Consider the following 91969-nt stretch of genomic DNA (forward strand, 5'->3'; position numbering starts at 1 on the left):
CCAACCCCAGGCCATACGTCTGGACGAAGACCGCCGACGAGATCCTCGAACGCCTCGCCGGCTATCTGAAACGAATTCCTAACTCAGAACACTAGCGTCCAGATTCGGTTCCGTTTCTCCGGAAGGGCTGACCAGCCATCCGCCATGGCCCGGAGCCTGGAGCGCGTGGACCGTCACGGTGCCGTCCGGCGGCAGCTCCGTGCTGAACAGCGGGCTGGGGGTGTCGTTCCATTCGCCGACATGCACCGCCTCAGCGTGGACCGACGCAGATGCCAACTGGCCGGCCGAGGTCGCTGCGTTGCCGTGGTTGCCCTTGGAGGCGATGGGGATGACGAGGGACGGCTCGCCGGTGCGCCAGACCTCCGCGAAGTACTGCGGCCGGTAGCGGTATTTGACCTTGTGGCCCTTGTCCCTGCTGGTGAGGGCCCAACCTGCGCGCAGTGCCGTGTCCGCAGGGACGATCGTCACGGAGTGCTCGGGGAACCGCTGGCCCAGCATGTGCTTGGCGAGCGTGAGGGCGAAGCCGACGCCGAGCTCGCTGGACTGTAGGTTCTTGTACTGCTCTGCGATCTGCCGACCTTCGTCGGTCAGGCCCAGGAAGGCATTGTCACCGCCTTCCAGAGCTTGGTTGTACTTGAGGGATCCCCAGCGCTCGGCCAGTCCCCGTCCCGCACCCCGCCACGACAGTGCCGTCGCCCGGCCGAGCGTGTGCAGGACGTCCCAAAGGTTCACTTGCATCTGGCGGCTGAGTTCTGCGCGCGGGATCGTGGCGAGGTGCGGTTTGCGGCGAAGGAGTTCGTCCCCGTTCTCCTTTCTCGTCTTGTCGTCCGCCACGATGGCTGTCTCCACCTTCCCGATCAGCTCGTCGTTGGAGCGGACGGAGATGTTCGACGACTCGAGCAGATCCAGAAGTACTTTGTTGGCAGGCTTCAATGAGTCCCCCACGATTCGTACGGGTGCTTCGCGAACGCCGTGAAGGTATGGGCGAGGCGCAAGGAGCATGCAAGTGCGCAGAGGCGCACACAGGTGGGACGGACGACGTTGCCGACCCGGAGCCGTCAAGTTCCTCGCCGGATCGGTGTTCTGCCGGGTCTGGCGCAAGGCCCGAAAGGCCGTCCTCATCGAGCACGAGTACAGCTCGCCCGTCGGCAAGCGTGCGTACGACCTTCGCCACACCTGCCTGACGACGTGGCTCAACAACGGCATCCCGCCGGCCCAGGTCGCCGCCTGGGCGGGCAACAGCGTCCCCGTCCTCCTGGCCACCTACACGCGCTGCATCACCGGACAGCTGACCGAACTCCAGGGGCGGATCGAAGAGCCTCAGCGGCTGCCCACCGTGCCCGCAGCTGTGAAGGGACCGTCGAAAAACTTCGGGAAGTTTTCGGGAAAACCAGCCGCGGAGAGCCGTTCAAAACCCGCGTCAGCCGGACTGACGCCCTCGCCGCCGGGAGCCGTTCCGGCCCTGCCGAAGCTGCCACGACGCGTCCGCTAAACCGCCCCTGACCAGCAAAAAAGCCCTCCACAAGGGAGGGCTGGGCACAGTACGGGCGATGGCGCCCCCGGCAGGACTCGAACCTGCGGCCAAGTGCTTAGAAGGCACCTGCTCTATCCACTGAGCTACGGGGGCCGGATGTGGACGTGGATCACGGACCGCGGTCAAGGATAGAGGTCCGGGTGCCTCGTCCCGGTTGCTTCACCTCCGTGGCACGTTGTGGAGGTTCGGTGAAGCGGTCCCGATAATCGCAGGCAGGTACGAATCCTGCACCGTTTTTGGCGCCTCGTGCGGCGGGTGTTGTGCACTCGTTATGCCTGCGCCTCACTTGTCGCGGACGTCTCGCGCGTCACTTATCCCGATCTGTGGGGGTTCTCGCGGCGCGCACGAGGGGTTATACGCTTCAAAAACCTAACGAAATTGGGCATTCTGCACATGTGGCGACCTTGGACGTACGACCCCGGCTGATCGACGCACTGTCCGTTCTGCGCGACCGCGTCGACACCGCCCGCTTCCCACTGCCACTCCGGGGCGCTGCCCGCGCCCGGCGCAACCGGGCCGAGCTGCTCGCCCAGCTCGATGACTATGTGATTCCCCGGCTGCGCTCTCCTCAGGCCCCGCTGCTCGCAGTGATCGGCGGATCGACTGGTGCGGGCAAGTCCACGCTGGTCAATTCGCTGGTGGGGCGCCGGGTCTCGGAGGCCGGGGTGCTGCGGCCGACGACGCGTACGCCGGTGCTGGTCTGCCACCCCGACGATCTCCACTGGTTCGCCGGACCACGCGTCCTGCCGCAGCTGGCCCGGGTGTGGGTCCCTGAGCAGGATGACGGCGGCGAGGGCGAGTATGCGGCCGGCGGTGGCCTGGACCGGGGGGACTACGGGGTCGGGGGCCATGGCATGGCCGGGCCGGCGGCCGGCGGGGGGCATGGGGAGGTCGGCGGGCAGGGTGCCCATATGGCCCACGGGACCAGTGCGGATCGTGGGCCTCATGGGGGGCAGCGTGAGCCCGATGGGGGGCACGGGCTGGGGGCGTACGACGGTGTGGGTGCGGGGAGCGGCGTAGGTCTCGGGAGGGACGCGGGCCCGGGCGCGGTGGGCGCCGGGGCCGAGACGGGGATGCTGACGGTGCGGATCGAGACCGATCCGGCGTTGCCCAGCGGACTGGCGTTGCTCGACGCGCCGGACATCGATTCCCTGGTCGCGCGGAACCGGGAGCTGGCCGCCGAACTGATCTGCGCGGCGGATGTATGGGTGCTGGTCACCACGGCCGCCCGGTACGCGGACGCGGTGCCGTGGCATCTGCTGCGTACGGCCAAGGAGTACGACGTCACGCTGGTGACCGTGCTGGACCGGGTGCCGCATCAGATCGCCACCGACATCTCCGGGCGCTATGCCGAACTGCTCCAGCGGGCGGGTCTCGGCCATGTCCCCCGGTTCACCATTCCCGAGCTGCCCGAGTCGGCCGGCGGGGGGAGCGGGCTGTTGCCCGCCACGGCCGTCGCGGCGCTGCGGGGCTGGCTGGAGCGGCATGCCCAGGACCCCGTCGCCCGAGCCGCCGCGGCGGAGCGTACGGCCGCCGGGGTGATCGCTTCGCTGCGCAGCCGGCTGCCGGCGCTGGCCGGGGCCGCCGCCGCCCAGCACGCCGCGGCCCTGCGGCTGGCCGGCCGGGTCGAGGAGGCGTACGAGCGGGCCGCGGTGCGGGTACGGCAGGAGGTCGCGGCCGGTGAGGTGCTGTCCGGGGACGCGCGCGCCCACTGGCGTGACCATGGGCTCGACGGCCGGTCGGACGAGCTGCTCGACGCGCTGACCGACGGGCTGACCTCGCTGCTGACCTGCGCCGTGGACGAGGCCGACGAGCGGGCCGCGGAGGCCTGGCGGCGGGATCCCGCGGCGGCCGAGGTCTCGCTGACGGCCGCCGTGGGTGCCTCGGGGGCGGGCGGCCGGCTCGGTGTGATCGTCCGGCGCTGGCGGCGCTGTCTGGAGGAGCTGGCCGAGGAGGAGACCCGTGAGGCGCGCGCCGGACAGGCCGGGGAGCGCGCGGGGTCGGTGGAGCCGGAGGAATCGGCCGCGCTGTTGGCCACCGCTCTCCTCGGCGGCCGGCGCGCCCGTACGGCGGGCGAGAACCTCGCCGAGTTGTTGGGCGCCCAGACCGCGTTGCGGCTCTGCGAGCGCGGCGGTCGGCTCCTGGCCACGTATCTGGAGCGCGCGCTGGACGGTGAGCGCGAGCGGCGGCTGGCACCGCTGGACCAGCTGACCGTGCCACTGGACCAGCAGGCGGAGTTGATCGCCGCGCTGTCCGTATTGCAGAAGGAAAAGCAGAAGGAGACGGGGCAGGAAGCGCGGCCGGAGCCGCGGCAGGCGGAGGAGCGGGCGAGGGCGATGGAGAAGGAGGAGGTGTCGGGGTGAGCGATTCCGAGGTGGCTGGTTCCGGGGAGGGCTCGGGGAACAACGGGCGGGGGACGGGGGAGGGGGAGACCGGCGAGGCGGCGGGGGCGGGCGTGATGTCGGTTGAGGGGGTGGCGTCGATGAGGGGCGTGATGTCGGTGAGGGGCGTGATGTCGGTGGTCGGTAAGGCGCCCGTGGATGGCAAGGCGCCGGTGGTGGGTGAGGTGTCCGGGGGAGGTGGGAGGCCGGGGGAGTCGGTGGGGACGGTGGGGACGGTGGCGTCTGCCGTGGAGGGGGAGCCTGTGGTGGGTGCAGAGTCTGCGGTGCTTGTGGTGCCTGTGACTTCTGGGGAGTTTGTGGGGGCTGCGGAGGCTCGGGAGGCTCAGGGGGCTGCGGTGTCGATGGTGGAGCAGGAGCCTGGAGCGGCTGTGGGTTCGGCTGTGGAATCGGCTGTGCCAGGGGTGGGCGTGGACGTGGGTGTGGACGTGGGTGTGGATGTGGGTGTGGGCGGGGCGTGGGATGACGGGTTGATTGCGCGGCGGGCGCGGGATGCGGGTGTGCCCAGGCCGGGGACGCGGGGGGAGCCGCCCGTTGGGGCGGGTGTTGCGGCAGGGGCAGCCGCGTCGGTCGGGGCCCGTGCCGAGTCCGGTGTGCGGGCGGGAGGCGGGTCCCTGGCCGAAGGGGCTCGTGCCAGGGAAACCCGAGCCCCGGAATCCCGTGGCGCGGAAGGTCATGGCGCGGAATCCCGTATGGAGAGGGCGCGTGTTGAGGGAGCACGTGGCGGGGCGCGTGCCGATGCGCGCATGGAGGCGATGGTGCAGCCGCGTTCGCCGGCCGATGTGGAGACCGGTGGCGGAGGCGCGTACCGGTGGGTCGCGGACGGTGGGCGGCGCGCCGCGGGGGGTGGGCTGCGCGGGCGGCTGGATGCGTTGCGGGAGTTGATCGCGCTGTCCCGGACCCGGCTGGACGGGCGGACGCTGGAGGGCGCGGGCCGGGTACTGGAGACGGCGGACGAGCGGTACCGGCTGTCCGGTGAGCACACCGTCGTCGCCATCGCGGGGGCGACCGGCAGCGGTAAGTCGTCGCTGTTCAACGCGCTGGCCGGAGCGAATCGTTCGCAGGTCGGGCCGCGTCGGCCGACGACCGCGGAGCCGGTGGCCTGTGTCTGGCCGGGCAGCCGGCCGGGCGCGGACGGGCTGCTGCACCGGCTGGGCGTGCCCACCCACCGTCGGCACGCCCCGGCGGACGGCAGCTCCGAGCTGCGCGGACTCATCCTGATCGATCTGCCCGACCACGACTCCTCGGCCACCGAGCACCGCGCTCAGGTGGACCGGATGCTGGAGCTGGTGGACGCGGTGATCTGGGTGGTGGACCCGGAGAAGTACGCGGACGCGGTGCTGCACGAGCGGTATCTGCGGCCGTTGGCGGGCTACGCCGAGGTCATGTTCGTCGTCCTCAACCAGGTGGACCGGCTGCCCGGAGACGCCGCCGACCAGGTGGTGGACGATCTGCGCCGGCTGCTGGACGAGGACGGGCTGGCGCTCGGCGAGCACGGGGAGCCCGGGGCGGCGGTGCTCGCGCTGTCCGCCGCGACCGGCAGGGGCGTGGGGGAACTGCGGGAGGCGCTCGGCCAGTTCGTCGCGGAACGGGGTGCGGCGGACCGGCGGCTGGCAGCGGATGTGGATGCGGCGACCGAGCGGTTGCGGTCGGTGTACGTGGCGCAGAGCCGGGTCGGGCTGACCGAACGGGCCCGTGCGGAGTTCGACGACCGGTTGGCGGAGGCAGTGGGGGCGGTGGCCACCGGGCGGGCGGCGGAACGCGATTGGCTGCGGTACGCGGAGCGTGCCTGTGGGTCTCCGTGGTCGCGGATGCGGATGCGGGGGCGGCGGGGGAGCCGGTGGGGGGCCCGTGGCTTCGGGGTGGGGATGACCGATGTGGGGATGACGGGGGCGGGGACTGCGGGAGCGGGGACGGCGGGGGTGGGGGCTTCCCGGGGAGGGTGTACGGGCGCCGGGTTGGGAGGTGCCGGGCGGACCGATGCGGGGCTGGTCGGCGTGGGGCGGGGCCGTACCAGGCGGGCGGGAGTGGGGCGGAACCGTAGAGAGTGGAACGGCGAGGAGGCCGAGGGACTGACCGATTCCGGGCGGACCGGCATGCGGCAGGGCCTGGTGGGGCGGCAGTGGGAGACCGGGCTGCCGCGTGCTGACGGGGTTGCGGCCGGTGAGGGGGGGGCGCCGGCGGCGGACGGCCGGGCGGCGGCCCGGCCGGTGGTGGAGCACGCCGTCCGCACGGTGGCTGCCGAGGCGGCGCACGGGTTGCCGGCGCCCTGGGCCCACGCGGTGCGCGACGCGGCGGACCGCGGTGCCTATGGGCTGCCGGAGGCGCTGGACAAGGTGGCGGCGGATGCCGAGGAGTCGCTACAGGGCGGACCGGCCGTGAAGCCCCGATGGTGGACGGTTGCCGCCTCGCTCCAGGGAATGCTGTCCGTGCTCCAAGTTGTCGGTGTCCTGTGGCTGCTGGGTGCGGTCACGGGCGTGGGCGACGCGGCGGCCTGGATCTCCGGGCTGCTGCCCGCGGTGCTCGGGTCGGTGGGCGGGCCGGCGCTGGCGTGGATGTGCCGGGTGGTGGCGCGCGGTCCGGCCCGGCGTTACGGGCAGGACGCCGAGCGGCGGCTGCGGAGTGCGGCGGCGGCGTGCGGGCGGGCGCGGGTGCTGGAGCCGGTCGCCGCCGAGCTGTTGCGCTATCGCGAGGTGCGGGAGCAGTACGCGGTGGCATCGGGCGCGTGACGGCGGAACGGAAGCAACGGGCGGGCGGATGCGGGAGTTGGTGACCGGCGGGGCGGGCGGGGCGGGTGGGGCGGTCGCCGGTGACCGGGGAGGGGCGGGGAATGGCGGGGAGGGGCGGGGAAGGCCCGGCCCGACGGCTACCGGCAGGCGGTGGGGAGGGACGACGGTGATCCGCGGGCTGTGAACACCGTCGTGCTCCCCCTTCCGGGTGGCCGAGTTGTCCACAGCCGGTCACCCATCCACAGGCCGCCGCGGCGCTCGCCGAATCCGTGCAGCATGAGATCAACGCAGCGCGAGCGGTACGTGACGACAGCGGTCCGCGACAAGAGCGGTACGTGACGCGAGCCGTACGTGAGGAGAGCGAGCGCAGGACACGGGGGAGGCGTATCAGGTGAACGACACGATGGTGACGCTGGTGGGGAACGCGGCGACGGCGGTGGAGCACCGGCTGACGGCGGTGGGGGTGACGGTCGCGAGGTTCCGGCTGGCGGCGACGTCCCGCAGGTGGGACAAGGCGCAGGAACGCTGGACCGACGGGGAGACGAGTTTCTATACGGTCCGGTCGTGGCGTGGGCTCGCCGACAATGTGGCGGCCTCGGTGGCGGTGGGGGAACCACTCATCGTCCAGGGACGGTTACGGCTGCGGGAGGGGGAGCAGCCACCCGAGAAGGGCGGCCAGCGCTGGTTCTCGGCGGAGGTCGACGCCGTGGCGATCGGCCACGACCTCACGCGTGGCACCGCCGCATTCCGGAGAGTCCTCCGGGCGGTGCGTACGGGAGCGGACGGCCCGCCGTCCCCGGCTCAGCGATCCTCCCCGGCACCGGAACCGTCCTCGGGCCCAGCGCCGGCCCCGGCACCGCAATCGTCCCCGGCACCGCAATCGTCCCCGGCGCCGCAATCCTCCCCGGCACCGGAAGCTTTCCCGGCGCGGGAGGCCTCTCCGGCACTGCAATCGTCCCCGGCGGCCCCGGACTCGTCCTCACCACCGCAACCGCAACCGCATCCATCGCAATCGCCCCCGTCCCCGCCTCCGCCTCCGCTTCCATTTCCGCCTCCGCCCCCGTCCCTGCCTCCGCAGCCATCGCCACCACGGCGCCCCTCTCCACCGTCGCAACAAGATTTATGGGAGGGCCCGTTGCCGGAGGCCCACACCCGGACGGCCGCCAACACACCGACGGCCGCCAACGCACCAGAGGCCGCCAAGACGCAGACGGCCGCCAAGGCGCAGACGGCTGCCAACGCACAGTCGGCCTCCCGAACACGGAGGGGCGCCAGAGCCCGCCCAGTTCCCAAGCAACAGTCGGTCGCCAAGGCATCCACGGTCGCCAAAACGCCTGCGACCAGCGGGATTGCAGCCGTCGCCGAGCCTCCGGGGGGCTCCATCGCACCGCCTCCACCGATGACCCATACACCCGAGAAGGCGGCTGTGCCCTGAAAAGTTCCGGAGATTTGTCGATAATGCCAAGTCAGGGTGCCCGTTGTCGGTAACGATTGCGATTCGGATCGCTTATGGGATGCCATTACTGGGGACCCTGATGCACCTGCTCCATAAGATCCGACAAGTACTCACGGGGGCTGACGTGTTCGGCTGTTGAGTTCTTTGGGATCTTTCCGGCGAGGCAACCTCTCCCACTCGACCGCCTCGCCCAGAGGGGAATTTCATGCTTTCGATGAAGAGGCGGGGCGCAGCCCGCCTTGCTGCCGCGGTCGTGGCCTCCGGCCTGGTCGCGGCGGGTGCGATAGCCACCGCGGGGCCTGCCGCGGCGGACGAGGCCACCCCCGCCCACGGGGGTGCCACCGCCACGCTCGGCGGTCTGAAGACCTTCGATCAGGCGGTCGTGCACAACGACGGAGGGGACCAGCGCGTAGGCGCCGGCCTCTTCGAGATGGCGGTCGACAACGGCGGCACGCTCCAGACGTACTGCATCGACATCCACAACCCGACGCAGCAGCAGGCGAAGTACCAGGAAGTGCCCTGGAGCGCCTCGTCGCTGCACAACAACGGGGACGCGGGCAAGATCCGCTGGATTCTGCAGAACTCGTACCCGCAGGTGAACGACCTGGCCGCGCTCGCCACGAAGGCCGGTGCCGGGAACCTCACCGAGAAGACCGCCGCGGCCGGCACCCAGGTCGCGATCTGGCGCTTCTCCGACCACGCCAAGGTGGACGCGGTCGACCCGGCAGCCGAGAAGCTCGCCGACTACCTCGAGAAGAGCGCGCAGAACGTCGCCGAGCCCAAGGCCTCGCTCACGCTCGACCCGCCGGCCGTCTCCGGCAAGTCCGGCAGCAAGCTCGGCCCGGTCACCGTGCACACCAACGCCGACAGCGTCACGATCTCCCCGGCCGCCGGTGTGCCTGCCGGTGCCAAGGTCGTCGGCAAGGACGGCAAGCCGGTCACCAGCGCGACCGACGGCACCCAGCTGTTCTTCGACGTGCCTGCGGGTGCCGCGGACGGCAGCAGCTCGCTGACCGCGCAGGCCGCCACCAAGGTCCCGGTCGGCCGCGCCTTCACCGGTATCGGTGAGCACGCCAAGAGCCAGACCCAGATCCTGGCCGGCTCCAGCGAGTCCACGGTCTCCGCGGCCGCCACGTTCTCCTGGAAGAAGCAGGGCGCCATCCCGGCGATCACCGCCGAGAAGAACTGCGCCAAGGGCGGTGTGGACGTCACGGCGAGCAACAAGGGCGATGAGGCGTTCCGCTTCCAGCTCTCCGGCAAGGAATACGAGATCGCCCCGGGCAAGTCGCAGACCGTGACCGTTCCGGTGGCCGAGGACCAGCCGTACAACATCACGATCAAGGGTGAGGGCGGCTTCAAGAAGTCGTTCTCCGGGGTCCTGGACTGCAAGACAGCCGGCAGTGGCGGCGGCAAGCCCTCCAGCCAGCCCAGCCCGGCCTCGGTCGGCGGCAGCACCGGTGGGGACACCGGAGGGGACAAGGGCGGCGACCTCGCCGAGACCGGCTCCAGCAATGCCACCCCGATGATCGCGGGCATCGCGGTCGTCCTCGTGGTGGTCGGCGGCGCCGCGGTGTTCTTCCTCCGTAAGAAGAAGGCCGGCACCCCCGCCCAGTGACACCCGGCGGCCGGTGACCCCCGGCGTCCGGCCGTACGTGGCGACCACTCGATGACCCGAGGGTGAGTGGGCGGTCGCCGGTGAAGTACCCCAAGGCCCCGGAGCGCATCAGCACTCCGGGGCCTTCGGCGTTCTCCGGCCTTCGGTGTTCTCCGGCAGAGGCCCGCCCGGAAGTGATCAACGCTGACAGAGGGCAATGAAGTGGACACCGAGTCGTAGCAGGTCGGTGCTGAGCAGGGGCGCTCTGACCTACTCGTTTCCGCCTGAGCGCAGGCGTACGGCAAGATGGGGTGTATCTGCCCTCCCATGGTCGCCACGCACGATGGCCCTGGGGCGGTGCCGCACAGACCCTGATCGATCCAATCTGCCGGACGGTTTCTCTTGGCTGAGTACATCTACACGATGCGCAAGGCGCGCAAGGCGCACGGCGACAAGGTCATCCTCGATGACGTGTCGCTGAGCTTCCTGCCGGGCGCAAAGATCGGTGTCGTGGGTCCCAACGGCGCCGGTAAGTCCACGGTGCTGAAGATCATGGCCGGTCTCGAGCAGCCGTCGAACGGTGACGCGTTTCTCTCCCCGGGCTACACCGTCGGCATGCTCCTGCAGGAGCCGCCGCTGGACGAGTCGAAGACCGTGCTGCAGAACGTGCAGGACGGCGCCGCCGAGATCATGGGCAAGCTCCACCGCTTCAACGAGGTCGCCGAGCTGATGGCGACCGACTACTCCGACGAGCTCATGGAGGAGATGGGCAAGCTCCAGGAGGACCTCGACCACGCCAACGCGTGGGACCTGGACACCCAGCTCGAGCAGGCCATGGACGCGCTGGGCTGCCCGCCCGGAGACTGGCAGGTCACCAACCTCTCCGGTGGTGAGCGCCGCCGCGTCGCGCTGTGCAAGCTGCTGCTGGAGTCCCCCGACCTGCTGCTCCTCGACGAGCCCACCAACCACCTGGACGCCGAGTCCGTGCAGTGGCTGGAGCAGCACCTCGCCAAGTACCCCGGCACCGTCGTCGCCGTCACCCACGACCGGTACTTCCTCGACCACGTCGCCCAGTGGATCTGCGAGGTCGACCGCGGCCGCCTGCACCCCTACGAGGGCAACTACTCCACGTACCTCGACAAGAAGGCCTCCCGCCTCAAGGTCGAGGGCCAGAAGGACGCCAAGCGCGCCAAGCGTCTGAAGGAAGAGCTGGAGTGGGTCCGCTCCAACGCCAAGGGGCGGCAGGCCAAGTCCAAGTCGCGCCTGGCGCGTTACGAGGAGATGGCTGCCGAGGCCGACAAGATGCGGAAGCTGGACTTCGAGGAGATCCAGATCCCGCCGGGCCCGCGTCTGGGCAATGTCGTCGTCGAGGTCGAGAAGCTCAACAAGGCCTTCGGCGAGAAGGTCCTCATCGACGACCTGAGCTTCACCCTGCCCCGTAACGGCATCGTCGGCGTCATCGGCCCGAACGGCGCCGGCAAGACCACGCTGTTCAAGATGCTCCAGGGTCTGGAGACCCCGGACTCCGGCGACATCAAGGTCGGCGACACCGTCAAGATCTCCTACGTCGACCAGAGCCGCGAGAACATCGACCCCAAGAAGACCCTGTGGGCCGTGGTCTCCGACGAGCTCGACTACATCAACGTCGGCCAGGTCGAGATGCCCTCGCGGGCGTATGTCTCCGCGTTCGGCTTCAAGGGCCCGGACCAGCAGAAGCCGGCCGGTGTGCTCTCCGGCGGTGAGCGCAACCGCCTCAACCTGGCGCTCACCCTCAAGCAGGGCGGCAACCTGCTGCTCCTCGACGAGCCCACCAACGACCTCGACGTCGAGACCCTGTCCTCGCTGGAGAACGCGCTCCTGGAGTTCCCGGGCTGCGCCGTGGTCGTCTCCCACGACCGCTGGTTCCTCGACCGCGTCGCCACGCACATCCTGGCGTACGAGGGCGAGTCCCGGTGGTTCTGGTTCGAGGGCAACTTCGAATCGTACGAGAAGAACAAGGTCGAGCGCCTCGGTGCGGATGCGGCCCGCCCGCACCGCGCCACGTACAAGAAGCTCACCCGGGGCTGACCGGCGTGCGACACCTCTACTCCTGCCCCCTGCGCTGGTCGGACATGGACGCGTTCGGCCATGTCAACAACGCGGTGTTCGTCCGCTACCTCGAAGAGGCGCGGATCGACTTCATGCGCCGGCTGGCGCCGGGGGGCGGCAGCCCGTCGTTCACGGGCGGCTCGGTCGTCGCCCGGCACGAGATCGACTATGTGCGGCCGCTGGTCCACCGGCACGCCCCGGTGACCGTCGAGTTGTGGGTGAAGAAGATCAGCGCCGCGTCGATGACCGTCGGCTATGAGGTCAAGGACGAGGACACCCTCTACCTGCGGGCCTCGACCGTCGTCGTGCCGTACAACTTCACCGAGGAGCGTCCCCGCCGCCTCACCGCGGAGGAGAAGGGCATCCTCAAGGAGTATCTGGACGACGCCGCGCATCAGGGGGGATCCGTCGCGGTATGACGGCGCTGCACCTGGCAGATGCAGGGGAGGCGGCGGATCTCGCCGCCTTCCTCGCCCGCCTGATCCACTACGACCGGGCCGCTGCGGTACGGCTCCAGGCCGGCGACGGGGTGCTCGCCGTCTTCGGCCGCCCGCCGTCCTTCGAGGTGCTGGCGATCCGCACCGCCCGGCTCGCCGACGACACCACCCTGGACCGGACGGTGTCCGCCGGTGAACTGCTCGAAGGCGTGGACGGTTCGACGGATGCGCTGACCGTGCCCGCTGCCGTCACCGGTCCGCCGTGGACCGGGCTGCTGCCGCCGCGCGGCGGCTGGCAGCGGGTGCCGGGGCTGCCCGCGCCCGAGGCCCTGGTGCGTGCGGTGGCCGCCGCGGTCGCCGAATTCCGCGCCCGTGACGAGGCACTGCCGCCGCAGCACCGCACCCGCACCGAACGGGACCGCATCGGCCGGGAAATCTGGTCGCGCACCCTCGGCGACACCCATCTCCCGCTGCGCGCCGCCCATGCCGCGCAGTCGCTGGGCTTTCTGCGCCCGATACGGGCCGACGCGCTCGCGGCCGGCGCCGCCGCTCCCGGCGCCAGGCCCCCGCAGCCCGAACACCGGCCGCTGAGCCTGCTGTCCGCGGCCGGCTGGCTGCGGCTGAGCACCCCGTACGGGTCGATCGCCGTACGGACCGGCGGCCCGGCGGGGCTGACCGGGCTGTCGGGTCTCACGGTGACACCGGTCTGATCTGATCAGACCGGGACGGCCGGCTGGGAGGCCGGAGGGCACTGCCCGGTGAGGCGGCGGAACGGCGGAACCGGAGACGGCTCGCGTTGAGTCCGGTCAGCCGCTCTCGCCCGCGCCCCCGTCCGTCTGTTCGCTGCTGCCCCCGCCCCCGCCCTCGACCCCGTCCCGGGACCGTGCCGCGCCGTCTGCCGTGTGGTCCGGCCACACGCCGATGTGATCGCTCTCCAGCTCCAGCAGGACGCGGTGTGCCATGCCCAGACTGCTGGTGTACTCGGCCGGCAGCTGGAGCCGGCCCGCCCGGTCGAGCATCGCGTACTCGCGTGCCACCAGGGACTCCTGGCCGGTCGCGGCGTCCCGTTCGGTGCGCCGCAGAACCTCTGAGGACGTACGGCCGTCGCGGATCGCGACCGTGCGCCGGACCTCGCCGGCCACCGCCTGGTCGTGGGTGACGATCACGATCGTGGTGCCGAGCTCCTCGTTGGCGGTGCGGAAGGCCGTGAAGACCTGCTCGGCGGTGTGCGAGTCGAGCTCACCGGTCGGCTCGTCGGCCAGCAGGACGGACGGGGTGTTGGCCAGCGCCACCGCGATGGCGGTGCGCTGCTGCTCGCCGCCGGAGAGCTGGTGCGGACGCCGGTCCCGGCAGTGGTCGAGCGAGAGCATCGACAACAGCTCCTCGGCCGCCTTCGTACGGGCCGCCCGCCGCCGGCCGCCCCGCAACTGCATGGGCAGCATCACGTTCTGCAGGGCCGTCAGGTACGGCAGCAGATTGCGGGCGGTCTGCTGCCAGACGAAACCGACCACATCGCGGCGGTAGCCGAGCCGGGCCTTGGCGTCCATCGTCAGCAGATCGCGGCCGGCGACCGTGGCGGCGCCCGCGGTCGGCACGTCCAGGCCGGCCAGAATGTTCATCAGGGTCGATTTGCCGCTGCCGGACGCCCCGACCAGCGCCATCAACTCGCCCTCCGCGACCAGAAGATCGAGCCCTTGGAGGGCCTGCACCTCCACCCCGTCGGTGGCGAAGACCCGTACCAGCCGGTCGCAGGCGATCAGCGCGTCGTGCCCGTAGGCGGGCCGCCCGCGCCGGGAGGCCGCGCGCCGCTCCAGCTCGGCCAGGCTGGTGGGCGCGGCGGGCCGGGGCGGGGAGGCCGGGGCCGCCCCGGGGACGGGTGCGCCGGGCGGTGTGTCGTCGGGCCGTGTGGTCATCGGGTGTCCCCCGCTCTCAACTCGGTGCTCTCGCGCCGCCGCCCGCTCAGCCAGGCCTGGGCCAGGGCGACCGCCAGGGCCAGGGCGACCACGCCCGCCGACGGCAGCAGCAGGGACGCGGGATCGGTGTGCAGTCGTACGGTGCCCGGTGCACCGCCGCCCGAGGTACCGGGGAGGGCGAGCGCGGTGAGGTCCGTACCGGGGCCCAGCAGCCGGATCGTGACGGCGCCGGCCAGCGCGCCGCCGAGGGCCGCGAGCAGTGCCTGCGGCAGCGCCTCCAGAATCAGCAGACGCTGCCCCTGGGCCCGGGGCAGCCCCATCGTGCGCAGCCTGGCCAGGAGTTGGGTGCGCTGCGGGGCGGCCTGGAGAAGGGACAGCAGCAGGGCGAGCAGGGCGAAGCCGGCGCCGGCCGCGACCGCCGCGGTGTAGAGGCGCACCGCGCCCTGCTGGAGGGGCGAGTCGGCGAACTCGGCGCGTACGGCGGAGCGCAGCGCCAGACGGACGGGCGCCGACGCCGGGGTGTGGGCGCGTACGGCGGAGCGCAGCGCACCGGTGTCCAGGGAGCGGCCGGACAGCAGGAGGGTGGAGGGCCCGGTGGCGGGGTCGCGGTAGGTGTCCGGGTGGCGGCGGGCGACGCTCCCGGCGTCGATGACGACGAAGTCGCCGCCGGGCTGCGCCGGGGTGTCGGCGCGTACGGTCCGCGGGCGGATGACGAGCTGGCCGAACTCCGGCTGCAGGGCCATCGGCGCGCGCCCGAAGCGGGTGAGGAAACGGGGGGACACCAGCGCGGGCAGCGGCCGGTCGCCGCCCGGGTCGGCCAGCTCCTGCGCGGCGAACGCGCCCAGGCCGGTGGCCCGCGAGAGCCGGGAGTAGGCCTCGGCGTCGGCGATGACCAGGTAGAGGGGCGGCCCGTTGTCGTCGGCGGCCTGGACGTCGATGCGCAGCGGTACCGCGTCCACGACGCCGGGCACCTTGCCGACCGCCCGCCGCAGCTCCTCGGGGAGCGGTTTGCCGGCCGAGATCCGGGCCTCGGCGCCGACCGCGGTCAGCGCCGCATGGTCCCGTGCGGCGGCGACCCCGGCCAGCACCGAGCCGCCGAAGGACGCCGTGGTCAGCGCCACCACCAGGGCCAGCAGCGGCAGCCCGGCGGTGGCCGGGGCGCGGCCCGCGCGGGCCAGCGTCAGAAAACCGGTCAGCCCGGCGGTGCGGGCGGCGGGACGGGCCGCCAGCCGCAGCGGGAGCGGCCAGAGGCGCATCAGGACCAGCGCGGCGATCACCCCGATCAGCACCGGGGCGATGCTGACCAGGGCGTCCACCCCGCCCGTCGCCATGCTGCGGCCACGCAGCGCGAGCACCGCGCCCACCGCCAGTACCAGCACGGTCAGTTCGGCGACCATGCGGCGCCGGGAGGGACGGGCACCCGCCGCATCGGCGCGCTCCGCGGGGCACGGACGGCGGTGTGCGGCGGCCGCCCGCAACGGCAGCGCGAGCGTCCCCAGCAGCCCGGCCCCGGGCGCCGCCAGCAGTACGGGCAGCACCGCCTCCCCGGGCACCAGCAGCAGCGCCAGACCGCCCCCGGCCGCGGCCGCGGGCAGCGCCACCACCCCGGTCTCCGCCGCCAGCCGCCCGGCCAGCCCGGCCAGTGACGCACCACGGGCCCGCAGCAGGGCCAGTTCGTCACGCCGCCGCGCCGCGGTCAGCCCGGCGGTCATCAGCAGTACCACCCCCGCGACGGTGCCGATGCCGTACGCGGCCACCGCGATGACCGGGGCGACCGCCGTCCGCGTCCGCGCGAAGGCCTCCAGCAGACCGTCCACCGCGCTGTCGGCCAGCGCACCGCTGCCCGCCACTCCGCGCAACCGGGCGAGTGCCGCGCCGTGTTCGAGGGAGAGCAGCCGGTCCCGCAGCAGCGGGGCGTCCCCGCCGGTCAGCGCGCGGGTGTCGACCGGGTAGCGCCAGAACTTCTCCGGCTCGCCCCCGGTGGCCAGCAGCGCCGGGCCGTCCTGCGGCGACAGCAGCAGACCGGCGCGCCAGAACCTGTGCGGCGGAAGGCCTGGCGTCACATCCTGGCGGGCGGCCGTCATCAGCGGGTCCACGGCCCAGTACGCACTGTCCGGGGCGCGCGGCGTCAGCAGCCCGGAGATCCGTACCGTCAGGCCCTCCAGATGCAGTTGGCTGCCGACGTGCAGGGCGAGGGCCCGTGCGGTGGCGACGGTGACCGCCGCCTCCAGGGTGCGCTTCCCGGGGGCCGCGCCGTGCGGCAGCCGGCCCTCGGTGAGCGTGGCATGTGCGCCGAGCCCGGCGGCCGCGTACAGCGAGAGGCCGGGATCGACGCCGTCGGGCCGGGGCAGCCAGGAGTCCTGTGCGCTCAACGGCTTGGTGGTGCGTACGCCGTGCAGGGACTCGCCCCCGACGATCCGCAGCGGGGCGCGGAACTGGCCCCGGATCGCCCGGTCCTGGCGGGTCAGCTCTCCCGCGGCGTAGGCGGCCGCGGGGTCGCCCTCGGTCACGTCCGTACGCGAGACGGTGATCTCCACCGTCCGCTGGCCGGCCGGCACCGAGCCGAGCGCATGGCGCACGCCCCGCGTCTCGTACGCCGCCACCCCTCGCGGGAACGCCGCCGCGAGAAACGCGGTGACCAGCACCAGCGCGCCCAGCGCCAGCGCCGCCGCGCGCGCCGGACGCGGCCGGTCCCTCCCGTTCCGTGCCGTCACCGGCGCTCACCCCGCCGGACCGGCCCCACACCATGCCTCGTCATCTCACAGCACTCCTTGGCCGCGCAGGGCCCGTACCGGATCGCCGCGGCGCAGCGCGATCGCCGCGACGACCAGCAGCGGCACCGCCGCGACCGCCGCGAGCAGCGCGGCCACCGGGCCCGGCGGCAGCTCCACCAGCACCGGCGGCACCGGGCGGCCCGCCTGCTCGGTCAGCACGATCAGCGGGACGACCGCCCGGGTCAGCACCGTCCCCAGCGCCGCACCGACACCCAGCGCCAGCGCGATCAGGACGCCCTGCTCGGCGACGATCATCCCGGCCAGCTGCGGGCGGGGCGCCCCCAGGGCCCGCAACACGGCGAATTCCCGGGCCCGTTCACGGACCGACCCCGCGGCGCTGACCGCGAAGCCGACGGCCGCCAGGGCCACCGCGACCGCGGCCGCCGCGGTCAGCGCGGTCTGCGGGCCGAGCCCCAGCGGATCGTCGTGCAGCTGCCCGGCGATCTCGTCGCGGACCAGCACCTGGCCCGGGTCGGTGTCGGGGCGGGCCCGCAGCGCCTCGACGACCTCGGCCGCCGTGCCCGGCCGGGGGCGCAGCCACCACTCGGTGGCGGTCAGCGGCAGCGCCCCGTGGTCGGACAGCGCCTCGTTGACCGCACCGAGGTCGACCAGCAGCCCGCCGGTGGCCGGTGCGTCCGCCGGACCCGGCAGCGCCCGCACCGCCCGTACGATCCGTGCCTTCAGCGGCCGGCCGTTGACCGGCACCTCGACGAGGGAGCCGGTCCGCGATCCGCTGGCACGCAGATACGCCTCGGTGGCGACGGCGGCGAGCGGCGGGCGCGCGGGGTGCGCGGCGGTGATCCGCACCGTGGTCACCGCGGCCCCCCAGTCCTCCACCCGGGCGCCGGTGTCGTACGTCTGGGACAGCAGCACGCCCCCGGGGACAGCGGCCCGGCCCGCCCTGGGGCCGGACGGCTCACCCACGGAGCTGCTCTCGTCGGCGATCCGCGCCTTCCAGGCGAGGCCGGCGGGCGCGGTGAGGGGCCGGGACGGGCCGTGGCCGGTGGCGGCCTCCACGGCGGTGACGGTGAGCCGCTGACGGTGCGAGACCCGCGACTGGTCCACGTCGACGAGCAGACCGGTCAGCCGCAGGGGGCCGGCCGGGCGGCCCGCCGGGGCGCCGGCCGCGGCGCCGAGGTCGGCGCTCAGGGTGTGCGGTGCGCCGTCGGCAGCGAGCGGGCCGAGCGGCAGGGTGTACGGGATGCCGTGGCGGTCGGTGACGAGCGCGGAGAGGGTCGCCGGCACCGGCCCGGTGTCGCGGCCGGCCGCCTCCTGGCCGGCGGGCGGCGGCAGCGCCCGCAGCGAGCGCAGCGCGGCGGTCAGCCGTAACCGGTCGCTGTCCGGCGGCAGTTGCACCCCCGCCGGGGGACCGGCGTCCGGCGTCACCGCGCGCAGCACACCGTCCGCCGCCCGGCCCCTCGGGGCGTCCGCGCCGCCGCCCACCAGATCGCCGCGCAGCAGCAGCGACCCCGCCGACCGCCGGGCGTCCAGCGCGAGCAGCGAGGAGGACTCGCCGTCCGACAGCTCCAGGCCGGCCAGCCCGGCGGGCAGTGCCGCGGCCACCCCCGGCACCTGCTGGTACGCGCCGCCCTGGCCCAACGGCGGTGTCCGGCCCGCCAGTACGCGCACCGCCGCGCCCGCGCGGAAGTCGGCCTGGTCGTCCTGCGAACGGTCCCAGGACGCGCCCTGGCCGATCGCCAGCATGCCCAGGGCGGTGGCCAGCACCAGCAGCAGCACGGGGCCGGCGCCGCGGACGGGCTCTCCCCTGCGCGAACGAAGGTGAGAGCTCGGGGAAGAGCGGCGGCTGATCTGCCAGCCGGCCATCGCCGCCGCCAGCCCCCGGCCGCCGGCCGCGCCCCGCTCGGCGATCCGGGCGGCGAGCGGCAGCAGCCGCAGCGTCAGCACCGTACCGGCGAGCAGCGCCAGTGCCGGGGCGGCCACCAGCACCGGGTCGATGCCCAGTTGGCCGGCGGTGTCCCCGGTCAGCACCCCGCTGCCGGTGCCGTCGCCGCCCGCCGTCTGGCGCTGGAGCTGCCAGTAGGCGACACCGGCGATCACCAGCAGTCCGAGGTCGGCCCCGGTCTTTCCCCAGGTCTTCAGCCCTGCGCGCGCAGGGGAGACCCCCGGGGCACCGGGCAGCGCCCGCCGTCGCGGCGGGCCGTCCGCCCCGGTCCGCAGCAGCGCGGGCGCGGCCACCGCGAGGGCGCAGCCCAGCGCCACACCGAGGCCGGTCAGCCAGGCCGGCGCGGTCAGCCGGGTGTCCAGCGGCAGCCCGATACGGGCCAGGGCGCCCTGGCCGGCCAGCAGTTGCATCAGCGGTCCGGCCAGCAGCGGCGCACCGACCGCGGCCGGCGCGGCCAGCAGCAGCGACTCCGCCAGGGCCAGTCCCGCGATCCGCCGCCGGGACCCGCCGCGGGCCCGCAGCAGCGCCGTCTCGCCGGTCCGCTCGGTGCTCAGCATCCGGGCGACCAGCAGCAGGGCATAGCCCGCCAGCAGGATCAGCTGCAGCGCGACGATCAGGATCGTCGAACGGTTCACCAGCAGCGCCCGCTGCAACTGCCCCAGCGCGGCGGGCAGATCGGTGGTGGCGGTGGCCCGGCCCGCGAACGCCGGATCGGCCATCAGCGCCTTGGGCGCCGGACCGGCGGCGGCGGTCAGCGCGGCCAGCCGGTCCGCGGTCAGGGAGCGGAAGTCGGCGGTGGCGAGCCAGCCCACCGAGTCCTGGGCCGGCGAGCCGCCGCGGAACGCCCCCGGATCGGTGAGCAGCGGCCCGTACGTGGTGAAGCCGGCGGTGCGCACCCCTCGCCCGCCGAGGTCGTCGAGCTTCCAGTACGGGTCGGTGCGGTCCTTGGGCCGGTAGACGCCGGTGACCTCGACCGCAAGACGGGCGGGGCCGGACAGCCGGTTGCCGAGGGTGAACCGCCGGCCGGGCGCGACCCTCAGCCGGGCCGCCGCGGACTCCGGCAGCGCGACGGGCAGCCGGCCGTGCGAGGCCGGGCCGGGCCAGTGGCCGGCCGTGAGGGTCAGGCGGGAGCGGTCCAGGGCCGCGAGGTGGGTGAGATCCGGCTCACCCGTGCGCGTGTCCGGCGACCGCAGCGTGCGGGGCAGTGCATACGGCCCGGAGCGGACCAGGGTGTGCACCGTGAACGGCAGTCCGTCGAAGGCCCGCCGGGCGCCCCGGGTGACCGCCCGGTCCGCCGGTTTCCTTGCCCCGGGGGGAAGCTGGGCCTTCACCTGCAGTGCGGCGGCCACCGCGGCGCGGGTCCGCAGCGCCTGCCGCAGTCCCGCGTCCCCGATCGCGCCGGAGAAGGCCGCGAGCGTCGTCAGCACGGTCGTGGTGAGCAGCACCGAGAGCAGGGCAGCGGCCAGCAGCAGACGGTGCGCACGCACCCGCAGGAAGACAAAGCCGGACACGGACCCCCCTTACCGCGCTCAGCACCACACAGATGAACGAATAGTGGCAGACGAGCGGTGCGGGCGGAGGGGGCTGTGGACAACCCTGGCCGGATCATGACGGCGAAGGCGGGGTGCGGGGCCGGTGTGCGGCGTGCCTCAGTCCGCGGCGTTGACCATCGAGGCGGCGGCGTAGGTGAGGTAGTCCCACAGCTGCGTCTCGTGCTTCTCGGACAGGCCGAGGGAGTCCACCGCGTCCCGCATGTGCCGCAGCCAGGCGTCATGGGCGGCCCGGTCGACGGTGAACGGGGCGTGCCGCATCCGCAGCCGGGGGTGCCCGCGGCCGTCGCTGTACGTGCGGGGGCCGCCCCAGTACTGCATGAGGAAGAGCGCAAGCCGCTCCTCGGCCGGGCCCAGGTCCTCCTCCGGGTACATCGGCCGCAGCAGCGGGTCCTCGGCGACTCCCTGGTAGAAGCGGTGAACCAGGCGCCGGAAGGTCTCCTCGCCTCCGACCTGTTCGTAGAAGGTCTGCTCCTCGAGCGTGCCGCGTGGAATCTTGTTCACCCGTCCATGGTGGCAGACGTCCCGGCGGAGGACTTCGGTCGTAGGCCCGGGGCCGGTGGCGCGGCCGGAAATGCGGCCGGGGCGTGATCGGTTGATCACGCCCCGGGGTCGCGCCCGGCCGGTGACGGCTCAGCCGCGGCGCACGGTCAGCGTCGTCCAGGCGCCGACATGCACCCGGTCGCCCTCGTGGAGCGGCACCGGCACGTAGGGCTGGATCGGGTCCTCGGCGAGGTTGATCGTCGTGCCGTTGGTGGAGTTCTGGTCCACCACCGCCCAGCTGCCGTCCTGCTGCTGCACCAGCAGCGCGTGCTGGTGCGAGACGCCCGGGTCCTCCGGCGCACTGCCCAGATCGATGTCCGGGGACTCGCCGGTGCTGTTGCGGCGGCGGCCGACCGCGATCTGGCCGTTGGCGAGCGGGAGCACCTGCTCGGGGGAGTACGAGGGCAGGTTGAGCCCCGCCGCCTCCGGGCCGCTGCGGCCCATCATCGCCATGAAGTACTCGCGGTCCGGTGCGACCGCGACCACCCAGCCGGCACCGACGACCGGCGGCGGACCCTGCGGCGGCGCCGCGGTGCCCTGGCCGGGGCCGCCGTTCCACTGCTGGTCCGGGCCGGGCTGCTGCTGCGGCGGCATCTGCTGCTGCTCGTACGGGCCGGGCTGCTGCTCGTACGGGGGCTGCTGTTGCTGCTGCTCGTAAGGCGGCTGCTGCTGCTCGAACGGAGCCTGCTGCTCGTACGGTCCCGGCTGCTGCTGTGGCGGGAACGGCGCGGGCGGCGGCTGCTGCTCGTACGGGGCCTGCGGGCCGGGGCCGGGCGGCGCGGGCGCCATCGGCGGGGGAGCCGCCTGGGCGCTCGGCGGGTTCAGCGTCCAGTCGTCGCCGCCCTGCTGCGGCGGCGGGCCGCCCTGCGGGCCGGGGCCGGGCATGCCGGGGGGCGGGCCGGGCTGGAATCCGCCGGGTCCGGGCTGGTCGGGGAAGCCGCCGGGTCCGGGGCCGCCGGGTCCGGGCTGGTCCGGGAACCCAACGGGTCCCGGCTGGTCAGGGAACCCACCGGGGCCGGGGCCGCCGGGGGGCATGCCCTGCTGCTGCGGGGGCTGAGGCTGCTGGGGCTGCGGGGGCGGGAAGCCGTAACCGCCCTGCTGCTGCGGGCCGCCCTGCGGGCCGGGTGCGGGCGGCGGGAAGCCGTAGCCGCCCTGGCCTCCCTGGGTGCCGGGGCCGGGGCCGGGGGCGCCGGGCGGCGGGCCCGGCTGCTGGCCGGGCGGCGGGGCGTAGGACGTCGGGGAGTTGGTGAGGAAGTTGTAGCGGCACCCCTCACAGAACGGTGCCATCGCCTCACGCGGTGTACCGCACTGCGGGCAGGTCTCGGGCTGTCCGGAGGGGCCGGGGCCGCCCTGCTGGGGCTGCGGCGCCGGGAAGCCGTAACCGCCCTGGCCGCCCTGCGTGCCGGGGCCGGGCTGCGGCGGGGGGAAGCCGTATCCGTCCTGGCCGCCCTGGGGGCCGGGGCCGGGCGCGGCGGGACCGGGCTGCGGCGGCGGGAAGCCATAGCCGCCCTGGCCGCCCTGGGAGTCAGGACCACCGGGGCCACCGAAGCCGGGACCGGGGCCACCGGGCGGCGGACCGGGCTGGCCCTGCGGCGGACCCTGCGGCGGACCGGGCTGTCCGGGCGGCGGGCCGGGCTGGCCGGTGGGCTGGCTGGGCGGCGTGTTCAGGAATCCTGCAGGCAGGGAGGGCGGCGGGGGGACAGCGCCCGCCATCCGCTGGCCGCACACCTCGCACCAGTCTTCGGCCACCGACTGGTGGCCGCTCGGGCAGGTCGGCATGTCGGTTCTTCCCCCTCCGTACCGAATTCTCTCGGTTGTGCTGCTCGGTACTGATCGTGGCTATTTCTTCACGCGAACGGTTTTCGTCGAGCGCGTTTCGAGAGTCATCTCGTCCGCCTCGGCGACCTTCGCCTTCAGTCGCACAGTACCGGTCGCCGTATCGACGACGTCCACCACCTTCGCAAGGAGTTTCGCAGTGCCCTCGTTCCCCGAGGCGCCGGCCAGTTGTACCGCGCGGCCCAGTTTCGCCGTGGCACCGTCGGTATCGCCCGACTTGCGGGCATCGAGCCCCTGTTGGATGACTTGCGCCAGTTCGGCCTGGCCTGTGTAGTGCGCCACCTGTGGATTGATCGACGTGGAAGCGGCCACGTCGTCCGTCCACAGGGCCCGTACGAGGCCCTGCGACAGGGGCTGTGGCGGGCTCTGCGCGGGGTCGCCGTCCGGGGCGGAAATGATCAACGAGACCCGTCCTGCCAGCATTTCCTGCCCGATCCCGGCGGCCGGGACCCGCAGGCAGAGGTGGTAGTCGCGGGACTCGTCGCCCCAGGAGCCGGTCGGATAGTCCGCCGACCGCGGACCGGACTCCCGGCGCCGGGCGGTCAAGTCCTGCACGGTGGGCGCCACTTGTTTGACGAAGACGGTCTCGGCGCCCAGCGGCGTCCACAGCCGCAGGCCGACATCGGCGACCTCCTTGCCCATCGCCGTCTCCATCATCAGCCTGAAGTCGGCGGTCAGATTGGCCGGATCGGCGACGATGTCGGCGGTGCCCAGCAGCGCCGAGGCGATACCGGTGACCTCCTTGACCTCCCAGTCCGTGCCGACACCGCGGGCATCGCAGGTGAAGGACCCGGAGCAGGCGTCCAGGGCGGCCCGCAGCTCCTGCGGCGACTCGTGCTCATTGCGGCCGTCGGTGAGCAGGATGGCGTGCCGGATGCCGGCCCCGGCGGACGACAGCAGCCGGCCGGTCAGCCGCAGCCAGCTGCCAATGGCCGTGCCGCCGCCCGCGGTCAGCGTGCGCAGCGCCTCCTTCGCCTGCGCACGGGTGGCCGCCCCGGCCACGGCCAGCCGGCCGCCGCCGGGGTAGACCTCGACGGCCCGTCGGGTGCCGGCCACCACCGCGAAGCCGGCACCGTCGCGCACGGCGTCGAGGGCGGCGGCCGTCGCCTCCCGGGCGCCGCGCAGCTTCGCCGGCGGATGGTCCATCGACCCGGAGCAGTCCACCATGATCACCACTGCGGCATCCGGCCCCCCGGTACCCCCGCCCGGCACCGGCCGGCCCCCGGTCGTGCCGCCGCCCGTCGCGGTGACCGTCACGATGGCGTGGACCTCCCGACCGCCCTCGGGGAGGTAGGGGTTCTGGTACACCTCGGCGGAGAAACGCGGCACCCGGGACTTGGCGAAGTTGGCCATCCGTTTCCGCTCCTTGGGACGCCGTAACCGGTCGGTCGGTACACGTGGTGCGTCGTACATGGCGCATGCGCGTGGCGGGGCGTACGGGCGGGGGTGCGCCGTGCCGCGCACCCCCGCCCCCGCTCGTCGTCGGTGCGCCGGTCAGGCCGGTGCCACCTGCCCCGCCGGCGCGGGGAACGGCACCAGCGCCACGGTGACGTTGTCGTGCCCGCCGCCGTCGAGGGCGTGGGTGACCAGGGTGCGGGCGCCGTTCAGCGGCCGGGCGGGGGCGTCGTGCGGCAGCACCGCGGCCATCTGCTCCGCGGTCTCGGCGTAGTTCCACAGCCCGTCGGTGCACACCACCACGACACCGGGCCCGTCCGGCTTGAACGTCGCGGTGTGCGGCTCGACCTCGTACGCGTCCGCGCCGAGCCAGCCCGTGATGGCGTGCGCACGCTCATCGGCGTTCGCCTCGGCTTCGGACATCAGGTTGTTGGCGACCATCTGGGCGGCCCAGGAGTCGTCCTCGGTGAGCCGGACGGGCGGCGCCGTACGGTCGTTGGGGATCCAGTAGGCGCGGCTGTCGCCGACCCAGCCGACGGTCAGCAGGCCGCCGCCCACCACCGCACCGACGAAGGTGCAGGCCGGGGCGTTCTGCTGGCGGTGCTCGTCATGAACCAGGGACGGGTCGGTGGCGAGTGCGTCGACCGCCGAGGAGGCCGCCAGGATGGCCTCGTGCATGGCCTGCGCGGGGTGTGTACCGCGCGGCAGGGACGCCCGCAGCGCCTCCCCGGCGGCCTCGGACGCCGCCGTGGACGCCTCGTCCGGACGGGTCGCCGAGGAGACACCGTCGCAGACCACGGCGACCACGACGGGGGTGCCGTCCGGCAGCGCGGCGGCACGGAGCGCGAAGAAGTCCTCGTTGCGGTGGTGCCGGTGGCCCCGGTCACTGACCGCGGCGATACCCCCCACCTCGCATTCCATGTGGTCGCGTGGGCGGGGCCGGGTGTGACCGCAGTGCGTGCAGTGGCCGTCGGCGTCCACGGACCCGGACCGGCAGGCGGCGCAGACCTGGGTGCCCTGGGCGGGCGTGCCGTCGGCAACGGCGGTGCCGGACGGGCCTTCTGCCGCGGCGGGCGCCACGGGCTCGGCGGCGGGTGCCACGGGCTCCGGGGCGGGCGTCCCGGGTTCCGCGCCCGACGCCACGGGCTCGGCGGGCACCCCCGGCACCCCGGCCGCGGCCTCGGCGGCCGCGTCGGCGACCGCCTCGTATCCGGCGACGCGCGGATCGGCGGGCGGCGCGTCGGCCACCGGCGCGTGACCCGGCACCGGCGGCGCGCCGGCGTCCCCGTACGGCAGCCGGGCCTGCGGGTCCGGCGGCGGCGGTCCGGCCGGGCCGGGCCGGCCGGCCGGTGCGGGTGCCGGCGGCGGACCGGGAGGCATCGGCGGCGGGGGCGGCGGGGGCGGTACGGCGGCAGCGCCGGTCGCGGCCGGCGCGCCGTACGCCGGCGGTGCGGCGGGCGCCAGGAGATCGGCGCCGCACCGCCCGCAGAATTTGTCCCCCGCGTCGAGCGGTTCGTCACAGCCCGGACACCGGGACGGCCCAGTCACACCCATGTCACACCCACGTCCTGGGGCGGAAGCGGTTGGCCCGTTCCACCAGTTCGATCCTTTTCTCACCACGCTGTGCCAGCCGCGCCAGCAGACGGTACGACCGCTCCAGGCCGAACCGCAGACCGCGCTCGTCGAGCGGGCTGCCGAGCAGCGCCGGCCGCTCGGGTGCGGTCGCCGCGCCGTCCGGCCCGGCACCGTGGCTACCGGAGAGTACCCAGTCCAGGGCGCTGCCCAGTACCTCGGTGGCGAGTTGTTCCCGGCGCTCGGCATCCAGACCGAAGTCCGCGAGCGCCTCGATCTGTTCGGCGGCCGCCCGCAGATCCGCCAGCAGCGGATCGCGGGGCGGCCGCTCCCGCAGCCGGGCGCGGATCGCCGCGATCCGCGCCGCGATGTAGTGGATGGACGACTCCGGCACCGACTCCAGCGTCTCGACCGCGCCGCCGCGGTCGCCCGTCGCCAGCCGCACCCGGGCCAGCCCGAACGCGGCGCCGACATAGCTGCGGTCGGTCGCCCACACCAGGCGGTAGTACTCCATCGCGTTGTCCCACTGGCCCAGCAGCTCCGCGCAGATCCCCAGGGCCAGCTTCGGCGCCGGTTCACCGGGGAAGGCGTCGTAGACCGCGTCGAAGGCCAGCGCGGCGCTCTCGCGGTCGTCGGCCGTCAGCGACACCAGGCCGCGATGCCACACCACCCGCCAGTCCGCGCCCCACGTGGTGGGTTCCGCGCCGCCCCGCTCCGCGGCGGGCCACGGCCCGGCGGGCTCCGCCGCGATCGTCTCCAGCACCTCCCGTGCCGCCGCGCCGTCCCCCGACTCCAGACGGGCGCGCAGCTCCCGCAGCCGGAGCTCCAGGGAGTCGGCGGGCGCCGCGCGCAGCGCACCCAGCAGCTCGGCGGGCCCGGCGGCCGGCAGCCCGGCCAGCAGCCGGGCGTTGGGGTCGCCCGGCTCCACCCGCGGCACCGGCAGCGCGAGGGCGGCGCCGGCGACGTCCAGGGGGCGCAGCAGCGGAGCGCCGGAGGTCCGTTCCGCCGTGCGGGCCGGGGCCGCGCCCCGTGCGCCCAGCAGGGAACTGTCGCCGTCCGCCGCGGGCATCAACTCCGTGTCCGTCACCCGGAGTTCGGGCCCGAACAGGGTCGACAGCGCGGGCCGCGGCCCGCCCGACTGGAGCGCCACCACCTCCCGCAGGACCCCCGTCAGCTGCTCGGCCATCTCCTCCGCGGAGGCGAACCGGCGCGCCCGGTCCGGGTCCGTGGCGCGCACCAGCAGCCGGTAGAAGGACTCGTAGGTGCGGAACACCTCGATGTTGTCCGGATCGGGCAGGGAGTCCGCGAAGATGTTCGTATAGCCCTGGAAGTCGAAGGTGAGGACGGCCAGGGTGCGCGCGACGGTGTAGAGGTCGGAGGAGACCGACGGGCCCAGCGCGGCGATCTCGGGCGCCTGATAGCCGATCGTGCCGTAGATCGGGCTCACCTGGTCGTCCATCCTGCGCACCGCGCCCATGTCGATCAGCTTGAGCTGGTCGTGCTGCTGGATGGCGTTGTCGACCTTGAAGTCGCAGTAGAGGAAGCCGCGGCTGTGCAGATGGCCGAGTGCCTCCAGCGCCTCGATACCGTACGCGCAGGCCTGCTCGACGGGCAGCGGATCACGCCTGCCCTGGGCAGTGCGCCGGTCGTTGGCGAGGTCCTTGAGCGACTTGCCGCCGACGTACTCCATGACGATGTACCCGTCGATGCTGCCCGTCGCCCGGTCGAGATGCTCCACGAAGTTGTAGATCCGCACGATGTTGGCGTGCTCGATCTCGGCGAGGAAGCGCCGCTCGGACACCGCCACCGACAGCGCCTCCTCATCGCCGGTGTCCAGCAGCCCCTTGAGCACCACCCACCGGTCGGAGACCGCATGGTCCGTCGCCAGATAGATCCAGCCGAGCCCGCCGTGCGCCAGACAGCCCACGACCTCGTACTGGTCGTGCACCATGTCACCGGGCCGCAGCTTGGGAACGAAGCTGTACGGATGGCCGCACTTGGTGCAGAACCCTTCCGTACGGTCCGGCTGCTCACCGCGCGCCCGGCCCACCGGCGCCGCGCAGTCCGCACGGCTGCAGAACCGCTTGCGCTCCGGGACCTCCGGATGCTCCAGCACCGCCGTCCGCGGATCGGGCCGCGGCACCTCCGGCACCGCCACCAGGCCCGCGCCCAGCCGCCCGCGCGACGGTCCGGAGGACGCACCGCTGCCCGGGCCGTGCACCGACACCGCCGCCACCTCGCGCGCCCGGCCCCCGCCGGACCCCGTGCGGGGCAGCCGCCCGGACACCGACCGCCGCGACGCCGACGCGCGGGCCGACGGCCCACTGCCGCCGGGACCGGGGCCGGACGGCCCACTGCCGCCCGAACCGGGCGCGGGGGAGGGGACCGTGAGCAACGCCCCGGCCGCCTCCCGCGCGGCCATGACGCCCGCCGGCTCCCGGCCCGTCAGGCCCGTGGGCGGCGACGACAGCAGACCGCCCGGCGAGACCACCGGCGCCAGACCGCACAGATCGCAGTACCGCGCACCGCCGCCGACATCCTCGTAACTGCCCGCACAGTCCCGCCGCTGGCAGCGCTCGTCGGCCCGCTCCGTCACGACTCCCCCCGCCCCTCCAGCTGCGGCGGAACCAACGCCTCCGCCGCCACCTGCTGATAGCGCCACACCGCCTGCTCCGCCGCCCGCAGATCACACGGTGCGCTCCACAGCATCCGGCGCGCCAGGTCATATCGCTCCGTCAGCAGCGGATCCTCCGCCATGCCGTGGCGCGCGACCTTCGCCCGGTACGCGTCCAGCCTGCCCCGCAGCTCGGCACGCACCGCGAGCGGCGCGGTCACCGCCGTCAACGACTCACGGGCCCGGTGGAGTTCGTCCTCCGCCCGCTCCTCCAGACTGTCCAGCAGCGGCGAGAGCCGGTGCCACTGCGCCCGCCGGCGGTAATCGGCCGCCGCCGCCAACTGCTCGTGCAGCGCCGTCGACGGGCCGCTGACCGCGGGCACCTCCGACGCGGCGATCTTCGCCAGCACCTCGCCACGGGCCTGCCGTGCCTCGGTCAGCGTACGGTCCGCCCGCGACAGCACGTCCCGCAGCTGCATCAGCCGCCGCTCCGCGTCCTGCCGCACATCCAGCACCGCCGCCACCTCCCGCCGGATGTCCTCCAGCGCACGCGCCGCACGGTCATAGCGCCCGGTGTCCGGCCGGCCCCCGCCCGGCGCCGAACTCCCCGTCGACGACGACACCCAGAACGCCAGCGGATCCGCGATCACCCGCTCCCGCAGCCGCAACAGCTCCTGGGTGATCCGCTCCAGATCGTCACCCGCCGGATGCTCCCCGGGCCGCACCCCCACCGAATGCGCCAGCGAACGCGTCCGCTGCAACTCGGCCGACAGCAGATCTATCCGGGCCGGCAGCGCCGACCAGACCGCATCGGCGGCCACGATGACATCCAGCGAGCGCGCGTACAGCCCGTTCATCCGCTCGACGAGCCCCTCCAGACTGAACCGCTCGCTCGGCCGGGCCGGGCCGCCCTCCTGACCACCGCCCTCCGCGGCCGCACCCGGTACCGTCACCCCCGCGCCGTGCAGCAGCTCCGTCAGCTCCGCCAGCTCCTCCACGGACGGCCAGCGACGCCGCTCCCGCAGCTCACGCGCCGTCTCCAGCGCGGCCGTGTACGCATCGAACAGCGACCACAGGACCGTGATCGACCGCTCCGCGGCGGCCCAGCGTTCCTTGGTGGTGCCGGACAGCTCGGCGCCCTCCAGCAGCCGGCGCCCCGCGTGGTCCTGCAACGCGAGCAGCGACGTCTCGATCGCCTCGTACTCGGCGCCGAGCCGCGCCAGGGCGCGATCCACCTCCTCCCGGTCCAGCACCGGGGCATCGGGCCTCCCCGGAGAGCCGGGGAAGGGTCCAGGGACGCCCATCGATCACCTCTCCAATACACGTACGATGCACGGCGGTTGCGGCGACCCCGTAGCCGCTGCGGTCTGTTCGTCCCGCTTCCTCCTCCATAGTGACCTCATCCGGCCGCTCCATGGGGCGATCGGCCGCGCACACCGCTCCTTGGGGCGATCAGTCGCTGTACTCCGGCGACGGCGGCCCCGATATGCCCGGCAGGTCGGCCTGCAGCCACGTGCGGTACGCCCGCATCCAGGGGCTGTCCGGGCCCCCGTCGCCCCGGTAGTCCTCCAGGACCTTGTTGACCCGCCGCACCAGATCCGTGTCGTCCTTGTTCATCGCCACGCCGTACGGCTCGTCCGTGAACGGCCTGCCCTTCAGCTCCACCGCCGGATCCTGCGCCGCCTGCGCCGCGGCCAGCGCATTGTCCGTGACCACCGCATCCGCCTCACCCAGCTGCAGCCGCACCAGACAGTCGAGTTGATTGGGCACCGTCAGCACCTTCGCACCGTGCCGCTGCGCCGACAGCTCGCTCTCGCCCGTCGAACCCGCCGCCGTGCACACCCGCTTGCCCCGCAGGGAATCGTCGAACGCCCTGACCTTCGACGCCTTCGGGGCCAGCACCTGCTGCCCCGCCTGGAAATACGCCGTGGAGAACGCCACCTGTTCCTTCCGCGCACAGTTGATCGTCATCGTCCGCACCACCATGTCGACCGTGCGCCTCTGCAGCGCCGGAATCCGCTGACTGGTCGGCACCGCCTTGAAGACCACCTTGGGGTGCGGACCCAGGATGTCCTCGGCGACCGCCCGCGCCAGAGCGATGTCGAAGCCCTCCAGCTTGCCGGTCACCGGATCGCGGTACCCCCACCGGTAGGTGTTCTGGTCCACCCCGACGACCAACTGGCCCTTCTCCTTGATCCGCGACACCGCCGCACCGTCGTCCGGCGACGGCCGCAGACTCTCCGCGGCGTTCTGCGCCGTGCACTTCGCGACGGCCGGCGCGGCCCCCGGCCCGTACGCCCGGTGCGTCACCGCCGGCGGCGACGCACCCTCACGACCGGCCCCGCCCTCCCCGGCGCCACCGCCCAGCGCCGGCACCAGCACCGCCGCGGCCGCCGCCATCACACACATCCCCGCCGTGACCGGCGCCAGGACGGCACGCAGATTCCTCAGCCCTCGCGCGCGCATCCTCATGTCCCCCTCACCAGGCTCCCTCACCGGTACTCCGCCAGCCTGCGCCCGATCCCCAGCACCGCGCCCACCGCCGCCAGCCCCGCCAGCACCCCGGCCCCCACCGGCAGCCCGCCCAGCGCCGCCCGCCCGCCGTCCGCCGCCGACCGGAACTCCGCCTGCTCATGCACCAGCGCCCGCTGCAGCCCGGCGGCCACCCGGTCGAAGGACTCCCCGGTGGACCCCTTCGCGCCGATCACCCCGTCCAGCGCCCGGTCGTAATCACCCCGGTCGTCCGCCGCCCGCGCCTGCGCATGCCGCACCTGCCACTGCCGGACCTGCGTCAGCGCCGCCCGCACCGGACGCCGCCCCGCCTCGTCGTCCGCCAGCGCCAGCGCCGCCCCCAGCCTGCTCCCCGCCGGCGCCGCACCGTGCTCACCCGCACCCACCAGATCCGTCATCCCCGAGCGGAAACCGGCCTCGTAGAAATCCTGCCGGCTGCCGGTCAGCACCGCGCCCCGCGCCACCAGCGTCAGATTCTCGTCCCCGCGCGCCCGCAGCGCATCGATCCGCGCCTCGTTGAGCACCCGCAGCGACCGCGCCCCGTGCTCATACGACCCGGTCATCCCCCCACGTGCCACCGCATGCCCCGCCACCAGCCACATCAACACCGCCACGGACGCGGCCGTCGCGGCCAACAGGCCCCGGTTGAACACCCGGTTGGTCCGCCGGTAGTGCCGCCGCTGCGCCCACCCCAGCGCGCCGAGCGCCACCACCCCGGCCGCCAGCGCCCACCACGGCCACGCCTTCGCCGTGGCGTAGTCGGCGGCCAGCCGGTCCGTCTCCGCGTCGTACAACGCCCGTGCGGCCGGGAGAAGTTCCTTCCGCATCTGCTCATGCGCATAGCGCAGATACGCACCGCCCAGCGGCAGCCCCTGCCGGTTGTTGGCCCGCGCCGTCTCCACCAGCCCCGTATAGCGCGGCAGCCCGCCGTTGAGCTTCGCGATCTGCGCGCCCGCCCCGTCCGAACCCGCGCTGTTCGACGACGCCTTGACCAGCAGCGCGGACGCCGTCGCGATATCGGCGGTATACCGGTCACGCGTCGCCCGGCTCTCCTCGCCACCGGCCAGAAAGCCCGCCGCGGCGGTCGTGTCGGCGTCCGCCAGCGAACGGTAGATGCTCGCCGCGTCCGCGGTCAGCGGCTGGCTGTGCTCCACCACATCGTCCGCGGCCGCCGCCCGGTCCGACACCTGCCAGGCCGTCACCGCACCGAACAGCACGACCAGCAGCGCCAGTACGGCACCGATCACCCGCAGCCGGCCAGGCTCCGTCACCGCCGCGGCCCGCAGCTCGTCCAGCCCCTCGGCCCAGGCCGTCCGGCGCTCCGCGGCGGGCGGTGACACGCGGCTGGTCGACACGGAACCTCCCCCTGGGGCGCTGACGGCGGGACCGGCCCCCGCGCACAGCGCCCGGGAGCGCTCACGAGAAGGACTGGTGCATGGGCAGCAGTATGTCCGCAGCCACTGACCCCCACACCGCTATTGCCCCGATCTTGTTCGGATCGCGATCCACGGACGGGCCCGCCGCACCACCGCGCTCCGCATTACAGTGGGCGGAGAGTCATCAGACATCAGGTGACACCGGGCCCCGGATGTCGCGCCGAAGGGGGAGTGATCTCGTGCAGTCGGTCCGCAAGGGCAGGGTGTCGCTCGTGGAGACCGCGACCGACGAGATCCGCGGCCAGATCGTGAACGGCACCTGGCCGGTGGGCAGCCGCATCCCGCCCGAGAGCGCACTCTCCGAAACCCTCGGGGTCAGCCGCGCCTCGGTCCGCGAAGCCGTCCGCTCCCTGGTGCACTCCGGCCTCCTGGAGCCCCGGCAGGGCGACGGTACGTTCGTGATCTCCGACGACGACAGCGCGGTCGCCCTCCGCCGCCGCCTCGAACGCGCCGAGCTCAGCCATGTCACCCAGATCCGCCAGGGCCTCGACGTGGTCGCCGCCCGCCAGGCCGCCAAACACCGCACGGACGCCCAACTCGCGGGCATCGAGGCCGCACTGGCCCGCCGCAAGGCCGCCCTCGCCGCGCACGACAGTGAGGCGTTCACCGCCGCCGACGCCGCGTTCCACGTCCTGGTCGCCGAGGCGAGCGACAACCCCGTCCTGGCCGACATCTACCGCTCCCTCAGCGCCGCCCTGCGCGAGGAACTCCGCCGCGCCGCCTGCCTGGACACCGCCACCGCGGCCCCCGCCGACCCGCACTCCCGCCTCACCGACGCCATCCGCGCCCAGGACCCCCAGGCCGCCGTGGACGCGGCCGTCCTCCTCCTGGCCGGCCACGTACGGGACCTCGCCCTCCCGCTGGACGACTGACCCCGGCCCGCATCCCGCGCGCGCCCGCCTCCCCACGCCCCCCACTTCACTCCCACGCGCCGCTGCCCCACCCACCCACCTCCGACTACGCTGAGTGACGAAGCTCGATCCCCGTCCCAGCAACAGGCACGGCCCCACCCGCGCCCGACGAATCGGAGGCAACGCCATGCGCCGGATCAAAAAACTCCTGGGCCCCCTCGCCGCCGCCCTGGCCACCGGCGGCCCCGCCGCGCACCAACCCCCGCTGGCCAGAGGTTTCCTGACCATCGGCGGCACGACATACATCGACCCCCACGGCAGCTACCCCCTCGCCCACCACCTGGACGGCTCCGCGACCCTCATCATCAACGACACCGACCACTACCTCACCATCGTCACAGAGCGCGACTGTTGCGACCCGCCCAGACCCACGCCCCGCCACGCCCCCGCACCGGCCCACACCCCCGGCCGGGACCTCGTCCTGGCCCCCGGCGAGCGCGCGGAGACCTGGCGGGGGGACAGCGTGCGGGTGGGGTGAGGTGCCTCCCCCCTCAGCCCCCGCCCCCTCTCCAAGCCCTCCTCACCCGCCCATAAGCCCCCGCCTTCGCCCCCGCCCGGTCCAAGGTGTCGAGGGCCGCGCCCAGTACCGGCGGGGCGGTCACCACATGCGGGACCGCCTTGGGGGCGCGGTCCGCGAGGAGGGGGGTGAGCTGGTCGTGGAGGAGGGGGTGGCGGGCGGCCAGTACGCCGCCGCCCAGGACGACGGGGGTGGGTTCGCCGAGGAGGCCGAGGCGTTCCAGGGCGACGCCGGCCAGCAGAACGATCTCCTCCGCCTGGCGGGTCACGAGGGCGCGGGCGAGCCGGTCGCCGGAGGCCGCGACGGCGAAGAGGACGGGAGGCAGTTCGTGGCGGCGGTGGTCGGGGATGTTGCGCAGATGGAGTGCCTCGATCAGTTCCCGCATGGTGGTCAGGCCGAAGTGGGCGGGCAGCGCGCGGGCCAGCTCGGTCGGTGCGCCGCGGCCGTCCTCGGCGCGGGCCGCGCACCACAGCGCCTCGTCGGCGAGGCACGAACCGCCGCCCCAGTCACCGGAGATCCGGCCGATGGACGGGAAGCGGGCGGTGGCACCGTCGCGTCCGAGGCCGGCGCAGTTGATGCCGGCCCCGCACACCACGGCGACGCCCACCGGCTCCCCGTCGTCCGGCAGTCCGGCCCGCAGCAGGGCGAAGGTGTCATTGCGGACGGTCACCGTGCGCGCCCACCCCCGGCCCGCGATCTCGGCGGTCAGTCGCGCCTCCTCGACGGGGAGGTCGGCGTTGGCGAGAAACGCGGAGAGCTGGTCGACGGGGCCGGCCGCCGCTCCGGCCTGCGCCAGGACGGATTCCACCAGCGGCGCCAGGACGTCGACCGCCCGCCCGGCGCCCACTGCCGGCGGCCGGAAGCCGCCGCCCCGGGCCGTCGCGAGCACGCTGCCGTCCGCCGTCACCAGCGCCACATCGGTCTTGCTGTTGCCCGCGTCGAGGGCGAGCGCCGTGCCGGTCAGGCCCACGTGAGGTGCTCCCGGTTGTGCGCGATCAGCGCGTCGGTGAGCCGGTCCGCGTGGTCGAGCTGGCCGATGAGGGGGTGGGCGAGGAGGGCGGAGAAGACGGCGCTGCGCCCGTCGGCCCGGGCGGTGGTGCGGCCGTTGCTGCCCAGCAGTGCCGCCTCCAGGGCGAGCTGTTCGTAGGCGGTGACATGGGCGATCAGCCCGGCGTACTGCGGTTCCAGGGGGCGCACGGGGAGGGGTGCGGCGCCCGTCGCGTCCACGGTCGCGGGGACCTCGATCACCGCGTCGTCGGGGAGGAAGGGGAGAGCGCCGTCGTTGCGGGCGTTGACGACCTGGACGTCGCCGGTGTCGCCCAGCAGCGACGAGGTCAGCGCCACCGCCGCCTCCGAGTAGAAGGCCCCGCCGCGCCGGGACAGCAGCTCCGGCTTCTCGTCGAGCGCCGGATCGCCGTACAGGGTGAGCAGCTGCCGCTCGATGGCGGCGACCTCCGCGGCGCGGGACGGTTTGCTGCACAACTCCCGTACGACCGCGTCGTGTTGGTAGTAGTAGCGCAGATAGTAGGAGGGGACGGCACCGAGGTGGTCGAGGAGGGCGCGGGGCATCCGCAGTGTGCCGGCGAGGGCGTCGCCGTGTGCCGCCAGCAGCTCGGGGAGGACGTCCTCGCCCGCAACGCGTACGGACCGCTCCCAGGTGAGGTGGTTGAGGCCGATGTGCTCCAGCGCGACCTGCTCGGGGGCGACGCCCAGCAGAGCGGCGAAGGTGCGCTGGAAGCCGATGGCGACGTTGCAGAGTCCGACGGCCCGGTGGCCGTGGGCGAGCAGGGCCCGGGTGACGATGCCGACGGGGTTGGTGAAGTCGACGATCCACGCGGCGGGGTTGCGGCGGCGTACCCGTTCGGCGATGTCGAGGACGACGGGGACGGTGCGCAGCGCCTTGGCGAGGCCGCCGGCGCCGGTGGTTTCCTGGCCGACGCAGCCGCACTCCAGCGGCCAGGTCTCGTCCTGGTTGCGGGCGGCCTGGCCGCCGATGCGCAGTTGCAGCAGCACGGCGTCGGCGCCGTCGGTACCGGCGTCCAGGTCGCCGGTCCAGGAGATCCGGCCCGGGTGCCCCTGTCGGGCGAAGATGCGCCGGGCCAGCCTGCCGACCAGCTCCAGTCGCTCCGAGTCCGGGTCGATGAGGACGAGTTCGTCCAGCGGCAGCAGGTCACGCAGCCGCGCGAAGCCGTCGATGAGTTCGGGGGTGTAGGTGGAGCCGCCGCCGACCACGGCGAGCTTGATGCGGGGGCGCGGGGTGCGTTCCTGGGGAGACGGCATGCTGGATCAGCCCTTCACTCCGGTGAGCGTGGCGCCTTCGACGAAGGCCTTCGGAACGAGCAGCCCGGCGCCGGCCGGCACTGCGGACAGCCGGACGGGTATGCGCGGAAGCGACATGGCGGACTTCCCTCCCGGCGTGGGGAGTTGGGGTTGGGGCAGTGGCGCTGGTCTTCCTTGACGCGGTCGGCGGTCGGCGGTCGGCGGTCGGCGGTCGGCGTTGGGGTGGTTGTTGGCTCGGCTGTGGCAGCTGTGGCAGCTGTGGCAGTCAAGGCAGCTGTGGCAGTCAAGGCAGCTGTGGCAGCCATGGCAGCCGTGGCAGCCATGGCAGCCGTGACAGCCGGGGTAGTCGGGGCAGCCATGGCAGCCACGGCGCCGTGCCCCGTGCCGTCCGTCACCCGGTGTGGAAGACCGCATCGCGCGCATCGGCGAGCGCCGTCCGCAGTGCGCCGAGGAGGATCGGATTGCCGTCCATCCGGCTGAGGCGCAAGACGGGGCGGGGCAGTGCGAGCCCGGTGCATTCCTCTTCGACCAGGGCGCGCAGCGCCTCCCCGCCGGCCTGGGCGACCTCGCCGGAGAGCACGATCAGCTGTGGGTCGACGACCGCCACCACGGCGGCGAGCCCGGTCGCCAGCCGCCGTGCGACCTCGGCCCGCACCGCGTCGTGCGCCAGCGCTTCGGTGACCGTACGGACGTCAGGGACCCCGTATTCCCGGGCCAGTTCGATGACGCTCGACGAGCCGACCAGCCGCTGGAAGCCGCCACCGGCGTCCGCCCGGGCGGCGCTGCGTTCGCCGCCCCGGGCCAGCGGGGCGCCGGGCAGCGGCATATAGCCGATCTCACCCGCGCCGCCGGTCGCGCCGCGCAGTAGCCGGCCGCCCAGCACGAGGGCGGCGCCGACCCCTTTGTCCGCCCACACGAGCACGAAGTCGTCGAAGTCCTGGGCGGCCCCGTCGTGCTGCTCGGCGACCGCCGCCAGATTCACATCGTTCTCGACGGTGACCGGCGTGCCCAGCACCTCGGCCAGCTCGTCCTTCAGCGCCCGCGAGTGCCGGTCCGGCAGATGGGGTGCGTAGCGCAGCCGCCCGGTCTGCGGGTCCAGTGCGCCGGGCGTGCCGATCACCGCCCCGTGCAGCTGCCCGCGCCCCATCCCGGCCTTGGCAAGCGCCCCGTCGACGGCCTGCGCGACCAGCTGCGCGGTCCGGTTCGGTGCGCCCTCGGCGATTGCGTCGGTCCCGACCCGTTCCTCGCCGAGCACCTGCCCGGTGATGTCGGCGACCGCGGCGGTGATCCCCAGCTGATCGACGGCCAGCGCGGCGAGATGCGCGGCCGTCGGATTGATCTCGTACAGCTGCGCCTGGGGCCCCGGCCGTCCGGTCACATTGCCGGTGGTCCGCACCAGCCCCGCGGCCTCCAGCCGGGCCAGCAGTTGCGAGGCGGTGGGCTTTGACAGCCCGGTCAGCTCCCCGATCCGGGTACGGGTCAGCGGGCCCTGCGACACCAGCAGATCCAGCGCGGCCCGGTCGTTCATGGCCCGCAGCACCCGCGGCGTCCCGGGGATTCGCTGCACCGACCGCCCACCGGCCATGACCGTCACCCCGTTCACCACCGTCACCCCGTTCACCGGCGGCCGGGACGACTGGCGAGAATCTGTTAGGAAACTCTCCCATCGATGGAAGGGAAAGTAGGCCGTGGGCAGGGCGGCGTCAATGGGCCGAGCGGGGGGAGCAGTTCAAGGGGGCCGGGGCGAAAGAGCCGATGGCCACTCGGAACGGCAAGGACTCACTCACCGTACGAAGCCGGAACGCCAAAGCACCTCACTCACCGTACGAAGCGGGATCGCCAAGCACCTCACTCACCGTACGAAGCGGGATCGCCAAGCACCTCACTCACCGTACGAAGTGGGATCGCCAAGCACCTCACCCACCGCACGCAGCCGGAACGGCAAGAACTCACCCACCGTACGAAGCAGGGGCGCACCGGCGCTCGGTCGGTACGCCCCTCCGTTGCGGGAGCCGTCAGGCCGTTGCCGCCGGCCTACTTCCCCAGCTTGGACGGCGATGCGATCGGGTTCGTCGCCAGGGACTGGGGGGACAGCGGGTTGTTGAGGGCCGAGGGGGCGGCCATGCCGGCGGCGGGGTCGGTGGCCTCCGCCGCCTGGTCACCGGGGAGCGGGCGGGGGGCCAGATGGACGCCGGCGGCGTCCAGGGCGTGCTTGATGCGCCAGCGCAGTTCGCGCTCCACACCGAGGGCCTTGCCGGGCATGGTCTTGGCCGAGACGCTGATGGTGACCGTGTCCAGGTGCACCTCGCTCAGGCCGAGGACCTCCACCGGCTCCCACAGCTGCTCGTTCCAGGGCTCGGCCTTGGACATCTCCTGGCCGGCGGTGGTGATGGTGTCGCGGGCCCGCTGCAGGTCCTGGTTGGCGGCGATCATCACATCGACGGCGGCCGTGGACCAGCCCTGGCTGAGGTTGCCGATCCGCTTGACCTCGCCGTTGCGGATGTACCAGATCGCGCCGTTGGCGCCGCGCAGCTTGGTGACCCGCAGGCCGACCTCGATGACCGTGCCGGAGGCGACCCCGGCGTCGATCTCGTCGCCGACGCCGTACTGGTCCTCCAGGATCATGAAGACGCCGGAGAGGAAGTCGGTGACGAGGTTGCGGGCGCCGAAACCGATGGCGACACCGGCCACACCGGCGCTCGCCAGCAGCGGTGCCAGGTTGATCTTCAGGACGGAGAGCACCGTCAGGGCGGCCGTGCCCATGATCACGAAGGAGGCGACGCTGCGCAGCACCGAGCCGATGGCCTCGGAGCGCTGCCGGCGTCTCTCGGCGTTGACGAGCAGTCCGCCCAGCGCGGTGCCCTGGGCGGCGGCCGCGGTGCGGTTCATCCGCTCGATGAGCTTGGTGAGGGTGCGGCGGATCACATGCCGCAGCACCACCGCGATCACGATGATGAGCAAGATCTGCAGGCCGGACGTGAGCCACGTCCCCCAGTTCTCCTGCACCCAGCCGGCGGCGCTGGTGGCCCTCTCCGTGGCGTCGTCGAGGGACGTCGGGCCGGATGAGCCGGGTGTGGCGGCGCTCAGGTGCGCGGCAGCGACCGGCGAAGCGGACCAGAACACAGTCGAACCTTCCGTGTGGGACAGCAGACCCGGGCCTCGGTGGGACCCCAGGGACCGGGCAGACCAACCACACTAACGGGGCAATGAGAACGGTCCGCGCTCTTGTTCGAACAGGCAGGTTTTGCGCGGGCCGGAAAGAGCGGGATCCGGACAGCGGTGCCGAGGGTGTGGTGGAAAACACCTCCGGCCCGTTACTCGGTCATGGTGGCGCTCCGACCAGGCAGCGGGGGACACTGTGGGGAGATCGTCCCGGCGCGAGCCACGCGCCGCCGGCGTACAAGGAGGCACCCGTGCCGCATGTCCTGGTCCTCAACGCGTCGTACGAGCCGCTCGGCGTCGTACCGCTCCGCCGTGCGCTCATCCTCGTCCTCAATGAGAAGGCCGTGAGCCTTGAGGAGTCCGGCGCCCTGATGCACAGCGCGACCCATGTCATCCCCGCTCCGAGCGTGGTCCGCTTGAAGCGGTTTGTGCGGGTGCCCTTTCGAGGCCCCGTGCCCCTGACCCGCCGGGCGCTGTTCGCCCGTGACGGCGGGCGCTGTATGTACTGCGGTGGCGTCGCAACCAGCGTCGACCACGTCATCCCGCGCAGCCGCGGAGGTCAGCACACCTGGGAGAACGTCGTCGCCGCCTGCCGGCGCTGCAATCACGTCAAGGCCGACCGCCATGTCGCCGAGATCGGCTGGCGGCTCCGCCATCAGCCCGCCCCGCCGTCAGGACTGGCGTGGCGGATCATCGGTACGGGCCATCGTGACCCGCGCTGGCTGCCGTATTTGCAGCCGTACGGCGCGGATGACGCCCTGGCCCGGATCGACGCCGTATCGGCGTAGGTCCGGGTTTTTCCGTCCGGGGGCCGTGGGGGGCCGCGCCGTGTGCGCGGCTTCCGACGGCCCCCGGACGACGTTCAGCGGCGGTCCTTGCCGTCCGGCTCCGTCACCGCATACGCCTCCACCGACCACAGTGAGTAGCCGAAGCGGGTGGCCCGCTTGTCGCCCTGGATGCGGACGAACCGCGCGTCCTTGGCGTCCATCCTGACGGACTCCCGGCCGCCCTTGCCGTCCCGGACCGTGGCCGCCGTGCGCCAGGTGCGGCCGTCCGGTGAGACCTGGACGCGGTAGCCGGTGGCGTAGGCGTCCTGCCAGTTCAGGACGAGCCGGCCGAGGCGGGTGGGGTGGGCCAGGGCGAACTGCAGCCAGGCGCCGTCCTCGGCGGTGGACGACCAGCGGGTCCCGGGATTGCCGTCGGTGGCCGCCGACGCCGGGAACTCGGGGGTCTCGTCCCCGGAGGAGGTGGCGACGGTGCCGCGCGCCAGGTCCTTGTCGCCGGTGCGCGGATAGGTCCGCACCGTCAGCGTCTGCTCCGCACCGCCGAAGGCCACCGGGATCTCGTACGTCCCGGAGGGGGCGCCTTCGGGGACGTCGACCGTGATGCGGACCGTGGCGGTGCCGCCACGCGGTGCGGTGACCTCCTCCGGGGCATGCACGGTGAACCCCTTGGGGGCCTTGACCTTCAGCTTCTCGCGGATGTCGCCGGGGCGGCGGGAGAAGATCAGGGCGTCCACCGTCGCACTGCCGCCGTTCTGTGCGTCCGCCTCCTTGCGGGACAGTTCGAGCCCGGCCGGCGGGGTGTCCTCGAACCAGGGGGTCAGCGCCTTCACGGACGGGGCCTTCGTGCCGTTCGCCCAGGTCAGCCGTACCGCGTCGGCGCGCAGTCGCGGCGTTCGGGACTCCGTCCAGCCGGTGGCGGAGAGCCGGCCGAGGCGGCGCCAGCCCTCTCCGGGGACATGCGCCTCCAGGGACACGCCGCCCGCGGCGGGGCCCGGCGCGGTCAGCGCGGTGACCGCCGCCAGCCGGCGGGCCCGCTCGAAGGGCACGGTCAGGGACGCCGGGCCGGTGTCCTCGGTGGGCCGGGGCGTCTCGTGGCGGGCGCCGGTCCAGGCGTCGGCCTCGGTCATCGCCCGCTCCAGGAACGGTGCGAGCACCCCCTTGCCGACCGTCGCCGGGCTGTGCCCGATCTCCTTGCGCAGCCGCTGCGCCGTGCGCTGGGCGGACCAGGCGGTGTCGCCGTCGCCGTGGGCCTGCGCCATCAGCGTGTCCACGGCGTGCACACCGGCGCTGCCGTAGCGGGCCAACTGCTCGGCCCAGGGGCGGATTTCGGCGGCCAGATCCGCATGCAGGTTGCCGGGTGCGCTGCTCATGGTCCGGAACGCGTTCCGCAGCGTCCGGGCCGCCTTGGCGAGGGCAACGTCCCTGCCGGGCCGGCCGTGGTTGGTCGCCGCCTCGCGGGCCGCCCAGAAGCGGTTGATCAGCACCCGCAGATACCCCGACTCGGTCCGGTCCAGCACCGAGGAGGAGTCGTTGCCGGCCAGCGCCCGCAGCGCGGCACGGGCCCGCGGATCGCGGCCCGCCAGATCGTCGACGGCCGCCTCCCAGGACTCCGCGGGGCGGTAGGCGCGGGGGTTCCACGCATAGTCGGCGGCCGTGAACAGCGGGATACGGGAGGCCAGCGGCTGCTCCATGGCGTTGGCGAGCAGCGCCGAGGAGCCGGTGGCGACGGCCGGTTCACGGCCCCGGTAGGGGCCGAGGAAGATCCGGTCCTGGGCGTAGTCGTTGACCGGGTAGTTGTCCATGGTCACCAGCGGGTGGCCGAACGCCTGGCGGGCGGTGGACAGTTCCCCGCCGGTGATGGTCCGCGGGACCACACCGACCCCGGTCCAGGCCACCTCGACCCGGTCGCCGAGCGCATCGGAGAGCGCGCTGCGGTACGTCGTCGAGCCGTCCTGGTAGTACTCGGTCGGCATCAGCGACAGCGGCGCGGCCTCCGGATGGCGCTCCGCCAGGTGCGCGGCGAGGGCGTTGGCGACCCGGGCCTGGGCCCTGGCCGCGGCCTGCGGGCCGGCGCCGAAGGTGTCCTCGTCGGCGCCGCAGTGCCATTCGCTGTAGCTGACGTCCTGGAACTGCAGCTGGAAGGAGCGCACACCCAGCGCCCACATCGCCTCCACCTTGCGCCGCAGCGCCCGCAGATCGTCCTCGGACGAGTAGCACAGCGCCTGGCCGGGGGAGAGAGCCCAGCCCAGCGTGACGTGGTTGGCGCGGGCCCGCTCGGCCAGCGCCCGGAAGCCGGCGCGCTCCGCGGCCGGGTAGGGGTCGCGCCACCGGGCCTGGCGGTACGGGTCGTCGCCGGGCGCGTACAGATAGTGGTTCTGCTTGGTGCGCCCCATGAAGTCCAGCTGGGCGAGCCGCTGCGGCCGGCTCCACGGCTGCCCGAAGAACCCTTCGGTGGTGCCGCGCACGGCCGTACCGGGCCAGTCCCGTACGGCCACCGAGGCCAGCTGGCGCCTGCCGCCCGCCCCCTCGGTGACCAGCTGCCGCAGTGTCTGCGCGGCGTGGAAGAGACCGTCCGGGCCGACCCCGTCCAGGGCGACCGTGTCCCGGCCCGCGATCTGGCCCACCGCCAGCCGGTAGCCGCCGGAGGGCAGGTCCCCGCGGGCCGGTGCCCGCAGCGCCCGCAGGGCGTCCGCGGCCTGCGCGCCGCCGGCCCGGATCACCGGCCCGGCCGCGGGCAGCCGGTCGCCGGGCGCCAGCATCCGGACGGTGTGCACCCCGGCGTCGCGCAGCAGCCCGCGCAGCACGTCCAGCGTGTACGGATCGGTGTCCGGCGCCGCCACCAGCGCCGCCTCGCCGGAGAGGGGGACGGCCGTGCCGAGCTCCTGCATCGACTGGGGGCGCGGCCAGACGGCGGGCGGGTGCCCCGCCCCCGTCGGCCGGTCCGGCTGGTCGGGCGTGCCGATCGCGGGTTCCGCGGGCGCGGCCTGGGCGCCGGGCGCCCCGCCGAGCATGCCGGTGATGACCGCGGCGGCCAGTGCGGTGGTCCCCGCCACCCGCGCGCGGGCACCCGCCCCGCTTCCCCTGCCGCCCCTACCGATTTTTCCGACGCTCCATACGCCCCGGCCTCGCACGGCTGCTCCTCGTCCCCGTCCATCGCTTACCGGTCTGCACCGGCGCCCCGTTTTCCCCGCCGATGCCCGTTCGGACAGACCTTCGGCCGTGAGCCCACCATTGTGGCGGTGAGGGTGTCAACCGGGCCATGGCGGGGTCCTGGACGGCGGTGTAAGGACGGGTACGTCCGGTGTCGAGGGCGGGGTCCGCGGAGGGTCGCAGGTCCGCAGAACTTTCGTCGCGAGGCCCGCTTTCTGCGCGTTCTCTGCGCCTGTGGGAGTTCACCGCAGTGAAATCGCCTGCGTGAGGCATAATGTGATGTGGGTCACGTTTCGTGAGCAGATGCGTCTGCGAACGTGTCGAGTGGGTAGGGCCCACGTGTCCCAATACCGATGAACGGGAGGCCCTCGTGGCCGCATCCGCTCAACTGCTCCTCGACGCTCTGTCCTCCAAACCGGGAGGTGCGACGATGGAGCCCGATCTCTTCGACGGGGTGTCCGACCCCGATTCCGGCCTGGACGGCTCCGGCTCCTACAGCTTCGTCGAGCCGCCACTGACCAGCGAGCCCCCGCTCGCCGATGCCGCACCACTGACCAGTGAGGTCCCGATCGCCGCCGAGCTGCCGCTGACCAGCGAGCCGACGGCCGCGGGCATGGGCACGGAGTCCATGGAGGTCTGAGGACCCATGGGCCGCGCGCGGCTCGCCCGGCTGCACGGCGTCGCCACGTCGTATGCACCTTCGCCGGGCAGAAGCGTCCAGACCGCCGACGACACCGTTGTCGCCGTGCTCGCCGCACTCGGGGTCGACGCCTCGACCCCGCTCGCCGTACGCACCGCCCTGGCCGCGTACGAGGACGGCGCGGGCCGTGCCCTGCTTCCCCGCACCGTCGTCGCCCGGCCGGACCGGCCACCCGACCTCACGGGTCTCCCCGAAGGCACCGTCCTCCGGGTCGAGACCGAAGGCGGGGGGACGGCGGACCTGGGGGCGCCCGATCCCGTGGCGCTCACCCGGCTGCCCCTGGGCGTCCATGTGCTGCAGGCCCGGGCCCCCGGTGGCCGGACCGCCCGCGCCCCGCTGATCGTCGCGCCCGACCGGGTGCCCGCACCGCCGGCCCGCAGCCACGGCTTTCTGGTGCAGCTCTACTCGCTGCTGTCCCGGCGGTCCTGGGGCATGGGCGACCTCGGGGACCTCGCCGATCTCGCCGCCTGGTCCGGGCGTGCCCTGGGCGCCGGCTTCGTCCAGCTCAACCCGCTGCATGCGGCCGTCCCGGGACCGCCCACCGATCCGTCGCCGTACCGGCCCTCCTCGCGCCGCTTCCCCGACCCGGTCCATCTGCGGATCGAACACATCCCGGAGTACGCCCACCTCGCCGGCGCCGCGCGCTTACGGGCCGACGAGCTGGCCGCCCGCGCCGATGCGCTCCGTTCCGAGGTGCTCGAACGGGGCGCGCTGATCGACCGGGACGCGGTCTGGGCGCTCAAGCGGGAGGCGCTGGAGCTGCTGTGCGCGGTCCCGCTCAGTCCGGGCCGGCGGGCCGCGTACTGCGACTTCCTCGCCGAGGAGGGCCAGGCGCTGGAGGACCACGCCACCTGGTGCGCGATCGCCGAGCGGCACGGCCCGGACTGGCGTGGCTGGCCCGCCGGGCTGCGCGATCCACGGTCCCCGGGCACCGTCCGGCTGCGGCACCGGCTGCTGGACCGGATCGACTTCCACTGCCGGCTGGCCTGGCTCACCGACCAGCAGCTGGCCGCCGCGCAACGGGCCGCGCGGGACGCCGGGATGGCCATCGGGCTGGTGCACGACCTCGCCGTCGGCGTCCATCCCTCCGGCGCCGACACCTGGGCGCAGCAGGACGCCTTCGCCGCCGGAATGTCCATCGGGGCGCCACCGGACGCCTTCAACGCCCGCGGCCAGGACTGGGGCCTGCCGCCCTGGCGCCCCGACGCGCTGGCCGCCGCGGGCTACGCCCCCTACCGGGAGCTGCTGCGCGGACTGCTGCGGCACGCCGGTGCGCTGCGGATCGACCATGTGATGGGGCTGTTCCGGCTGTGGTGGGTCCCGGAGGGCCGGCCGCCGACGGAGGGCGCCTATGTCCGCTACGACGGTGAGGCGATGCTCTCCGTGCTGGCCCTGGAGGCGCAGCGGGCCGGCGCCGCGGTGATCGGCGAGGACCTGGGCACCGTCGAGCCGGGCGTCCGCGATGCCCTCGCCGCCCGGGGCGTGCTGGGGACGTCGGTGCTGTGGTTCGAACGGGACTACGGGGGCGGGGAGCGGGGCTGCGGAGGCGGGGAGCGGGACGCGGAGGACGGGGCGGCGCGGACGGACACGGTGGAAGCCGTGGACAGGGCCGACGGCCCCGGCGCGGCCCTGGCGCCGGAGGCCGCGGCCGAGGGCGACGCGGCGGGCGAGGGGGAGGTGTTCGGCCAGGCCGACGTGATCGGCGAGGCCGACGTGGCGCGGGAGGCCGACGTGGCGCGGGACGCCGCCCCCGGGTCCGGCGCCGTGGCCCGCATCCTGGCGCCCGGCGAATGGCGCAGCGCCTGTCTCGCCACCGTCACCACCCACGATCTGCCGACCACCGCGGCCCGGCTGACCGGTGCGGACGTCGCGCTGCGCGAACGGCTCGGGCTGCTGGCCGGCCCGCCGGAGTGGGAACGGTCCCGCGCCACCTATGAACTCGCCGAGTGGATGGGGGAGTTGGTGCGGCGCGGGCTACTGCCCGAGGGGCAGGGCGACGAGGAGGCGGCGGTCAAGGCCGTGCACCGCTTTCTGCTGCGCACCCCGGCGCGGATGGTCGGCGTCTGGCTGCCCGACGCGGTGGGGGACCGGCGCCCGCAGAACCTCCCCGGGACATGGGATGAATACCCGAACTGGCGCCTGCCGATCGCCGGCCCCGACGGCCGCCCGCACACCCTGGAAGAGCTGGCCGCCTCACCCCGACTGCACGCGTTGATGCGGGAGTTGTCGGACCGGAGCTGCTAGGGCCTGTCTTCGAAGTCCCTAGGTGTGCTGTCCGGGGAGGTTGGTGACGCGGCTGGCCGGGGCGTGGCCGCAGGCGCGCCCCGGCGCCGGTCGCCGCACACCCCCTTCCGGTGCGACGCACCGTCCGGCACCATGCCGTGGACACCATCCAGACATCCGACCACTGGCCAAGCGTGGTCGGCGAGTTGGAGGGAACCATGGCACTTCGCCGCACCCGGCGGACGCTGTGCGCGCTCGCACTCACCGCGGCCGCCGCGCTCGCTCCCGTCCAGAGCTCCCTGGCCCAGTCGTCGCCGACCGCGCCCGCCGGCCCCTGCGACCGGCCCGTGCGCCCCGCCTCCCAGATGGCCGTCGAACCCTGCGACACCCCCGCCCGGATCATCGACAAGGCCGCCCATATCGTCCCCACCAAGGGCCAACTCGCCTGGCAGCAAAGGGAGGTCACTGCCTTCACGCACTTCGGTATGAACACCTTCACGGGCCGTGAATGGGGCTCCGGCGCCGAGGACGAGAAGCTGTTCAGGCCCTCCCGTATCGACGTCGACCAGTGGATGCGCGCGTACAAGGCGGCCGGCGCCGAGCAGGTGATGCTGACCGCCAAGCACCACGACGGCTTTGTGCTCTACCCGAGCCGCTACACCCCGCACTCCGTCGCGGCCGTCCCCGGCCGCCCCGATGTCGTGGGCGCGTACGTCCGGGCCGCCCGCAGGGCGGGGCTGAAGGTCGGCATCTACCTCTCGCCCTCCGACGGCGCCGAACTCCCGCACGCCTGGCACGCGCGGTGGGTCGAGGAGATCCGCAGGAAGCAGCAGGAGGGCATCCCGCTCAGCCTGCCCGAGCGGGTCGCCCTGGAGGACGGCGACCGGGCGCCCCGCGGCCTGGGCCGTTTCGGCAACGGCAGCGAGGTCACCGAGCGCACCGTCCCCACCCTCGTCCCCGGCGACGACCGCACCGCCGCGGTCCGCAGCGGCGCCCTGCCCACCTTCCGCGTCCGGGCCGACGACTACGACGCCTACTACCTCAACCAGGTCTACGAACTGTTCACCCGCTACGGCCCGCTCGACGAGCTGTGGCTGGACGGCGCGAACCCCTGGTCGGACGCCGGGATCACGCAGCAGTACCACGTCGCCGAGTGGTTCCGGATGATCCACCGGCTCTCCCCGGACACCGTCGTCTTCGCCGGGCCGCAGGGTGCCCGCTGGGTCGGCAACGAGAATGGCATCGCCCGCGAGACGGAATGGAGCGTCACCCCCTCCGCCGACGACCCCTGGACCGTGATGGCCGGCGGACTGCCGAACGACTCCACCGACCCCGACATCGGCTCCCGCGCCAAGCTCCTCGCGCCCACCACCAAGTACCTCCAGTGGTACCCGGCCGAGGCCGATGTCTCGTTGCGCCCCGGCTGGTTCCACCACCCCGGCGAACGCCCCAAGACGCCGGAGCGGCTCATGGACCTGTACGAGAAGAGCGTGGGTCGCAACGCCTCACTGCTGCTGAACGTCCCGCCCGCCAAGGACGGCCGGATCGCCGCTGAGGACGTCGCCGCGCTCACCGCCTTCGGGGCCGCCGTACGCGCGACCTACGGCACGGATCTGCGGACGGCCGGACCCGGGCCCTGGACCTTCGACCGGATCGGGATCGCTGAGGACATCCGGCACGGCCAGCGGGTCGAGCGGTTCACCGTCCGGGCGCGGACCGGCGGCACCTGGACGACGCTCGCGCGCGGCACCACCATCGGGCACCGGCGGATCCTTACGCTGCCGCGGCCGGTGACCGCGGACGCCGTACGGATCACCGTCGAGGAGTCCCGCGGGCCGGTCCGGGTGGCGCCGGTGACGCTGTACCGCAGCCGGGCCGCGGGCGGCTGAACCCGCGGCAACGGCGGGACCGGCCGTTGTGCCACCCCGGGCGCGCGGGGCGCCAGGGCGTCCGATACGTTGACTTCGTGAGCAACAAGGTCAATAAGAATGTCCTGCGCGCCGGAACCATCACGGCCGGCACCGCGCTGATGCTGCTGATGTCGTCCCCCGCGTTTGCGCTCACCCGCGACGATGGTGACGACCCGGGTCCGGGTCTGAGCGTGATCGAGACGCTCGGCCTCTTCGTCGCTTTGCCTATCGTTCTCTTCCTGGTCATCGCCGGGCTGGTCATGGTGGGCGACAAGCCCCGCAAGCCGGCCGGCTCCAAGGGCTGACACCGGGCACCAGTGACGCCTCAAGGGCGCCCATCGGTTACAAGAACCGATGGGCGCCCTTTGTCGTACCCGGATATTTCCGCAGGTGAAAAAGGGGTTGCGAGGCGGCTATCGCGCGATTTTCGGCCGGTTTGCGCGAGGGCTGTGTTTAACCGGCCCTAACCTACGATGACGTAACCTACGGGTCCGTAGGTCAAACCTACGGACCCGTAGGTCATCGTCCCCAGGAGTTCCCCCGTGACCATCGCCCCCGCCCGCCATAACGGAGAGCTCGGCCAGGCCGCCTGGAGCGACGCCCAGCTGCTCTATGCGCTCGAAGAGGTCGTCGAGAAGGAACTCAACCGCCATCTGAAGATCGCCAAGGAATGGATGCCCCACGAGTACGTGCCGTGGAGCGACGGGCGCAACTTCCCCGGGCCGCTGGACGGCGAGGCCTGGGACCCCGAGCAGTCCAAGGTCAGCGACATCGGCCGGATCGCCCTGGTGGTCAACCTCCTCACCGAGGACAACCTCCCCAGCTACCACCACGAGATCGCCACCCTCTTCGGCCGGGACGGCGCCTGGGGCACCTGGGTGCACCGCTGGACCGCCGAGGAGGGCCGGCACGGCATCGTGATGCGCGACTACCTGCTCACCAGCCGGGCCGTCGACCCGGACGAGCTGGAGCGGTTCCGCATGGCCCACATGTCGGAGGGCTTCGAGTCCGACAACGCGCACAGCATGCTGCACTCGGTGGCGTACGTCGCCTTCCAGGAGCTGGCCACCCGTATCTCGCACCGCAACACCGGCCACCACTCCGGTGACCCGGTCTGCGACCGGATGCTGGCCCGGATCGCCACCGACGAGAACCTCCACATGGTCTTCTACCGCAACCTCCTCGGTGCGGCCTTCGAGATGGCCCCCGACCAGACGATGTGCGCGGTGCGTGACGTCGTCACCGGCTTCCGGATGCCCGGCCACGGGATGCCCGGCTTCGAGCGGTCCGCCGCCCGGATGGCCATCGGCGGGATCTACAACATGCGGATCCACCACGACGATGTGCTGCAGCCGGTGCTGCGCTATCTGAAGGTGCTGGAGATCGGCGGCCTGGGTCCGGCCGGGCTGGCGGCGCAGGAGGAGCTGGGCCTGTTCATGGACGGCCTGGACGCCCAGGCCCGGAAGTTCGACGAGCGCCAGGCGGCCATCCTCGCCCGCCGTGAGGCCAACCGCCGCTGAACCGGCCGGCCGCTCCGCGTCACCGCCTTCGACGGCGGTGGCCGGGGCGGCGGGGTGCGTACGCTGCCCGCATGGCCGACTGGGACCTCAAAAAGCTGCGCATCCTGCGCACCCTCCACGAGCTGGGCACGGTCACCGCGACCGCCGAGGCGCTGCACATGACGCCCTCGGCGGTCTCGCAGCAGCTGACCGGGCTGGCCAAGGCGCTCGGGGTGACGCTGCTGGAGGCCCACGGCCGGCGGGTGCGGCTGACCGACGCCGCTCAGCTGGTGCTGCGGCACGCGGAGGCGGTCTTCGCCCAGCTGGAGCGCGCCGACGCGGAGCTGCTCGGCTACCTCCAGGGCGAGGCCGGCCAGGTGCGGGTCGGGGCGTTCTCCACCGCCATCCCGGCGCTGGTGGTCCCCGCCGTACAGGAGCTGCGCCGTACGCACCCGGGGCTGTCGGTCGCCGTACGGGAGGCGGAGGCGGAGGCCGCGTACGAGCTGCTGGCGGAGGGCAGTGTCGATCTGGCGCTGTCGCTGGCCGCGCACGCTCCCACCCCGCGCGACCCCAAGTTCAGCCGGATCTCGCTGCTCGCCGACCCGCTGGACGTGGCGCTGCCGGCCGGTCATCCGCTGGCCGCCGAACCGGGGCTGCGGCTGGCCGATCTGGCGGGCGAGCCCTGGATCTTCGGCAGCAGCGGACCCTGGTCGCAGATCACCACCGCCGCCTGTGAGAACGCCGGGTTCGTGCCCGAGCAGGCGCATGCCGCCGCCGACTGGAGCGCGATCTGGGCGATGGTCGCGGCGGGAATGGGGGTGGCGCTGGTGCCGCGGATGGCGCGGGCGGGCGGTGTCGGCGCCGGCCGCGGCGGACGGCGGGAGGGGGGCGGTGACGGGGTCGCGCTGCGGGTCCTGCACGCGGACCAGCCGCGCCGTCATGTGATCGCCGCCGCCCGGCGCGGCTCCGAAGGGGCGCCGGGGCTGGCCCGGGTGCTGGCCGCGCTCCGGCAGGCCGCCGCCGCGCAGCCGCCGGGCGAGGAAACCGTTCAGTCCCGCTGAAACCGTTCAGCCCAGCTGAACGTATTGCTCAAAAACTTTCGATGGACCTGTGGGGTGGTTCGCTGCGACGGTGAAGCGGTCCGCACTTCCACCCATCGAAGGGCAGCGATGACCGCCAACCCGGCCGCCGACACCACTGATCCGCACGCCAACGACGCCCATCCGTACGGTGGCGGAGACCCCTACGCCGACTACCGCGGCGGGGACTTCCCCTTCACCTCGCTCGTCGACCTCGCCGACCGCCGCCTCGGTGCCGGTGTGATCGCCGCGAACGACGAGTTCTTCGCCGAGCGCGAGAATCTGCTGAAGCCGGCTCCGGCGGTCTTCGACCCCGAGCACTTCGGCCACAAGGGCAAGATCATGGACGGCTGGGAGACCCGGCGCCGCCGCGGCACCGACGGTGACCACCCCTTCCCGGCCGACGACGCGCACGACTGGGCCCTGATCCGGCTCGCCGCGCCCGGCGTGATCCGCGGCATCGTCGTCGACACCGCCCACTTCCGCGGCAACTACCCCCAGCAGGTCTCCGTCGAGGCCACCTCGCTGCCCGGCAGCCCCGGCCCCGGGGACCTGCTCGCCGACGAGGTGAAGTGGGAGGAGCTGGTCCCGCGCACCCCCGTCCGCGGCCACGCCGCCAACGGCTTCGAGGTCACCGCCGAGCGCCGCTTCACGCATCTGCGGCTCAAGCAGCATCCCGACGGGGGCATAGCCCGGCTCCGGGTCCACGGCGAGGTCGTGCCGGACCCGGCGTGGCTCGATGTGCTCGGCACCCTCGACCTGGTGTCCGTCCTGCACGGCGGCACCGTGCAGGACGCCTCCGACCGCTTCTACTCCTCGCCCACCCAGATCATCCGGCCCGATCTCTCCCGCAAGATGGACGATGGCTGGGAGAACCGCCGCCGCCGGGTCAAGGGCACGAACGACTGGGTGCGCTTCCGGCTCGCCGCGCAGGGCGAGATCCGGGCGGTGGAGATCGACACCGCCTACCTCAAGGGCAACTCCGCGGGCTGGGCCGCGCTGTCCGGGTGCGACGGCGACCCGGCCGACGAGGCCTCCTGGTTCGAGATCCTGCCGAAGACGAAGCTCCAGCCCGACACCCCGCACCGCTTCGCCCTGCCGGCGGCCGTCACCGCCACACATGTACGGCTGGACGTCTTCCCCGACGGCGGCCTCGCCCGGATGCGGCTGCACGGCGCCCTCACCGAGGCCGGCCGCGCCGCCCTCGGCCGCCGCTTCGACGCGCTCAACGGCTGAGCCGCACCCCTGTTTCCGCCGGGCCCCGCGGGAGGGGGACGGGGCCCGGCGGACCCCGGCCCGCCCGGCGGACGGAGCGCATCGGGCGCCCGTCCGCCGGGCGTCACCACCCGGCAGCACCGGAAGGCGGGCCGGTCAGGCCGCCGCGTCGGCCTGCTGTGCCTTCAGTGCCCGCTCGATCCCCGCCCGCGACTCGGTGATCAGCCGGCGCAGCGCCGGGCTCGGCCCGGCCGAGGCCAGCCAGGCGTCGGTGGTGTCCAGGGTCTCCTGCGAGACCTGCAGCGCCGGGTAGTGGCCCACCACGATCTGCTGCGCCATCTCATGGCTGCGGGAGCCCCAGATGTCCTTCACCGCGGCGAAGTACTTCGCGGTGTACGGCGCCAGCAGCTCCCGCTGGTCCGGCTGGACGAAGCCGCCGATGACGGCCTCCTGCAGGGAGTTGGGGAGCTTGTCCGACTCCACGACCGAGGCCCAGGCCTCGGCCTTCGCCTCCGCCGTGGGACGCGCCGCGCGCGCCGTCGCGGCATGCCGCTCACCCGCGGAGGTCTTGTCCCGGTCCAGCTCCGCCGCGATGGCCTTCTCGTCGGCCCGGCCGGTGGCCGCCAGCCGCTGGAGCAGCCCCCAGCGCAGCTCGGTGTCCACGGCGAGCCCGGAGATCTCCTCCGTACCGTCCAACAGGCCCTGCAGCAGGTCCAGTTGAGTGTCCGTACGGGCCGAGGCGGCGAACGCGCGGGCCCACGCCAGCTGGTGGTCGCTGCCCGGCTCGGCGGCCCGCAGCTGCTCCAGGGCCGCCGCGGTCCAGGTCGCCAGACCCGTCTCGCGCCACTCCGGAGCCGCGTACAGGTCCAGTGCCAGCTTCACCTGGCGGTGCAGCGACTGGACGACGCCGATGTCCGACTCCTTGCCGATGCCCGACAGCACCAGCGACAGATAGTCACGGGCGGGCAGTTCGGCGTCCCGCGTCATGTCCCAGGCCGACGCCCACGACAGGGCGCGCGGCAGCGACTCGGTGAAGTCGCCGAGGTGTTCGGTGACGGCCTTCAGCGACTCCTCGTCCAGCCGGACCTTGGCGTACGACAGATCGTCGTCGTTGAGGAGGAGGACGGCCGGCCGCTGGGTGCCCACCAGCTGCGGTACGGGGGTCAGCGCACCGTCCACGTCCAGCTCGATGCGCTCGGTCCGCACCAGCTTGCCGTCCTGCAGCTCGTAGGCGCCGATCGCGATCCGGTGCGGCCGCAGCACCGGCTCGCCCTTGGCGCCGGCCGGCAGCGCCGGAGCCTCCTGCTTCACCGCGAAGGAGGTGATGACGCCCGCGCCGTCCACCTCGATCTCCGGCCGCAGGATGTTGATCCCGGCCGTCTCCAGCCACTTCTTCGACCAGGTCTTCAGATCCCGGCCGCTGGTCTCCTCCAGCGCGCCCAGCAGATCCGACAGCCGGGTGTTGCCGTAGGCGTGCGCCTTGAAATAGGCCTGCACGCCCTGGAAGAACTCGTCCATGCCGACGTAGGCGACCAGCTGCTTGAGGACGCTGGCGCCCTTGGCGTAGGTGATGCCGTCGAAGTTGACCAGCACATCGTCGAGGTCGTTGATCTCGGCCATGATCGGGTGCGTGGACGGCAGCTGGTCCTGCCGGTAGGCCCAGGTCTTCATGGAGTTGGCGAACGTCGTCCATGAGTGCGGCCACTTCGAGCCCGGGGCGTAGGCCTGGCAGGCGATCGAGGTGTAGGTGGCGAACGACTCGTTCAGCCACAGGTCGTTCCACCACTCCATGGTGACCAGGTCGCCGAACCACATGTGCGCCAGCTCGTGCAGGATCGTCTCCGCGCGCACCTCGTACGCCGCGTCCGTCACCTTGGACCGGAAGACGTACTGGTCGCGGATGGTCACCGCGCCCGCGTTCTCCATCGCGCCGGCGTTGAACTCCGGCACGAAGAGCTGGTCGTACTTCGCGAACGGGTAGTCGTAGTCGAACTTCTCCTGGAACCACTCGAAGCCCTGCCGGGTGACCGCGAAGATCTCGTCGGCGTCCAGGTGCTCGGCCAGCGACGGCCGGCAGTAGATGCCCAGCGGCACCGTCCGCCCGTCCTTCTCGTACGCGCTGTGCACGCTGTGGTACGGGCCGACGATCAGCGCGGTGATATAGGTCGAGATCCGCGGGGTCGGCTCGAAGCGCCAGACGTTGCCGCTCGGCTCCGGCGTCGGCGAATTGGAGATCACCGTCCAGCCCTCCGGGGCCTTCACGGTGAACTGGAAGGTCGCCTTCAGATCCGGCTGCTCGAAGGACGCGAACACCCGCCGGGCATCCGGCACCTCGAACTGGGTGTACAGATAGGCCTGTTGGTCGACCGGGTCGACGAAGCGGTGCAGTCCCTCACCGGTGTTGGTGTAGGCGCAGTCCGCCACGACCGTCAGCTCATTACGGCCGGCCCGCAGCCCGGCCAGCGCGATCCGCGAGTCCTTGAACACCTCGTCCGGATCCAGCGCCTCGCCGTTGAGCACCACTTCGTGCACGGCCGGCGCGACCAGATCGATGAAGGAGTCCGCGCCCGCCTCGGCGGCGTCGAACCGCACCGTCGTCACGGACCGGTACGTGCCTCCTGCGCTCCCGTCCTCGGCCGGCCCGGGGGCGCCCCCCTCCTGCGCGGCGGAGAGGTCGAGATCGATCTCATACGCGTCCACGGTCAGCAGGCGCGCCCGCTCCTGCGCCTCGTCGCGGGTCAGATTTGTGCCAGGCACCCGGCCATCTCCTTCGTATGGGTCATCACATCGGACTCTTCGGCCATCCTTCCACGTGGTCCGGCCCCCGCGGGGTGGTGATCGAAGGAGTGCGGAGCCGCCGCGCCGGGCGGTATCCGGCGCTCCGGAGCATGCGCCGATCACGGCGTCCGATACCCGCCAGCGTGCGCCGCCCCTGCGGACGAGGCTGGGCCCATGACGACCTACACCGCACTTCCCCTCCCGGAACCCGCCCACAGGGAACTCTGCCGGACCGACGACGCCGGGCGGCCCGCCGCGCCGTTCACCGCCCGTACGGACGGTGTGCCGGTGGACTGCGTGGGCGGTCTGCTGCGCTGCTGTCTGCGCGACGCCCGCGCCGGTGAGCGGGTCGCACTGGTCACGTACGCGCCGCTGCGCCGGTGGGCGGACGCGGCCGGGGCACGGCCCGGGGCGTACGACGAGCAGGGCCCGGTGTTCGTCCACGCCGAGGCGTGCGGCGGGCCGGACGCCACAGCCGGCAGATATCCGTCCGTGCGGGCGGGCGCACTGCGGGTGCTGCGCCGTTACAACGCCCGGGGGGAGATCGTCGGCGGCCGGCTCCTGGAGGTCCCGGAGGATGCCCCGGCGGCGTTCGACGCGGCCCTCGGAGAGGCGTTCGCGGACCCGGAGGTGGCGCTGGTGCACGTCCGTGCCGTGGAGTACGGCTGCTTCCAGTTCGAGGTCCGGCGGCCCTGACGGCGAAACGGCGGGTGCCCGTACGGAGACTCCGTACGGGCACCCGCCGTCGTGCGCAGTGTGCGGTCAGCCGCGCAGCTCCGCGGCGACCAGCTCCGCGATCTGGACGGCGTTCAGCGCCGCGCCCTTGCGGAGGTTGTCGTTGGAGACGAACAGCGCCAGGCCGTTCTCGGCGGTCTCGTCCTCCCGGATGCGGCCCACGAAGGACGCGTCCTGGCCGGCGGCCTGGAGCGGGGTGGGCACGTCGGAGAGGGTGACGCCGGGGGCGCCGGCCAGCAGCTCCTGCGCGCGCGCCGGGCTGATCGGACGCGCGAAGCGGGCGTTGATCTGCAGCGAGTGACCGGTGAAGACGGGGACGCGGACGCAGGTGCCGGACACCTTCAGGTCCGCGATCTCCAGGATCTTGCGGCTCTCGTTGCGGAGCTTCTGCTCCTCGTCGGTCTCGTTCAGCCCGTCGTCGACGACCGAGCCGGCCATCGGCAGCACATTGAAGGCGATCGGGGCGACGTAGGTGTCCGGCTCCGGGAACTCCACCGAGGCGCCGTCGTGCGTCAGCTTGGTGGCGTCCTGCTCGATGACCTTGCGGACCTGGCCGTCCAGCTCGTCCACACCGGCCAGACCGCTGCCGGATACCGCCTGGTAGGTGGCGACGACCAGCGAGACCAGACCGGCCTCGTCGTGCAGCGGACGCAGCACCGGCATGGCGGCCATGGTCGTGCAGTTCGGGTTGGCGATGATGCCCTTGGGCCGGTCGGTGATGGCCTGCGGGTTGACCTCGGAGACGACCAGCGGGACCTGGGGGTCACGGCGCCAGGCCGAGGAGTTGTCGATCACGACCGGGCCGGCGGCGGAGACCTTCTCGGCCAGCGCCTTGGACGTGGCGCCACCGGCGGAGAAGATCACGATGTCCAGCCCCGAGTAGTCGGCGGTCGCCGCGTCCTCGACCGTGATCTCGGTGTCCTGCCACGGGAGGGTGCGCCCCGCGGACCGGGCCGAAGCGAACAGCCGCAGCTGCTCGACCGGGAAGTTCCGCTCGGCGAGAATGCCCCGCACCACGCCGCCGACCTGTCCGGTGGCTCCGACGATTCCGATCCTCATGGGACTCCTTCTTTCTGGCCTGACTCGGGTGTCTGCTCGGAACACCTGCTCAGTAGTGCCTCCATCATGTGTGTGATACCCGTCGCCTTGTCCAATCCGTTCCATTCCCTGGAGCGGGGCGGGCGCCGGGAACCGCCCTGTCAAGGGTGCGGCACCGGCGGCAGCAGCGCGCCCAGGGCGTGGTCGAGGGCGCGCAGCAGCGCCTCCCGGTCGTCCGGCGCGTACAGCAACCGCAGCGCCAGCCCGTCGGACAGCGCGATCACGGCATCCGCGAGGGCCAGGCAGCCGGCGGCGGGGTCCGGGCCGCGGCCGTGTCCGGCGGACGCCAGCCAGCCGCCGAGGGCTTCCCGGACGTCCCGGTCGACCTGCCGGCGGATCGCGCCGAGCCCGGGGTGGTGGGCCGCACGGGTGGCGAAGGCCAGCTGAGCCGCGGCCTCGGCCCGGCGCTCGGCGTCCACGGGGAGGGTGGCGAGGACGAGTGCGCGCAGCGCCTGGTGGGGCGGCAGGCCGCGCTCGACGGCGGCCATCCGCTCCTCGAAGCGTTCACCGGCCAGCTCGGCGGCGAAGGCCAGCATCTCGTCCTTGGTGCGGAAGTACTTCTGTACGGCACCGGGGGAGCGGCCGGCGGCGGCGGCCACGGTGCGCACGCTGACCTCGTCCAGGCCCTGCTCTGCGGCGAGGCGCAGGACGGCGGCGCCGATCTGCCGGCGCTGTTCCTCACGGTCCACGGTCTTGGGCACGGTGTGCTGCTCCTCACTCCCGGCGTCGGCAGGTGTCCGCCGGCGCATCGACTTACAGAATACGGGTGTATTCTTTTTGGGATACGGTCGTATTCTCAAGATGGCATGCCTCGAAGGTGCATGCCCGAAGGGGGACAGTGATGGAGAAGCGAAGTGATCCTGCCGAGCGGAGCGCGGACCGGGAGCGGGACCGCAAGGACCTGCGGGAGTGGATCGAGGAGTGGCGCTACTGGCTCGGCGGCGCCGTGATCCTGTCGGGGGTCTGGGGCGTGCGCTGCTTCCACGAGGGCGAGCTGACGTTCTACTGGCCGGTGATGTCGCTGGGCGTCTGGGCCGCCGTGCTGCTCGCCCTCGCCGTGTGGCCGCGCGGCGGGGAGGCCGGTGAGTCATAGCGGGCGGAAACGGGCGTGGTCCACGGCCGCCCCGGACGGCCGTGCCGCCCCTCGCTGCCCCGCCGGGTGAACGTCCGGTGACCGGCGTTCGCCGCCGGGAACAGAGCGCGATGGCCGGCCGATGACGCGAAGCTCCCTGTGCGGTGATGGGTTCTCCGCGTTGCGGTGGCGTTCACGTACAGGTCACCCCCGATGCCAACGATCCAAGGTGACAGGGCAGTTGTGCTGCCCGGCCGCCTTCGCGTTTGCACCCGGGGAGCCCGCGTATGTCCCGTATACGGTCCGCCGCCGCCACTCTCGACCGCCGTTCGTTCCTCGCCGCCACCGGCGCCGTCGGCGCCGCCACCGGGCTGGGACTCGCCTTCGGTCCGGACCGGACGGCGCAGGCCGCCACCGTCAGCCCCGGCCCGGCCCCGGCCGCACCCGTACCGGTCGAGGCCCCCGCCGTCCCCCGGGTCCCCTATACCCGGGGCACCACCCTCGGCGGTGTGTCCGCCCCGCGCGGCAGCGGGGGCTACCGCCGGCTCGGCGACGGCCCCGCCTGGGACCGGGTGGTCCGCACCGATCTGGGCACCGCACACGGCGGGCGGGACCGGCGGCGTACCGCGCTGGCCTCGTTCGTGCAGTTCACCGACCTGCATCTGGTCGATGTGCAGAGCCCGCTGCGCTACGAGTACCTGCGCGCCGAGACCGCCAGCGCCTGGCGGCCGCAGGAGGCGCTGTCCGTGGCCGGGGTCGTCTCGCTGATCGAGCGGGTCAACGCGCTGCCCGGCGGGCCCGCCACCGGCGCCCCGCTGTCCTTCGTGATGACCACCGGCGACAACACCGACAACAACTCCAAGCTGGAGCTGGAGTGGTACCTGACGGCGATGAGCGGCGGCCGCATCACCCCGAACTCCGGCGACCCGCGCCGCTACGAAGGCGTCCAGGACAGCGGGCTGAAGCTGTACTGGCAGCCGGACAGCGCCGTGCGCGACGCCGACAAGAAGCTGGGCTTCCCCCAGCTGGACGGGTTTCTGGAGGCGGCGATCCGGACCGTCCACAGCCCCGGCCTGCGGCTGCCCTGGTACTCGACGGTCGGCAACCACGACTCGCTGCCCGGCGGCTGCTATGCGCCCGGTGACCCGTTCTGGACCGAGGTCGCCACCGGAGAGCGCAAGCTGGAGGCGCTGCCTGCCGCCGAGGCCGCGCAGGTGTGGCAGGCGGTCAAGGACGGCCTCGACCCCAAGGGGGAGGACTTCAAGCGGCTGCTGAAGGCACACACCAAGCAGTCCAGGAGGGTCACCCCCGACGAGCGCCGCGCCCCCTTCACCCGGACCGAATACCTGCGCGCCCACCTGGACCCGGCGCACACCGGCCCCGGCCCGCACGGCCACGGCTACACCGCCGCGCACCTCGACGGGAACCGCCTCTACTACACCTTCCGGATCTCCGACGGCGTCCTCGGCATCAGCCTGGACACCACCGACCCCGGCGGCCACTACACCGGCTCGGTCGGTGACGCTCAACTGCGCTGGCTGGAGCGGACCCTGAAGGAGAACGAGAAGGGCGAGAAGGCGCATGTGCTGGTCTTCAGCCACCACACCAGCAAGACGATGAACAACACCCGCCCCGACCCGGCCCGGCCGCACGAGAAGCGGCACGGCGGCCCGGAGCTGGTCGAGATGCTGACCGCCCACCCGAGCGTCGTCGGCTGGATCAACGGCCACAGCCACAAGAACGAGATCATGGCGCACGGCAGCTTCTGGGAGATCTCCACCGCCTCGCACATCGACTTCCCGCAACTGGCCCGGGTCATCGAGCTGGTGGACAACCACGACGGCACGCTGTCGCTGTTCACCACCCTGGTCGAGTCGGCCGCCCCGCACCGCACGGACTTCACCGACCTCTCGCAGACCGGGCTGGCCGCCCTCTACCGCGAGCTGTCCTTCAACGCCCCCGAGGCCCGCACGGACCTCGCGGGCACGGCCCGGGACCGCAACGTCGAGCTGCTGCTCAAGCGCTGACGGCCCGGAACCGCCGCAGGGGGTGCCTGTCAGGCGCCCCCTACCGCGGCAGGACCACCACATACGCACCCGGCTCCCGGTCCCCCGCGGCCATCAGGGCCGTACGGATCACCGCGGCCTGCTGCTCCGGGGACTGGCGCAGGGTGCGCGGCAGACAGCGGACGACGGTGATGCCCAGCCGCTCCAGATGCTCGCGCTTGTGGAAGAACGGCGAGTGCAGCGGGTCCTCCTCGGCGCGCGGTGCCCGGGTGTCGATCTCCAGGGCCACCGAGTGCTCCGGCCAGAAGGCGTCCACGCCGCCCAGGTGCGGGCCGCCCGGCAGCCGCAGGTCGACGTTCCACAGCGGGTCCGGCAGACCGTGCTCCCGCACCAGCGCGTACAGCTGCTGCTCGGCCACCGCCCGACCCTCGGCCAGCAGGGTGTCCACCGCGTCCACCACGTGCGGCCGGGTCAGCAGCCGGGCCCGGCTCAGCTCCCGTACCACCGCACTCGCCTCGCAGTGGCCGCCGCGTACCGCCTCGGTCAGCAGTCGGCGCACCGTCGGGGCGTCGGGGAGCGCGCCGATCGCGTCCGCCAGCGCACGCGGCACCGGCGCGGCCGGCACCCCCGTGATGTCCTGCGGCACGGGCAGCTCCACCGCCCGCAGGATCCGCGCGAAGCCGGTGGAGCGCAGCCGCCGGGTGCGGGACACCAGCACCTCGATGCGGTCCAGGGCGAGCAGCGGGGGTGCCTCGGTGAAGCCGTGCAGGGCCAGCGCCGCCAGGCCCGTGATCATCGCCTCCGGGGCCTCCCCCGACGGACCGCTCTGCCGGGGGACGCCCGGCCCCCGGTGGCTGGCGTACAGCAGGACCGCATGCAGCCGCTCCTCACTGGTGGGCGGCCCCGCATGCAGCAGATAGATGCCCGGGAGCACTTGTTGCCAGCTGCCGCCGGGGCGGCAGCGTTCGGTGGTCTCCGCCGCCGGGATGCCGTGCTCACGCAGCTGACGGGTGGTCATCACCCGGCAGCGGGAGGCGGTCAGGTGCTGGAGGGGGAGGGGGGAGAGCGGGGTGTCGTGGTTCATGACGGGTCGATTCCCGCACCCGCTCCGCCCCCTAACCGCTGTTACACGCCCGTACCACAAACCGGACAACCCTGTACTAAAGTACGGGCGTTCGACTGCCGAAAGAGGCTGGTCGTCACCGGGGTTACGGCCTCGCCCCGGCCGCCTCGTCACAAGCCTGTGCCCGCAGCGCCCGCGCCAGATCGTCCCGCTCCTCCAGCACCATCCGGCGCAGCGCCGGCGCCGCCCGCTCATGCTCCGTCAGCCAGCGGTCCGCGGCGTCCAGCGTGGACCGCTCCACCAGCCAGGACGGGAACAGCCCGCGCACCACATCCATCGCGATCTCGATGGACCGCTCCCGCCACACCCGCTCGATCTCCGCGAAGTAGCGCGGCGCGTACGGGGCCAGCAGCTCCCGCTGTCCCGGCTGCGTGAACCCGGCGATCGTCGCCTCCACCAGGGCGTTGGAGAGCGCGTCGGACTCCACGACGTCCGCCCACGCCTGCGCCTTGACCCCGGCCGAGGGGCGGGCGGCCAGACAGCGCACCTGGTGGCGCTTGCCGGACGCGGTGTCGTCGCGGGCCAGCTCGGCGGCGAGCACGGCCTCGTCCGCGACACCGTGCGCGGCCAGCGGCTCCAGCAGGGTCCAGCGCAGCTCCTGGTCGACGTCCAGGCCGTCGATCTTCGCCGTACCGTCCAGCAGGCCCCGGAGCAGCTGGAGATCGGCGGGAGTGGTGGCGAGGGCGGCGAAGTGCCGGGCCCAGGTGAGCTGATGGCCGCTGCCGGGCCCGGCCAGCCGCAGCTCGTGCAGCGCGCCCTCGGCCAGCTCCCGCGCCGCGGGCTCCCGGCGGTCCGGCGCGGAGTAGTACTCCAGCGCGGTCTGGGCCTGCCCGTGCAGCGACTGCAGCACACCGATGCCGGTCTCCTGGCCCGCGAAGCGCCGCACCAGGTCGAGGTAGTCGCGAGCCGGCATCAGCCCGTCCCGGGTCAGCCCCCACAGCGCGGCCCAGCACAGCGCCCGCGCCATCGGGTCGGCCAGATCACCGAGCCGGGCCCGCACCGTGGCCAGCGACCCCTCGTCGAAACGGACCTTGCAGTACGTCAGATCGTCGTCGTTGACCAGGATCAGCTCGGGCCGCTCGGCACCGGCCAGCTCCGGCACCGCCGTCCGCGGCCCGGAGACATCCACCTCCGCACGGGCGTAGCGCACCAGCGCCGGGTCCGCGCCCTGGCGCCGGTAGAGACCCACCGCGACCCGGTGCGGCCGCAGCTCCGGCTGCTCGGCCGCCGCCTCCTGGAGGATGCTCAGCTCGGTGATCCGGTCCTTGGCGTCATACGTCACCTGCGGGGTCAGGGAGTTGACGCCCGCGGTCTCCAGCCAGGCGCGCGACCAGCTCGCGAGGTCCCGCCCGGATGTCTCCTCCAGCACCGTCAGCAGATCCGCCAGCCGGGTGTTGCCGTAGGCGTGCCGCTTGAAGTAGCGCCGGGCGCCCTCCAGGAACGCCTCCTGCCCCACATACGCCACCAGCTGCTTGAGGACCGCGGCGCCCTTGGCGTAGGTGATCCCGTCGAAGTTGAGCTTGGCATCCTCCAGGTCACGGATGTCGGCGGTGACCGGGTGGGTGGAGGGCAGCTGGTCGGCGCGGTAGGCCCAGGCCTTGCGGCGGTTGGCGAAGGTGATCCAGCCGTCGCGGAAGCGCGTCGCCTCCACCAGCGCGAAGGCCCCCATGAAGTCCGCGTAGGACTCCTTGAGCCACAGGTCGTCCCACCACTGCATGGTGACCAGATCGCCGAACCACATGTGCGCCATCTCGTGCAGGATGACGTTGGCCCGGCGCTCGTAGGACGCCTCGGTCACCTTCCCGCGGAAGATGAACTCCTCGCGGAAGGTGACACAGCCCGGGTTCTCCATCGCCCCGAGGTTGTACTCCGGGACAAAAGCGGTGTCGTACTTCCCGAACGGGTACGGGAAGTCGAAGTGGTCGTGGAAGAAGTCCAGGCCCTGCTTGGTGACGGTGAAGACGTCGTCCGCGTCGAAGTGCTTCGCCAGGCCCTTGCGGCACAGCGCGCCCAGCGGGACCGTCAGCTCCGTGCCGTCCGCGAAGGTGCGGCGGTAGGTGTCGGAGACGAAGTGGTACGGGCCGGCGACCACGGCCGTGATGTACGTCGAGATCGGCTTCGTCGTCGCGAAACGGTGCCGGCCGCCCTCGGCCCCGCCCTCCTGCGCGCCGTTGCTGACCACCAGCCAGCCCTCGGGCGCGGTCACCTCGAAGGTGAACGGGGCCTTGAGATCGGGCTGTTCGAAGTTGGCGAAGACCCGGCGGGAGTCGGCCGGTTCGTACTGCGTGTAGAGGTAGACCTCACCGTCCTCGGGGTCCACGAAGCGGTGCAGGCCCTCACCGGTCCGGCTGTAGGCGCACTGCGCGTCGACGACGAGGGTGTTCTCGGCGGCCAGCCCGTCCAGCGTGATCCGGGTGCCGTCGAACACCGCCCGGGGGTCCAGCTCCCGGCCGTTGAGGGTGACCGAGGAGACCGACGGTGCCAGCAGATCCACGAAGGTCGAGGCGCCGGGCTCGGCGCAGCGGAAGCGCAGGGTGGTCCGGGAGCGGAAGGTCTGCGCCGACGCGTCACCGGCGACCGCTGAGCGGACATCCAGCGCCACGTCGTAGGCGTCGACACTCAGCAGCCGGCCCCGCTCACGTGCTTCGTCCCGGGAAAGATTCTCACCTGGCACGACGTGACTCCTTCGTCCTCGTCTCGAATATCGAACACCGGGAATCATGGCACGCCCGGTGTCGGTTGAACCTTCCAGGAACAGCACCGTTGACCGACATGCACAGCCGTGAAGAGGAGACCCCGTGTCCGAGAGCGCGAAGACCCCCGCAGACTTCTGGTTCGACCCGCTGTGCCCCTGGGCCTGGATGACCTCCCGCTGGATGCTGGAGGTGGAGAAGGTCCGCCCGGTCGAGGTGCGCTGGCATGTGATGAGCCTGGCGGTGCTGAACGAGGACAAGCTCGACGAGCTGCCCGAGGAGTACCGCGAGAACATGCGCCCCGGCGGCAAGGCCTGGGGCCCGGTCCGTGTGGTGATCGCCGCGCAGCAGCTGCACGGCGACGAGGCCGTCGGCAAGCTCTACACCGCGCTCGGCACCCGCTTCCACAACGAGGGCCTCGGTGTGAACCCCGAGAGCATCGCCGCCGCCCTCGCGGACGCCGGCCTGCCCGCCGACCTGATCGAGTACGCCGACAAGGACACCTATGACGCGCAGCTGCGCGCCTCCCACAAGGAAGGCATCGACCTGGTCGGCCAGGAGGTCGGCACGCCGGTCATCGCCGTCCCGGGTCACGACGGCGAGCAGATCGCCTTCTTCGGCCCGGTCGTCACCCCGGCCCCCAAGGGCGAGGAGGCCGCCAAGCTGTGGGACGGGACGCTGATGGTCGCGTCCATCCCGGGCTTCTACGAGATCAAGCGGACGCGGACGCAGGGCCCCATTTTCGACTGAGGCACAGGGGAGCGCCCCCGCACGTATCGGACGTGCGGGGGCGCTCCGTCATTCCGCCTGCCGGGTGAGCGGTGAGAAGACGATCACGAGGCAGGACGACTGCGCGGACCCTGGGTCACGGCGCCAGCAGCAGGTTGTTCGCGCGCTGCTTGGCGGAGGTGTAGCGCTTGGCGACGTCCTGCCAGTTCACGACCTGCCACATGGCCTCGATGAAGTCCACCTTCTGGTTCTTGTACTGCAGGTAGAAGGCGTGCTCCCAGGCGTCGAAGACCAGGATCGGGACCGAGCCCTGGCCGACATTGCCCTGGTGGTCGTAGATCTGCTCGACGATCAGCCGGCCGGTGACCGGCTCGTAGGCGAGGACGCCCCAGCCGGAGCCCTGGGTGGTCGCCGAGGCCTTGGTCAGCTGGGCCTTGAACTTCGCGAACGACCCGAAGGACTCGGCGATCGCGTCGGCCAGCTCGCCCACACCGTCCTTCTCCAGCGGCTCGCCGCCGCCGTCACCGGTCATGTTGTGCCAGTAGATGCTGTGCAGGATGTGGCCGGAGAGGTGGAACGCGAGGTTCTTCTCCAGGCCGTTGATGCTGCCCCACTGGTCCTTGTCGCGCGCCTCGGCGAGCTGCTCCAGGGTGTCGTTCGCACCCTTCACATACGCCGCGTGGTGCTTGTCGTGGTGCAGCTCGATGATCTCGGGGCTGATGACCGGGGCCAGCGCCGCGTAGTCGTAGGGGAGTTCCGGAAGTGTGTAGGTCGCCATGCCGATCCCGCCTCCAAGCTGCTTACATGCAGTAGTTGCAAACAATGTGCAAGAGCACGCTATCAGCAGCAATGATCACCGGCCGGTTATGGGGGACCGGCCTGGTCCCAAAGACGGAGGCGGGGCGGGACCTCGGAATGAGGTCCCGCCCCGCCTTGTGGGGAGTGGGGGAGTGCTACTCCTTGGACAGGCTCGCGCCCCGGCCCAGCGCCCGCTGCCGGATCAGTCCGGTCACCGCCAGCACCACCCCGAAGCCGCCGGTGAACAGCAGCTGGATGCGCTGGTTCTCATCGCGCAGCATCAGCAGCAGCACGGCGGCGATACCCGCCAGCGCCACCCAGGTCAGCACCGGGAAGGCCCACATCTTCACCACGAGCTTCTCGGGTGCCTCGCGCTCCAGCGTCCGGCGCATCCGCAGCTGGGCGGTGGCGATGAAGCCCCACACCACCAGGACGGCCGCGCCGACCATGTTCAGCAGCCACTGGAAGAGCGTGTCGGGCCACAGGAAGCTCAGCACGACCGCGAAGAAGCCGAAGGCGGCGCACAGCAGGACGGCGCGGCGCGGGACGCCGCCGCTGACCTTGCCGAGGAAGGCCGGGCCCTGGCCGCGGGAGATGAGCGAGTACGCCATCCGCGAGGCGCCGTAGAGGTTGGCGTTCACCGCGGAGAGCAGGGCGACCAGGATGACGACGTTCATGACCTGGCCGGCCGCCGGGATCTTGAGGTAGTCCAGGACCGCCACGTACGGGCCGCTCTTGGCGATGGAGGGGGCGTTCCAGGGGATGACCGTGACGATGACGGCCATCGAGCCGACGTAGAAGAGGGCGATCCGCCACATCGCGGTGCGCACCGCGCTGGCGACGCCGCGGACCGGGTCCTTGGACTCGGCGGCCGCGATGGTCACCGTCTCCAGACCGCCGTAGGCGAACACCGAGGCCAGCAGGCCGACCATCAGGCCGTCGACGCCCTTGGGGAGGAAGCCGCCGTCACCGGTGAGGTGCGTGGTGCCCGGCGCGGAGGTGCCGGGCAGCAGGCCGAAGATAGCCAGCAGTCCCAGGACCAGGAAGATGGCGATCGCCGCGACCTTCAGGGCGGCGAACCAGAACTCGAACTCACCGAAGTTGCTGACCGCGGCCAGATTGGTACCGGTGAAGATCACCATGAACAGCAGGACCCACATCCAGGGCTCGGAGCCCGGGAACCACTGGACCATGATGTCCGCGGCGCCCATCGCCTCGGCGGCCACCGCCACACAGAGCAGCGCGGTGAACATCCAGCCGACCGTGAATCCGGCCCAGGAGCCTATGGAGCGCTCGGCGTGCACGGAGAAGGAGCCGGAGGCCGGACTGGCCGCGGCCATCTCGCCGAGCATCCGCATGATCAGCATGACCAGGGCGCCGGATACCGCGTAGGCCAGCACGATCGAGGGGCCGGCCGCCGCGATGCCCTCGCGCGAGCCGACGAACAGGCCCGCGCCGATCACCCCGCCCAGGGCGATCATCGAGAGATGGCGCTGCTTGAGGCCGTTGGACAGCGTGGAACCGCTGCCGGGGCCCGCGCCCTGAACCGCGTCGCTCTGCTCGCGCGCGGCGGCGGCGGACGAGGGTGTCCGATTCATGTCGTACCTGTCCCAGTAGGTGAGAGCGGAGCAAGGCGGAACTGCGTTCTCCCGGGGCCGCGACCGGTGCGACGGTGCTGCCGGGCCCCCTGGACCCCCGCCGGGGCAGCAGGTCGCGAAGGGCCTGCCGACGGCACAACTCCGGGGTCCTCGGCAAAGCGGGCTCAGTTTGAGCGCCGGTGTCCGCTCAGGGCAACAGTTGTGCAGCGAATGTTCGGTATTCAGACGTGATCGTTACGGTGTGTGCCTGATTCATCGTCGAATACGACGCGGTGTGACCCCCCGGCGCGGGGTGGGTCAGCGCCGGGTGCGGCGCCCGCGGAGTTCCCGGACGCCGGCGACGAGCAGCACCGCGCCGGTCGCCCCGGCTGACCACAGCAGCTGCGGACGGGCGGTGTCATCGGTCAGCATCAGCACCAGCACACCGCCCATGGCCACCAGCGCCGCCCAGGTCAGATACGGGAACGCCCACATCCGCAGGGTCAGCTTTTCGGGCGCCTCGCGTTCGATACGCGGACGCAGCCGCAGCTGGGAGACGGCGACCAGCCCCCACACGAACAACAGCACCGCACCGACCGCGTTGAGCATGTACAGGAAGACCGAATCCGGCCATTTCAGATTCAGCAGCACGGAGACGAACCCGAAGGCCACCGACGCGAGCACGGCACGGCGCGGCACCCCGCCGCCCGCCACCTTCAGCAGCGCCCGCGGCGCCTCGCCGCGCTCGGCGAGCGAGAACACCATCCGCGACGAGCCGTAGAGGTTGGCGTTCAGTGCGGAGAGCAGCGCCACGAACACCACGATGTTCATGATCTGCCCGGCGCCCGGCACCCCGATGCTGTCCAGCACCGCGACGTACGGGCTCTTGCCCGGCTGCATCGACGACCAGGGCAGCAGCGTCACGATCACCAGCATCGAGCCGACGTAGAAGAACAGGATCCGCCACACCGCGCTGCGCACCGCCCGGCCCACCGCACGCGCCGGATCGTCCGACTCGGCCGCGGCGATGGTGACGACCTCCAGGCCGCCGAACGCGAACACCACCGCGAGGACACCGGAGATCACCCCGGCCCAGCCGTGGGGCAGAAAGCCGCCGTGCCCGGTGAGGTTCGCCAGCCCCACCGGCTCGGTGTCCGGCAGCACCCCGAAGACCGCCAGCAGGCTCAGCGCGAGGAAGAGCACGATCGCGGTGACCTTCAGCGCCGCGAACCAGAACTCGAACTCGCCGAAGTTCTTCACCGCGGCCAGGTTGGCGACGGTGAAGACGATCATGAAGATCAGCACCCAGCCCCACTGCGGCACCGCCGGCGCCCAGCCGTTCGCGATCTGCGCCGCACCGGTGGCCTCCACGGCGAGCACCACGACCAGCAGGAACCAGTACAGCCAGCCGACACTGAACCCGGCCCAGCGGCCCAGCGCCCGCTCCGCATGCACCGAGAACGCACCGGACGCCGGCATCGCCGCCGACATCTCGCCGAGCATCCGCATGACCAGCATGGCCAGTGCGCCCGCGATCAGATACGACAGCACGATCCCCGGGCCGGCCACCGCGATCCCCGCGCCGGAGCCCACGAACAGGCCCGCGCCGATCACCCCGCCCAGCCCCAGCATCGTCAGATGGCGCTGCTTGAGCCCCGCGGACAGCGGCTCTTTCTCACCGGAGCCCGCGCCGAGGGCGGGCTCACCGGCTTGGGTCGTTGCGTCGTGCATGGGCTCGTACTCTCGCAAGGGCCGAGGCGGCGGGGGCCGCCGGCGGGTTTGGGGGAACTCCACAGGTCACCGCGGGGCGGCACCAGTGTCGCCGCACCCCGCGCGCTACCACAAAACCGGCGCCCTGAAGCGGCCCCGGCCGTGATGAGCATCACGTGACCTGCAAAGACGCCATGCGCCCCACCGGAGCCGGGCAGGGTGGGAGTTGTTATGAACTCTCCAAGCGGGCCGGTACGGCTTTGTCGCCGCCACACGATGATCGCCGGCGGCCCGCTGGACTAACGTCATCGCGTCCCGTCCCATATCCGTCCTCACACCTCGCGGAGTCCCGATGAGCACTGCCGCTCTCACCCGTCCTGGCACGGTCCTCGCCGATCTGCTGCCGGCCGCCACCGCCTCCCGCGCCCGCGTCCGTGACGCCGCGCTGGTGCTCGGCGGAGCCGCGCTCACCGGTATCGCGGCCCAGATCGCCGTCCCGGTCCCCGGCTCCCCGGTCCCGGTCACCGGCCAGACCTTCGCCGCCCTGCTGGTCGGCGCCTCGCTCGGGGCGGGCCGCGGTCTGCTGTCGCTGGCGCTGTACGCCCTGGCGGGGATCGCGGGCATGCCGTGGTTCGCCGGCGGTGCCTCGGGCGCCGGCGGGGCCACCTTCGGCTACATCGTGGGCATGCTGCTGGCCGCCACCGCCGTGGGCGCGCTGGCCCGCCGCGGCGGCGACCGCGGGGTGCTGCGCACCGCCGCCACCATGGCCGCCGGGATGGCCCTGATCTACGCCGTCGGCGTCCCCTACCTGGCGCTGAGCACCGGGATGTCCCTCGGCCAGGCGGTCGCCGTCGGCATGGTCCCGTTCCTGATCGGGGACGCCCTCAAGGCCGCGCTGGCGATGGGCGCGCTGCCCACCGCCTGGAAGCTGGCGGGACGCCGCGGCTGAGCCACGGCAACGCAAGAGGGCGGGGCCCGCACCACTCCGGTGCGGGCCCCGCCCTCTTCGTGCCGCCTGAGGCGCTACGCGTCCTCGGCCTTGACCGCGTCCCGCTCCCGCGGGCGGCGCCGGTCCAGGATCAGCCCGACCGCCAGCACCACCACGGCCGCGACCACCGACAGCACCATCTGCTCGCGGCCGTCCGGGTCGTAGAACATGTAGCCGATGACGAAGACGATCAGCCCGATCGTCGCGTACGTCAGCCACGGGTACAGCCACATCCGCACCGTCAGCCGCTCCGGGGTCTCCCGCTCGATGATCCGGCGCATCCGCAGCTGCGAGAGGCAGATGACCAGCCAGACGAACAGCGCCACCGCGCCCGACGAGTTCAGCAGGAACTGGAAGACGGTGTCCTTCGAGGTGTAGCTGAAGATCGTCGCGATGAAGCCGAAGGCGACCGACGCATAGATCGCGACCGCCGGGACGCCGCCCTTGTTGACGGTGGCGAACGACTTCGGCGCATCCCCGCGCTGGCCGAGCGAGAACGCCATCCGCGAGGCGGTGTAGAGCCCGGAGTTCAGACAGGACAGCACCGCGGTCAGCACCACGACGTCCATCACGGTGCCCGCGTACGGGATCTCCAGCGACTTCAGCACGGCCACGTACGGGCTCTTCGCCACCTCCGGGTCGTTCCACGGCAGCAGCGTCACGATCACCGTGATCGAGCCGATGTAGAAGAGCGCGATCCGCCAGATGACGCTGTTGACGGCCTTGCGGACGGCCTGCACCGGGTTGGGCGACTCGCTCGCCGCCAGCGTGACGATCTCGCTGCCCATGAAGGAGAAGACCACCAGCAGCATGCCGGAGAGGATCGCGCCGGGGCCGTTCGGCAGGAATCCGCCGTCCCCCGTCAGATGCGACACGCCGACCGGGTCACCGCCCGGCGGCAGCCCGAATATCGCCAGCGCACCGATCACGATGAAGATGACGATCGCGACGACCTTGATCCCGGCGAACCAGAACTCGAACTCGCCGAACGAGCCGACCGAGACCAGGTTCGTGCCGGTCAGCACGATCATCACCAGCAGCGCCCAGGCCCACTGCGGGACGGCCGGGACCCAGCCGGTGAGGATCGCGGCGGCCGCGGTCGCCTCGACGGCCAGTACGACCGACCAGAAGAACCAGTACAGCCAGCCGATCGTGAATCCGGCCCAGCGGCCCAGCGCCCGGTCCGCGTACGCAGAGAACGAACCCGAGGTGGGCGAGGCCGCGGCCATCTCGCCCAGCATCCGCATCACGAGCACGACCAGCAGGCCGGTCAGCGCGTACGAGAGCAGGATGCCCGGACCGGCCGCCGAGATCCCGGCGCCGGAGCCGACGAACAGACCGGCGCCGATCACCCCGCCGATGGCGATCATCGACAGGTGGCGGTTCTTGAGCCCGGCCTGCAGCCCGTCCTGCGAGGGACCCCCGGTGGGGCCGCCGCCGGGTTCACCGGTAGTGGGGACCGCTGTGCTGGTAGGCGGGTGCGCGCCCATGGGCACCGTCCTTTGTGGTTCGCGGATGGATCCCTCGCATTAGATCTTCGTTCACCGTGGATTGGAAGGTCTGCAGCCGGATTGTTGTGTGAAACCCTGGATGGTTACGCAATGCACTTGCGTACAGAAGGCGGGGGGTGGCTTTCTGTACATGCCCCCGGGGCAGACCCAGCCGCGCCTACCCGGCGGCGGCCGTGTCACACTCATCGCATGCGCGTGTACCTCGGCTCCGACCATGCCGGTTTCGACCTCAAGAACCACCTCGTCGAGTGGCTCAAGGCCCATGGCCACGAGCCCGTCGACTGCGGTCCCCACGTCTACGACGCCCAGGACGACTACCCGCCGTTCTGCCTGCGCGCCGCGGAGCAGACCGCCGCCGACCCGGACAGCCTCGGCATCGTGATCGGCGGCTCCGGCAACGGCGAGCAGATCGCCGCCAACAAGGTCAAGGGCGTCCGGGCCGCGCTGGCCTGGAGCGAGGAGACCGCCCAGCTCGGCCGCGAGCACAACAACGCCAACGTCATCTCCGTGGGCGGCCGGATGCACACCGAGGAAGAGGCGACGAAGTTCATCGAGATCTTCCTCGCCACCCCGTACTCGGGTGAGGAGCGGCACACCCGCCGCATCGAGATGCTCTCGGCCTACGAGACCACCGGCGAGCTGCCCGCCATCCCGGCCCACCACCCGCAGGGCTGACCACCGTTCATCCCGTCGCCCGCCCGCCCCGGCCGCCGGGGCGGGCGGGCGCGCTCACTGGAGGACACCCGTGCCCGAGGGGCATACGATCCACCGCCTCGCCCTGGACCACCGCTCCCGCTTCGAGGGCGAACCGGTCCGGGTGAGCAGTCCGCAGGGCAAGTTCGCGGACGGCGCGGCGCTCGTCGACGGCCAGGTCATGACGACCGCCGAGGCGCACGGCAAACACCTCTTCCTCGGCTTCGGCCGGGACCGCTGGGTCCATGTCCACCTCGGCCTGTTCGGCAAGCTCGGCTTCGGCGCGGCCCCCGCCCCGCCGCCCACTGACACGGTGCGCCTCCGTCTCGCGAACCCCTCCGCGTACGCCGACCTCCGCGGCCCCACCACCTGCGCACTGATCACCGACGCCGAGAAGCACGCGATACACGACCGGCTCGGCCCCGATCCCCTGCGCCCCGGGGACGACGGCACCCGCGCCTGGCAGCGGATCTCCCGCAGCCGTACGACCATCGCGGCGCTGCTGCTCGACCAGAAGGTCATCGCCGGCGTCGGCAACGTCTACCGCGCCGAGGTCCTCTTCCGTCACCGCATCGACCCCTACCGCGCCGGCCGCGACCTCACCCGCGCCGAATGGGACGCCCTCTGGGCCGATCTGGTGTTCCTGATGGCCGAGGGCGTCCGGCACAACCGGATCGACACCGTCCGCCCGGAGCATCTGCCGGAGGCCATGGGCCGCCCGCCCCGGGTCGACGACCACGGCGGCGAGGTGTACGTCTACCGCCGCGCCCACCAGGGCTGCCACATCTGCGGCGGCGAGATCCGCACCGCCGGTCTCGCCGCCCGCAATCTCTTCTGGTGCCCGGGCTGCCAGCCGGCCACGGGCGGCGGCTGACCGCCCCGGTTCCCGCCCCGGGCCGCCGCGGAACTCCCGTCCCACGGAGGGCGGGAGTTCCTCAGAACCCGTGCGGCAGCCAGGGCGCCACATCCGACCCGAACGCCACCGAGGCCGCCGCCAGCGCACCGGGCCGCAGCTCCCGGACCCGTCCCGCCGCCGCCAGTTCCGTCAGGCTGAAGCCGCCCAGATACGCCGACCCCAACTCCCGCACGGACAGCGCCAGCCCGGCCGGGTCCGTGGTCCGCGCACAGGACGCCCCCGTCGCGTCGCCGGTCAGCCACCAACGCCCCTCGTTCCACGGGCAGAACGGGTCGGTGACCTCCAGCACCACATCCACCGGCGTCCGGTACGTCCGCGCCGCCAGCGCCGCGCCCACCTCCACCGGCCGGACGAACAGCGACTCCCGCAGCCCCATACCGCACCGCCGCATGTCCCCGACGAGGTGCGGCAGCGCATCGTCCACCGGCCGGGTGCGCACCGACACCGACGACGTCAGATCGATCCCGAACAGAAAGCGCCACAGCGCCGCGTACACCACCGGGTCCAGCGCCTCGATGTGCCGCACCAGCACCACACCCGACGGTCCGGCGTGGTCCCAGACCGGCTTGACCGCATAGCGCGCGTAGCCCCGCACCTCGCCGTCCACCTCGGCCAGCACACACTGCAGCACCCCGGCCCCGTCCCGCTCGCCCGGAGAGTCCAGCACCGCGATCCGCGCCCAGCCGGGCCGCCGTGCCAGCATCCCGGGCCGGGTCGGCACCAGCCGGGCGTAGACCCGCTCGCAGTCGGCCAGCGCGGCCACCGGGTCCGCCAGCCGCAGCCGTACCTCGTCCACACCGGGCAGTTCGGGGGCGGCCAGCCGCACGGTGTCCACGGTCAGCTGCATGTCCAGAGCCGCCGGACCGTAGCCGAACCGGCCGTAGATCGCCGGCTCCGAGGCGGTCAGCACCGCCAGCGGCTCCCCGCGCTCCCGGACGTCCGCCAACTGGTGCCGCATCATCGTCCGCAGCAGCCCGCGGCGGCGGTGCGTCGGCTGCACACTGACCATCGTGACCCCGGCCGCCGGCACCTCGGCGCTGCCCGGCACGGTGAGCCCGAAGGAGAGTGCCCCCGCCGTGGCGACACAGTCCGCGCCGTCCCAGAAGCCGAAGGAGCGGTCGGTCTCGGTGACCTCACGCCGGAGTGCCCGCATCTCAGGGCTCGGGGGCGGTTCGCCGAACGCCCGGTCCAGTGTTTCCGACCAGGTGTCCCATTCGACGTCCCGCAGCATCCGTAATTCCGTCTCCATACCTCATCCCTAGCAGCCCGCTCCACGGCGGCGCGACCGCATTTCGAACGGGGTTTCCCGGGAATTTTCCGGGCTGACGTGCGGCGAATCGACGCACCGCCGAACGGGTGGATAAGGTCCCAGAGCGATGACAAGCGGCCAGGGAACGGAAACCCTGACGGCCCGGATGCACAAAGGTCTGCACCGGGCCCGCATCGGCGTGCGCAAGGCCGGTGTGGACTACTTCCGCGGCGAGGGCTCCGACCGGTTCGCGCTGGCCGCCCTGCTCATCGCCATACCCGCCATCGCCGCAGGCACACTCTGGTGGCCGGAATGGATCGCCCCGACGGCGCTGGTCCTCCCGGTCATCGCCGGCGGACTGCTGTTGCGGCCGGCCAACCTCCTCGTCCTGTACGGCGCTTCCGCGACCGCGCTGGTGGTCGAGTCCGCACTGTTCGGCCCGTACGACGAAGGGCCGGAACGGATCACCCCGGGCACGGTCCTGGTCGTCGCCGCGGTCGGGCTCTTCGGGCTGCTGATCGCGCAGTTCCGCAGCCGGGTCGGGGTGCCCTGGCGGCGCGGCGGAACCATGCTCTTCGACCTGCGCGAACGCATCCGTGTCCAGAGCAAGCTCCCCAAGCTGCCCCAGGGCTGGCACCACGAGATGGCGCTGCGCCCGGCCGGCGGACAGTCCTTCTCCGGCGACTTCGTGGTGGCCTCCCGCACCCACGGCGGCACCATCCTCGAAGTGGTGCTGACCGATGTCTCCGGCAAGGGCATGGACGCGGCCTCCCGCGCACTGCTGCTCTCCGGCGCCTTTGGCGGTCTGCTCGGCTCACTGCCGCCGCACGGCTTCCTGCCCGCCGCCAACGGCTATCTGCTGCGCCAGGACTGGGACGAAGGGGTCGCGACCTCCATCCACCTCGTCCTCGACCTGGAATCCGGCGACTACGAACTCTTCTCCGCGGGACATCTGCCGGCGTTGCAGCTCAGCGCCGGCACCGGCCGCTGGGAGGAGAAGTCGGGGGACGGGCCGCTGCTCGGGGTCTACGACGGCGCCCAGTTCGACCCGGTCAAGGGCACGCTGCGGACGGGCGACGTCCTGATGCTGTTCACCGACGGCCTGGTCGAGGCCGCCGACCGCGATATCGCCGAGGGCATCGACCGGCTGACCGGTGAGGCCGACCGCTATGTCGCCGCCGGCTTCGCCGGTGCCGCCTGGCATCTGATCGAGGCCGTCGCCAAGGACGTCAACGACGACCGGGCGCTGCTGCTGATCTGCCGGGACGCGTGACGGGGACGGACGGCGGCGCCGGAGGCGGGCGCGTCCCGTCGGATGCCCTCTCCGAGGGACGTTCTTCGGCCTTTTCCGCGGCCGTTGCCGGGCCGCTGCGGGCCCGGGGCGCCGGGCCCGGCATGGCGTGGAACCGACCCCACCGTCCGTCCGGCCCCACAGCACGGGCGCTCAGGCGCTGACGCGCGCCCGCGCCGTATCGGCCGGGTCCTTCCGGAACGCCCAGGCCATCGTCGGCTCCATGGCGAAGCGGAACACCCTGCGGACCGGTGGGGTGCACAGCGCCGTCACGATGCCGCCCGCGATCAGCGTGACCGCGATCTCACCGAGCGGTGTGTGCAGCCAGGCGTAGTCGTCGAACCAGCCCCAGAACCGCGAGCCCTTGGCCAGGAAGCCGTGCAGCAGATAGCCGTAGAGCGTCCCCGCGCCCAGCACCGTGAACCACGTCTGCCGTGTCGGCACCCAGGCGAAGAAGCAGGCCACCAGCACGATCGAGCAGCCGAAGAGCGCCGGGGTCATCACCGCGCCGATCCACCAGGTGGTGCCCAATTCCTGGGCGCTGTCCCGGTGGTAGAACCACGCCGAGGACATCCGGGGCGCCGCCCAGTAGGCCATCACCAGCGCCGCGGCGAAGATCGGCAGCGATGCGATCCGCACCGCCCGCCGCTGCACCAGCTTGAAGTGCTCCGGCCGCAGCATCAGCCCCAGGACGAAGAACGGCAGGAACTGCAGCACCCGCTGGAGGTCCAGGTCGTCGCCGATGTCCGGTGACACGGAGGCGAGTACGGCGATGGCCACCGCGAGCGGAATGGGCCAGCGCACGACCTGCCACAGCGGGGTCGTCAGCCGCCAGATGAACAGGGCCACCAGGAACCATGTCAGGAACCACGGGTTGAGCAGGCTGATCGGGTGCCCGGGATCGTCGTCCGCCCAGCGCTTGAAGAAGGCGTAGGCGGTCTCGAAGAGGACGTAGGGGACCGCGACCCCGGTGACCAGCCGCTGCAGCCGGTCCTTGCGCATGTCGAAGCTGCGCGAGAAGTAGCCGGAAATGATGATGAAGGCCGGCATATGGAAGGTGTAGACGGTCATGTAGAACGCCTCGGCCGCCCGGCTGCCGTCGGTCAGCGGCTCCCATACGTGCCCCATCGCCACCAGCACGATGGCCAGGTACTTCGCGTTGTCGAAGAACGGGTTACGGCCATCGGTCTTCGGTGCGGGCGCCGCCGCGCCCTCCGGCACGCCGGACGGCTGAGCCGAGGGCCCGGTCCGGTCCGTACCCGCCGCCTTCTGGGCAGGGGGCAGCGCGCGTCGGGGTGTCGAGGCAGCGGGAAACATTTGAGGCACGATAGCGGCGGTCGGCAGGCGCGTAAAACCGTGTGCGGCCTCTTCGTTATTTCTTCGGGTGCCGCTCGGGGAGAGTGCCCGGATAAATTCCGCAATCGTCGGGGCGGGACCACCTCAACGCTGTCCGATTCATGCCCTATCATCCCCTCAAATCGGGCTGTATCCCCCGCAAACGACTCTGGGGGAATGTCCCATTCCTTAGTCTTATGTCCGAATGCTAATAAGCCTTTGGAGTGCCCCGTAAGGCCGTGACGGATGACACGGAATGGAAATTCACCGGGGCCGGATAATGATCAGAATGGCGCGAGCGAATGATCGCCGCGAATTACCCACGCGCCGTCAGGCGGGGAATTTTTCCCGCTCCCGGCCCGGGCCTCTTCCCCGGCCCCGCGCGGTCGCCGCGCCGTCACCCGCTCGCCCCCCGTACGTCACCCCGCCGTGGCCCCTCGACCGTGGGCGGCCGGAATAAGCGTTGGCCGATGATTCGTCACTGGCCTGCAGTGGGCATGGAGTTGGTGGCACGATGGGTGCAGGGGGGTGTGCGCGGCATGCCCCCGGGCCGGTGAGGCGTTCCGACCGAGGGTGTGATCAGTTGTGGCTCTTTCGCTGTCAGTTGTGCTGCTGTTGGGGATCATCCTGATCGTGCTGATCAGAGGGAAGTCGATCAAGGGAGGTCCGGCGCTCGTCGCCATACTGTTCGGCTTCTTCCTCGCCTCCACGGGCGTGGCGCCGTCCATCAATAAATTCCTCAACTCCCTGGCGGACACCATCAACAACATCACCTTCTAGGTGGTTTGACGGCCCTCCGCCAGGTGCCGCACCAGGTCCCGTCCTACGAGGTCCCGCCCCCGGCCCGCGCCACTGCCTCGCGTACGGCGTCCTCGCTGCGTCCCACCAGCGCCGAACCGTCGTCCGCGGTGATGATCGGCCGCTGGATCAGCCGGGGGTGCGCCGCCAGCGCCGCGATCCACCGCTCACGTGCGGCGTCGGTGCGCTCCCAGCCCCCGAGCCCCAGCTCCTTGGCCTCGGTCTCCTGGGTCCGGGTGATGTCCCAGGGCTCCAGGCCCAGCCGTGTCAGCACGTCCCGCAGGTCATCGGCGCTCGGCGGGTCCTCGAGGTACTTGCGCACGGTGTACCGGGCACCCTCCTCGTCGAGGATCTCCACGGCGGAACGGCACTTGGAACACGCGGGATTGAGCCAGATCTCCATGCGGGCCACCTTATTGATCCGCGACCGCGGAGCGAAGAGGCGTGCAGGACCCCCGGCAACCCGATGCCGGAAAACGGAAAACCCCAGGCCGCCGGCCTGGGGCTTCCTCATACGAGCGGGCGACGGGAATCGAACCCGCGTAGCCAGTTTGGAAGACTGGGGCTCTACCATTGAGCTACGCCCGCAAGCGCCACAGGTCGCACGGACCTCGGCACGCAGTGCATCCTAGCGGGTCCGGGCGGTGCGCCGCACATCCCTTCCCGAGGACGGTGCGCCTCGCCGCGTGCGCCCCCATGTCCCGCCACCGGGCGCCCCGATAACTGGCAGCCGTGGCGCCGACAGCCATGTACCCTACGTGTCGCACCGACGGGGTGTGGCGCAGCTTGGTAGCGCGTCCGCTTTGGGAGCGGAAGGTCGTCGGTTCGAATCCGGCCACCCCGACCAGTAGCAGGTCAGCCCGATGACAGCAGTCGGGCACAACCCCCGGCCCACCGTGGCGGCGGCTCAAGATCGGCCGCTGTTCAAGATCGCGTTGTGGGCGTCATCCTCCTTGCGGTTACTATGCAAGCTGCGTGCCCGTGTGTCTGTGTACCGGGCGTGATCCGCCGGTACCGGAACAGTCCGGATACGGGAAGATCTCAAGCAGAACCCCAGAAGTCAGCCCCAAGGAGACCGAACCGTGAAGAGCGCCGTGGAGACCCTGAACCCGACTCGGGTTCGGCTCACTGTCGAGGTGCCCTTCGAGGAGCTCAAGCCCAGCCTCGACGCGGCGTACAAGAAGATCAACCAGCAGGTCACGGTGAAGGGCTTCCGCCAGGGCAAGATCCCGGCGCGCGTCATCGACCAGCGGTTCGGCCGCGGTGCCGTGCTGGAGGAGGCCGTCAACGACGCGCTCCCGAAGTTCTACACCGAGGCGGTCAACGAGGGTGAGCTCAACGTCCTCGGCCAGCCCGAGGTCGACATCACCGAGCTGAAGGACGGCGAGCTGCTGGCCTTCACCGCTGAGGTCGACATCCGTCCCGCCCTCGAGATCCCGGACTACTCCGGCATCGAGGTCGAGGTCGACGCCGTGGAGGTGTCGGACGAGGACATCGACAAGTCCGTCGAGCAGCTGCGTGAGCGTTTCGCCACGACCTCCCCGGTCGAGCGCGCCGCCCAGGACGGCGACGTCCTGACGCTGAACCTCGAGGCCAAGGTGGACGGCGAGGTCCTGGAGGACGGCGTCGCCGAGGGCGTCACCTACACCGTCGGCTCCGGTGAGCTCCTCGACGGCATCGACGAGGCCGTCACCGGCGTCGAGGCCGGCGCCACCGCCACCTTCACCTCCGAGCTCAAGGGCGGCTCCGCCGAGGGCAAGGAGGCCGAGGTCAAGGTCGAGGTCACCGAGGTCAAGTCCCGTGAACTGCCCGAGCTGGACGACGACTTCGCCCAGCTGGCGAGCGAGTTCGACACCTTCGAGGAGCTGCGCGCGGACAGCCGTAAGCGCCTCGAGCAGATGAAGAAGTACGACCAGGCCACCCAGGCGCAGGAGAAGGTCCTGGACGAGCTGCTCAAGCTCGTCGAGGTGCCGATCCCGGAGAAGCTGCTCGCGGACGAGATCGAGACCCGCAAGCACAACCTGGTGAACCACCAGCTCGGCCAGATGGGCCTCGACCTCGCGAAGTACCTGGAGATCCAGGGCAAGACCGAGGAAGAGTTCGATGCCGAGACCAAGGAGCAGGCCGAGAAGGGCATCAAGACCCAGTTCATCCTCGATGAGCTGGTCAACAAGGAGAAGCTGAACGTCAGCCAGGAGGAGCTCACCGAGCACCTCATGCGCCGCGCGCAGTCCTCCGGCATGTCCCCCGACCAGTTCGCCCAGGCCGTCGTCGAGGGCGGCCAGGTGCCGATGCTCGTCGGTGAGGTCGCCCGCGGCAAGGCCCTCGCGGTCGTCGTCGAGGCCGCCACGGTCAAGGACAGCAACGGTGAGGTCATCGACCTCGACGACGAGGACGAGACCGCCGAGACCGTCGTCGCCGAGGCCGAGGGCACCGAGGTCGAGGGCGCCGACGAGAAGCCCGAGGCCTGAGCCCCGGTCGCCTCGCGGCTTCACGAAGATCGCTGATTACGGGCCCGAACACGCACGTCCGCGTGTTCGGGCCCGTACTCGTACCGGGCCGGTGAGCCTGCGCTCACAGCGAACAGTTATCGATGCGGGATGGCGTTGTCCGACCTGCGCGTTAGGGTCCGTAGATACGAGGGCAGGGGAGTCCCTGAAACCGCGCCGGGGCGACACACGGCGCCGATCCCCGCGCCCCAGAAGACGACGCTGAGACGGCCTGGAGCCGTCCGACAACGAGCAGGTGGACACGTGACGATCCCGATGCCTTCCGCCGCCGCTGAGCCGACCTTCGGTGGCCTCGGCGACCAGGTCTACAACCGGCTGCTCGGCGAGCGGATCATCTTCCTCGGCCAGCCGGTCGACGACGACATCGCCAACAAGATCACCGCGCAGCTGCTTCTCCTCGCCGCGGACCCGGACAAGGACATTTTCCTCTACATCAACTCCCCGGGCGGCTCGATCTCGGCCGGCTTGGCGATCTACGACACCATGCAGTACATCAAGAACGACGTGGTGACGATCGCGATGGGCCTCGCCGCCTCCATGGGACAGTTCCTGCTGAGCGCCGGCACCCCGGGCAAGCGCTTCGCGCTGCCGAATGCCGAGATCCTCATCCACCAGCCCTCCGCGGGCCTGGCCGGCTCCGCGTCGGACATCAAGATCCACGCCGAGCGGCTGCTGCACACCAAGAAGCGGATGGCGGAGCTGACCGCCTTCCACACCGGTCAGACCGTCGAGCGGATCACCCAGGACTCCGACCGCGACCGCTGGTTCTCCGCCGATGAGGCCAAGGAGTACGGCCTGATCGACGATGTCATGACCTCCGCCGCCGGCGTTCCGGGCGGGGGCGGCACGGGCGCCTGAGCCCGTACCACTCGCCCTTCAGCCCCCACCCACTTGATCGCCACCAGGACGGTGAACACCACGATGAACAACTTCCCCGGCAGCGGCCTCTCCCAGGGCGCCGAGTCCGAGTTTTCCGGCCCGCGCGCCGAGTCCCGCTACATCGTCCCGCGCTTCGTCGAGCGCACGTCGCAGGGTGTGCGCGAGTACGACCCGTACGCGAAGCTGTTCGAGGAGCGCGTGATCTTCCTCGGCGTGCAGATCGACGACGCCTCGGCCAACGACGTCATGGCGCAGCTGCTGTGCCTGGAGTCGATGGACCCGGACCGGGACATCTCGATCTACATCAACTCCCCGGGCGGTTCCTTCACGGCGCTCACCGCCATCTACGACACGATGCAGTTCGTGAAGCCGGACATCCAGACGGTCTGCATGGGCCAGGCGGCCTCCGCCGCGGCCGTGCTGCTCGCCGCCGGCACCCCCGGCAAGCGGATGGCGCTGCCGAACGCCCGGGTCCTGATCCACCAGCCGTACAGCGAGACCGGCCGCGGTCAGGTCTCCGACCTGGAGATCGCCGCCAACGAGATCCTGCGGATGCGTTCGCAGCTGGAGGAGCTGCTGGCCAAGCACTCCACCACCCCGATCGAGAAGATCCGGGACGATATCGAGCGTGACAAGATTCTGACCGCCGAGGAGTCCCTGGCGTACGGTCTGGTCGACCAGATCGTCTCGACGCGGAAGTCGTCGGTCTCGATCGGCTAGCGGTCTTCGCAAAATGAGCCGGAGCGTTGCCCCCTTGGACCGGGCCGGGACCGAGTGAACCGAGTCCGTCCAAGGGGGGCCCGTACGGGGGGCCCGGCAAGGTACCGTCGATAGGCAAGCACCCGGGTCCGTGGAGCAATACGGATCCCAGGCGAAGGGGAAGCACCTCGTGGCACGCATCGGTGACGGCGGCGACCTGCTCAAGTGCTCATTCTGCGGAAAGAGTCAGAAGCAGGTGAAGAAGCTCATCGCGGGACCTGGTGTGTACATCTGCGACGAGTGCATCGACCTCTGCAACGAAATCATCGAGGAGGAGCTCGCCGAGACCTCCGAGGTGCGGTGGGAGGAGCTCCCCAAACCACGGGAGATCTACGAGTTCCTGAACGGCTATGTCGTCGGCCAGGACCCGGCCAAGAAGGCGCTGTCGGTCGCCGTCTACAACCACTACAAGCGGGTGCAGGCGGGCGAGAACGGCCCCGGCCGCGGCGAAGAGGGCATCGAGCTCGCCAAGTCCAACATCCTGCTGCTCGGCCCCACCGGCTCCGGCAAGACGCTGCTCGCGCAGACCCTCGCCCGGATGCTCAACGTCCCCTTCGCGTTCGCCGACGCGACGGCGCTGACGGAGGCCGGCTATGTCGGTGAGGACGTCGAGAACATCCTCCTCAAGCTGATCCAGGCCGCGGACTTCGACATCAAGAAGGCCGAGACCGGCATCATCTACATCGACGAGATCGACAAGGTCGCCCGGAAGAGCGAAAACCCGTCGATCACCCGCGATGTCTCCGGCGAGGGCGTCCAGCAGGCCCTGCTGAAGATCCTGGAAGGCACCACCGCTTCCGTCCCGCCCCAGGGCGGCCGCAAGCACCCGCACCAGGAATTCATCCAGATCGACACCACCAACGTCCTCTTCATCGTCGGCGGTGCCTTCGCCGGCCTGGAGAAGATCATCGAGGCCCGGTCCGGCGCCAAGGGCATCGGCTTCGGCGCCACGATCCGCTCCAAGCGGGAGATCGAGTCCAAGGACCAGCTCCAGGACGTCATGCCGGAGGACATGGTGAAGTTCGGGATGATCCCGGAGTTCATCGGCCGCCTCCCCGTCCTCACCTCGGTCCACAACCTCGACCGCGAGGCCCTGCTGCAGATCCTGGTCGAGCCGCGCAACGCGCTCGTCAAGCAGTACAAGCGCCTCTTCGAACTCGACGGCGTCGAGCTCGACTTCGACCGCCCGGCCCTGGAGGCCATCGCCGACCAGGCCATCCTCCGCGGCACCGGCGCCCGCGGCCTGCGCGCCATCATGGAGGAGGTCCTCCAGGCGGTGATGTACGAGATCCCGTCCCGCAAGGACGTCGCCCGCGTCGTCATCACCGAGGACGTCGTCCACTCGAACGTGAACCCGACCCTGGTCCCGCGCAACCGCGGCGAGTCGGGAGAGCCGCAGGAGAAGAGCGCGTAGGGCGCGCAGTACGCAACGAGAGCCGCCCGGCAGCTGGTGCTGCCGGGCGGTTCTGTGTCGTTATGGACGTTGTCCGCAGCGCCTGTGCCGCCGCCCGCACCGCGGCGCACGAGGCGCGCCGCCTACTTCTCCTTGCGGACCTCGTTGCGGATCTTGGCGGTCTTCTCGGAGAGTTCCTCAGCACTGGGCGTGTGTGCGGTGGCGGGCCCGGAGGGGGAGGGGGCGGCCGCCATCTGGACGAGGCCGATGGCACTGTTGTCACCCCAGATGCAGGTGGAGGCGGTGACAGGCACGGTCACGCCGCCCTGCGAGACCGTGATCTTCTGCGTCCGGCACTTCATCACCGCGCCGTCGAAGTCACTCGGCGAGAACTCGGTCGTCGGAGTGGTGTCCTCGATCTTCGCGTTGCGCATCGTCTTCTTCTGGTTCTCATCAGCCTTGGCGAGCATCTGGTTCACAGCGCCCTCGGGGTCGGCGATGTTTCCGTACAGACCGGTCACGCTCGCCGTCAGCCCGCCGCCGGCCGTGTACTTGCCTTGGACGCCCTTGCTGTTGGTGATGCCGAGGGCCTTGGCCTCCTTGTCATTCGAGAAGTCCTCGGCCCCCGCTCCCGTGGGGCTCTTCATTTTGGACAACTGCGCGTTCAGCAGCTTCTCCGGCAACGAGATCGTGTACGGCTTCACCTCCCCGCCCGAGCCGAAGGCGAAGTACGCGCCCACGCCGATCGCCGCGACGACCGCGACCGCGCCGATGATCAGGCCGATCTTCTTGCCGTTGCCGCCGCTCTCCTCCGAGCCCTGCGGGATCATGCCGTAGGGCGTCTGCTGGCCGCCGTACGGGGCCTGCTGGCCGTAGTTGGGCTGGCCGGCCTGCTGGGGGTAGCCGTAGCCCTGCTGCGGGGGCGCCTGGCCGGCCTGCTGGGGGTAGCCGTAGCCCTGCTGCGGAGGCACCTGGCCGCCTTGCTGCGGGTAGCCGTAACCGGGCTGGGGGGCCGGCGGCTGCTGCGGCTGGCCGTACGGGCCCGGCTGCGGGGGCTGCTGTCCGTACGGGCCGGGAGGCGGCTGGTTGTAGCTCATGGAGCGGTTCCCCTCGTGACAACTGAATCCAGTTGAAGTTCTGCGTGTGAAGTTCTGCGATGTTTATGCGCTGCCGACATCCTGTACGACGCCGCTGACAACCGTTGCCCCGGGGGCGAAACCGATTCGAAGCTGCTACATCCGCGCCCGTACACTGTCCGGCGTGACCGAGAACTCTCAGCAGAGCAAGCACAGTGCCCCCGAACTGCCGACTCAGTACACGCCGGCCGATGTAGAGGGGCCGCTGTACGAGCGCTGGGTAGAGCGGGGCTACTTCGAGGCGGACGAGAAGAGCGACAAGCCTCCGTACACCATCGTCATCCCGCCGCCGAACGTCACCGGCTCCCTGCACCTGGGGCACGCCTTCGAGCACACCCTCATCGATGCGCTCACCCGCCGTAAGCGCATGCAGGGCTACGAGACCCTCTGGCAGCCGGGCATGGACCACGCCGGTATCGCCACCCAGAACGTCGTCGAGCGGGAGCTCGCCAAGGAGGGCGCCTCCCGGCACGATCTGGGCCGTGAGGCGTTCGTCGAGCGGGTCTGGCAGTGGAAGAACGAGTCCGGTGGCCAGATCTCGGGCCAGATGCGACGGCTGGGCGATGGTGTCGCCTGGTCGCGTGAGCGGTTCACGATGGACGAGGGCCTCTCCAAGGCCGTCCAGACGATCTTCAAGCGGCTCCACGACGACGAGCTGATCTACCGCGCCGAGCGCATCATCAACTGGTGCCCGCGCTGTCTGACCGCCATCTCGGACATCGAGGTGGAGTACCAGGACGACGACGGTGAGCTCGTCTCCATCCGGTACGGCGAGGGCGATGCCTCGATCGTCGTCGCCACCACGCGTGCCGAGACGATGCTCGGGGACACCGCGGTCGCCGTTCACCCGGAGGACGAGCGGTACGCCCACCTCATCGGTACCGAGATCGAGTTGCCGCTGACCGGCCGCCGGATCCCGGTCGTCGCCGATGAGCACGTCGACCCGGAGTTCGGCACGGGTGCGGTCAAGGTCACCCCGGCCCACGACCCGAACGACTTCGAGATCGGCCGCCGGCACGGGCTGCCCAACCTCGCCGTGCTCGACGAGCGCGGTGTCATCACGGCGCACGGCCCCTTCCAGGGCCTGGACCGTTTCGAGGCCCGTTCCGCGATCGTCGGTGCGCTGCGCGCCGACGGCCGGATCGTCGCCGAGAAGCGCCCGTACACGCACTCCGTCGGGCACTGCTCGCGCTGCAAGACCACCATCGAGCCGCGGCTGTCGATGCAGTGGTGGGTCAAGGTCGGCCCGCTGGCGAAGGCCGCGGGTGACGCGGTCCGCGAGGGCAAGGTCAAGATCCACCCCAAGGAGATGGAGTCCCGCTACTTCGGCTGGGTCGACAACCTCCACGACTGGTGCATCTCGCGGCAGTTGTGGTGGGGCCACCGGATTCCGGTCTGGTACGGGCCGGACGGCGAGGTCGTCTGTGTCGGACCGGACGAGGAGCCGCCGAGCGGCGAGGGCTGGCACCAGGACACGGACGTCCTCGACACCTGGTTCTCCTCCGGGCTGTGGCCGTTCTCCACGCTCGGCTGGCCCGAGCAGACCCCGAGCGTCGAGAAGTTCTATCCGAACGCGGTCCTGGTCACCGGCTACGACATCCTCTTCTTCTGGGTCGCCCGGATGATGATGTTCGGGCTGTACGCGATGGACGGCACCCCGCCGTTCCACACCATCGCGCTGCACGGCATGGTCCGCGACCAGTTCGGCAAGAAGATGTCCAAGTCCTTCGGGAACGCGGTCAATCCGCTGGACTGGATGGACGCCTACGGTTCGGATGCCGTCCGGTTCACGCTGGCCCGTGGTGCCAACCCCGGCGTCGACGTCCCGATCGGCGAGGACTGGGTCCAGGGCTCCCGCAACTTCGCCAACAAGATCTGGAACGCCACGCGGTTCGCGCTGATGAACGGTGCGACGGTGGAGGGCGAACTCCCGTCCGCCGAGCAGCTGTCGGCGACCGACCGGTGGATCCTGTCCCGGCTGAATTCGGTCGTCGCCGAGGTCGACGCGTACTACGACGACTACCAGTTCGCGAAGCTGTCGGACACCCTCTTCCACTTCGCCTGGGACGAGGTCTTCGACTGGTATGTCGAGCTGTCCAAGACCACCTTCATGGCGGGCGGCCCGGCCGCCGACGCCTCGCGCCGGGTGCTGGGCGAGGTCCTGGACGTCACCCTGCGGCTGCTGCACCCGATCGTCCCGTTCGTCACCGAGACCCTGTGGACGACGCTGACCGGCGGTGAGTCGGTCGTGATCGCCGAGTGGCCGAAGGACTCCGGCTTCCGGGACGCGGCGGCCGAGCGGGAGATCGAGACCGTCCAGCAGGTCGTGACCGAGGTCCGCCGCTTCCGCTCCGACCAGGGGCTGCAGCCGGGCCAGAAGGTCCCCGCCCAGCTGGAGCTGACCGGCACGGCGCTGGCGCCCCACGAGGCCGCGATGCGCTCGCTGCTGCGGCTGCAGCCGGCCGGTGAGGGCTTCAGCGCCACCGCGTCGCTGCCGGTCGCGGGTGCCAAGGTCGCGCTGGACCTGTCCGGCACCATCGACGTCGAGGCCGAGCGCAAGCGCCTGACGAAGGACCTGGGCGCCGCCGAGAAGGAGAAGGCGCAGGCCACCGCCAAGCTCGGCAACGAGGCATTCCTGGCCAAGGCGCCCGAGAAGGTCGTGGACAAGATCCGCGGCCGGCTGGAGGCCGCGGAGGCGGACATCGTCCGGATCACCGCACAGCTGGCTTCCCTGCCCACGGTGTAGTAGCGCAGAGACCGCAGGCCCCTCGTCCTCACGGGCGGGGGGCCTGCGCCGTTCCGGGGAGCTGTCCGTGTGCGGGCGAGGCGCCGTCGGGGGCCGCCTTGGCCGTCCGGGTCCCCAGCGGGCGGGGCCGGGGCGGCGGTCCGGGCCTTCTGCCAGCGGGGCCGGGCGATCGTCCCGGCGTTCTCATCGCGCTCTCATCTGGCCGAGGCACGGTGGACCGGAATGCCGTAGTTCCGGCAGCACCGTACGTCCCGTACCGAGGAGCCGCGCCCGATGAACAAACCCCTGCGACGGGCCGCGGTCTTCTGTCTCGCCCTGATCGTCGCGCTGATGGGCTGGACGACCTGGCTCCAGGTCGCGAAGGCCGGCGAGTACAAGGAGGACCCGCACAATCCGCGGGTGGCGATCGGCAAGTACTCGGCGCCGCTGGGCAACATCCTCGTCGACGGGGAGCCGGTCACCGGCTCCGCCGCCACCTCCTCCACGCTGAAGTACAAGCGGACCTACAAGGACGGCCCGCTGTATGCGCCGGTCACCGGCTTCACCTCGCAGATCTTCGGCAGCAACCAGCTGGAGAACCTGAACGGCGATCTCCTGGACGGCTCCGACAGCCGGCTGCAGAGCCCCGCCGACGCGCTGACCCGTACGCGGGCCAAGGGCGGCGACGTCGCCACCACCATCGACGCCAAGGTGCAGCAGGCCGGCTACCGGGCGCTGGGCGGCAAGAAGGGCGCCGCCGTCGCTATGGACCCGGCCACCGGGCGGACTCTGGGCATGGTGAGCACCCCGTCGTACGACCCGGGGACGTTCGCCGGGTCCGAGGGCACCGACCAGAAGGCGTGGCGGAAGATGTCCGGCGACGCCGACCACCCCGAGGTCAACCGGGCGCTGCGGCAGCCGCTGCCGCCCGGCTCCACCTTCAAGCTGGTGGTCGCCGCGGCTGCGCTGGAGGACGGGCTGTACTCGTCGGTGGACGAGCCCACCGCCAGCCCCGACCCGTACACCCTCCCGCACACCCGCACCAAGCTCACCAACGAGAACGCCGCCGCGCCCTGCAAGAACGCGGACATCCGCACCGCGCTCCAGTACTCCTGCAACACCGTCTTCGCGAAGATGGCCGTCGACCTGGGCAAGGACAAGGTCAAGGCGCAGGCCGAGAAGTTCGGCTTCAACGACGGCAAGGTGGACACCCCGGTGCGGGCCGGCACGAGCAGCTACCCCAAGGACATGGACGAGGCACAGACCGCGCTGTCGGGGATCGGCCAGTTCGACGACCAGGCGACCCCGCTCCAGATGGCGATGGTCTCCTCGGCCGTCGCGAACGGCGGCGAGCTGAAGACCCCGCAGCTGGTCGACAAGCTGACCGACGGCGGCGGCAACACCGTCCAGGAGAACAGCCCGAAGACGTACGGCGATGACAAGGCCATGTCGTCGCGTACGGCCCAGCAGCTGGGGTCGGCGATGCAGACGGTCGTGGACAAGGGCACCGGCTCCGCCGCGAAGATCGACGGACTGACCGTCGGCGGTAAGACCGGCACCGCCCAGCACGGCGTCGACAACAGCGGTACGCCCTACGCCTGGTTCGTTTCGTACGCCGAGGACGGCAAGGGGCACCGGGTGGCGGTGGCCGTGATGGTCGAGGACGGGCACGCCGCCCGCAACGAGGTCTCCGGCAACGGGCTGGCGGCCCCGATCGCGCGGGCCATGATGAAGGCGGCGCTGCCGTAGGCACCGGTCCCTGGCCCTCGGGCCCCCGGCCTCGGCCCCTGGCCCCCGGCCCCGACCCCTGGCCCTGGCCCCGGCCCCGGCCTCGGATCCCGGCCCCCGGGCGTACGGGCGCACGCCGGGGCGCGGACCGGGCCGGCCGCCCCGGCTGCGGCGCGGTACGGGCGGAGGGCGACGCAGCGCACCGCTGTCACACGTGCCTCGTAGACTGGTCGGCGTGAGCGAGCGCCCCCAGAACGACGACCCCGACCCGAACGATGCCTTCGACGAACTCGTCGAGGCGGAGACCGACCGTGACCCCGATCTCGCGGTGATCGAGGCCGGCAGCCGGACCCTGCGCGCGCAGGCCGGCCCGCCGCAGGGGGACGGGATTCCCGCCCGGCCGGCCGATCCCGAGGTCGACCGTGCGCTGCGCGCCGTCGAGGAGGAGCTGGCGGGCCGCTGGGGTGAGACCAAGCTCGACCCGTCGGTGCAGCGCATCGCGGCGCTGCTGGACATTCTCGGCGAACCGCAGCGCGCCTACCCGTCCATTCACATCACCGGCACCAACGGCAAGACCAGCACCGCCCGCATGATCGAGTCCCTGCTGTCCGCCTTCGACCTGCGCACCGGCCGCTACACGAGCCCGCACGTCCAGTCGATCACCGAGCGGATCAGTCTGGACGCCGCCCCGATCTCCGCCGAGCAGTTCATCGAGACGTACCGGGACATCGCCCCGTATGTAGAGATGGTCGACGGCCAGCAGGAGTACCGCCTGTCGTTCTTCGAGGTGCTGACGGCGATGGCGTACGCCGCCTTCGCAGACAGCCCCGTGGACGTCGCGGTCGTCGAGGTCGGCATGGGCGGCACCTGGGACGCGACGAACGTCATCGACGCCGATGTCGCCGTGATCACCCCGATCGCGCTGGACCACACCGACCGGCTGGGGGAGACGCCCGAGCAGATCGCCGGTGAGAAGTCCGGGATCATCAAGAAGGACGCCACGGTCGTGCTGGCCCAGCAGCCGGTGGACGCGGCGTCGGTGATGCTCAAGCGCGCGGTCGAGGTGGATGCCACGGTCGCCCGTGAGGGCATGGAGTTCGGGGTGCTCTCCCGTGAGGTGGCCGTCGGCGGGCAGATGCTGACGCTGCGCGGGCTGGGCGGCGAGTATCCCGAGATCTTCCTTCCGCTGTACGGCGCCCATCAGGCGCACAACGCCGCGGTCGCCCTCGCCGCGGTCGAGGCGTTCTTCGGCGTCGGCTCGGAGCACGCCCGCACGCTGGACATCGACACCCTCCGCTCCGCCTTCGCCGCCGTCACCTCGCCCGGCCGGATGGAGGTCGTGCGCCGCAGCCCGACGGTCGTGCTGGACGCGGCACACAACCCGGCGGGTGCGCGGGCGGCGGCCGAGGCGGTCACCGAGGCGTTCGGCTTCAGCCGGCTGGTCGGTGTGGTCGGCGCCAGCGGGGACAAGGACGTACGGGGCTTCCTGGAGGCCTTCGAGCCGATCTTCGCCGAGGTCGTGGTGACCCGTAATTCCAGCCATCGTGCGATGGATCCGGACGAGCTGGCGGCCATCGCCGTCGAGGTCTTCGGCGCCGAACGGGTCCAGGTGGAGCCGCGGCTCGACGACGCCCTGGAGGCGGCGATCACCCTCGCCGAGGAAGAGGGCGAGTACTCCGGCGCCGGTGTGCTGGTGACCGGCTCGGTGATCACGGTCGGCGAGGCCCGGCTGCTGATGGGGAGGGGCTGACCATGCGCACGCTGTGTGCCGGCACCCTGATAGGCGAATTCTTTGTGATCGGCTTCGCCGGCCTGGTCGCGATGCAGATGACCGAGCTGTCCACGGCCACGATCTGGACGGTCAGCGGGATCGCGATGCTGCTGAGCCTGCTGTTGTGCGGGATGCTGACCCGCCCGGGTGGCGTCCAGCTCGGCTGGGCGCTGCAGGGCGCCCTGATCGCCAGTGGCTTCGTGGTCCCGACGATGTTCTTCCTGGGTGCGGTCTTCGCCGCCCTGTGGTGGGCGTCGGTCCACTTCGGCCGCAAGATCGATGAGGCGAAGGCCCGTTGGGCGGCGCAGTCCGAGGCGTCGGGCGAGCCGGCCGGCGACCCCGCCTAGGGCCTGTTCCACGGGGCGTCCCGGAGGCCGGGGGCTGCGCCGCGTGGAGCCTTGTCCCCCATGTAGCCTCAGTGCACCCGCTGACCGTTGTTCATATCCAGGGAGTCCCTCCGTGAGCCAGCGCACCCTCGTCCTCCTCAAGCCTGACGCCGTCACGCGCGGTCTGATCGGCGAGATCATCGGCCGTATCGAGAAGAAGGCCGGCTGGACGATCAGCGCGCTGGAGCTGCGCAGCCTGGACCGCGAGATCCTGGAGCAGCACTACGCGGAGCATGTCGGCAAGCCGTTCTACGAGCCCCTGGTCACCTTCATGTCCTCCGGTCCGGTCGTCTCGATGGTCGTCGAGGGTGAGCGGGTGATCGAGGGCGTACGGATGCTGGCCGGTCCGACTGACCCGATTGCCGCGCCGAGTGGGTCCATTCGTGGGGACTTCGGGACGATCACCCGGGAGAATCTGATCCATGCCTCGGATTCCGAAGAGTCCGCCGAGCGTGAGATCAAGATTTTCTTCCCCGGCATTTCCTGACACGTCATCAGCTGCACACCCCCCGTGACCTGGGGCGACCGACGAAATCATCGGTCGCCCTTTGGTGTATACGACACGATCGGGGGAACGCATCACCGCGACACGACGTCACCATTAAGGGGGGCGGGTGCGTGTACGGCTGACAATGGCGGAACTGCCTCCCGACGTGTTCGAGTGGGCGCACTACGAACTACGATGGAGGCTTCCGCGCCTCACAGCGCATCACCTCCTGCCGACCTCCAGTAAGCATTCGCTCCAGTTGGGAAGGCCAGACGTATCCTCATGGGGAACAACATGTCGTTCATCGGCCGTGACATGGCTGTCGACCTCGGGACCGCCAACACGCTGGTGTACGTCAGGGGCCGCGGAATCGTCCTCAACGAGCCGTCGGTCGTGGCCATCAACACCAACACCGGCGGGATCCTCGCGGTGGGTGCTGAGGCGAAGAAGATGATCGGGCGCACGCCCGGCAACATCGTCGCCGTACGGCCCCTGAAAGACGGCGTGATCGCCGATTTCGAGATCACCGAGCGGATGCTCCGCTACTTCATCCTGAAGATCCACAAGCGGCGCTATCTGGCCCGCCCGCGGGTCGTCGTGTGCGTCCCCTCCGGCATCACCGGAGTGGAGCGCCGCGCGGTGATCGAGGCCTCGACCCAGGCCGGCGCGCGCCAGGTCCACATCATCGAGGAGCCGATGGCCGCCGCGATCGGGTCCGGTCTGCCGGTCCACGAGGCCACCGGCAACATGGTCGTGGACATCGGCGGCGGTACCACCGAGGTCGCGGTCATCTCGCTCGGCGGAATCGTCACCGCCCAGTCCATCCGGGTGGCCGGCGACGAACTCGACAACGCGATCATCCAGCACATCAAGAAGGAGTACAGCCTTCTGCTGGGCGAGCGCACCGCCGAGAGCATCAAGATCACCATCGGTTCGGCGTACGACCTCGAACAGGACGAGCACACCGAGATCCGCGGCCGTGACCTGGTCTCCGGCCTGCCGAAGACCGTGGTGATCTCGGCCGCCGAGGTCCGCAAGGCCATCGAGGAGCCGGTCAACTCCATCGTCGACGCGGTCAAGACGACCCTCGACAAGTGCCCGCCGGAGCTGTCCGGTGACGTCATGGACCGCGGCATCGTGCTCACCGGAGGCGGCGCCCTGCTGCGCGGCCTCGACGAGCGGCTGCGCCGCGAGACCGGTATGCCCATCCACATCGCCGAGGACCCGCTCGACTCCGTCGCGCTCGGCTCGGGCAAGTGCGTCGAGGAGTTCGAGGCGCTCCAGCAGGTCCTCGACTCCCAGCCGCGCAGGTAGCAAGGCCCGGGGAACCGGCCCGGGGGGGGGGGGCCCGGCGCGGGGGGGGCGGGCGCCGGGCGGGCC

The 91969-nt window shown here is 72.1% G+C and carries 68 protein-coding genes and 3 tRNA genes; 38 read left to right on the top strand and 33 right to left on the bottom strand.

The window, feature by feature from the left end; translation table 11 throughout:
- Positions 1-78 precede the first annotated feature (78 nt).
- On the bottom strand, positions 79-933 hold the full coding sequence (locus AB0C46_RS31460; RefSeq protein WP_362831999.1) for a hypothetical protein: 855 nt from the start codon (positions 931-933) through the stop codon (positions 79-81).
- A 73-nt stretch (positions 934-1006) separates the two neighbouring features.
- Here AB0C46_RS31460 and AB0C46_RS31465 point away from each other — a divergent pair, with 73 nt between their 5' ends.
- A complete protein-coding gene (locus AB0C46_RS31465; RefSeq protein WP_362832001.1) occupies positions 1007-1492 on the top strand; it encodes a hypothetical protein in 486 nt (161 codons plus the stop codon).
- Positions 1493-1551: 59 nt separating this feature from the next.
- Here the strand turns inward: AB0C46_RS31465 and AB0C46_RS31470 are convergent.
- A tRNA-Arg gene (locus AB0C46_RS31470) sits at positions 1552-1627 on the bottom strand.
- 302 nt (positions 1628-1929) lie between these two features.
- Here AB0C46_RS31470 and AB0C46_RS31475 point away from each other — a divergent pair.
- Together AB0C46_RS31475 and AB0C46_RS31480 are read left to right on the top strand one after the other, a co-directional pair.
- Positions 1930-3897 carry a GTPase domain-containing protein gene (locus AB0C46_RS31475; RefSeq protein WP_362832002.1) on the top strand — a complete coding sequence of 656 codons (1968 nt, stop codon included), beginning with the start codon at positions 1930-1932 and terminating at the stop codon, positions 3895-3897.
- A gap of 782 nt (positions 3898-4679) precedes the next feature.
- Positions 4680-6662: a YfjP family GTPase gene (locus tag AB0C46_RS31480; protein WP_362832003.1), complete on the top strand. Its 1983-nt coding sequence runs from the start codon at positions 4680-4682 to the stop codon at positions 6660-6662.
- Between the two features lie 387 nt (positions 6663-7049).
- Here the strand turns inward: AB0C46_RS31480 and AB0C46_RS31485 are convergent, their stop codons facing one another.
- Positions 7050-7175, bottom strand: coding sequence for a hypothetical protein (locus AB0C46_RS31485; RefSeq protein WP_362832086.1), 126 nt, complete (start codon positions 7173-7175; stop codon positions 7050-7052).
- Here AB0C46_RS31485 and AB0C46_RS31490 point away from each other — a divergent pair.
- The 5 genes from AB0C46_RS31490 to AB0C46_RS31510 all read left to right on the top strand — a co-directional run bounded on the left by AB0C46_RS31490 (position 7126) and on the right by AB0C46_RS31510 (position 12947).
- On the top strand, positions 7126-8097 hold the full coding sequence (locus AB0C46_RS31490; RefSeq protein WP_362832079.1) for a single-stranded DNA-binding protein: 972 nt from the start codon (positions 7126-7128) through the stop codon (positions 8095-8097). The two genes, AB0C46_RS31485 and AB0C46_RS31490, sit on opposite strands and share 50 nt — an antisense overlap.
- A 226-nt stretch (positions 8098-8323) precedes the next feature.
- The gene (locus tag AB0C46_RS31495) at positions 8324-9733 is read left to right on the top strand and encodes an LAETG motif-containing sortase-dependent surface protein (RefSeq protein WP_362832005.1); all 1410 of its coding nucleotides are present in this window, start codon (positions 8324-8326) and stop codon (positions 9731-9733) included.
- A 381-nt stretch (positions 9734-10114) separates the two neighbouring features.
- Positions 10115-11779, top strand: coding sequence for an energy-dependent translational throttle protein EttA (ettA, locus tag AB0C46_RS31500; RefSeq protein ID WP_362832006.1), 1665 nt, complete (start codon positions 10115-10117; stop codon positions 11777-11779).
- Between the two features lie 5 nt (positions 11780-11784).
- Positions 11785-12219 carry a thioesterase family protein gene (locus AB0C46_RS31505; RefSeq protein WP_362832007.1) on the top strand — a complete coding sequence of 145 codons (435 nt, stop codon included), beginning with the start codon at positions 11785-11787 and terminating at the stop codon, positions 12217-12219.
- Positions 12216-12947: a hypothetical protein gene (locus AB0C46_RS31510; protein WP_362832008.1), complete on the top strand. Its 732-nt coding sequence runs from the start codon at positions 12216-12218 to the stop codon at positions 12945-12947. The genes AB0C46_RS31505 and AB0C46_RS31510 overlap by 4 nt, the downstream gene beginning before the upstream one ends.
- A 96-nt stretch (positions 12948-13043) precedes the next feature.
- On the opposite strand, the gene AB0C46_RS31515 is transcribed toward AB0C46_RS31510, so the two are convergent.
- The 11 genes from AB0C46_RS31515 to AB0C46_RS31565 form a co-directional block, all read right to left on the bottom strand.
- Entirely contained in the window at positions 13044-14150 is a 1107-nt protein-coding gene (locus tag AB0C46_RS31515; protein ID WP_362832009.1) for an ABC transporter ATP-binding protein, read from the bottom strand.
- A complete protein-coding gene (locus AB0C46_RS31520; protein ID WP_362832010.1) occupies positions 14147-16864 on the bottom strand; it encodes an FtsX-like permease family protein in 2718 nt (905 codons plus the stop codon). The genes AB0C46_RS31515 and AB0C46_RS31520 overlap by 4 nt, the downstream gene beginning before the upstream one ends.
- 45 nt (positions 16865-16909) lie before the next feature.
- Positions 16910-20338: an ABC transporter permease gene (locus tag AB0C46_RS31525; protein WP_362832011.1), complete on the bottom strand. Its 3429-nt coding sequence runs from the start codon at positions 20336-20338 to the stop codon at positions 16910-16912.
- A gap of 138 nt (positions 20339-20476) precedes the next feature.
- Positions 20477-20881, bottom strand: a complete 405-nt coding sequence (locus tag AB0C46_RS31530) for a globin (protein WP_362832012.1) — start codon at positions 20879-20881, stop codon at positions 20477-20479.
- 129 nt (positions 20882-21010) lie between these two features.
- The gene (locus AB0C46_RS31535) at positions 21011-22699 is read right to left on the bottom strand and encodes an FHA domain-containing protein (protein ID WP_362832013.1); all 1689 of its coding nucleotides are present in this window, start codon (positions 22697-22699) and stop codon (positions 21011-21013) included.
- A 60-nt stretch (positions 22700-22759) separates the two neighbouring features.
- Positions 22760-24109: a VWA domain-containing protein gene (locus AB0C46_RS31540; RefSeq protein WP_362832014.1), complete on the bottom strand. Its 1350-nt coding sequence runs from the start codon at positions 24107-24109 to the stop codon at positions 22760-22762.
- Between the two features lie 141 nt (positions 24110-24250).
- The gene (locus AB0C46_RS31545; RefSeq protein ID WP_362832015.1) at positions 24251-25705 is read right to left on the bottom strand and encodes a PP2C family serine/threonine-protein phosphatase; all 1455 of its coding nucleotides are present in this window, start codon (positions 25703-25705) and stop codon (positions 24251-24253) included.
- A gap of 1 nt (position 25706) precedes the next feature.
- On the bottom strand, positions 25707-28319 hold the full coding sequence (locus AB0C46_RS31550) for a tetratricopeptide repeat protein (protein ID WP_362832017.1): 2613 nt from the start codon (positions 28317-28319) through the stop codon (positions 25707-25709).
- Entirely contained in the window at positions 28316-29641 is a 1326-nt protein-coding gene (locus AB0C46_RS31555; RefSeq protein ID WP_362832018.1) for a hypothetical protein, read from the bottom strand. Before AB0C46_RS31555 ends, AB0C46_RS31550 begins: the two co-directional genes overlap by 4 nt.
- Before the next feature lie 148 nt (positions 29642-29789).
- Positions 29790-30803: a glutamate ABC transporter substrate-binding protein gene (locus tag AB0C46_RS31560; protein ID WP_362832080.1), complete on the bottom strand. Its 1014-nt coding sequence runs from the start codon at positions 30801-30803 to the stop codon at positions 29790-29792.
- Between the two features lie 26 nt (positions 30804-30829).
- Positions 30830-32203, bottom strand: a complete 1374-nt coding sequence (locus AB0C46_RS31565) for a hypothetical protein (RefSeq protein WP_362832019.1) — start codon at positions 32201-32203, stop codon at positions 30830-30832.
- Between the two features lie 260 nt (positions 32204-32463).
- Between AB0C46_RS31565 and AB0C46_RS31570 the strand changes: the two genes are divergently transcribed.
- Complete coding sequence (locus AB0C46_RS31570; RefSeq protein ID WP_362832020.1) at positions 32464-33156, top strand: FadR/GntR family transcriptional regulator; 693 nt, start codon at positions 32464-32466, stop codon at positions 33154-33156.
- Positions 33157-33322: 166 nt separating this feature from the next.
- The gene (locus AB0C46_RS31575; protein ID WP_362832021.1) at positions 33323-33673 is read left to right on the top strand and encodes a hypothetical protein; all 351 of its coding nucleotides are present in this window, start codon (positions 33323-33325) and stop codon (positions 33671-33673) included.
- 13 nt (positions 33674-33686) lie between these two features.
- Here the strand turns inward: AB0C46_RS31575 and AB0C46_RS31580 are convergent, their stop codons facing one another.
- The 4 genes from AB0C46_RS31580 to AB0C46_RS31595 form a co-directional block, all read right to left on the bottom strand.
- Positions 33687-34682: a BadF/BadG/BcrA/BcrD ATPase family protein gene (locus AB0C46_RS31580; protein WP_362832023.1), complete on the bottom strand. Its 996-nt coding sequence runs from the start codon at positions 34680-34682 to the stop codon at positions 33687-33689.
- On the bottom strand, positions 34673-35956 hold the full coding sequence (locus tag AB0C46_RS31585; protein WP_362832081.1) for a 6-phospho-beta-glucosidase: 1284 nt from the start codon (positions 35954-35956) through the stop codon (positions 34673-34675). The genes AB0C46_RS31580 and AB0C46_RS31585 overlap by 10 nt, the downstream gene beginning before the upstream one ends.
- A 427-nt stretch (positions 35957-36383) precedes the next feature.
- Positions 36384-37520, bottom strand: a complete 1137-nt coding sequence (locus tag AB0C46_RS31590) for an ROK family transcriptional regulator (protein WP_362832083.1) — start codon at positions 37518-37520, stop codon at positions 36384-36386.
- A 506-nt stretch (positions 37521-38026) separates the two neighbouring features.
- Positions 38027-39115, bottom strand: coding sequence for a mechanosensitive ion channel family protein (locus AB0C46_RS31595; protein WP_362832025.1), 1089 nt, complete (start codon positions 39113-39115; stop codon positions 38027-38029).
- Positions 39116-39405: 290 nt separating this feature from the next.
- Here AB0C46_RS31595 and AB0C46_RS31600 point away from each other — a divergent pair, with 290 nt between their 5' ends.
- A complete protein-coding gene (locus AB0C46_RS31600) occupies positions 39406-39942 on the top strand; it encodes an HNH endonuclease (protein ID WP_006605595.1) in 537 nt (178 codons plus the stop codon).
- 74 nt (positions 39943-40016) lie between these two features.
- On the opposite strand, the gene AB0C46_RS31605 is transcribed toward AB0C46_RS31600, so the two are convergent.
- Positions 40017-42992, bottom strand: coding sequence for a beta-N-acetylglucosaminidase domain-containing protein (locus AB0C46_RS31605; RefSeq protein ID WP_362832027.1), 2976 nt, complete (start codon positions 42990-42992; stop codon positions 40017-40019).
- A gap of 467 nt (positions 42993-43459) precedes the next feature.
- Here AB0C46_RS31605 and AB0C46_RS31610 point away from each other — a divergent pair, with 467 nt between their 5' ends.
- The 7 genes from AB0C46_RS31610 to alc all read left to right on the top strand — a co-directional run bounded on the left by AB0C46_RS31610 (position 43460) and on the right by alc (position 51736).
- On the top strand, positions 43460-43729 hold the full coding sequence (locus tag AB0C46_RS31610; protein ID WP_042154838.1) for a hypothetical protein: 270 nt from the start codon (positions 43460-43462) through the stop codon (positions 43727-43729).
- A gap of 6 nt (positions 43730-43735) precedes the next feature.
- Positions 43736-46033 carry a 4-alpha-glucanotransferase gene (gene malQ, locus AB0C46_RS31615; RefSeq protein WP_362832029.1) on the top strand — a complete coding sequence of 766 codons (2298 nt, stop codon included), beginning with the start codon at positions 43736-43738 and terminating at the stop codon, positions 46031-46033.
- 197 nt (positions 46034-46230) lie between these two features.
- Positions 46231-47901, top strand: coding sequence for an alpha-L-fucosidase (locus tag AB0C46_RS31620; protein ID WP_362832084.1), 1671 nt, complete (start codon positions 46231-46233; stop codon positions 47899-47901).
- 77 nt (positions 47902-47978) lie between these two features.
- Entirely contained in the window at positions 47979-48227 is a 249-nt protein-coding gene (locus tag AB0C46_RS31625; RefSeq protein WP_362832031.1) for a hypothetical protein, read from the top strand.
- A gap of 237 nt (positions 48228-48464) precedes the next feature.
- Positions 48465-49442, top strand: coding sequence for an acyl-ACP desaturase (locus AB0C46_RS31630; protein ID WP_362832033.1), 978 nt, complete (start codon positions 48465-48467; stop codon positions 49440-49442).
- 71 nt (positions 49443-49513) lie between these two features.
- Positions 49514-50482: a LysR family transcriptional regulator gene (locus tag AB0C46_RS31635; protein ID WP_362832035.1), complete on the top strand. Its 969-nt coding sequence runs from the start codon at positions 49514-49516 to the stop codon at positions 50480-50482.
- Positions 50483-50590: 108 nt separating this feature from the next.
- A complete protein-coding gene (gene alc / locus AB0C46_RS31640; protein WP_362832037.1) occupies positions 50591-51736 on the top strand; it encodes an allantoicase in 1146 nt (381 codons plus the stop codon).
- A 135-nt stretch (positions 51737-51871) separates the two neighbouring features.
- Here the strand turns inward: alc and pepN (AB0C46_RS31645) are convergent, their stop codons facing one another.
- Positions 51872-54472: an aminopeptidase N gene (gene pepN, locus AB0C46_RS31645; protein WP_362832040.1), complete on the bottom strand. Its 2601-nt coding sequence runs from the start codon at positions 54470-54472 to the stop codon at positions 51872-51874.
- Between the two features lie 195 nt (positions 54473-54667).
- On the opposite strand from pepN (AB0C46_RS31645), the gene AB0C46_RS31650 reads away from it, so the two are divergent.
- Positions 54668-55189, top strand: a complete 522-nt coding sequence (locus tag AB0C46_RS31650; RefSeq protein ID WP_362832041.1) for a DUF1203 domain-containing protein — start codon at positions 54668-54670, stop codon at positions 55187-55189.
- Between the two features lie 66 nt (positions 55190-55255).
- Here the strand turns inward: AB0C46_RS31650 and AB0C46_RS31655 are convergent, their stop codons facing one another.
- Both AB0C46_RS31655 and AB0C46_RS31660 read right to left on the bottom strand, forming a co-directional pair.
- Entirely contained in the window at positions 55256-56287 is a 1032-nt protein-coding gene (locus AB0C46_RS31655) for an aspartate-semialdehyde dehydrogenase (RefSeq protein WP_362832043.1), read from the bottom strand.
- A gap of 140 nt (positions 56288-56427) precedes the next feature.
- Positions 56428-57027: a TetR/AcrR family transcriptional regulator gene (locus AB0C46_RS31660; protein WP_362832045.1), complete on the bottom strand. Its 600-nt coding sequence runs from the start codon at positions 57025-57027 to the stop codon at positions 56428-56430.
- A 140-nt stretch (positions 57028-57167) separates the two neighbouring features.
- Here AB0C46_RS31660 and AB0C46_RS31665 point away from each other — a divergent pair, with 140 nt between their 5' ends.
- Entirely contained in the window at positions 57168-57419 is a 252-nt protein-coding gene (locus AB0C46_RS31665) for a hypothetical protein (RefSeq protein ID WP_362832046.1), read from the top strand.
- A 266-nt stretch (positions 57420-57685) separates the two neighbouring features.
- On the top strand, positions 57686-59425 hold the full coding sequence (locus AB0C46_RS31670) for a TIGR03767 family metallophosphoesterase (RefSeq protein WP_362832048.1): 1740 nt from the start codon (positions 57686-57688) through the stop codon (positions 59423-59425).
- A 40-nt stretch (positions 59426-59465) separates the two neighbouring features.
- Here the strand turns inward: AB0C46_RS31670 and AB0C46_RS31675 are convergent, their stop codons facing one another.
- Together AB0C46_RS31675 and pepN (AB0C46_RS31680) are read right to left on the bottom strand one after the other, a co-directional pair.
- The gene (locus AB0C46_RS31675) at positions 59466-60488 is read right to left on the bottom strand and encodes a hypothetical protein (protein ID WP_362832050.1); all 1023 of its coding nucleotides are present in this window, start codon (positions 60486-60488) and stop codon (positions 59466-59468) included.
- Positions 60489-60612: 124 nt separating this feature from the next.
- On the bottom strand, positions 60613-63201 hold the full coding sequence (pepN, locus tag AB0C46_RS31680; protein WP_362832051.1) for an aminopeptidase N: 2589 nt from the start codon (positions 63199-63201) through the stop codon (positions 60613-60615).
- A 124-nt stretch (positions 63202-63325) separates the two neighbouring features.
- On the opposite strand from pepN (AB0C46_RS31680), the gene AB0C46_RS31685 reads away from it, so the two are divergent.
- Positions 63326-63970, top strand: a complete 645-nt coding sequence (locus tag AB0C46_RS31685; protein ID WP_362832053.1) for a DsbA family protein — start codon at positions 63326-63328, stop codon at positions 63968-63970.
- Positions 63971-64085: 115 nt separating this feature from the next.
- Here the strand turns inward: AB0C46_RS31685 and AB0C46_RS31690 are convergent, their stop codons facing one another.
- The 3 genes from AB0C46_RS31690 to AB0C46_RS31700 form a co-directional block, all read right to left on the bottom strand.
- Positions 64086-64727 (bottom strand): superoxide dismutase, encoded by a 642-nt coding sequence (locus AB0C46_RS31690; protein ID WP_042154812.1) that lies wholly within the window; start codon positions 64725-64727, stop codon positions 64086-64088.
- A gap of 175 nt (positions 64728-64902) precedes the next feature.
- The gene (locus tag AB0C46_RS31695; protein WP_362832054.1) at positions 64903-66345 is read right to left on the bottom strand and encodes an amino acid permease; all 1443 of its coding nucleotides are present in this window, start codon (positions 66343-66345) and stop codon (positions 64903-64905) included.
- Positions 66346-66642: 297 nt separating this feature from the next.
- Positions 66643-68055 carry an amino acid permease gene (locus AB0C46_RS31700; RefSeq protein WP_362832056.1) on the bottom strand — a complete coding sequence of 471 codons (1413 nt, stop codon included), beginning with the start codon at positions 68053-68055 and terminating at the stop codon, positions 66643-66645.
- 331 nt (positions 68056-68386) lie between these two features.
- Between AB0C46_RS31700 and AB0C46_RS31705 the strand changes: the two genes are divergently transcribed.
- Positions 68387-68983 (top strand): biotin transporter BioY, encoded by a 597-nt coding sequence (locus AB0C46_RS31705; RefSeq protein WP_362832058.1) that lies wholly within the window; start codon positions 68387-68389, stop codon positions 68981-68983.
- A gap of 74 nt (positions 68984-69057) precedes the next feature.
- Here the strand turns inward: AB0C46_RS31705 and AB0C46_RS31710 are convergent, their stop codons facing one another.
- Positions 69058-70512 (bottom strand): amino acid permease, encoded by a 1455-nt coding sequence (locus tag AB0C46_RS31710; protein WP_362832059.1) that lies wholly within the window; start codon positions 70510-70512, stop codon positions 69058-69060.
- Between the two features lie 210 nt (positions 70513-70722).
- Between AB0C46_RS31710 and AB0C46_RS31715 the strand changes: the two genes are divergently transcribed.
- Positions 70723-71208 carry a ribose-5-phosphate isomerase gene (locus AB0C46_RS31715; protein WP_362832061.1) on the top strand — a complete coding sequence of 162 codons (486 nt, stop codon included), beginning with the start codon at positions 70723-70725 and terminating at the stop codon, positions 71206-71208.
- Between the two features lie 70 nt (positions 71209-71278).
- Positions 71279-72100 (top strand): DNA-formamidopyrimidine glycosylase family protein, encoded by an 822-nt coding sequence (locus tag AB0C46_RS31720; protein ID WP_362832063.1) that lies wholly within the window; start codon positions 71279-71281, stop codon positions 72098-72100.
- Between the two features lie 61 nt (positions 72101-72161).
- Here AB0C46_RS31720 and AB0C46_RS31725 read toward each other — a convergent pair whose 3' ends face one another.
- Complete coding sequence (locus AB0C46_RS31725) at positions 72162-73391, bottom strand: GNAT family N-acetyltransferase (RefSeq protein WP_362832064.1); 1230 nt, start codon at positions 73389-73391, stop codon at positions 72162-72164.
- 127 nt (positions 73392-73518) lie between these two features.
- Between AB0C46_RS31725 and AB0C46_RS31730 the strand changes: the two genes are divergently transcribed.
- Positions 73519-74664 (top strand): PP2C family protein-serine/threonine phosphatase, encoded by a 1146-nt coding sequence (locus tag AB0C46_RS31730; RefSeq protein WP_362832065.1) that lies wholly within the window; start codon positions 73519-73521, stop codon positions 74662-74664.
- A 171-nt stretch (positions 74665-74835) separates the two neighbouring features.
- On the opposite strand, the gene AB0C46_RS31735 is transcribed toward AB0C46_RS31730, so the two are convergent.
- Positions 74836-75999, bottom strand: coding sequence for an acyltransferase family protein (locus AB0C46_RS31735; RefSeq protein ID WP_362832066.1), 1164 nt, complete (start codon positions 75997-75999; stop codon positions 74836-74838).
- Positions 76000-76602: 603 nt separating this feature from the next.
- Between AB0C46_RS31735 and AB0C46_RS31740 the strand changes: the two genes are divergently transcribed.
- On the top strand, positions 76603-76797 hold the full coding sequence (locus tag AB0C46_RS31740; protein WP_362832068.1) for a hypothetical protein: 195 nt from the start codon (positions 76603-76605) through the stop codon (positions 76795-76797).
- A gap of 43 nt (positions 76798-76840) precedes the next feature.
- Here AB0C46_RS31740 and AB0C46_RS31745 read toward each other — a convergent pair whose 3' ends face one another.
- Both AB0C46_RS31745 and AB0C46_RS31750 read right to left on the bottom strand, forming a co-directional pair.
- A complete protein-coding gene (locus tag AB0C46_RS31745) occupies positions 76841-77218 on the bottom strand; it encodes an arsenate reductase family protein (RefSeq protein WP_362832070.1) in 378 nt (125 codons plus the stop codon).
- Positions 77219-77332: 114 nt separating this feature from the next.
- Positions 77333-77403: transfer RNA gene (locus AB0C46_RS31750), tRNA-Gly, on the bottom strand.
- A 182-nt stretch (positions 77404-77585) separates the two neighbouring features.
- Between AB0C46_RS31750 and AB0C46_RS31755 the strand changes: the two genes are divergently transcribed.
- The 5 genes from AB0C46_RS31755 to clpX all read left to right on the top strand — a co-directional run bounded on the left by AB0C46_RS31755 (position 77586) and on the right by clpX (position 82377).
- Positions 77586-77662 (top strand) — tRNA-Pro (locus AB0C46_RS31755).
- A gap of 235 nt (positions 77663-77897) precedes the next feature.
- The gene (gene tig / locus AB0C46_RS31760) at positions 77898-79286 is read left to right on the top strand and encodes a trigger factor (protein ID WP_362832071.1); all 1389 of its coding nucleotides are present in this window, start codon (positions 77898-77900) and stop codon (positions 79284-79286) included.
- 294 nt (positions 79287-79580) lie between these two features.
- On the top strand, positions 79581-80183 hold the full coding sequence (locus AB0C46_RS31765; RefSeq protein ID WP_030283915.1) for an ATP-dependent Clp protease proteolytic subunit: 603 nt from the start codon (positions 79581-79583) through the stop codon (positions 80181-80183).
- A 63-nt stretch (positions 80184-80246) separates the two neighbouring features.
- Entirely contained in the window at positions 80247-80924 is a 678-nt protein-coding gene (locus tag AB0C46_RS31770) for an ATP-dependent Clp protease proteolytic subunit (protein ID WP_026169394.1), read from the top strand.
- Positions 80925-81093: 169 nt separating this feature from the next.
- Positions 81094-82377 (top strand): ATP-dependent Clp protease ATP-binding subunit ClpX, encoded by a 1284-nt coding sequence (clpX, locus tag AB0C46_RS31775; RefSeq protein ID WP_362832072.1) that lies wholly within the window; start codon positions 81094-81096, stop codon positions 82375-82377.
- Positions 82378-82499: 122 nt separating this feature from the next.
- On the opposite strand, the gene AB0C46_RS31780 is transcribed toward clpX, so the two are convergent.
- Entirely contained in the window at positions 82500-83453 is a 954-nt protein-coding gene (locus tag AB0C46_RS31780; protein ID WP_362832073.1) for a hypothetical protein, read from the bottom strand.
- A gap of 163 nt (positions 83454-83616) precedes the next feature.
- On the opposite strand from AB0C46_RS31780, the gene AB0C46_RS31785 reads away from it, so the two are divergent.
- The 6 genes from AB0C46_RS31785 (at position 83617) to AB0C46_RS31810 (ending at position 91903) form a co-directional block, all read left to right on the top strand.
- Positions 83617-86238, top strand: a complete 2622-nt coding sequence (locus AB0C46_RS31785) for a valine--tRNA ligase (RefSeq protein ID WP_362832075.1) — start codon at positions 83617-83619, stop codon at positions 86236-86238.
- A gap of 273 nt (positions 86239-86511) precedes the next feature.
- Positions 86512-87966 carry a penicillin-binding transpeptidase domain-containing protein gene (locus AB0C46_RS31790; protein WP_362832076.1) on the top strand — a complete coding sequence of 485 codons (1455 nt, stop codon included), beginning with the start codon at positions 86512-86514 and terminating at the stop codon, positions 87964-87966.
- A 214-nt stretch (positions 87967-88180) separates the two neighbouring features.
- Positions 88181-89695 carry a folylpolyglutamate synthase/dihydrofolate synthase family protein gene (locus AB0C46_RS31795; RefSeq protein WP_362832077.1) on the top strand — a complete coding sequence of 505 codons (1515 nt, stop codon included), beginning with the start codon at positions 88181-88183 and terminating at the stop codon, positions 89693-89695.
- 2 nt (positions 89696-89697) lie between these two features.
- The gene (locus AB0C46_RS31800) at positions 89698-90063 is read left to right on the top strand and encodes a DUF4233 domain-containing protein (RefSeq protein WP_362832078.1); all 366 of its coding nucleotides are present in this window, start codon (positions 89698-89700) and stop codon (positions 90061-90063) included.
- A gap of 112 nt (positions 90064-90175) precedes the next feature.
- Positions 90176-90589, top strand: coding sequence for a nucleoside-diphosphate kinase (gene ndk / locus AB0C46_RS31805; RefSeq protein WP_326620888.1), 414 nt, complete (start codon positions 90176-90178; stop codon positions 90587-90589).
- Between the two features lie 294 nt (positions 90590-90883).
- Positions 90884-91903, top strand: a complete 1020-nt coding sequence (locus AB0C46_RS31810) for a rod shape-determining protein (RefSeq protein WP_003985182.1) — start codon at positions 90884-90886, stop codon at positions 91901-91903.
- Positions 91904-91969 lie beyond the last annotated feature (66 nt).

Origin of the sequence: Streptomyces sp. NPDC048637 (genome assembly GCF_040650675.1) — a bacterium.
GTDB lineage: Bacteria > Actinomycetota > Actinomycetes > Streptomycetales > Streptomycetaceae > Streptomyces.

Bases quoted from the DNA above. Each gene is read 5' to 3' on its own strand.
- AB0C46_RS31480 (WP_362832003.1), top strand. From the start codon at position 4,680: ATGGAGGCGATGGTGCAGCCGCGTTCGCCGGCCGATGTGGAGACCGGT.
- AB0C46_RS31495 (WP_362832005.1), top strand. From the start codon at position 8,324: ATGCTTTCGATGAAGAGGCGGGGCGCAGCCCGCCTTGCTGCCGCGGTC.
- AB0C46_RS31510 (WP_362832008.1), top strand. From the start codon at position 12,216: ATGACGGCGCTGCACCTGGCAGATGCAGGGGAGGCGGCGGATCTCGCC.
- AB0C46_RS31515 (WP_362832009.1), bottom strand. From the start codon at position 14,150: ATGACCACACGGCCCGACGACACACCGCCCGGCGCACCCGTCCCCGGG.
- AB0C46_RS31535 (WP_362832013.1), bottom strand. From the start codon at position 22,699: ATGCCGACCTGCCCGAGCGGCCACCAGTCGGTGGCCGAAGACTGGTGC.
- AB0C46_RS31540 (WP_362832014.1), bottom strand. From the start codon at position 24,109: ATGGCCAACTTCGCCAAGTCCCGGGTGCCGCGTTTCTCCGCCGAGGTG.
- AB0C46_RS31545 (WP_362832015.1), bottom strand. From the start codon at position 25,705: ATGGGTGTGACTGGGCCGTCCCGGTGTCCGGGCTGTGACGAACCGCTC.
- AB0C46_RS31555 (WP_362832018.1), bottom strand. From the start codon at position 29,641: ATGGGCGTCCCTGGACCCTTCCCCGGCTCTCCGGGGAGGCCCGATGCC.
- AB0C46_RS31560 (WP_362832080.1), bottom strand. From the start codon at position 30,803: ATGCGCGCGCGAGGGCTGAGGAATCTGCGTGCCGTCCTGGCGCCGGTC.
- AB0C46_RS31575 (WP_362832021.1), top strand. From the start codon at position 33,323: ATGCGCCGGATCAAAAAACTCCTGGGCCCCCTCGCCGCCGCCCTGGCC.
- AB0C46_RS31590 (WP_362832083.1), bottom strand. From the start codon at position 37,520: ATGAACGACCGGGCCGCGCTGGATCTGCTGGTGTCGCAGGGCCCGCTG.
- malQ (WP_362832029.1), top strand. From the start codon at position 43,736: ATGGGCCGCGCGCGGCTCGCCCGGCTGCACGGCGTCGCCACGTCGTAT.
- AB0C46_RS31620 (WP_362832084.1), top strand. From the start codon at position 46,231: ATGGCACTTCGCCGCACCCGGCGGACGCTGTGCGCGCTCGCACTCACC.
- AB0C46_RS31635 (WP_362832035.1), top strand. From the start codon at position 49,514: ATGGCCGACTGGGACCTCAAAAAGCTGCGCATCCTGCGCACCCTCCAC.
- alc (WP_362832037.1), top strand. From the start codon at position 50,591: ATGACCGCCAACCCGGCCGCCGACACCACTGATCCGCACGCCAACGAC.
- AB0C46_RS31650 (WP_362832041.1), top strand. From the start codon at position 54,668: ATGACGACCTACACCGCACTTCCCCTCCCGGAACCCGCCCACAGGGAA.
- AB0C46_RS31655 (WP_362832043.1), bottom strand. From the start codon at position 56,287: ATGAGGATCGGAATCGTCGGAGCCACCGGACAGGTCGGCGGCGTGGTG.
- AB0C46_RS31665 (WP_362832046.1), top strand. From the start codon at position 57,168: ATGGAGAAGCGAAGTGATCCTGCCGAGCGGAGCGCGGACCGGGAGCGG.
- AB0C46_RS31670 (WP_362832048.1), top strand. From the start codon at position 57,686: ATGTCCCGTATACGGTCCGCCGCCGCCACTCTCGACCGCCGTTCGTTC.
- AB0C46_RS31675 (WP_362832050.1), bottom strand. From the start codon at position 60,488: ATGAACCACGACACCCCGCTCTCCCCCCTCCCCCTCCAGCACCTGACC.
- AB0C46_RS31690 (WP_042154812.1), bottom strand. From the start codon at position 64,727: ATGGCGACCTACACACTTCCGGAACTCCCCTACGACTACGCGGCGCTG.
- AB0C46_RS31695 (WP_362832054.1), bottom strand. From the start codon at position 66,345: ATGAATCGGACACCCTCGTCCGCCGCCGCCGCGCGCGAGCAGAGCGAC.
- AB0C46_RS31700 (WP_362832056.1), bottom strand. From the start codon at position 68,055: ATGCACGACGCAACGACCCAAGCCGGTGAGCCCGCCCTCGGCGCGGGC.
- AB0C46_RS31705 (WP_362832058.1), top strand. From the start codon at position 68,387: ATGAGCACTGCCGCTCTCACCCGTCCTGGCACGGTCCTCGCCGATCTG.
- AB0C46_RS31710 (WP_362832059.1), bottom strand. From the start codon at position 70,512: ATGGGCGCGCACCCGCCTACCAGCACAGCGGTCCCCACTACCGGTGAA.
- AB0C46_RS31715 (WP_362832061.1), top strand. From the start codon at position 70,723: ATGCGCGTGTACCTCGGCTCCGACCATGCCGGTTTCGACCTCAAGAAC.
- AB0C46_RS31725 (WP_362832064.1), bottom strand. From the start codon at position 73,391: ATGGAGACGGAATTACGGATGCTGCGGGACGTCGAATGGGACACCTGG.
- AB0C46_RS31730 (WP_362832065.1), top strand. From the start codon at position 73,519: ATGACAAGCGGCCAGGGAACGGAAACCCTGACGGCCCGGATGCACAAA.
- AB0C46_RS31735 (WP_362832066.1), bottom strand. From the start codon at position 75,999: ATGTTTCCCGCTGCCTCGACACCCCGACGCGCGCTGCCCCCTGCCCAG.
- AB0C46_RS31745 (WP_362832070.1), bottom strand. From the start codon at position 77,218: ATGGAGATCTGGCTCAATCCCGCGTGTTCCAAGTGCCGTTCCGCCGTG.
- AB0C46_RS31765 (WP_030283915.1), top strand. From the start codon at position 79,581: ATGCCTTCCGCCGCCGCTGAGCCGACCTTCGGTGGCCTCGGCGACCAG.
- AB0C46_RS31770 (WP_026169394.1), top strand. From the start codon at position 80,247: ATGAACAACTTCCCCGGCAGCGGCCTCTCCCAGGGCGCCGAGTCCGAG.
- AB0C46_RS31780 (WP_362832073.1), bottom strand. From the start codon at position 83,453: ATGAGCTACAACCAGCCGCCTCCCGGCCCGTACGGACAGCAGCCCCCG.
- AB0C46_RS31790 (WP_362832076.1), top strand. From the start codon at position 86,512: ATGAACAAACCCCTGCGACGGGCCGCGGTCTTCTGTCTCGCCCTGATC.
- AB0C46_RS31800 (WP_362832078.1), top strand. From the start codon at position 89,698: ATGCGCACGCTGTGTGCCGGCACCCTGATAGGCGAATTCTTTGTGATC.
- AB0C46_RS31810 (WP_003985182.1), top strand. From the start codon at position 90,884: ATGTCGTTCATCGGCCGTGACATGGCTGTCGACCTCGGGACCGCCAAC.